Source organism: Aureimonas fodinaquatilis (genome assembly GCF_008369445.1).
GTDB lineage: Bacteria > Pseudomonadota > Alphaproteobacteria > Rhizobiales > Rhizobiaceae > Aureimonas > Aureimonas fodinaquatilis.
The window spans coordinates 516,537-631,879 of sequence record NZ_VTWH01000002.1 but is presented as its reverse complement, the minus strand read 5'-3'; the positions used below and the strand labels follow the sequence as shown (position 1 = coordinate 631,879).

Annotated in this window: 84 protein-coding genes and 2 tRNA genes (2 of these 86 cut by a window edge); 45 read left to right on the top strand and 41 right to left on the bottom strand. The window is 56.3% G+C overall.

All coding sequences use genetic code 11. The features are described 5' to 3' along the window. A protein-coding gene (locus tag FPY71_RS08955; protein ID WP_149300552.1) for a CopD family protein crosses the window boundary here: on the top strand, positions 1-235 show its 3' portion. Its footprint begins 239 nt before the window's first position; the window shows 235 of its 474 coding nt (coding positions 240-474); the start codon falls outside the window, past its left edge; it ends in the stop codon at positions 233-235. Here the strand turns inward: FPY71_RS08955 and FPY71_RS08950 are convergent. Further along, positions 213-713 carry a DUF2231 domain-containing protein gene (locus FPY71_RS08950; protein ID WP_246160253.1) on the bottom strand — a complete coding sequence of 167 codons (501 nt, stop codon included), beginning with the start codon at positions 711-713 and terminating at the stop codon, positions 213-215. The two genes, FPY71_RS08955 and FPY71_RS08950, sit on opposite strands and share 23 nt — an antisense overlap. A 108-nt stretch (positions 714-821) precedes the next feature. Here FPY71_RS08950 and coxB point away from each other — a divergent pair, with 108 nt between their 5' ends. The 6 genes from coxB to FPY71_RS18475 all read left to right on the top strand — a co-directional run bounded on the left by coxB (position 822) and on the right by FPY71_RS18475 (position 5,502). Then, on the top strand, positions 822-1,466 hold the full coding sequence (coxB, locus tag FPY71_RS08945) for a cytochrome c oxidase subunit II (protein ID WP_149299747.1): 645 nt from the start codon (positions 822-824) through the stop codon (positions 1,464-1,466). Beyond that, on the top strand, positions 1,463-3,964 hold the full coding sequence (ctaD, locus tag FPY71_RS08940) for a cytochrome c oxidase subunit I (RefSeq protein ID WP_149299745.1): 2,502 nt from the start codon (positions 1,463-1,465) through the stop codon (positions 3,962-3,964). The genes coxB and ctaD overlap by 4 nt, the downstream gene beginning before the upstream one ends. Then, positions 3,961-4,311 carry a hypothetical protein gene (locus FPY71_RS08935; protein WP_149299743.1) on the top strand — a complete coding sequence of 117 codons (351 nt, stop codon included), beginning with the start codon at positions 3,961-3,963 and terminating at the stop codon, positions 4,309-4,311. Before ctaD ends, FPY71_RS08935 begins: the two co-directional genes overlap by 4 nt. Positions 4,312-4,400: 89 nt before the next feature. Next, the gene (locus FPY71_RS08930; RefSeq protein WP_149299741.1) at positions 4,401-4,898 is read left to right on the top strand and encodes a DUF6790 family protein; all 498 of its coding nucleotides are present in this window, start codon (positions 4,401-4,403) and stop codon (positions 4,896-4,898) included. Positions 4,899-4,997: 99 nt separating this feature from the next. Continuing rightward, positions 4,998-5,324, top strand: a complete 327-nt coding sequence (locus FPY71_RS08925; RefSeq protein ID WP_149299739.1) for a DUF427 domain-containing protein — start codon at positions 4,998-5,000, stop codon at positions 5,322-5,324. Positions 5,325-5,343: 19 nt separating this feature from the next. Further along, the gene (locus FPY71_RS18475) at positions 5,344-5,502 is read left to right on the top strand and encodes a hypothetical protein (RefSeq protein WP_188052278.1); all 159 of its coding nucleotides are present in this window, start codon (positions 5,344-5,346) and stop codon (positions 5,500-5,502) included. Positions 5,503-5,534: 32 nt separating this feature from the next. On the opposite strand, the gene FPY71_RS08920 is transcribed toward FPY71_RS18475, so the two are convergent. From FPY71_RS08920 to FPY71_RS08855, 14 genes are all read right to left on the bottom strand, one after another. Beyond that, positions 5,535-6,443: a Csu type fimbrial protein gene (locus FPY71_RS08920; protein WP_149299737.1), complete on the bottom strand. Its 909-nt coding sequence runs from the start codon at positions 6,441-6,443 to the stop codon at positions 5,535-5,537. Next, positions 6,444-8,834 (bottom strand): fimbria/pilus outer membrane usher protein, encoded by a 2,391-nt coding sequence (locus FPY71_RS08915; protein ID WP_149299735.1) that lies wholly within the window; start codon positions 8,832-8,834, stop codon positions 6,444-6,446. 11 nt (positions 8,835-8,845) lie between these two features. Further along, positions 8,846-9,274, bottom strand: a complete 429-nt coding sequence (locus FPY71_RS08910) for a fimbrial biogenesis chaperone (protein WP_149299733.1) — start codon at positions 9,272-9,274, stop codon at positions 8,846-8,848. A gap of 119 nt (positions 9,275-9,393) precedes the next feature. Further along, positions 9,394-9,891 carry a Csu type fimbrial protein gene (locus FPY71_RS08905; protein WP_149299731.1) on the bottom strand — a complete coding sequence of 166 codons (498 nt, stop codon included), beginning with the start codon at positions 9,889-9,891 and terminating at the stop codon, positions 9,394-9,396. A gap of 151 nt (positions 9,892-10,042) precedes the next feature. After that, positions 10,043-10,759: a GntR family transcriptional regulator gene (locus tag FPY71_RS08900; RefSeq protein WP_149299729.1), complete on the bottom strand. Its 717-nt coding sequence runs from the start codon at positions 10,757-10,759 to the stop codon at positions 10,043-10,045. Positions 10,760-10,834: 75 nt separating this feature from the next. Further along, positions 10,835-12,019 carry a beta-barrel domain-containing protein gene (locus FPY71_RS08895; RefSeq protein ID WP_149299727.1) on the bottom strand — a complete coding sequence of 395 codons (1,185 nt, stop codon included), beginning with the start codon at positions 12,017-12,019 and terminating at the stop codon, positions 10,835-10,837. A gap of 6 nt (positions 12,020-12,025) precedes the next feature. Next, positions 12,026-14,224 carry a type I secretion system permease/ATPase gene (locus FPY71_RS08890; protein WP_149299725.1) on the bottom strand — a complete coding sequence of 733 codons (2,199 nt, stop codon included), beginning with the start codon at positions 14,222-14,224 and terminating at the stop codon, positions 12,026-12,028. After that, complete coding sequence (locus tag FPY71_RS08885; protein ID WP_149299723.1) at positions 14,221-15,786, bottom strand: TolC family outer membrane protein; 1,566 nt, start codon at positions 15,784-15,786, stop codon at positions 14,221-14,223. Before FPY71_RS08885 ends, FPY71_RS08890 begins: the two co-directional genes overlap by 4 nt. Before the next feature lie 56 nt (positions 15,787-15,842). Next, positions 15,843-21,272, bottom strand: coding sequence for a BapA/Bap/LapF family large adhesin (locus tag FPY71_RS08880; protein WP_149299721.1), 5,430 nt, complete (start codon positions 21,270-21,272; stop codon positions 15,843-15,845). 231 nt (positions 21,273-21,503) lie between these two features. Further along, the gene (locus FPY71_RS08875) at positions 21,504-21,839 is read right to left on the bottom strand and encodes a hypothetical protein (protein ID WP_149299720.1); all 336 of its coding nucleotides are present in this window, start codon (positions 21,837-21,839) and stop codon (positions 21,504-21,506) included. Positions 21,840-21,917: 78 nt separating this feature from the next. After that, positions 21,918-22,121 (bottom strand): CsbD family protein, encoded by a 204-nt coding sequence (locus tag FPY71_RS08870; protein ID WP_149299718.1) that lies wholly within the window; start codon positions 22,119-22,121, stop codon positions 21,918-21,920. 432 nt (positions 22,122-22,553) lie between these two features. Next, complete coding sequence (locus FPY71_RS08865; RefSeq protein WP_188052324.1) at positions 22,554-24,284, bottom strand: peptidoglycan D,D-transpeptidase FtsI family protein; 1,731 nt, start codon at positions 24,282-24,284, stop codon at positions 22,554-22,556. Positions 24,285-24,980: 696 nt separating this feature from the next. Next, positions 24,981-25,055 (bottom strand) — tRNA-Val (locus FPY71_RS08860). A gap of 55 nt (positions 25,056-25,110) precedes the next feature. After that, positions 25,111-25,833, bottom strand: a complete 723-nt coding sequence (locus FPY71_RS08855) for an HAD-IA family hydrolase (RefSeq protein ID WP_188052277.1) — start codon at positions 25,831-25,833, stop codon at positions 25,111-25,113. 103 nt (positions 25,834-25,936) lie between these two features. Between FPY71_RS08855 and rpiA the strand changes: the two genes are divergently transcribed. From rpiA to FPY71_RS08830, 5 genes are all read left to right on the top strand, one after another. Beyond that, positions 25,937-26,632, top strand: a complete 696-nt coding sequence (gene rpiA, locus FPY71_RS08850; protein WP_149299713.1) for a ribose-5-phosphate isomerase RpiA — start codon at positions 25,937-25,939, stop codon at positions 26,630-26,632. Between the two features lie 156 nt (positions 26,633-26,788). Continuing rightward, the gene (locus FPY71_RS08845; protein WP_246160245.1) at positions 26,789-27,316 is read left to right on the top strand and encodes a DUF2059 domain-containing protein; all 528 of its coding nucleotides are present in this window, start codon (positions 26,789-26,791) and stop codon (positions 27,314-27,316) included. 46 nt (positions 27,317-27,362) lie between these two features. Next, complete coding sequence (gor, locus tag FPY71_RS08840) at positions 27,363-28,757, top strand: glutathione-disulfide reductase (RefSeq protein WP_149299711.1); 1,395 nt, start codon at positions 27,363-27,365, stop codon at positions 28,755-28,757. Continuing rightward, positions 28,754-29,383: a gamma-glutamylcyclotransferase family protein gene (locus FPY71_RS08835; RefSeq protein WP_149299709.1), complete on the top strand. Its 630-nt coding sequence runs from the start codon at positions 28,754-28,756 to the stop codon at positions 29,381-29,383. Before gor ends, FPY71_RS08835 begins: the two co-directional genes overlap by 4 nt. 100 nt (positions 29,384-29,483) lie before the next feature. Then, positions 29,484-30,866, top strand: coding sequence for a class II 3-deoxy-7-phosphoheptulonate synthase (locus FPY71_RS08830; protein ID WP_149299707.1), 1,383 nt, complete (start codon positions 29,484-29,486; stop codon positions 30,864-30,866). 151 nt (positions 30,867-31,017) lie between these two features. On the opposite strand, the gene FPY71_RS08825 is transcribed toward FPY71_RS08830, so the two are convergent. Beyond that, complete coding sequence (locus tag FPY71_RS08825; protein ID WP_149299705.1) at positions 31,018-31,671, bottom strand: DedA family protein; 654 nt, start codon at positions 31,669-31,671, stop codon at positions 31,018-31,020. Between the two features lie 177 nt (positions 31,672-31,848). On the opposite strand from FPY71_RS08825, the gene FPY71_RS08820 reads away from it, so the two are divergent. Further along, positions 31,849-32,163, top strand: coding sequence for a hypothetical protein (locus tag FPY71_RS08820; protein WP_149299703.1), 315 nt, complete (start codon positions 31,849-31,851; stop codon positions 32,161-32,163). 149 nt (positions 32,164-32,312) lie between these two features. After that, entirely contained in the window at positions 32,313-33,698 is a 1,386-nt protein-coding gene (gltX, locus tag FPY71_RS08815; RefSeq protein WP_149299701.1) for a glutamate--tRNA ligase, read from the top strand. A gap of 44 nt (positions 33,699-33,742) precedes the next feature. On the opposite strand, the gene FPY71_RS08810 is transcribed toward gltX, so the two are convergent. Further along, positions 33,743-36,049, bottom strand: coding sequence for an NADP-dependent malic enzyme (locus FPY71_RS08810; protein ID WP_149299699.1), 2,307 nt, complete (start codon positions 36,047-36,049; stop codon positions 33,743-33,745). 396 nt (positions 36,050-36,445) lie between these two features. Here FPY71_RS08810 and FPY71_RS08805 point away from each other — a divergent pair, with 396 nt between their 5' ends. Both FPY71_RS08805 and FPY71_RS08800 read left to right on the top strand, forming a co-directional pair. After that, positions 36,446-37,261, top strand: coding sequence for a UDP-2,3-diacylglucosamine diphosphatase (locus FPY71_RS08805; protein ID WP_246160243.1), 816 nt, complete (start codon positions 36,446-36,448; stop codon positions 37,259-37,261). Positions 37,262-37,372: 111 nt separating this feature from the next. Beyond that, a complete protein-coding gene (locus tag FPY71_RS08800) occupies positions 37,373-38,584 on the top strand; it encodes a glycosyltransferase family 4 protein (RefSeq protein ID WP_149299695.1) in 1,212 nt (403 codons plus the stop codon). A gap of 224 nt (positions 38,585-38,808) precedes the next feature. Here FPY71_RS08800 and FPY71_RS08795 read toward each other — a convergent pair whose 3' ends face one another. Together FPY71_RS08795 and FPY71_RS08790 are read right to left on the bottom strand one after the other, a co-directional pair. After that, positions 38,809-40,476, bottom strand: coding sequence for a GMC oxidoreductase (locus tag FPY71_RS08795; protein WP_149299694.1), 1,668 nt, complete (start codon positions 40,474-40,476; stop codon positions 38,809-38,811). Between the two features lie 58 nt (positions 40,477-40,534). Next, positions 40,535-46,984: a type I polyketide synthase gene (locus FPY71_RS08790; RefSeq protein ID WP_149299692.1), complete on the bottom strand. Its 6,450-nt coding sequence runs from the start codon at positions 46,982-46,984 to the stop codon at positions 40,535-40,537. 300 nt (positions 46,985-47,284) lie between these two features. On the opposite strand from FPY71_RS08790, the gene FPY71_RS08785 reads away from it, so the two are divergent. Then, entirely contained in the window at positions 47,285-51,856 is a 4,572-nt protein-coding gene (locus FPY71_RS08785) for a MupA/Atu3671 family FMN-dependent luciferase-like monooxygenase (protein WP_149299690.1), read from the top strand. Next, positions 51,853-52,509 carry a 4'-phosphopantetheinyl transferase family protein gene (locus FPY71_RS08780; RefSeq protein ID WP_149299688.1) on the top strand — a complete coding sequence of 219 codons (657 nt, stop codon included), beginning with the start codon at positions 51,853-51,855 and terminating at the stop codon, positions 52,507-52,509. The genes FPY71_RS08785 and FPY71_RS08780 overlap by 4 nt, the downstream gene beginning before the upstream one ends. A 4-nt stretch (positions 52,510-52,513) precedes the next feature. Here the strand turns inward: FPY71_RS08780 and FPY71_RS08775 are convergent, their stop codons facing one another. The 3 genes from FPY71_RS08775 to FPY71_RS08765 form a co-directional block, all read right to left on the bottom strand. Next, the gene (locus FPY71_RS08775) at positions 52,514-53,947 is read right to left on the bottom strand and encodes an undecaprenyl-phosphate glucose phosphotransferase (RefSeq protein WP_188052276.1); all 1,434 of its coding nucleotides are present in this window, start codon (positions 53,945-53,947) and stop codon (positions 52,514-52,516) included. A 123-nt stretch (positions 53,948-54,070) separates the two neighbouring features. Further along, entirely contained in the window at positions 54,071-55,291 is a 1,221-nt protein-coding gene (locus FPY71_RS08770) for a glycosyltransferase family 2 protein (protein WP_149299685.1), read from the bottom strand. A 319-nt stretch (positions 55,292-55,610) separates the two neighbouring features. After that, a complete protein-coding gene (locus FPY71_RS08765) occupies positions 55,611-56,618 on the bottom strand; it encodes a glycosyltransferase family 2 protein (protein ID WP_149299683.1) in 1,008 nt (335 codons plus the stop codon). A gap of 334 nt (positions 56,619-56,952) precedes the next feature. On the opposite strand from FPY71_RS08765, the gene FPY71_RS08760 reads away from it, so the two are divergent. From FPY71_RS08760 to FPY71_RS08745, 4 genes are all read left to right on the top strand, one after another. Then, positions 56,953-58,104 (top strand): polysaccharide biosynthesis/export family protein, encoded by a 1,152-nt coding sequence (locus FPY71_RS08760; protein WP_188052275.1) that lies wholly within the window; start codon positions 56,953-56,955, stop codon positions 58,102-58,104. 89 nt (positions 58,105-58,193) lie between these two features. Continuing rightward, the gene (locus tag FPY71_RS08755; protein WP_149299679.1) at positions 58,194-59,762 is read left to right on the top strand and encodes a GumC family protein; all 1,569 of its coding nucleotides are present in this window, start codon (positions 58,194-58,196) and stop codon (positions 59,760-59,762) included. Further along, positions 59,750-60,547, top strand: coding sequence for a P-loop NTPase family protein (locus tag FPY71_RS08750; protein WP_188052274.1), 798 nt, complete (start codon positions 59,750-59,752; stop codon positions 60,545-60,547). The genes FPY71_RS08755 and FPY71_RS08750 overlap by 13 nt, the downstream gene beginning before the upstream one ends. 45 nt (positions 60,548-60,592) lie before the next feature. After that, entirely contained in the window at positions 60,593-61,441 is an 849-nt protein-coding gene (locus FPY71_RS08745) for an ExeA family protein (RefSeq protein ID WP_149299676.1), read from the top strand. Between the two features lie 2 nt (positions 61,442-61,443). Here FPY71_RS08745 and FPY71_RS08740 read toward each other — a convergent pair whose 3' ends face one another. Next, positions 61,444-62,772, bottom strand: coding sequence for a glycosyltransferase family 2 protein (locus FPY71_RS08740; protein ID WP_149299674.1), 1,329 nt, complete (start codon positions 62,770-62,772; stop codon positions 61,444-61,446). A 173-nt stretch (positions 62,773-62,945) separates the two neighbouring features. Continuing rightward, positions 62,946-63,149, bottom strand: coding sequence for a hypothetical protein (locus FPY71_RS08735; RefSeq protein WP_149299672.1), 204 nt, complete (start codon positions 63,147-63,149; stop codon positions 62,946-62,948). Positions 63,150-63,328: 179 nt separating this feature from the next. On the opposite strand from FPY71_RS08735, the gene FPY71_RS08730 reads away from it, so the two are divergent. Beyond that, complete coding sequence (locus FPY71_RS08730; RefSeq protein ID WP_149299670.1) at positions 63,329-65,008, top strand: tetratricopeptide repeat protein; 1,680 nt, start codon at positions 63,329-63,331, stop codon at positions 65,006-65,008. Here FPY71_RS08730 and FPY71_RS08725 read toward each other — a convergent pair. Further along, the gene (locus FPY71_RS08725; RefSeq protein ID WP_149299668.1) at positions 65,005-66,372 is read right to left on the bottom strand and encodes an oligosaccharide flippase family protein; all 1,368 of its coding nucleotides are present in this window, start codon (positions 66,370-66,372) and stop codon (positions 65,005-65,007) included. The genes FPY71_RS08730 and FPY71_RS08725 overlap by 4 nt on opposite strands. Beyond that, the gene (locus FPY71_RS08720; RefSeq protein ID WP_149299666.1) at positions 66,362-67,975 is read right to left on the bottom strand and encodes an O-antigen ligase family protein; all 1,614 of its coding nucleotides are present in this window, start codon (positions 67,973-67,975) and stop codon (positions 66,362-66,364) included. The genes FPY71_RS08725 and FPY71_RS08720 overlap by 11 nt, the downstream gene beginning before the upstream one ends. A gap of 233 nt (positions 67,976-68,208) precedes the next feature. Here FPY71_RS08720 and FPY71_RS08715 point away from each other — a divergent pair, with 233 nt between their 5' ends. From FPY71_RS08715 to FPY71_RS08700, 4 genes are all read left to right on the top strand, one after another. Then, a complete protein-coding gene (locus FPY71_RS08715; protein ID WP_149299664.1) occupies positions 68,209-69,183 on the top strand; it encodes a glycosyltransferase family 2 protein in 975 nt (324 codons plus the stop codon). Between the two features lie 14 nt (positions 69,184-69,197). Next, positions 69,198-70,724, top strand: coding sequence for a hypothetical protein (locus tag FPY71_RS08710; RefSeq protein ID WP_246160240.1), 1,527 nt, complete (start codon positions 69,198-69,200; stop codon positions 70,722-70,724). A 47-nt stretch (positions 70,725-70,771) separates the two neighbouring features. Continuing rightward, positions 70,772-71,797 carry a hypothetical protein gene (locus FPY71_RS08705; RefSeq protein WP_149299662.1) on the top strand — a complete coding sequence of 342 codons (1,026 nt, stop codon included), beginning with the start codon at positions 70,772-70,774 and terminating at the stop codon, positions 71,795-71,797. Between the two features lie 128 nt (positions 71,798-71,925). Then, positions 71,926-72,011: transfer RNA gene (locus FPY71_RS08700), tRNA-Leu, on the top strand. 82 nt (positions 72,012-72,093) lie between these two features. Here FPY71_RS08700 and FPY71_RS08695 read toward each other — a convergent pair. Together FPY71_RS08695 and FPY71_RS18835 are read right to left on the bottom strand one after the other, a co-directional pair. Continuing rightward, positions 72,094-72,366, bottom strand: coding sequence for a BrnA antitoxin family protein (locus FPY71_RS08695; RefSeq protein ID WP_149299660.1), 273 nt, complete (start codon positions 72,364-72,366; stop codon positions 72,094-72,096). Next, a complete protein-coding gene (locus tag FPY71_RS18835; RefSeq protein ID WP_149299658.1) occupies positions 72,344-72,619 on the bottom strand; it encodes a BrnT family toxin in 276 nt (91 codons plus the stop codon). Before FPY71_RS18835 ends, FPY71_RS08695 begins: the two co-directional genes overlap by 23 nt. 210 nt (positions 72,620-72,829) lie before the next feature. Between FPY71_RS18835 and FPY71_RS08685 the strand changes: the two genes are divergently transcribed. The 3 genes from FPY71_RS08685 to ilvA all read left to right on the top strand — a co-directional run bounded on the left by FPY71_RS08685 (position 72,830) and on the right by ilvA (position 77,239). Beyond that, positions 72,830-74,041: an alpha/beta hydrolase family protein gene (locus FPY71_RS08685; RefSeq protein ID WP_149299655.1), complete on the top strand. Its 1,212-nt coding sequence runs from the start codon at positions 72,830-72,832 to the stop codon at positions 74,039-74,041. 49 nt (positions 74,042-74,090) lie between these two features. Further along, positions 74,091-75,905 carry an adenine deaminase gene (gene ade / locus FPY71_RS08680; protein ID WP_149299654.1) on the top strand — a complete coding sequence of 605 codons (1,815 nt, stop codon included), beginning with the start codon at positions 74,091-74,093 and terminating at the stop codon, positions 75,903-75,905. Between the two features lie 80 nt (positions 75,906-75,985). Beyond that, positions 75,986-77,239, top strand: coding sequence for a threonine ammonia-lyase IlvA (gene ilvA / locus FPY71_RS08675; protein ID WP_149299651.1), 1,254 nt, complete (start codon positions 75,986-75,988; stop codon positions 77,237-77,239). 16 nt (positions 77,240-77,255) lie between these two features. On the opposite strand, the gene FPY71_RS08670 is transcribed toward ilvA, so the two are convergent. Genes FPY71_RS08670 through FPY71_RS08655 form a run of 4 tightly spaced genes read right to left on the bottom strand, consistent with a single transcriptional unit; the run spans position 77,256 to position 80,743 of the window. Continuing rightward, entirely contained in the window at positions 77,256-78,296 is a 1,041-nt protein-coding gene (locus FPY71_RS08670) for an alpha/beta hydrolase (RefSeq protein ID WP_246160238.1), read from the bottom strand. After that, a complete protein-coding gene (locus FPY71_RS08665; protein ID WP_149299649.1) occupies positions 78,266-78,832 on the bottom strand; it encodes a GNAT family N-acetyltransferase in 567 nt (188 codons plus the stop codon). The genes FPY71_RS08670 and FPY71_RS08665 overlap by 31 nt, the downstream gene beginning before the upstream one ends. Before the next feature lie 12 nt (positions 78,833-78,844). Beyond that, entirely contained in the window at positions 78,845-79,696 is an 852-nt protein-coding gene (gene sseA, locus FPY71_RS08660) for a 3-mercaptopyruvate sulfurtransferase (RefSeq protein WP_149299648.1), read from the bottom strand. 9 nt (positions 79,697-79,705) lie between these two features. Further along, positions 79,706-80,743 (bottom strand): cysteine synthase A, encoded by a 1,038-nt coding sequence (locus FPY71_RS08655; protein ID WP_149299646.1) that lies wholly within the window; start codon positions 80,741-80,743, stop codon positions 79,706-79,708. Positions 80,744-81,023: 280 nt separating this feature from the next. On the opposite strand from FPY71_RS08655, the gene FPY71_RS08650 reads away from it, so the two are divergent. After that, positions 81,024-83,591 carry a glycosyltransferase gene (locus tag FPY71_RS08650; protein WP_149299644.1) on the top strand — a complete coding sequence of 856 codons (2,568 nt, stop codon included), beginning with the start codon at positions 81,024-81,026 and terminating at the stop codon, positions 83,589-83,591. A gap of 65 nt (positions 83,592-83,656) precedes the next feature. Here the strand turns inward: FPY71_RS08650 and FPY71_RS08645 are convergent, their stop codons facing one another. Next, a complete protein-coding gene (locus FPY71_RS08645; RefSeq protein WP_149299643.1) occupies positions 83,657-86,521 on the bottom strand; it encodes an Rne/Rng family ribonuclease in 2,865 nt (954 codons plus the stop codon). Positions 86,522-87,014: 493 nt separating this feature from the next. Here FPY71_RS08645 and FPY71_RS08640 point away from each other — a divergent pair, with 493 nt between their 5' ends. The 3 genes from FPY71_RS08640 (at position 87,015) to prfB (ending at position 92,208) form a co-directional block, all read left to right on the top strand. Further along, the gene (locus FPY71_RS08640) at positions 87,015-88,205 is read left to right on the top strand and encodes an N-acetylmuramoyl-L-alanine amidase (protein ID WP_149299641.1); all 1,191 of its coding nucleotides are present in this window, start codon (positions 87,015-87,017) and stop codon (positions 88,203-88,205) included. 358 nt (positions 88,206-88,563) lie between these two features. Continuing rightward, the gene (locus tag FPY71_RS08635) at positions 88,564-90,975 is read left to right on the top strand and encodes a penicillin-binding protein 1A (RefSeq protein WP_149299639.1); all 2,412 of its coding nucleotides are present in this window, start codon (positions 88,564-88,566) and stop codon (positions 90,973-90,975) included. 104 nt (positions 90,976-91,079) lie between these two features. Next, positions 91,080-92,208, top strand: a protein-coding gene (prfB, locus tag FPY71_RS08630; RefSeq protein WP_149299637.1) for a peptide chain release factor 2 whose coding sequence is annotated in 2 segments (ribosomal slippage) — positions 91,080-91,148 and positions 91,150-92,208 — 1,128 coding nt in all. Because the reading frame shifts where the segments join, the coding sequence is not laid out codon by codon here. 274 nt (positions 92,209-92,482) lie between these two features. Here prfB and FPY71_RS08625 read toward each other — a convergent pair. Next, the gene (locus tag FPY71_RS08625) at positions 92,483-92,974 is read right to left on the bottom strand and encodes a peroxiredoxin (RefSeq protein WP_149299635.1); all 492 of its coding nucleotides are present in this window, start codon (positions 92,972-92,974) and stop codon (positions 92,483-92,485) included. Between the two features lie 209 nt (positions 92,975-93,183). Here FPY71_RS08625 and FPY71_RS08620 point away from each other — a divergent pair, with 209 nt between their 5' ends. Beyond that, positions 93,184-96,558 (top strand): hypothetical protein, encoded by a 3,375-nt coding sequence (locus FPY71_RS08620; protein WP_149299633.1) that lies wholly within the window; start codon positions 93,184-93,186, stop codon positions 96,556-96,558. 27 nt (positions 96,559-96,585) lie between these two features. After that, positions 96,586-97,020, top strand: a complete 435-nt coding sequence (locus FPY71_RS08615; RefSeq protein WP_149299631.1) for a VOC family protein — start codon at positions 96,586-96,588, stop codon at positions 97,018-97,020. 118 nt (positions 97,021-97,138) lie between these two features. Here the strand turns inward: FPY71_RS08615 and tyrS are convergent, their stop codons facing one another. After that, positions 97,139-98,380, bottom strand: coding sequence for a tyrosine--tRNA ligase (tyrS, locus tag FPY71_RS08610; RefSeq protein WP_149299630.1), 1,242 nt, complete (start codon positions 98,378-98,380; stop codon positions 97,139-97,141). A 42-nt stretch (positions 98,381-98,422) separates the two neighbouring features. Continuing rightward, positions 98,423-99,097 (bottom strand): alpha/beta hydrolase, encoded by a 675-nt coding sequence (locus FPY71_RS08605; protein ID WP_149299628.1) that lies wholly within the window; start codon positions 99,095-99,097, stop codon positions 98,423-98,425. Between the two features lie 197 nt (positions 99,098-99,294). Here FPY71_RS08605 and FPY71_RS08600 point away from each other — a divergent pair, with 197 nt between their 5' ends. From FPY71_RS08600 to sufA, 7 genes are all read left to right on the top strand, one after another. Continuing rightward, positions 99,295-100,464, top strand: a complete 1,170-nt coding sequence (locus FPY71_RS08600; RefSeq protein WP_149299627.1) for a cysteine desulfurase family protein — start codon at positions 99,295-99,297, stop codon at positions 100,462-100,464. A 162-nt stretch (positions 100,465-100,626) separates the two neighbouring features. Continuing rightward, positions 100,627-102,156, top strand: a complete 1,530-nt coding sequence (gene sufB / locus FPY71_RS08595) for a Fe-S cluster assembly protein SufB (RefSeq protein WP_149299625.1) — start codon at positions 100,627-100,629, stop codon at positions 102,154-102,156. A gap of 118 nt (positions 102,157-102,274) precedes the next feature. Continuing rightward, the gene (gene sufC / locus FPY71_RS08590; RefSeq protein WP_149299623.1) at positions 102,275-103,030 is read left to right on the top strand and encodes a Fe-S cluster assembly ATPase SufC; all 756 of its coding nucleotides are present in this window, start codon (positions 102,275-102,277) and stop codon (positions 103,028-103,030) included. Positions 103,031-103,032: 2 nt separating this feature from the next. Continuing rightward, positions 103,033-104,268 (top strand): Fe-S cluster assembly protein SufD, encoded by a 1,236-nt coding sequence (gene sufD / locus FPY71_RS08585; RefSeq protein ID WP_149299621.1) that lies wholly within the window; start codon positions 103,033-103,035, stop codon positions 104,266-104,268. A gap of 53 nt (positions 104,269-104,321) precedes the next feature. Further along, the gene (locus FPY71_RS08580) at positions 104,322-105,566 is read left to right on the top strand and encodes a cysteine desulfurase (RefSeq protein ID WP_149299619.1); all 1,245 of its coding nucleotides are present in this window, start codon (positions 104,322-104,324) and stop codon (positions 105,564-105,566) included. An 11-nt stretch (positions 105,567-105,577) separates the two neighbouring features. Next, entirely contained in the window at positions 105,578-105,964 is a 387-nt protein-coding gene (locus tag FPY71_RS08575; RefSeq protein ID WP_149299617.1) for an SUF system Fe-S cluster assembly protein, read from the top strand. 20 nt (positions 105,965-105,984) lie between these two features. Beyond that, positions 105,985-106,368, top strand: coding sequence for a Fe-S cluster assembly scaffold SufA (gene sufA, locus FPY71_RS08570; RefSeq protein WP_149299615.1), 384 nt, complete (start codon positions 105,985-105,987; stop codon positions 106,366-106,368). A gap of 241 nt (positions 106,369-106,609) precedes the next feature. Here the strand turns inward: sufA and FPY71_RS08565 are convergent, their stop codons facing one another. The 3 genes from FPY71_RS08565 to parE form a co-directional block, all read right to left on the bottom strand. Then, on the bottom strand, positions 106,610-108,058 hold the full coding sequence (locus FPY71_RS08565) for a DEAD/DEAH box helicase (RefSeq protein ID WP_149299613.1): 1,449 nt from the start codon (positions 108,056-108,058) through the stop codon (positions 106,610-106,612). 156 nt (positions 108,059-108,214) lie between these two features. Next, positions 108,215-108,733 carry a hypothetical protein gene (locus FPY71_RS08560; RefSeq protein WP_149299611.1) on the bottom strand — a complete coding sequence of 173 codons (519 nt, stop codon included), beginning with the start codon at positions 108,731-108,733 and terminating at the stop codon, positions 108,215-108,217. A gap of 2 nt (positions 108,734-108,735) precedes the next feature. Next, positions 108,736-110,778, bottom strand: a complete 2,043-nt coding sequence (gene parE / locus FPY71_RS08555) for a DNA topoisomerase IV subunit B (protein ID WP_149299609.1) — start codon at positions 110,776-110,778, stop codon at positions 108,736-108,738. 298 nt (positions 110,779-111,076) lie between these two features. On the opposite strand from parE, the gene FPY71_RS08550 reads away from it, so the two are divergent. Further along, positions 111,077-111,964, top strand: coding sequence for an alpha/beta hydrolase (locus FPY71_RS08550; protein ID WP_149299607.1), 888 nt, complete (start codon positions 111,077-111,079; stop codon positions 111,962-111,964). Positions 111,965-112,374: 410 nt separating this feature from the next. On the opposite strand, the gene glnA is transcribed toward FPY71_RS08550, so the two are convergent. Both glnA and FPY71_RS08540 read right to left on the bottom strand, forming a co-directional pair. Further along, a complete protein-coding gene (gene glnA / locus FPY71_RS08545) occupies positions 112,375-113,784 on the bottom strand; it encodes a type I glutamate--ammonia ligase (protein WP_149299605.1) in 1,410 nt (469 codons plus the stop codon). Positions 113,785-113,834: 50 nt separating this feature from the next. Continuing rightward, positions 113,835-114,173 carry a P-II family nitrogen regulator gene (locus FPY71_RS08540; RefSeq protein ID WP_149299603.1) on the bottom strand — a complete coding sequence of 113 codons (339 nt, stop codon included), beginning with the start codon at positions 114,171-114,173 and terminating at the stop codon, positions 113,835-113,837. 142 nt (positions 114,174-114,315) lie between these two features. On the opposite strand from FPY71_RS08540, the gene FPY71_RS08535 reads away from it, so the two are divergent. After that, positions 114,316-115,343 carry the 5' portion of an NAD(P)H-hydrate dehydratase gene (locus tag FPY71_RS08535; RefSeq protein WP_149299601.1) on the top strand. 502 nt of this gene lie beyond the right edge of the window, so the window shows 1,028 of its 1,530 coding nt (coding positions 1-1,028); it begins with the start codon at positions 114,316-114,318; the stop codon falls past the right edge of the window.

The window sequence follows — 115,343 nt, the reverse complement described above, 5'->3', positions numbered from 1 at the left end:
TGTCGGCATTCTGGCAACGCTGCACATTTTAACCGGACTGGTGATCATCCGGCTGTTCAACGAAGGTCAGGTCTACCCGGTCTGGCGGTTTATAGCTGTTACCGTGTTCACGCTTCTGGTCGTTTGCGCTGTTTTGTTTCTGGTACTGGCAAAGCCGGAGCTGCCGGACTTTCTGTCAAAGGATCTGTTTCGGCCCGGCGGGCTTGGGCAGCTTATTCCTTTTCCGAGATCATGAGGCCCACCCCATGATCAAACACCAGCTTTCCGCCATGCCAGCCGGCCAGACCGGTGAACACGGTTGCAAGACCAGAGAGCAGCAGGCCGTTTGGCAGGACAGGGGCTGCTTCTGTCAGGCGCAGACCCCAATTCATCCCACAGATGGAAATCAGCGTCATTGCGGCAACGGCATGGGTCCAGCTTGCAACGCGTGCGCGGATACCGGGAACAAGCAGCAATTCAGCACTTCCAATGAGACCCGCAGCTACGCCGCCAGCAAATGCGATACCCGAAGCCCAAAGTCCGGCGCGCTCCCAGAAGCTGTCGCCGCTCCACCACAGAAAAACGTCGCAACCCAAGGTGGCGATGACAAAAGCAATTGGAAAGTGCACGCTCATGGCGTGAAGAGGGTGTCCGGCAACGGCAACAGCGGAACTGATGTCTTTTTCCGCCACCGCCTGAATAACAGGATTTTCAGTATTTTTGACTTCTTCCACCACCGCGCTCCTGTTTGTAACAGAAGCAGAATTAATGCCCGCCGGTTCCATGGCAATGTCTGCAAAAAATCGCTGCGGGCCGCTGCCGTTGGTTCAGCAGCGTTTCTGATGGCGGGTTGCTCCGGCAATTTGTCCACGCTGGACCCTGCCGGGCCTGGAGCGAGCGCAATCGCCACCTTGTGGTGGGTCATGCTCGCGGGCAGCGCCGTCATTTTTCTTGCAACCACGGCAGTGCTTGTTCTCGCGTGGCGTTCACCCGGCATGGCGCGCGGCCATCAAACCCGGTTGATTGCGTGGGCGGGCGTGGTTCTGCCTAGTATTGTGCTGACCGCGCTGGTGTTCTTTGCCTTCCTGACCGGTGAGCGTCTGATGGCCGGGCAGGGCAGCGAACCGCCTTTGCGCATCGAGGCCCGGTCAAGCCAGTGGGTCTGGACATTCCACTACCCTGACATGCCAGATGCAACAACGATTGATGTTCTGCACATGCCGGTCGGGCGGGATGTGGAGTTCTCCGTCACCAGTGATGATGTGATTCACAGTTTCTGGGTGCCACGACTGGGCGGCAAGATTGACGCTATCCCCGGCCATGAGAATTCTGTGCTGTTGCGCGCCGACAAAGCGGGCACCTATGGCGGCGTGTGTGCGGAATTTTGTGGTGTGGGTCATGAGGCGATGCGCTTCACCGTCATTGCGCATCCCGCGGAAGAATTCGAGGCGCAACTGATGCAACTGACAGCAGGGGGCGCGCAATGACCGCAGAACACCCCCAAGGTCCAATCTCTTCTGTTCGTCTGCACAAGCAGTTGCAACGCATCTGGGACACAGCGCCTGGCTGGGGCCATTTTTCAGCGGTGAACCACACCGTTCTGGGCAAGCGGTTTATCGTAACGGCCTTTGTGTTTTTCGCCATTGGCGGCGTGCTTGCCATGCTCATCCGTGCGCAACTGGCTACATCGCATAGCGGGTTTCTGGAGCCGGAGGTCTATAATCAGATCTTCACCATGCACGGCACCATCATGATGTTTTTGTTTGCAATTCCCATGTTTGAGGGATTTGCGATCTATCTGTTGCCAAAAATGCTGGGTGCGCGCGACATGGCGTTCCCGCGCCTGACTGCCTATGGCTACTGGTGCTATCTTCTGGGTGGCAGCATTCTTGTCATCGCCATGCTGGCGGGTGTGGCACCCAATGGCGGCTGGTTCATGTACACGCCATTGAACTCGCAACCCTATGCGCCGGGTATCAATGCCGATATCTGGCTCATTGGCATTACCTTTGTCGAAATTTCCGCCCTGTCTGCCGCAGTGGAAATTATTGTCAGCATTCTGAAGCTGCGCGCACCCGGAATGTCCATAGACCGCATGCCGATCATGGCCTGGTACCTTCTGATAACGGCCTTCATGATGCTGCTGGGTTTTCCGCCGCTGATCCTGGGGTCCATTCTGCTGGAGGTGGAGCGCGCGTTCGGTCTGCCGTTTTTTGACCCGGAACGCGGTGGCGATGCCTTGCTGTGGCAGCATCTTTTCTGGCTGTTCGGGCATCCGGAGGTCTACATCATCTTTCTGCCTGCGGCGGGGGCCATTTCAATGATGATACCCACGTTTGTGCAACACGAGCTTGTGGGTTACCGGATTATCATTGTCGCGGTTATCGCCGTCGCATTCCTGTCTTTTGGCCTGTGGGTGCACCACATGTTCACAGTGGGAATTCCACATCTGGCGCTGTCGTTCTTTTCCGCTGCCAGCGGGCTGGTGGCAATTCCCACGGCCGTGCAGATTTTTGCGTGGATCGCAACGATCGGGGCGGGCAAGCCGCGATTTGACGTGCCCATGCTGTATCTTGGCGGTTTCTTCGTTGTCTTCATTTTCGGCGGGCTGACCGGCGTCATGCTGGCTATGGTGCCGTTTAATTTTCAGGCACATGACACGCAATTTGTGGTTGCGCATCTGCATTATGTGCTGGTGGGCGGATTCATTTTTCCCATGCTGGCGGGGGCCTATTACTGGCTGCCGCACATCACCGGGCGCGCGGCAGAACACCGCCTTGCCGTTCCGGCATTCTGGATGATTTTCGGCGGGTTCAACCTGACGTTTTTCATCATGCATCTGACCGGGCTTCTGGGCATGCCACGGCGCATTCCAACCTATCCGCAGTCAGCAGGGTGGGACTGGCTCAACCTTATTTCGTCCATTGGCGGGTTCATCATGGCGCTGGGCTTTGCGCTGTTTGTCGTGGATATCATTGTGCAGTTTCGCTTCGGCAAGCGGGCACGCCGCAATTTCTGGCAAGCCCGCACATTGGAATGGGCAACGCCCACTCCGCCGCCTTCCTATGGTTTTGCATCCTTGCCACTGGTTACAGACCGCGCCGACAGAGCCGACCCGGGACGTCTGGGCCCGCAACTTGCGGCTGGCAAAGGTTATCTCGGCTTCACGCGCAATGGATGGATGGAGACTTTGGCGGTCGACATGGTCACTGGCAAACCCACAGAAGTCGTTGTGCTTCCCCGGCCAACTTACCTGCCACTGTTCAGCGGTCTTGCCACCGCGGCTATCGTTATCTGTCTGCTGGCCAAGCTGTATCTATTGGCAGCCGTGCCGCTGGCCATCGTTGTTGTGCTGTTTTTCTGCTGGTCCAGAACAACGGGCAGTCAAACGGATATGCCAGATCTGGATATCGGACTTGGAGAGACCGCACCTCCTCACTGGCAAACCGCCAGGCCGCCAAGTTGGTGGGCGATGGCATTCACGCTGGTTGCCGATGCAACTTTGTTTGCCTCGCTGTTGTTTGCAACGGTTTTCTTGTGGGTCGTTGCGCCGGCGTGGCCACCCGAGCAGACCGTTGCGGCCTTTCTTCCATTGCTGATTGTGGCTTTGGTGTCATCGGCCGCGGCAGCAGCATCGGGACGTTGGGCAATCCACCAACTCGCGCGTGGAGCCAACCCAGGGATACAAATTGCTGGAGTGATTTTTGCACATCTGGTGGCATTGGTTGCGCTTGGTTTTGCCATGTCTGGCCTGGGTGATGTGACACTGCATGCACAGGCTGCAACAACATTTGTGTTGCTGTGCTATGCGGTGTTGCATGTGGCGGTTGGAGCCTTGCTTGGCATTTACGCATTCTGGCGCAACCATCAGGGCATGCTGTCTGCTGTTCGCAGTCTGGATCTGCGAATAGGCAGCCTGTGGCATGATTATACAGTTGCCGTCATTCTGATTTGCGTTGTGGCGCGACTGGCGGTGCGAATATGAGATTAAACTCGCCCCGCCTTCTGCTGCTCATGGCCGCGGGTTTTACCCTGTGGTCTGTTGGCTTTGTGGCAGTCTATGGCCTGCTTTCCACCGGTTGCGAGTTCGGGTGGCAAAACATTTCTATTGGTCCAATGTCTTTTCAGCGCCTGCTTTTGCTGTTGGTCGCTCTTGTCAACATCGCCCTAGCCGGGCTGCTGGCGGTCTGGCTTTACCGGCGCATGCGGCACAATGCGGGCCGCTCGTCTGCAACAGACTTTCTGTGGTGGGTTTCATTCGGGGCAGGGCTTGTCGCAGTTCCGGCCACTGCATTTGTATTTGCCGGAATTCCGGTTTTGACACAGTGCTGACCTCATCGAAATAAAGCAGCCTGCGCTTGTGAATTGCTGAATCAATCTGTCTAATGTTTCTGTCTCAATTTGCTTGCTAAGGAATGGTTATGATTGGCGACAGCATAAGGCTCTTCTTTGAAAACATTCCTCTGGTCATGCTCATTGCGGCGCTGGCAATTGCCGCCCTGACCAGAACCCCTGCCTATGCGCCAGAGCGGTATCTGGCCTGGCTGCTTTTGTTGTCTGTGGGTGTTGAAGCCAGCTGGGGTGGTTTTTTCCACGTATTTTTTCCCGAAATTGCTTCAGCTCAAATCGGCTGGCAGCCCAGCCCTTACGAATTTGAAATCGGCATCTCTGATCTGGCACTTGGCATCACGGCCATCATATCGTTCTGGCGGTCGCTCTCTTTCAAAAGTGCCGTGGTTGTCATGATGACCCTGTCATATGCCGGTGTGCTGATCGGCCATGTCAGGCAGGCTGCGGCGGGGGATTTTTCACCCGACAATTTTGGCTTGCTGCAGGTGATAACGCTGCTGCATGTCATCTTGCTTCCAGCCCTGCTCTGGATCGTGTGGCGCCATAGAAAAGAAAACCTGAGCCGGTAAACCTGCAATAAGGTTTTCGTCCCTGACCTGCCGTGACAATCCAACGCACAACCGGCACGGCGGTCCTGCGTTCTCTTCTTGATCAGAGAGGAGACAATTATGGACAGAGACCAGTTGCGGATTGAGGTGGAGCACCGGCCGGTCGTGGTCAAGCATCATGATGCCGTCATCGCCAGCAGCGAGCACGCGTTGCTTGTGCATGGGCAGCGGGAAACGCCGATTTATTACCTTCCTTCGGCAGATGTCTATTTCGAGCAGATGGCGCGCACCGACGCGGTGGAAGACTTTCAATACTATTCCGTCACTGCCTCAGGCGGCGGCGTGGAAAGGGCAGCATGGCTTGTAGCTGATGGTTGCGGAGCCACTCTGCGCCTTGTGGACTATGTCGGGTTTGACCCCGACAAGTTGCACATCATCGCAGGGTAGAATTTAATTGGAGAGTGTGATGGATCAGCGCGATCGCGCTGGCGAAATCCATCCCCATTCGCTCGGCTTGATTTTCGACGTTGACGTGATTGTTGGCACAGGCAGGTTTTTGATGCTTCTGGCTGCCTATCTTGTCGTGTTCGGCGGGCCTTTCTGGGCGCTCGGTTCCTTCGGGTAATGGGTAAACGTGCGCATTGGCGCGTGGAGCCATCAGTAGGTAATGGTGACGAGCACTGTGTCAGTGTAGACAGATGGCGGGGGAGTGACCTGAGGCGGAACTCTTCCAAAAATCGGAACGCTCTGAATGGTGCCGTCGCCAGAGCCCGTTAACAGATCTGCCGCTGTTTCCCCCCATGGCTGAGTTCTGGCTGCGTTGCGATACAGTCCATAGACAACCTGCCGGCCATTAGGTGCCTGCATCCTTCGCTGCGCAGGGTTGGTGGCGGCTGTTCTGCCGCCATCCAGGGTTATTCGATAAGTGGTGCCGGGAGTGCATTGGACAGACAGATTGGTGGCTGCATCGATTGCGGTTCGAATGACGCCGGTGGTGCCAAAGTTCAACGGGGCGGCCGTGACGCTGCACTGCGATTCCACCCGCGCTGACACGTTGAAACTGGTTGTTGACCGTGCAGTCAGGGTTCCACAGCCAAGCAGCGCTGTGAGACCATAGTCCACATAGGCATTGTTGCCGGTGAAACTTGCTACATAGAGGCCCGGTGGTGGAATAGTCGCTCCGCGGTAGAGCCTGGCGTAGACCGGCGCGGAGTAATTGATCAGGTTTGCTACGAGCTGTGGCTGCCCCAGTGCCGGGGTGTCCCGTGCGCCAAATGGCACGGAGTAGCCTGCATCGCGAAACACATCAAATTCCAGAAAGGCACCGCCCGGCCCGAGCAGCCTGCGCCGTGGTGAAGACCCGACGCCGCCGGATCCGTAGCTGATGCTGGGGCAGAAAACCCCCAGCAGGCCGCAGTTCACTCCAACCTGTCCCACCGCCACGGCTGTCGTGGTTCGCAGCGGGTCAATCGAACCGAAATCAATGTTGGAAACGCTCATGGTGCATTGAGCCGCGGCCGGGGTGGCGATCAGAAGCAAAGCGCCGAGAGACAGCCAGAATCTCATCTAAAATTCCTCCAGAAATGCACAAACAACCTGGTCTATGACAACCTGCTCACCCGGTGATGGCGCGTAGAAAAACTGTGCCCGGCAACGGCGGCCATCGGGCAGTTGCAGGGTCGCGTCATTGCGCGCCGACAGTCCTGTGACATATGCCTGCCCGTCATACCCAACCAGAGCATCTTCGGTGACACCTGCTACCGAAACAACGGTGCCGACAGGGATCGGCTCCGATGGATTTTCCGTGCCATGGACAAACTCGACCAAAGCGGCCATCGGTGCGGCCTCAACCCCGAAATCCACCAGTACGCCGGAACGATCTGGCGGCGTTACCCGCAGGTTTGTCGCTTCGACCATTGCATCCACCGGCAGCGCCGATGGGTCGATGGAAACCGCATTCACTTCATAGGAGCGAAGGCGCGGCACAATCATTCGTCCGCCGGGCCCTGTTGTTCCTACCGGTCGGTTTTCGTGAGACACGACGACGCCCGGCGCACCGATGTCGACAATGGCGAATGCATCATCCACCCAGTTGGTGGCAAACACACCACCGCCAGCCGCCACGATTGAACCCGTCGCATTGATGGTGGCGTCATAACGATCGTCAAATTGTGAAACTGTTGCTGCAACTCGCGCATATTCGCCTCGATAGCTGCCAGCCAGATCACGGATTGTGCGACTGCCCTGACCGGCGCGGATCCGCCAGCCATAGTCGCCGGTTTCCCAGCCTTCCGGTCGAATTGCGTCAATAGTTCCATATGTTCCATCTTCCGCGGCCGATGCGCTGGCGGTCACACTGACCTTTTGTCCGATGGGAACAGTCAAGCCGACAAATGCGCCAAACGCGTCATCATTCAGCGACGTAAAGCCAGAGGCGAAGATATTGGTGTGTTTCAGAATTGAACGCGAATAGGTGGCTCCCAACAGGGCCGTTTCGTCACCAAGCGCTGTTTCCAGGCGTGTGTAATTGAAGTTGATGAAGCTGTCGTCGAAGGGAAGGGGCAGAGAGACCGCCAACTGGTCAATTGCGCGCGCAGGGCGACCAAGTCCCAACAGCCATATGTCGTCAAAAACATCCGTAAAAGGTGCGGCCGTGACGGATGCTATATCGTCATACTCGCCAAAACTGCGCTGCATCCGACCGGAAATCCGGGCTTCAAAAATATCAAACTCCAGCGAAGCGGCTGCCAGCATACCTTGCCCCGCAGAGCTTGTGCTGCCCGCGGCTGCCAGGCTGGCAACACCAAAGGGGCCCAAGCCAAACACCACACCTGCGCCGCCGTTCAGCAGGTCTTCGCCGCCTTCAACATGGCCTTCAACAGTCAGCCAGTCATTCCACCCGTAGCGAAATGTTGCTGACCCCATCAGACGATCATCATAGTCGAACGAGTTGACCCCATAGAAAAGCCGGGCAAACCCTGCCTCAACCGAATAGTCAAACAGACCGGGCGCCAGCAGGCTGCCGGTAGCAAAAAACGCTGAATCGGAGACGACCTCTTGGCCTTGTGCGTCGCGCACAACCAGACGGGCGGTCCCGCTGCCCGTAACAACCGGCAAGTCCGTTATTCGAAAGGGCCCGGCTGGCACATCGCCCGAATATCGGCGCGCATTGTCAATATAGACTTCAACCGAGGATGGAACGGCAGCGCTGCCGGATATTGCCGGAATGGGAAACGTCACCAGATCCGGCCGCAAGCCGAAATCGCGCGATATCTGGACACCGCCCAATCTTACCGGGCGTGTCCAGGAAAGACCGCCGGTGATCAGGTCACCGGCAGTGTAGCTGCGCATGACATCCACGTCGGAATAGGACCAGGTTGTATCCAACCGCCGTGATCCGTAAAATCCCTCGTCATCGGTCTGCGCGACAAAACTGCCGGATATCACCCCGAAGCGTCCGAAAATTCTGGGTTCAAACTGACCGGAAAGTCCTTCAAACGTAAAAATGTCGGTTGCATCGCCGCCGCCTGCACCGGCAAGAAGCGAGTAATTCACCAGCGCTCCCGTCAACGCCGCATCGGGCTGCGGCCTTTGAACTGCGGCGCTGACGGCACTCACTTTTCGCTCGGAGCGGGCGTTTTCGACAGCTTCAAAGTGGATGGACTGTGTGGCCTCGTCATAACGGAAGCTGACGCCCTGGAGATGTTGCAGGTTGACCATGCCGTCGGCGTCCGTCGCCAGCGACCGGGTGGAGATTCCAACATTGTCCAACTGCAGAGCATCGCCAGCCAGCCGTCCGTCCGGCGTCTCGCGAAACGCCGCGATGTACTCTGTGGACACACCATTGATGAAGACTTCAAGATACAAATCTCGAGCCTGAGCCACACTCGACAGGAGCATCACCCAGAGCAAGGCGGTCAACCGCAATGCCGCGAGCCGATAACCGGAACGGGCCATTTTACAAGGGTTCAGTCAGAGAAAACGACGGGGATAGAGTGCCGGACGACAACTGCCACCGTTCCTGGTTGCATGCGCCGTCTGTCGGGCACTTCATCTACCAGAACGCGATAGGTCTGCCGGGTATCCACTGGCCCCCGGGAAACACGCACTATCCGCACAAGGTTTTCAGCTCCGGGGCTGAGGGTGGTTATAGGCGGGCTGGCCACAACATCCCGTGTTGGCTCCAGTTGAAAGCCGGTGCCGCGTGGAATGGACCGAAAAACGCGAACCTGGACGCTGACGGGGTGGCGATCCTCGTTGCGAACCCGCACGGTAGATGCATCACCGCCGCTTAGCTCCACCCTGGTAGGTGAGACGCGGATTGAGCTGGCGTCAGCCAGCGTTGGCAAAGCAATACATAAAACGGCTGACAGCACAGTGATCGGTCGAATGAACATTTCGTGCCTCCCGGCATGGTGAGGTGAAGCAGGATCAGTGGAGCGCGGCGGATTTGCACCTCCGGGACTGGAAGTTCAGGCGGAGTGCTGAACCTGCAGTTCCATGGTCTGGAAAATGATCAGTAGATGATTGTGGCTGTTACCACGTCTGTGTAGACACCAGCCGCGGGTGCGGTGGCCTGAGGTGGAACCCGTCCGTAAACTGGCACTGTGTCTATGCCACCGGTGCCTGTGCCAGCCAGTGGCGTGCCTTCGGCTGTTGTGCCCCACACGGTGGTCCGCGCCGCATCCGTAAACAGGGAATAGGTCACGACGCCACCCGCTCCACTGGTCAACAACCGTGTCGTGGGCGTTCCGCCGGCACCTGTGCCGCCATTAAGCTCGATTGTATAGGGTGTGCCTGAAGTGCACTGGACCGATATCGTGGTGTCGGCGTCAACATTGGCCGTCAGCACACCCGAAGTTGGAAAAGCCAGAGTTCCTCCACCAATGGTGCATTCACCTTCGATTGTCAGCGTGACATTCAAGGTTGCTGTGCTCGTTTGAGCTGATGCCTGACTGGCGATGGCGGAAAACACCATCGCACCAAAAAATACTGTGTTTCGACGCAAGTTCATGCGGCACTCCGTTCCAAATGCGTCAGCCGGGGTTGCCAGCCGGACGATGATGGATCATAAGCCGAAAGAAGTAGATGCGGTGTTGCCGTAAAGTCATTCAAAACAAAGCCGGCTAAAAAGAGCATTCATTTATAATATTGAAAAATACCTTTCAGGCCGTCCGGTATCTTAATTCCTGGCCCAGAACGCATTGCGTGACATCCACCTCCAGTGGCACCTCGTCAAAGCCCAGCAATGTGCGCCGCACCTCCAGAACAGACTCCTGCGCATCAAGCTCCAGAAGCGAGGCAGATATCTGTGTTGGCTCACTCACGCACGCATACTCTTCCTTGCTGACGGCAATCTGCCCTGCAACGACGCCATGGGCCGCGGACAGGCGCAGATCCTGCAAACTGGGTATCTGTTCCTGGGCAACAACAAATGCGGTTTCGACCGCGAAAATGCGGTTGCCATATGTTCTGGAGCGAATGATGCACAACAGCTCCTGCACATGGCCCAAACGGCGCGCGGCATAGCCAGCACGTTCTGCGCTGATTTTTTCAATTGAGATGATGTCCACCTTGCCGCCCACGGGGTCGCCATTATGGTCCACGAAGCTCATCAGAGCCGATGCGCGTTTGTCGGGATCGGCACCCACCATTTTGCGATGGCCTTTCAGGCGAACAATCAGGTTCAATTGCTCCAGAACATCGAATGCGCGACGCACGGTCGGCACGCTGACGCCAAATTCTTCAGCAACAAGAGCATCGCTTTTCAGTATACGCCCGCGCGGCCAGCGGCCATTGACAATGCGCCGATAGAATTCCTCTGCTAATATCTGGTATGGCGGAATATGCGATAAGCTTCCAGGTCTGTAAGGTCTACCCATGCCAACACCTCCCGTTTCTATTCTCTAACTAGAAAATGAACAGGGTCAGCGTAGATGTTACCTCTACTATGTACGCTACCGTTCACGGAGCGCTTCGCTTGCTCTGTTCAATGGTTTCAATAAATATCGAAGTACGGATTTTGTTCCAGTCCTAATATCAGCAGTTGCAATCATTCCGGGAACTATAGCAAAGCTTTGACCTTCAGTGTTAACGAGAGCGTCTGACGCGGTTCTCACAAAAACGCGATAGTAAAAGATGTTCGGATCAATTTCGTCACGAATAGTGTCGGGAGAGATAGAGCTGACATAGCCTTCCAGCCCACCAAATATAGCGTAATCATAGGCTGTAATCTTGACGTTCGCCGCCTGTCCCGGGTGGATGAACGCAATATCGCGTGGCGAGACACGCGCTTCAATCAACAGTTGATCATCCAGCGGAACAATCTCCATCAGGACGCCATTTGGCGGCACCACACCGCCAACGGTTGATACCTCGATGTTTTTCACAATTCCGCGTACCGGCGAGCGGTGGGTCAGGCGCGACAATGTATCGTTTCGCCCTTCAACAACGGGTCGGAGCGCCGACACTTCCGCGTTGGCCTTGGAGAGTTCCTCGCGCGAGCGCACGATGTACTCGGAGCGCAGTTCAACCTGTTGAAGTTCAAGCTCCACAAGCTGTCGCCTGAGCCGCAGCACCTCGACCGTGCTGGCTGCGCCTATCGTGGAAAGGTCTTCGTTGATCGACAGCTCGCTTTGGACAAGCTCAGTCGATTCTCGCACCCATCGAAGCGCGTCATTCAAACTGCTTCTTCTTGCCTCAAACAGCTCTCTCTCGGCACGCATAAGGTGCGGAAAGGCATCCAACTCACTGGGAAAGGACAGCTCCGTTCGGTTGACTTCAGCCGACAGGCGGGCTGCGCTGGCCATGGCGGCGCGGTAGCGTGCGGCACTTTCCTCGACGTTGGATCGCGATTGCTTCGGATCAAGCTGTGCGAGCAACTGACCCGCTTCCACGACGTCATCCTGACGTACGTGAAGAGACGACAGGATGCCGCCCTCCAGCGATTGAATGACCTGCTCGCGCGTTGTTGGGACAACCCGGCCGGTGCCGGATGCCACCTCGTCCAGGGTGGCGAAATACGCCCAGGCGGCAGCGATGCAGAAGAAAACCGCGACAAGCGTCACTATCCGGCGAGAGCGCGAAAACGTGACGTCGTCGGCGTCATCCAGAAGGTCAGTCTGATGGTTCCACGCGGTCATCGGGTGCTAACCTTCCATGCGGACTGTGGATGCGTTGGCACGCTCTGCCATACCCGTGGCAACATTTCTGACGTTCCTGAGAGAGGCGAGGGCTTTCTCCTTGGCATCGTCAAGCGAAATGCGCCCCCTTTCGATAACGAGTATCCGGTCAGCCAGGTCAAGCACGCGCATTCTGTGCGTTGCCACAATGACCGTTCTGCCGCGGGCCCATTTGCTGAAATGCTCGATGAAATGCCGTTCGGAAATCTCATCCATGGCGGCTGTTGGTTCATCCAGCAATATGATACGGGGCTGACGCAGCAGCAGTCTCGCCAGAAGCAACGCCTGCTTCTGGCCTCCGGAAAGCCCGGCCCCACCCTCCTGGATGGGATAGTCCATGCCCTGCGGCAGGCGGGCAATAAACTCATCTGCGCCGACCATGCTGACAGCGTTGTGCATATCGGCGTGTGAAGCATGCGGTGCTCCAAGCAGGAGATTTTCTCTGATGGACCCGTAAAAGAGCCGGGAATTCTGGCTTGCAAAGCCGATCTGCGATCGAAGATCACCCGGATCGATCTGCCCGATCGACCGGTCGTCCAGCAACACTTCTCCCGATGCTGGCAGCATCATTCCCGACAAAGCGTGAAGAAGCGTCGACTTTCCGGCCCCGTTTCGGCCCAGCAGTGCGATCTTTTCTCCAGCGCCTATGGTCAGCGCACCAATGTGCAGCACGGTCGGTGTCGTCGGGTCGCCATATCGAAAAGTCGCTGATTTGAACTTGTAGCGCCCATCTGCTTCCGGTAGCGGCACCCGGCTTTCCAGTTCCGGGCTGTCCACCGGCTTTTTCATGATTTCATTGACCCCTGACAGGCCGACTTTGGCCTGCTGCAGGCGGCTGAGCACCTGCGTAATCTGGGCCATGGGCGCCATCATGCGTGAACCCAGAACCGATGCGGCAATCAGCGCGCCTGTTGTCATCTCTCCTGAAATGACCATTGGTGCCCCCAGACAGATCACCGAGGCAAAAACCCCGGTTTGAACCACCTGGGTCCACGCTATAAGACCGTTGGCCAGGCCGCGCAGTTTCAAATTGGCCTGGCTGGTCACGGCATTGCAGTGGTTCCACCGGCGCTGGAACCGGTCTTCCGCCTGCAGGCATTTTATATCTTCCAGCCCTTGCACTGCTTCAACCAGAATAGCATTGCGCAGTGCAGATTCCCGCATTGCTTCGCTGGTGAAGCGTCGAAGACGCGGCTGTGCAAGGATTCCCGGCGTTATCAGCAGAACGAGCGCCACCAGTGGCACCGCTACAAGAGGGCCACCAATGACCCAGAAAATGACAAGAAAAAGCAGAAAAAACGGCATGTCGGCAATTGCGGATACCGTGGTGGATGTCAGAAGCTCGCGAACCTGTTCCAGATCCCGCAATTGAGATATGAATGTGCCGGTTGCGGCCGGTCGCGCATCATTGCGCACGCGAAGCGCATGTCCAAAGACCAGATCGGACATGCGCAGGTCTGCGCGTTTTCCAAGCGTGTCAACGACGTTCATTCGGGCGCAGCGAAGAATGAAGTCGAACAGAAGCGCAACGATGACGCCCAGAAAAAGAACATAGAGCGTATGATAGGACTCCGCTGGAACCACCCTGTCATAAACCTGCATTGAAAAAATAACGCCCGCCAGACCAAGGCAGTTGGCCAGGAAGCTGGCCAGCATGACGTGGGTGTAGGGACGCATGTCGGACAGGATGATGCTGCGCAGCCAATTGGGACGAAATGGCTGTATGTACGCGTCAATACGGGCATCCGGTATTGCAAGTGCTGGCCGGGCAATGGCTGCGCGCGACAAGGCAGAGCACAGGCTTAAGACAGGGAAGGGGGATGCAAGACCCTCGTCGCCACTGAAGCGGATAAGGGCCATGCCCGAGGAGCTGATGCTTTCGACTACGCCTGTCCTGCCATCCCGCAGCTCGACGATTAACGGCAGCGACCAGCCCTGCGCTTTGGCCGGCAGGCTGGCCACAATTTTGACGTTCAGGCCAAGGCTGGTTGCCATTTCTCGAATGTCCCGGTCCTGTTCGGTCAGCTCCGTGAGAGCGGGTCTTGCAGTTCGGTAACCTGAAGGCAGTTCGTAATGGCGTGCAACGCGCCGAAGCGCTTCAAGCCAATTATTTGCATTGCTTGCGGGTTTGGGGCTGGCAACAACCAGCTTATCCTCATGTTTCATGGTTGGAACGTGACCCCTCTTAAAGAGGCGCCCTGCAATCCGAAGGCGGTTCGCAACTGCCCGGCGCTGTATTGGCAGTCCAGGCCCAGACGCTGAATATCGCCTGTCGTTCGCGCCACATCGAACCTTGCGGCATGCAACTCCTGTTCAGCGTTGAGCAGATCGAGAAGTGAGCGCGTGCCAAGCTCCAGATACTGTTTTCGGTACATATCCCGCGTTTCCCGCATTGTAGGTTCGCGCGTTCGTAGGGAAGCCAGAAGGCGGGACAGCGAGAGTGTCTGCTGGCGGGCCTCACGCAGTTTCCGTGTGGCTTCAAAACGGGCATTGTCCAGTCCGGCATTGGCCGCCTGCAATGCATTGGCAGCGGCGCGGTTCCGCGCGGCCGATGCACCGCCTTCAAAAATAGAGCTGCTCAGGCTGAGACCGCCCCGTATTTCCGTGCGTGAGTCGTCTTCGCCCAGAAGCAATTCATCCGATCCATTGTCGAGTATGTCGTAGCCGGCGCCCACCTCAACAGCCAGCGTAGGGAGGGCGCGTGCGCGGTTGCTGCGAAGCTGTGCCTGCGCCTCGCGCTGCTCTGCCAGAGCACGCTGCGCAGCAGGCACAGTATCGATGGAGAGCGAGGCTTTCTCGCATGCCGTCGCCAGACTGGCCGGCAATCTCGGGGCAAGGCCCGGCAGGCTATCTGCTCCGATCAAGGACACGAGCTCACTTTCCCATCGCTCCTGATCGGCGCGTATCTGTAATTCGGTGGATTGTGCCGCCTGAAGCCGCGCATTGGCCTGAACAGCATCAGATCGTGTGCTGGCACCCCGATCCGTGCGCTGATGGACCAGATCCGTGATGTCGGCGATGCCGCGCACCTGATCTTGCGCAACGGCAGCCAGTTCGCGGTTTCTGTAAACCTCAACCATCGCAGCGGCTGTTTCAAGAATAACATCATCAACTGTGATCAGCAGACTGGAACGGCTGGCATCATGCGCCGCTCTGGCTGCAGCCACGCTGCTCGACACTTTTCCAAAGTCGTACAGCATCTGCGACCCGGTGACGCTGAGCTGCGGGTTCCAGTTGCCTCGCCGTGATGCATCGTCGTGAACGGACGAAACGCCGCCGCGGACCTGCGGAAAATAGCCCGCACGCGCAACGTCGATTTCATCGCCGGCCTGATTGGTGCGGCTGGCCGCCTCACTGATCGTCGGGTGCCAGTCCACCGCCCGGACAACCGCTTTTTCCAGCGTCAAACCTTCGCCGGATGCCCCCGGGCGTGTCGACCTTTGCTCCGCTGCCGCACGCGGCTCAGATATTGTCTTTGCTGAAACAGTGCTTGCGGTTGCCGGCATGGCTGCGTCCAGATTGGCGGTTGTGCAGCCAGTGGCTGTCAGTGAAAGTGCTGCGGCAATGGCTGGAAATATCTTGCGCCCACGCCAGGAAGACATGTTTCCAGCAGATTGGCGCAAAAGCTCGTAGCCCTTGATTTTAATCAGGTTTTCCAGCCGCAACGGAATGTGTTTCTGCCGGGATTGATCAGGTTCTTCAAAGTGGGATGCAATGAACAATTCCATACGATCTCCAAACGCACGCACTGCCGTGCCGCGCCCGGAGGCGCGGCACTCCGGACTCACAGTCCGGATTGAGCATTGATCGATCGTTGCAGTTCATCCTCGACTGGCAGCGACGCCATATCGAAAATCGAATCTGCTGCAATCGTGCTGCTGTCGGGCAGGGTGATTGGTATGGGCTCATCTCCCATTTCGATCAGGCCGGCGTCGTCGCCGGAGATGAGAACGTCATCCAGTGTGGTTGCCTGTTGCTCGCTTTCGGCGGTGTTCTGAAGCAGCTCAGCGTCGAAACTGTCTGCCGAAAGCTCTTCGCCATCGGAAGCTGCATGTGTTTCAAGCGCTGCCAGCAAAACGACATCGTCAGGCGTGTCAGCTGCCTGTACCGTGGATACCGGAACAACCTCGGGCACACCTTGCTGAATTGTGATTGTCAGCAGGGCATCTGCTGTTTCGCCGTTTGGCCCGGTCAATCGATAGGAAAAAACGTCTACCATGCCCACATTGTCCAGACTTGCGTCTGGTGTGTAGACGTAGCTTCCATCAGCACGGATCAAAAGGTCGCCATAGTCGCCACTCAGAAGCGTACCGCCTGGGGCTGCAAGCTGGTAGTTGGTCCCATCCGCCGACACACTGATAAATGTCAGCGGAGAACCAGTCGTGTCATCGCTCAGAACGTTGCCGGTGGCCGTGGTTGTTCGCCCTGCGGTGAAGACATCCAGGTCCGTGTCCACGAATGTGATATCGCCCCTGACGTTCTCAACAAGTCCAATGCCGCTGTTGGCAACTCGCAACCGGTAGCTGCCGGCACCAAGATCGTTGATCTCTGCCTGAACACGACCGCCGACAAGACCGACGATATCAATGAGATTACCGTTGCCGGAAGCGCCGATCTGAACCCAGCGTCCGTCAATAAATTGCTCCAGACTGAAGCGAATATTCTGAAGCAGCCCCGCCACGCTTGCTGTGCCGATGGAAATTGTCAGGTCCGACTGGATGCCATCGTCGATGGAAAACAGATAGTTCTGCGATCCGCCCAACAGCAGTGTCGTGTAGTTGATAACTCCGACACGGGTCTCGGGCGGCGCCTCAAGCGGCACGCTTTCCACCAGAGCAATTCCGGCATTGTCCGTCGCGGTCACAATCGTTGCCGGCTGTGCAGGATCAAGATCGCTCCAGACCGTTGTTGTCTCCGGATTTTCCACTCTGACATAAAGTGTTGCCTGCGAAGTCTGGCCGTTCGGATGGATAAGGCTGTAGGAAAAACTATCCACGAGGCCGATGGATGCCGCTGAAGGATTTGGCGCGTAAGTGAAACTGCCATCAGGTTGCAGGGTCAGAATGCCGTATGCGCCTTCGACAATCGTCGTGGTGGTGACTGCCTGAAAACTGCCGTCGCCGGTATCAATATGCAGAACCGCCAGACCATCCGGACCCAATGAGTCAGGAAAACCGTCTGAACCGTCGAGCAGGTTTCCGGCAGCGGGCGGTCCTGCAGATGCAATGAATTCGGTCAGACTCGCGTCGGTAAAGTCAGCGCTGAGCGAAACTTCAGTCAACGCGCCGAGCAGTCCGCCGCCGCCGTAAACAAGGCGATACGAGCTCGCCGGCAGATCCGTCGCGTCAATGCGCACGGAATTGCCGCCAAGATAGAGAAGGTCAAGCAAACCTCCGGTACCGGTTCCTCCGACTGTCTGCCACTGGCCGTCGATAAACACTTCCAGAATACCAAAGGCATTGCTCAGTACGCCGGCAAGACTGGAAATTTCGATGAGGAAGGATGCGTCGGATTCAGTTCCAACGGCGACATCAAACTCGAACGCCTGGCTGAAGTTTCCAAGGTTGAGGATGACGGTATCCACCTGCGAACCCTCTCGGGTCGTCGTTACCGGTGTCAGAACAATCGTCGCTGCCACTATATCATCATAGGCAGCCACCAGATCATCCGCCGGGTTCAGATCCGGCGCCGTGACGGTTGCCGCGGGTGAACCATTTCCGGCCAGATCGGTCTGAAATACCCGAAGAATCTGGCCGTTATCCTGCGGCGGCACCAAACTCACTGTAAATGTGCCGTCGGTGTTAACAAAGCCAGTTCCGACGGTGGCACCGCCGGCCCCGCGCACGAGCACCGATGCGTTCGGTTCCCCTGTTCCAGTCAGGAAGGCACCACCCTCAACGACCTCCAGATCAGCCGGAGGCGCTGGCGGTGTTACATCAGGGGCAATCACGGACGAGGCGGGTGAGGTGTTGGCGGCAAGGTCAGTCAAAAACACGTCGAGACTCTGACTGTCTATCTGCGCCGGATCAAGAGTGACGCTGAATGTTCCATCGGCAAGGACACTGCCCGTGCCCAGAAGCACACCGCCTATCCCAAGAACAGTCACAGCCGCCAATGGCTCGCCGCGACCGGTGACAACCAGCCCGTCGGCAGACACAACCAGCAAGTCGGCTGGCAAGGGCGGTGTATCGTCGGGTGCATTCACCGTGGCGGAGGGCGAAATGTTTCCTCCCTCATCCTGTTGCGTCAGGGTCAACAACTCATTGTTGAGCTGCGGCACGCTCAGCTCGATGGTGAAGCTACCGTCCAGGTCCACCACACCATCGCCAAGGAATTGGCTGTTCGGTCCATAAACGACCACGGTGGCGCCAATCTCACCAGAACCGGAAACGAAGGCGCCGTCTTCCGAAACGACCAGATTTGTCACTGGTGCCGGGGCCGTCAGGTCCGGCGTGCTGGCGGTCCCGGGCAGCGATTCATTATCCGCTGCGTCAATAGAAATGACCGACAGCGGCAATCCCTCAACCTGGGGTGTCGCCAGTTCAATCGTAAATGATCCGTCAGCCAGAATAACTCCCTCACCAACGACATCACCAGCCGAATTTGTTGCAACAACCCGTGTGTCTGGCTCGCCAAAGCCGCTCAGGAATTCGCCGTCTTCATCCACCTGAAGGCCGAATGGTGCAATTGGCAGTGTCACATCGGGTGCGCTGACGGCACCGGGAGGTGAGACAAGGCCCACAGCATCGGTCTGGGTAACAGTGAGTTCCTCACCATTGAGCAGCGGCGTTGGCAGAGCAATGGTGAAGGTTCCATCCTCGTCGACGGTGCCGGTAAGGTCCAGCCCATCAGGCCCGGTGACGGAGACAGACGCTCCGGCTTCACCGGTTCCGGTCAGGCTGAGGCCATCGGGCGTGATCAGCAGATCACCCGGAATGGCCGGTGGCGTTACATCGGGTGCGCTGACGGCGCCGGGAGGTGAGACAAGGCCCGCAGCATCGGTCTGGGTAACGGTGAGTTCCTCACCATTGAGCAGCGGTGTTGGCAGAGCGATGGTGAAGGTTCCATCCTCTTCAACGGTGCCGGTCAGGTCCAGCCCATCAGGCCCGGTGACAGAAACAGACGCTCCGGCTTCACCGGTTCCGGTAAGGCTGAGGCCATCGGGCGCAACCAGCAGATCACCCGGAATGGCTGGTGGCATCACATCCGGTGCGCTGACGGCGCCGGGGGGTGAGACAAGGCCCGCAGCATCGGTCTGGGTGACGGTGAGTTCCTCACCATTGAGCAGCGGTGTTGGCAGAGCGATGGTGAAGGTTCCATCCTCGTCCACGGTGCCGGTGAGGTCCAACCCATCAGGGCCGGTGACAGAAACAGACGCTCCGGCTTCACCGGTTCCGGTAAGGCTGAGGCCATCGGGCGCAACCAGCAGATCACCCGGAATGGCTGGTGGCGTCACATCCGGTGCGCTGACGGCGCCGGGAGGTGAGACAAGGCCCGCAGCATCGGTCTGGGTAACGGTGAGTTCCTCACCATTGAGCAGCGGTGTTGGCAGAGCGATGGTGAAGGTTCCATCCTCGTCCACGGTGCCGGTGAGGTCCAGCCCATCAGGCCCGGTGACAGAGACAGACGCTCCGGCTTCACCGGTTCCGGTGAGGCTGAGGCCATCGGGCGTGATCAGCAGATCACCCGGAATGGCTGGCGGTGTCACATCGGGTGCGCTGACGACGCCGGGAGGTGAGACAAGGCCTGCGGCATCGGTCTGGGTAACGGTGATTTCCTCACCATTGAGCAGCGGTGTTGGCAGAGCGATGGTGAAGGTTCCATCCTCGTCCACGGTACCGGTAAGGTCCAGCCCATCAGGACCGGTGACGGAGACAGACGCTCCGGCTTCACCGGTTCCGGTAAGGCTGAGACCATCGGGCGTAACCAGCAGATCACCCGGAATGGCCGGCGGCGTCACATCGGGTGCAATGCCAAAGCCGGGTTCCGAAGTGTTTCCTGAGGCATTGGTCTGAGTGACAGTGACGACTTCGCCATTGAGCAGGGGCGTGGGGAGGGGGATAACAAATGTCCCGTCCTCATTGACCTCGCCGCTCGCAACAAGGCCATCCGGCCCTGTGACGTTAACAGCGGCTCCCGCTTCTCCGTTACCGGAAAGGCTCAGGCCATTAGCGGCCACGGTAATATCCGTTGGAGCGTCTGGCGTTGCCGTTTCGGGGGGAGTCAGGTCAGGTGCACTCGCAAAGCCAGGGCTGGACGTATTTCCTGACGCGTCAGTTTGAGTGGCAGTGAGAATTTCGCCGTCAATCTGAGCCGGAACGAGGGAAATCTGGAATGTACCGGCAGCAGAGACAGGCGCCGTGCCAAGAATAACACCGGCAGCATTCGTTACCTGAACTGTGGAGCCGGGTTCGCCGGTTCCTGTCAGGATCGATCCGTCTGCCGAAACCGACAGATTATCCGGCGCTGGCGGTGCTGTGATGTCGGGTGCCAATACCAGTGCCGGCGATGACATCTGACCCTGATTGTCTGAGGCGACGACGGTGAGCACCTCTCCGTCAACTTGTGGAGGTTGAAGAACGACCGCAAATGTCCCGTCCGGATTTACGATGCCGACACCGATATTGATGCCATCCGCACTGACAACAACGACGGAGGTGCCGGGCTGTCCTGAGCCAGTGAGCAGCGTTCCATCCGGGCTTACTGCGAGATTTGCAGGCGTTGATGGCATAACTGGCGGAACTGGCAAAACTGGATCTGGCGGAGAAATTGGCGGCTGCGCGCCGCCACCGCTGCTGCCTGATGAGCCAGCAGCAATTGCCACGCCTCCGATGGCCGCGGCCCCGAGTGCGCCAAGCAGAGCGCCCGCAGGAATTCCGCCCAAACCACCCGCACCGCCGATAAGCTGGTCGACGGAGCCTATCTCGGTCAGAGCCACTCCCGACGAACCATCTAACCCCTCGGCCCAGTATAGCGTGCCGTCATCCGCGCGCAGGACAAGGTCATTGTCCTGGCCAGCAGCAAAGAAGTTCTGGATCAGAATTGTTTCGCCGGATTCCAGCCTTATCAGAAGATCGTTGCCGACACGGTCTAAGGATGCGACATCACCTGGAGATAGCTGAACTTCCACTACGCTGGCGTCGTTCAGCAGAATACTATTTGAAACGGTGCTTTGCGAAGATCCATCAGCCTTCGACGTAACCTTGATTACCATGAGTACTCTCTCCCAATGCCGGTCCGAAAACCTCTTTCAGGAGTAATATGAGAGTACTTCTTTGGTTGGAGGGTGATGCAACTGCAACGACAGAACGCGGGTCGTTAAAAATAGAGGTAGTTTATCCTTTAATGGACATGGGAAGTTTCAGTAATATTGATGTTTTTTGATGATAAAAAACCCGCAGCGAAAGCATTTCGCTGCGGGTTCTGTGATTGCTCGGCGAAGATATCAGCCAACTGGTTGTCTGGTCAAAGAGCTTTCCAGCCCCCAGAAAAAGTTGATCAGGAATGCTACAGCGAAGGACAGGGCCTGGCTCACCACCAATACAATGACCGCCTGACGGAAATTCATGCCAAAAGCCATGGCGACGAGAATGGTAACAACCACCTGCGCGACACCAACCACAATGATGGTCTGGGCCATAACCTGCAGGCCAAGGCCGATAAGAACTGAGGCCAAGACGGCCAGAACACCATGCAAGACATTCGCCTTGGCAATTTTGGCGCCCCATGCACCACCTGCCAAAGCGACCAGACTGTAAATCAAAGTACCAATCGAGATCATTTCCCCAACTCCAACGCAACTAAAACTGATCTATCTCAGGATGTGAAAAAGGCCCCGATTGGACGGGGCCTTTGATGCTTACCAGGATTGACGACCATACCAATCGTCAACGTCTTTCTTCACTTCGTCCTTGGCTTTGCCATAACGTTCCTGAAGCTTCCCCTCAAGCTGTTCACGATTGCCGTTGATCTGGGTGATATCATCGTCGGTGAGTTTACCCCACTGTTCTTTGACTTTACCGGAAAATTGCTTCCAGCTGCCCTCAACACGATTCCAATCCATAACAAGCTCTCCTTTCGCAGTTGAAAGGATAATGACGCAGGGGCGTGTGAGTTCCCATAAGGTGCGGCATTTTCTGCGTCAGCTTAATTTACTGGCGGGCGATGGTGGGCGCGACAGGGATCGAACCTGCCGCCCTGCGCTTCTGGGAACAGGGCCACTTGTAAAAGGCCGTTTTTGGTCTCCGCTTCCGTTCCCCTAAACAGGTTCCGCGAACCTGTGGGAAACTCGTAAACATTAAATTTCGAGCGCTCTGGCTGCTCGACGCGGATTCTGCTGGGCCTGAACCGGTCGCCGCTGCCCGGCTAAATTCGCGGATCGTCTTAGCTCCTTCGGCACATCTTTCATTGGCAGAATGTAATGAGATGACAGGGGCGACTTTCGACACCCAGCAACTAGAGATGAGCTTTTGAGGGCACGTTAATGACATCCTATTTAAAGATTGGTCAGGGTTAAATTCGGCTGATCAGTCTGAATTCGGTTGATCCCAAAAGGCCTCTGCGCGGTTACATAAGGGAATGGGTTTTCCGGCGTTCCAAGCTTTGGAGCCACCCTCATTATTGGCAGAATTCTCCTCATTATTCGGGAGGCCGCTGGTACCGCGTTCCACCCTGAAGTGCGAAACCCGTGTGTATCTTTTGTGGGCTTTGGTTCATCGAGAATTACAAGAACCAGATATTGCGGATTGTTAGCTGGTAGAACGCCCATGAAAGAAGTCATCACTCGGGTCTTATCATAGCGCCCATTTACGACTTTCTCGGCTGTTCCGGTTTTTCCTCCAACGTAATATCCTGGCAGGTCGGCTCCTTTGGCCGATCCGGAAAGTGCATTCAGCCGCATCAGATATCGCAACTCTTCAACGGTTTCGGTCTTAATAACAGCATCCTGAATAGTTCTTGCGGACACATCGGACCCCTTGATGAAAGTTGGCCTAATCAAATGGCCACCATTCACAAGCGCTGAGACACCCATTGCGGCCTGCAGTGGGGTTACGGCAAGCCCGTGACCAAAGGCGATCGTCGCAGTATTCACCGGCTGCCAATTTTTAGGGACAATTGGAGTTGCATTCTCGGGTAATTCTGTGACCAAACGATCTAATTGCCCCAGTTTTTTCAAGAAGCTTTTGTGCTGATCTACGCCTACACCCATTGCCATACGGCCGAAAGCTATGTTCGAAGAAGCGAGAAACGCCTCTGGCACATTCAACGGTCTATTTTCTCCTCGAAAGTCATTGATCCGAAAACGGCCAAAACTCAGGGGCTTACTCGCATCAAGAACAGAGTGCATATTGTAAATGCCAGAGTCCAACGACATCGCAGTCGTTAGCGCTTTAAACGTCGAGCCCATTTCGTAAACACCGACATTAATGCGATTAATGTTTTCCGGCTTAAGTGCCTGTGTGGAGTCGTTCGGATCAAAATCCGGAATTGACACGAGCGATATGACTTCTCCGTTATTCACATTGAGCACCAGCCCAGCACCGCCAATAGCATTGTATCTTTCGATCTCTGCGTGAAGCTCATGCGCGAATGCTTGTTGGACTTTTAGATCCAGACTTAATTCTACGGGCGTGAGATCAGCCTTTTGCAGATCCATTCCTGCCGAGCGAAGGGCGTCAAGGCCACTTTGATCTACCCACTTCTCAATGCCAGAAATCCCTTGATTATCGATATTGACCGCACCGAGCACTTGAGCAGCCGCAGGCCCATTTGGATACAACCGACTTGTCTCGCGTCTAAATCCAACTCCCGGAATGCCTTGTTGCCACAAAGATTGCTGTTCGGCTGGCGTAACGGAGCGCTTGATCCACGTAAATCCGCTCTCGCCTCTCAGGCGGCTATGCAAGCTGCGAGCATTTAATTCCGGGAAAACCGCCAGAATCTTCTCCACAGCCTCGTCCACATCCACAATTCGCCGTGGCTCTGCAAAAGCTGAGTACGATGGCAAATCAGTCGCGAGAATACTCCCATTCCTATCATGAATGTCAGGGCGCGCTACGGACGGTGTTACGGGATAGTATGCTGTCGAGGTCTCATCCGCCACTCCGAAAGCGAGAAGACGCGCCGTAATAGCCGCATACGCGATTGCGAATAGTGTTACAGTTGTGAGCGTCCGTATTCGATTTCTAGCGGGCTCGATTGGCCCAAGTTTTCTTTTCGGCGTCATGCCAAATGAGGGTGCTTTAGGCCGGAAGCTAGGAACGCTCATTTATACCTCAGAAAGTTTCTCGATAGCTGCGTTTTGGTTCCACCCTTGGCCAGGCTTTTGCAGTTGTAACGGTTAACGAATTCTGAATCGTTCTCTGTAATCACTGCAGTTCAATAATCCTTTCCCGACCTATCCTCAGTAGCTTTGCCCTTAGTCGAAGCGGTGCCAAGTGCCAGGCATGTGAAACCTGTACTCAATCACAAAAGGCAAAGCCCAATTGTTGTGCACACGCGGTCCGTGCGGGCGTGCCCTGTCATACATCCGGACTTACTTTCGTATTCGTAGGGCCTTGGAACCAATCTGGCTTTTTGCTCACATCGAGAAATCGGCCTCACCAATCTTGCTGGCAAGCTCGATCGAAAACGCCTCAAAGCCCTCTGGGAATTTGTCCAGCGTCTCGGCGGCCAGACTGCGTAGCGATTGCATCAGCTCATCGTCTGGACCGGTGCGCTACCTCGAAGCACCTCCTGATCGCTCAGCGCTTCATTGTTCTTGTCAACGGCTGCATATGCATATCGATCGCCTGGGTTTGTCATGGGATCCTCCGAGTCAAATCAGGAGAATTTAGATAAAACGCAAGAGCAATTTTGGAAGCCTCAGGTTCGCTGAACCTACCGGGAAACTTGTAAAATCATTGTAAGCAATTGATTTATATGGTGGGCGCGACAGGGATCGAACCTGTGACCCCCTCGATGTGAACGAGGTGCTCTACCGCTGAGCTACGCGCCCGGACAGCCTGCTTCCTGCAAGGCTGGGCCGATATACCCGCCGCACCGGACGAACGTCAACTGCCCGAGCCGGCACTGTCCATAAGTTCCAGAAGCAGCTTCGCGGTCAGATCATCATATGTTGGCAAAATTTTTGTCGCCATGGCCCGCGCCTGTTCATTTGCATCATAACCGAAGGACATCAGAACCGATGCAATGCCAAGATTGCGCGCCGCTTCCATGTCCGTCACCGTATCGCCGATCATGACACTGCTGCTGTGTTCAGCACCAGCCTGCGCAATCGTGCCGCCCAGATGACGCGGGTCAGGCTTGCGAGCCGGAAAACTGTCATAGCCGCAAATCGCCGCAAAACGTGTTGAAAGGCCCAGCGAATCGAGAAGCACCTTTGCCAGGCGTTCTGACTTGTTCGTGCAGACGGCAAGCGTGAAGCCGGCTTGGGACAGCCGGTCCAATGCCTCAACCGCACCTGGAAAAGCGGTGGACCCAACCGCAATATTGGCTTCGTAATAGGTCAGAAAATTTTCAACGTGCCGTTCCAGCATGTCTTCCGGCAACTCGGTGTTGGCCCAGCCATAAGCCGCTCGCAACATTGCCCGCGATCCGTGGCCGGCAAAGGGGCGCACCGTTTCGATACACACCGGCGCCATGCCGTGCAGATGGAGGCAATGGTTCAGACTTGCGGTCAGGTCTGGCGCGGTGTCTACCAGCGTGCCGTCCAGATCAAAGACCGCAATTGGCCGGATACCATGTTTGAAGTCAGTCGATTGAAGTGCGCTCATGCCCCGCATCAAGCGCGGCATGCCCCATGTCGTCAAGCAACGAATCGACAAGGCGCGGCGAAGCAGCTAGACGAAAGTCTGGTCTGAGAGGAGAGATTTCGGAATGAACGATGCAGCACGGCTGAAAGAGGACGCAGCACGCCACGCTTTGGACTATGTGGAAGATGGCATGCGCCTTGGCATTGGCAGCGGCTCAACCGCCGAGGCTTTTGTGCGCGTTCTGGCCGAGCGCGTGGCCGCCGGACTTCAGCTGGTTGGCGTGCCCACATCCGAACGCACGGCAAGCCTGTGCCGTGAGCTGAACGTACCTTTGAGCACGCTTGAGGAACTGCCGGAACTGGACCTGGCCATTGATGGCGCGGATGAGGTTGACCCGCAACTGCGCCTGATCAAAGGCGGCGGTGGTGCGTTGCTGCGCGAAAAAATTGTGGCAGCAGCATCAGCGCGGATGATTGTCATCGCCGATTCGTCCAAGCTGGTGGACACCTTGGGCGCTTTTCCGCTGCCGATCGAGGTGAATGGTTTTGGCGCGGTGACCACCTATCTGGCTATTGAGCGGGCAGCCAGCATGATGGGGCTTTCCGGTGCGCTGACGTTGCGCAAGAATGGTGATGCGCCCTTCATTACAGATGGTGGACACTTGATCATTGATGCATCTTTTGGCCGCATTCCCGATCCAGAAGCGCTGAGTGCTGCAATTCATGCCATTCCGGGCGTGGTCGAACATGGCCTTTTCCTGGGCCTTGCCAATATGGCGATATTGGCCGACCCGGAAGGTGTGAAGGTTTTGAACAGCTAAAGTGAATTTACAGCTGGGGCTTTTTCGCGCGGCGAAAAAAAGCGAAAATGCGTCAGATCGTAAAGGTTGTGGGATTTGCATTCGGGGCTTGCCCCGGTAAAGGTTTGTCCGGTAGTGAGCCAGCAGGCTTCATTTCGAATCCATGGAGATGGGACTTTGAAGGTTTTTAACCTCGACTTGTGTCGGGCCGCATGCGCCGCGGCCGCACTGACCGCGCTGATTGCTATGCCTTCGCAAGCTCAGGAGGTCAGCCCATCGCACCTTGCTGCTGCGCGGCAGGCAGTAGATGCGATTGATACGACAGAGCAGTTCGACCAGATTTTGCTGAACGCGGCAACGCAGATCAAAGCGGAATTGATTGTCAACAATCCTAACCTGCAGTCGGAAATTTCGGCGATGGTTGATGACAATGCAATTGCCCTTGCGCCTCGCCGGGCCGATCTGGAAAACGAAATCGCGCGGATATATGCCAAGATGTTCACGGAGCAGGAATTGCGCGAAATTGCGCAGTTTTATGATTCCGAAGCAGGGCGCAAGCTGATTGCGCAGGGTCCGGCCGCCGTTCGTGAAACCATGTCTGCCGCAGATATCTGGGCCAATGGCATTGTGCGAGATTTGCGCAATTCCGCTGACGAGGGCATGAGAACTCTTGCCCCAGCGGTCGAAGGTACACCAGCACAGTAGCTGGTTGACCAGTCGGACGCTTTAACTCAGGCCTCCGGTGGGATGAATGACGCAGTTTGACTACGATTTGTTTGTGATTGGCGGCGGCTCGGGCGGTGTGCGCGCCGCCCGCCGCACGGCTGCCCTGGGGCATAAAGTTGCGATTGCAGAAGAGTTTCGCTTCGGTGGAACCTGTGTGATTCGCGGCTGTGTGCCCAAAAAGCTGTTTGTCTATGCGTCGCAATATTCCGAGCATTTTGAAGATGCCCGCGGCTATGGCTGGAATGTGGGTGAAACGCGCTTTGACTGGCCAACCTTGATTGCGGCCAAGGATGCAGAAATCGACCGGCTGGAGCAGATTTACAGCCGAAATATCGAATCTGCCGGAGCAGAAATTCTAAAAAGCCGTGCTGTTCTGGAAGGCCCGAACAAGATTCGTCTTCTGGCTACCGACAGGGTGGTGACCGCCGAAAAAATCCTTATTGCCACGGGCGGCCGGGCCAATCCATTTGCTGATCTGCCGGGCGCTGAGCATTGCATCAGTTCGAATGAGGCGTTTCACCTGAAACGCTTGCCTGAGCGGATTGTCATTCTGGGCGGCGGCTATATTGCAGTTGAATTTGCCAACATTTTTCACGGCCTTGGCGTTGACACGACGCTGATTTACCGCGGGAAACGCATTTTGCAGGGCTTTGACGATGATCTGCGTCTGGGCTTGAGCGATGCCATGCAGGCCAAAGGCATCAATATTCGCTGCGAAGATACAATTGTGCGCGTAGAGCAGAAGGCTGATGGCCGATTTGAAGCGCATTTGAAAAGCGGTGACTGTCTGGATGCCGATGAGGTGATGCTGGCGGTTGGTCGCCTGCCCAACACCGAAGATCTGGGCTGTGACAAGGCTGGCGTAAAGCTTGACCATACGGGTGCTGTTTGCATCGATGAGTATTCGAAAACGAGCGCACCCAATATCTGGGCGTTGGGTGATGTGACCAATCGACTGCAGCTAACCCCGGTGGCCATACACGAGGCCATGTGCTTCGTGGACACGGTGTTCCTGAACAAACCAACAGTGCCTGATCTGGAAACGGTGCCGACGGCGGTGTTTTCACAACCAGAAATTGGTACAGTCGGATTGTCAGAGCAGGTTGCGGCAGAACAATTTCCCAATGTTGAAATTTACAGTGCCAGCTTTCGGCCCATGCGCAACATTCTGGCTGGCCGCAATGAAAAAATGCTGGTCAAACTTGTGGTGGATGGAGCCAGCCGCAAGGTGGTTGGTGCGCATGTGCTGGGTCCGGACGCTGGTGAACTGGCGCAGATTTTGGGTGTGTGCGTCAAAGCCGGCCTGACCAAGGATGATTTTGACCGCACCATGGCCCTTCATCCCACCGCGGCGGAGGAACTGGTGACAATCTACCAGCCGAGTTACCGCCTGTTGGATGGAAAGCGTCAAGACGGGTGAATGATTTTCACGCGGACCACCCCGACCTTCAGCGATTGATTGCCGAGGGCCAGGTAGTTTCCTATTTCGGTTACGGCTCACTGGTCAACAAGCGCACCTTGCGCACGCGCTTCCTTGCTATCAGACGCGCCGAAATCACTGGCTGGCAGCGCTTCTGGATTCCAAGGCCGCACCCGATGCCAGCGCTATTATCGGTTAGAGAACAGGCCAGCTGCGCCACGCAGGGCGTGGTGGTCTACGAGCTTGCCGAGCATCTGCCATTGGTGGATGAGCGTGAAATTGGCTATCTTCGGCAGGTTGTGGATCGGGAACGGGTGCGGGTGGAAAATCCGCCTGGCTTGGATGTTCCTCTGTTCATCTATGAAGGGCGACGCGATACGCCAACTGCTGAACAGGCCGGAGGCTATATACTGCAATCCTATCTTGACGCCGTCCTGCAAGGCTTTCATGCGCTGTATGGCAGGGAAGGCGTGATGCGTTTCGTCAGAGAAACCGAGGGTTTCGGCGTTGCTTTACTGGGCGACAGGGCGGAGCCGCGCTATCCGCGATCGGTACAGCTTGAACCCGGTGAGGCCGATTTTTTCGACGCGCTTTTTTCGGTGACAAATCAGCACATTGATGGTTAAAGAGCGCGGCGCGGCTGTCGCGCGGAAAGCAATTGCTTGCAACAATAAATCAGAGCGTCTGACCGATAGAAGTTGAGCGACGATCTGCAGGAGACTTGTGATGACGAAAGACTGGACACCCTCGACCTGGCGCAGCAAAGCCATCGAGCAGGTTCCGGACTATCCGGACCCGGCTGCTTTGGCCGAAACGGAAAAGCGTCTTGCTACCTTTCCACCACTGGTTTTTGCAGGTGAAGCCCGCAAGCTGAAGCGTGCTCTGGGCGAAGTCGCCGAGGGGCGGGGCTTTCTTCTGCAGGGAGGCGATTGCGCCGAAAGCTTTGTGGAACATGGCGCGGACAATATCCGCGACTTTTTCCGTGCGTTTCTGCAAATGGCAGTTGTGCTGACATTTGCGGCATCTTCACCGGTTGTCAAAGTTGGCCGTATAGCCGGCCAGTTCGCCAAGCCACGCTCTTCCAACAGCGAAACGAAAAATGGTGTTGTGTTGCCGTCTTACCGGGGCGACATCATCAACGGTATCGAATTTGACGAAACTTCCCGTGTTCCCAATCCGGAACGGCAGGAAATGGCGTACCGGCAGTCTGCGGCCACGCTGAACCTGCTGCGTGCTTTCGCGCAGGGCGGTTATGCAAATCTCGACAATGTGCATCAGTGGATGCTGGGCTTCCTGTCCGGCTCGCCGCAGGCTGAGCGCTATGGTGAAATTGCCGACCGCATTTCCGAAACAATGAATTTCATGCGGGCCATCGGTATTAATTCCGAAACGCATCCATCTCTGCGTGAAACAGATTTTTTCACCAGCCACGAAGCACTGCTTCTGGGCTACGAAGAGGCGCTAACCCGCGTCGATTCAACCAGTGGTGAGTGGTATGCAACATCCGGTCACATGATCTGGATTGGTGACCGCACACGCCAACTGGAAAATGCCCATGTGGAATACTGCCGGGGCATTCGCAACCCGATCGGGCTGAAATGCGGGCCCAGCCTCGAGGCGGATGATCTTGTGCGCCTTCTGGACAGGCTGAACCCAAATCATGAACTGGGGCGGATGACGTTGATCACCCGCTTTGGCCATGAGCGGGTAGAAGCGCATTTGCCCAAGCTGATCAGGGCAGTAGAGCAGTCCGGCCACAAGGTTGTCTGGTCGTGCGACCCGATGCATGGCAACACCATTACCGTCAACGATTACAAGACCCGGCCTTTCGACCGTATTCTGGCTGAAGTGAAGGCATTTTTTGAAGTGCATCAGGCGGAAGGCACACATCCCGGTGGCATTCATATCGAAATGACCGGCAAGGATGTGACAGAGTGCACCGGCGGTGCTGCGCGTCCGGTTCTGGCGGAAGATCTGTCCGACCGGTATCACACGCATTGCGACCCGCGCCTGAACGCCAACCAGGCTCTGGAACTGGCATTCATGGTCGCAGAGCTGGTGAAGGAACACCACGCTGGCGACAGGGCGGCACAGGTCGTCAATTTCTAGAACAGTTCCTGCTGAGACGGGATTTGTTCAACCGGCGGGAATTCGCGACAAGCAAGAACCAGGGGCGTTGCATGAGATCGAAAGATCCTTTGCAGCGCCCTGATTCATTAATGCCACGCACAAAGGCGGTTTCATCGGCTTTGTGCGTGGCCTAATTGTCGGTTTCGTTCGAACCGCTTTGTCTGGTTGGGCCGACATGACCCACCAGAGCCTTGGTGTCCGTTTCCTTGCGGGATTTGAACCACATGGGGCTGAACTGGCGCCAGCCGACATACAGCGTCAACAGAACAGCCAGGCCGCCAAGAACGTATATTGCTATATGTTCCACGGCTTCCAACTGGGCGAAGACAGAGCTGATGGAATAACCGAACACGTAGCCGATTGTGGTGAATATTGAAGCCCACAGACCTGCGCCAATGAAGTTCAGCACAAGAAAGCGCGGAATGGTGATGCTGGAAAGTCCCAGAGCTATCAGCCCCGGCATACGCAAGCCGTAGATGTAACGATTCACGATGACGAAATAGGCGTGGAACCTGTCCACCAGCTTCAATGCCTTGGCAAATTTCGGTCGGCGAATCCAACGCTGAACCCATCGATGGTTCGAAAAATATCGGGCGAACAAAAACACGGCAAGATCGCCGCAGAAAGATCCGACAAACGCCAGACCGATCATGAGCTGAAAAGTTTGAGTTCCGCGGTAGGCAAGAAAACCGCCAATGATCGCAAAGACTTCGCCTTCAAAGAAGGTGCCAGCAAACACAATGGCAACGCCGAACCGATCAATTAGTCCGAGGATTTCGTACACGATGCCTCCGCATATCCGGCGCGATCTGCCGGAATTCCCCGGTTCATATGCTGACCGGCTGGCATATTTCAACTACAAAGGCGCAGCTGAGCAGGATTTCCCGGTTATTGCGCGCTGCTGCGGCGTGGGTCATTCTGGAATATCTCTTATCACAGCGGTCGAGGAGCATTGCATACTATGTTAATTCCACCAGCCGGTGACATCGCCATGGCCGCAACGGTGGTCGGCATTCTGTTTCTGGTTCGATTCATGCTGACATTGCGCAGGATAAGGGCGGCAACAGGGCGGCAGACGAAAACAACGATGTTGGCAGACAGCACGCTGATCACCCGGCCACTGGCTTTCGGGCGGGATGCGGAGCCCGAACGTCGCCATGCACTGCGACAGTTCACGGTGGGGGCGGTGTTCACAGCCTGCGGCCTTCTGCTGGCAAGCTGGGTGGTTATTTCCGGCCTGGTGTCGCCACTGGTGCAGCGTGGCATGCCGATTTGAACCTGCGCCAATTGCTGTTGGCATACGCATGACCATTGTGCAATCTGCCGCATTTGCTCTAAGCAATCATCAGCGGAAATGCTGGAAATCAAGGAGATAGAGCGCTCTTGCAGAGCATGTGCCATGCACGGGGCGTTTCAGGAAGCCACATGAGTGTTATTGTCAGATTTGCACCTTCGCCCACGGGCTATATTCACATTGGCAATCTCCGGCCGGCATTGTTCAACTGGCTGTTTGCCAAGGCCCGCCCGGGCGAGGCACCGGGGCAGTTTGTCCTGCGGTTCGATGATACCGACGTGGAGCGGTCACGGCAGGAATATGCCGACGCTATAGCGGAAGATCTGCGCTGGATCGGCATTGTGCCGGACATGATTGCGCGCCAGTCCGACCGATTGGAAATTTACGACCGGGCGGCAGATGCGTTGCGCGCGAAGGGATTGCTCTACCCGTGCTATGAAACAGCCGACGAGTTGGAACGCCGCCGCAAACGGCGCATGGCGCTTGGCCAGCCGCCGGTTTACGGGCGGGATGCTCTGCGGTTGACGGCAGAAGAGCGCGCAAAGCTGGAAGCCGAAGGGCGCCGTCCACACTGGCGCTTTCTGCTGCCGAATTTCGAGTCGGATCCTTTTGCACCGGTCCGCAAGGAAGTCCGCTGGAATGATCTGGTGCGTGGGCAGCAGACGGTTGATCTTTCGTCTCTCTCCGATCCGGTTCTGGTCCGTGAAGATGGCACCTACCTCTACACGCTGCCATCGGTTGTTGATGACGGAGAAATGGGCATCACCCATGTGATCCGCGGGGATGACCATGTCACCAACAGCGGCGTGCAAATTGCAATTTTCGAAGCACTTGGCTATTCGCTGCCGGTTTTCGGTCACCACAATCTTTTGACGACGGTGGATGGCGAGGGGCTGTCCAAGCGCTCTGGCGCGCTTTCAATCCGCATGTTGCGAGCGGAAGGGCTGGAACCCATGTCGGTGGCCTCACTTGCGGTGCTGGTTGGCAGTGCCGGCTCTATTGAGGCGATGCAGGACCTGACGCAGCTTGGCGCACGGGTGGATCTTTCGGCTATTTCTTCCTCCAATGCCAAATTCGATCCGGCCGAACTGGTGCGGCTGAACGCAGAGCTGGTGCACAAGTTCAGTTATGAGGACGTGGCAGCGCGGCTTGCAGAGATGCAGGTGCCAACAGACAGTGCGCAAGCGTTCTGGCTGGCAGTGCGAGGAAACTGCGAAAAGCTTGACGATGCGGCAAGCTGGCAGGCGATTGTTTACCACGCGCCGAGCGCAAGTTTCGTTTTCAGCGATGAGGATCTGTCGTTTGTGCGGGAAGCCTTTGCGCTTCTGCCGCCGGAACCATGGAACAATGAAAGTTGGGGTCTGTGGACGCAGGCGGTCAAGGCCGCAACCTGGCGAAAGGGGCGTGGTCTGTTCCTGCCTTTGCGGCTGGCATTGACCGGACTTGACCATGGGCCCGAGATGGCGGCCTTGCTGCCGCTGATCGGGCGCAAGGCTGCGTTGCAGCGCATCCCCTGATGCTTTGGCGTTTGCGCATTTCGCAATGCGCAAACGCCACTGATTCAGCCACGGCGGCGCTGAACCGCTTCTGCCACAGCAATGGCCGTCATGTTGACAACGCCTCTGGATGTTGCCGACGGTGTGAGAATGTGCGCCGGCGAATTGGTGCCCAGCAAGATTGGCCCGACATGCAGGGCGTCGGTCATGGTCTTCACGACGTTCAGCGTGATGTTGGCCGCGTCCAGCGTTGGGAACACCAGAAGATTGGCGGTGCCGCTGAGCGTGGAATGAGGCATCACGCGGCGGCGCAGATCTTCCGACAGAGCAGCGTCACCGTGCATTTCGCCATCTATTTCCAAGTTTGGCATGGCTTTGCGAACAATAGCCAGCGCCTCACGCAGTTTGCAGGCATCTTCCGTATCGGCAGAACCGAAGTTGGAATGTGACACCAGAGCAACCTTGGGCTCGATGCCGAAACGGCGCACTTCAATTGCCGCAAGCTGCGCAATCTCCGCAATATCGGTCGCCGAAGGGTCTTCCTGAACATAGGAGTCCGCAAAAAACATCGGCCCGGACTGGGTGATCAAAAGGCTCATTGCGGAAATTCTGGAAACACCGTCCGCTGCGCCGATGACCTGCCGAATGTCGCGGATATGGCGTGAAAAACGCCCGGCCAGTCCACAGATCAGGCCATCGGCCTCACCGCGCGAAACCGAAATTGTGGCAATGGCCGTTGTGTTGGTGCGGATGATTGTGCGGGCTGTATCCGGGTTGACGCCAAGCCTGCCCACTTTCGCAAAATAATCCTCCACATAGTCGCGATAGCGCGGATCATCTTCAGGGTTTACCACCTCGAAGTCCTTGCCCGGGCGAATGCGCAAGCCAAACCGCTCCAGCCGTGTCTGCAAGACACTGGGGCGACCGATCAGAATTGGCCAGCAGATCTTTTCTTCCAGCAGAACCTGCGCTGCGCGCAATACCCGCTCATCCTCACCATCCGCGAAAATGATGCGCTTGCCGGAACGGCGCGACAAGGCAAAAATTGGCTTCATGATCAGCCCGGACCGGAAGACAAAGCGGTTGAGCTTGTCCATATAGGCGTCCCAATCTGCGATCGGGCGGGCGGCAACACCGCTTTTTTCGGCAGCCCTGGCAACTGCGGGTGCGATTTTAAGGATCAGGCGTGGGTCAAACGGTGATGGAATGAGGTAATCCGGCCCGAAGACCGGAGTTTCCGAGCCATAGGCCTTGGCCGCAACTTCCGACACTTCCTCTCGGGACAATTCGGCAATTGCATCCACCGCGGCAATTTTCATCTCTTCGTTGATGGTGGTTGCACCGCAGTCCAGCGCGCCCCGAAAGATGAACGGGAAACAGATAACATTGTTGACCTGATTGGGAAAATCCGACCGCCCTGTGCAGATCATCGCATCAGCGCGCACGGCACGGGCAAGATCCGGCATAACTTCCGGCGTCGGGTTGGCAAGCGCCATAACCAGCGGGCGCTCGGCCATTTTTTCCAAAAGCTCTGGCTTGAGCACGCCGCCAGCAGAAAGCCCGAGAAAAATGTCTGCGCCTTCAATAACATCGGCCAGCGTTCGGGCTTCGGTTTCCTTGGCGTAGACCGACATCCACCGATCCATATGGTCGTTGCGGCCCAGATAGACCACGCCATCCTTGTCAGTGCAGGTGATGTTTTCGAGCCTGGCACCCAGCGAAACCAGCAGATTGAGGCAGGCGAGGGCGGCTGCGCCCGCTCCCGAGGTGACGATCTTGACGTCTTCAATGTTTTTGCCGGCAAGCAAAAGCGCGTTGCGCACTGCGGCAGCAACAATAATTGCAGTGCCATGCTGGTCGTCGTGGAAAACCGGAATTCCCATGCGGGCGCGCAGCCGCTCTTCAACTTCAAAACACTCCGGTGCCTTGATATCTTCAAGGTTGATGCCGCCGAAGGTCGGCTCCAGCGCCGCCACAACATCCACAATCCGGTCGATTTCCTGGGCGTCGATTTCAATGTCGAAAACATCTATGTCGGCGAACTTCTTGAACAGAACCGCCTTGCCTTCCATGACCGGCTTGGAAGCCAGCGGACCAATATTTCCCAGGCCCAGCACGGCTGTGCCGTTGGAAATGACAGCAACCAGGTTTGCCCGGCTGGTATATTCGGCTGCAAGTGCAGGGTCTTTGGCAATTTCGCGGCAGGGGGCAGCAACGCCTGGTGAATAGGCCAGTGCCAGATCGCGCTGGTTGCCGAGCGTTTTGGTCGGGCGAATTTCCAGCTTACCGGGCTGTGGGTGCCGATGGTAAAACAGCGCCTGTTCATCAAGATCCGGGACGGTGTTGGTTACGGTTTCATCAATCCCCGGCATGTGGCCTCCGCGCCTGCACATTGCTCAATTCCAGAAAAAGCCTCAGAGCTCTAAACCTGGCATTGCGACATAACAAAGAGATAAAGCCCGATTGCATTCAGGGTAAATGCGAAGGGCACGCTTATCTCCCGAATGCTCTATTGCATTCGTGCGGAAATCAAAACCATTTTAACGATAATAATGCGTAAACAGAGTGCTGAATGCCTTTCAATACAGGGAAACCGGCGGGCCTGCGCACATCACATGCTTGTCATGAGAATCTGCCATATCGGGCATAGATTTTTACGAAGTGAAGTGCAGCAAAAACGTCTTTGATCAATCAACACGACCATCTGACGTTGAGCTCCATCAGGCAATGAAAGGCGCAGCCTCATGGTCAGCAATGGGCAAGAGCCTTTGAAAGAGCTACACGCCCGGCCCTTTGTCCGGCATTTCCGAACGCTGTTTCTTTCCGATGTGCATCTGGGTTCCAAATCTGCGCAGGCAGATCTGCTGGTCGATTTTCTGAAGTGTCATGATGCGGAAAAAATCTATCTCGTGGGTGACATTGTGGATGGGTGGCGGCTGCGCCGCTCGTGGCACTGGCCCTCTGCGCACAATGATGTGGTGCAGAGGCTGCTGAGCAAGGCACGCAAGGGCAGTGAGATTATCTATGTACCGGGAAACCATGATGAGTTCATGCGTGAGTTTCCCGGCGAACATTTTGGCGGCATAGAAGTGCGGTTGCAGGATGTGCACGAGACGGCTGATGGTCGCCGCATGCTGATCATTCATGGTGATGAGTTTGACGTGGTGGTTCGCAATGCCCGCATCATCGCCTATCTGGGCGACTGGGCTTACGACATGGCCATTGCCATCAATCACATTTTCAATCGCATCCGCACATGGCTGGGCTTTCCATACTGGTCGCTGTCATCCTGGGCCAAGTTGAAAGTTAAAAATGCCGTCAATTTCATAGGCGCGTTTGAAGATGCTCTGGTCAGCGAGGCAAAGCGCCACAATTGCGAAGGTGTGGTGTGCGGGCACATTCACCACGCCATTATCGGCACGCGCGGCGCCATCACCTATGTGAATACGGGTGATTGGGTGGAAAGCTGCACCGCCGTGGTGGAGCGCCATGACGGCACTTTTGAGTTGATCCGCTGGACGGTTATGGCCGGTACTGAGATTGGCGACGTGCTGCAAGGTGCCCAGCCCATCGCGGCGGAGTAAGGGCTTTTACGCCAAATTGACGAATGCATCGAGCTTCAAAACTTAACCTCTGCTTGTAAAAACCTGTATATCTGTGCGGATAGTCTTCGACAGTGCAGGACATGTTGAGTTATGGAAGTTGCGTATCTGATCAATCAATATCCCAAGACCAGCCACAGTTTCATTCGACGTGAAATTCTGGCGCTGGAAAAGGCCGGGGTTCGCGTGCACCGCACTGCCATGCGCGGCTGGGATGCAGAGCTTGTTGATCCGGAAGATATAGCAGAGCAGAAACAGACCTATTATTTGCTGAAGGGTGGAGCTGTGCCGCTGGTTTCAGCGACGGCCAAACAGCTTTTTCGCAACCCGAAAAAGTTCTGGGCAGCGGCGCGCCAGAGCCTGCGCATGATGCGCAAAAGCGACCGGTCCCCTGCTGTACACGCCATTACGCTGGCTGAAGCATGTTTGCAGGCCGAACATCTGGCAGAGGTCGGGGCCCAGCATATTCACGCGCATTTTGGCACCAACTCCGCCGAAGTCGCCATGCTGACGAGCATGCTTTCCGGCATACCTTACAGTTTCACCGTGCATGGACCGGATGAATTTGATGCGCCGCGCTTCATGAAGCTGGGCGACAAGGTGCACCACGCCAAGTTTGTTGCTGCCATCAGCGATTTTTGCGCCAGCCAGATCTATCGTTGGGCGGAGTTTGCCGACTGGGGCAAGATCAGAATTGTTCGCTGCGGGCTGGACCCTGCTTATGTGCTGGAACCATCTCCCGCGCCAATTTATCCGCGGCGTCTGGTGACGGTGGGGCGTCTGGGTGGGCAAAAGGGCCATTGGTTGCTGGTTCAGGCTGCGGCGCTGCTTAAGCAGCGCGGTGTGGATTTTGAACTGGTGCTGGTGGGCGATGGTGAATTGCGCCCGGATATTGAAGGGTTGATTGCCAGGGAAGGGTTGGGAGATACGGTTACCATCACCGGATGGGCCAGTGGCGATGAGGTGCGCCATCAGATACTGGCTGCACGGGCGATGATCCTGACCAGTTTTGCCGAAGGGCTGCCCGTGGTGATTATGGAAGCCTATGCGCTGGGCCGCCCGGTTCTTGCAACCGAAATTGCCGCGATACCGGAACTGGTGCGCGAGGGTGAAACGGGCTGGCTGTTTTCTGCCGGGTCAGTGGAAGCCGCAGCGGCAGCAATGCTGCGTTGCCTTGAAGCGCCGGATGTTGCCTGCGCTGATATGGGGCGGCGTGGGCAGGCGCTGGTGCGGGAGCGGCATAATCTGGATCAGGAAGCGGCTTATCTGGCCAGCCTGTTTAGGGAACAGAGCATTTCCCGTTGAAGCGGACTCGCTTCAACGACAGGACAATGCGAAAAAGCGAGAAGCCTTCATTTCCCGTTGAAGCGGATCCGCTTCAACGACAGGACAATGCGAAAAAGCGAGAAGCCTTCATTTCCCGTTGAAGCGGACTCGCTTCAACGACAGGACAATGCGGATAATAAAAGGCCTCAGCATTTCCCGTTGAAGCGGACTCGCTTCAACGACAGGACAATGCGGTACAATCATCAGGCGGCAACGGCCGCCTGAGTTGCAAAACGGCTTTCTGCCAGATGGTTGGCAAGTCTGACCGCCAGCGCAATAGCGGTCAGGGTCGGGTTTGCCTGACCGGAAGTAGGCAATACGGCAGCGCTTGCCACGTATAGATTATCCAGATCAAAACTGCGCAGATTGGCATCGACAACGCCTTCGCGCCGGTTGTCTGCCATGCGGATCAGGCCGATCTGGTGTGTGCCATGGCGTGCCTGCGCCATGACGCCGGCAACCCTGTCTTCACGAGGCATGCGGTATTCCAGAGTGCCAAAGCCGGTTGTGTGCAGCCATTTCTCAAACAGGTCATGCACCTTGACCACCGACTGTGCATCCGCTTCCGGAAAACGCTGGTCAATTTCCAGACGCGGCAAGCCAAGAGCATCTGTCTTGTCTGTCAACCAAACCCGGCTTGATGCATCCGGGCTGTGCTCCGAGTGATAGGAAAGGCCATAGCGGCGACTTTTGTTCGGCACAAAAAGGCCTGGCAGCCTTTCCTTACCGGTATAGCGCCGGATCAGAAAATTGCTGGCATGGCGCGCGGCTTCTGGCATGCCGGAAAGAACATTTCGAACATGCTTCAAGACATCCTGCGGCTTGTCGGAAACATGGCGACGTCGAATGGCTTCGGCCACAATGAGCCTTCCCACCGGGCCATAAGCCATGACCAGATAGACCAGTGACAGAATGGAGCTTTGATGGCGCGGGTCGGCAACCGGTGGCACAACTGGCCAAAGTGACGTGTTGAGAATGCCTTCCTGCAATTGCGTTTCGACACTTGGCACAAAGCGGCGGCGAACATACGAGCCACTTTCATGGACAAAAAAGTCAAACGCCTTATCCAGGCGGTCAGACGTCAGCGTCATATCAGCAATTTCGCCAATGACGTGGCCCATGTAATAGCGGCCAAGCGGGCCATCGGGCCCACCAAACAGATCGGGTGATTTGCGGCGAGTGGCCAGAAGCAGGCGAGTGCTTTCCAACCCGCCAGCGGTTAGAACAAGCGTTGAGACACCAAGGCGGCGCTTGCCGCTGCCATCTGCGCGCGAAATTTCGACGTCACGCACCTTGCCATCATCACCAAGGCCGATATCCGTTACCGCACTGTGCAAACGCACATCGATCAAAGGGCTTTCGCTCAGGATTTTGCGGTGGGTGACCTGCAGCTTCTGCTCATTGGCCCAGCGTTCCAAACTGTCAAAGCTGAAGCTTTTGTCGTCTGTTTCCAATCCGGCAATCGGCGCGGAGTAGACGAGTTGGCCAGTGTCTGCCAGCTCGCAGGCGCGGGCGTAATGCTTGTACACGTCCTGATATTCAATTGGCCATTTTGCATCGACAAGGCCGGGCCGGGGCATGAAATCCACCGGATCGTAGATGACGCAGCGGGCACCCCAGAAATTGGAGGTGCCGCCCAGCATGCGCGCCACGGCAATCGTCATGTCGTCATGACTGTCCGCCTTGGAAAAATCGGCTTGTGAAAGTGCCTGAATTTCGGGATCACGCTTTTTCCCGCCAGATTCCAGCAGCAGCACTGGCACGGAAAGCCGTGCCAGTTCCACCGCAAGAGAAATGCCAACGGGGCCGGCGCCGACGATGCAGACACCGGAAAAATGATCGTCGAGGCCATCCAAATCGTCGTTTATCATAATGATTTATCCAAAAATATTGACTGTAAAATATGCTCCCGTGCAGTCGTTTACTGATTCACTCAGCGGCCATCAAAACCGATTGCGAGGTGTTGACCGGCGCCTCATTCAACACCTGGCGCATGCGCTCTGCCAAAACCCGCACGCAGGGTTCCAGCACCATGCCGTCATGATCACCCGGAACGATGGCAACAACCAGCTCATCGACAAACGGGGTCCAGCCATTGTCATCCAGCACAATGGTGCGGCCTTCCTGCAGGCGGCGGCCATCCCGCAACTGATACACAACATCGGGAACCGGGCGGAACAGATGCACCGTGCCTGCATAGGGCCTGACCTGATACAGCTCCAAAGCACGGCGGAAGGCCGCTTCAATATTGTGATTGTGGAATTGCTCTGTCGAGTTTTCGGAGGTTGCGGCAGATTCCTTTTCACGCCGCTCTTTTTCCCACAGCATCCGGTTGCGCCACCATTGCGATACAAATGACAGCTTGTTTCGCTTGAGATCCTGCAATTTCATGTCCAGACGGTCCATCTGCGTCAGAGCCGGCTGGGTTGGCAATGGCGTATCCAGCATGATCAGGCGGCTTACGGTTTCCCCTGCCTCCTGCAACTGCCGGGCAATTTCAAAAGCGGTTATGCCGCCACCGGAAAAGCCGCCGAGCAGATAAGGACCATGTGGCTGCACAGTGCGAATTTCGGAAATAATCTCGCGTGCAGCTTCCTCAAATGTCTCGTGAGGGGATTCCATTCCGTACAGCCCACGCGATTGCAGGCCATAAACCGGGCGGTCGGTGCCAAGATGCAGTGCCAGATGGCGCAAATTCAGAATGTTTCCGAACATGCCTGCACACAGGAAGAACGGCGTTGCCTGTGGGTTCTTGCCTTTGTGCATGACAACCAGATGCGTCAGCTTGGAGGTGGCGTCTTCCTGACGCGGTTCCGTGCTGCCGTCTTCGCCATCCTGCGTGCCAACCTTTTCACCAATCAATGCGGCGCAGGCTGCAATAGTCGGCGCTTCAAAAAGCACGGAAATCGGAAAGTCCAGACCATATTCCTGCCGGATCATGCGGAACAGCCGGACCGCGATCAGCGAGTGACCGCCGATGTCGAAAAAGCTGTCATCAACGCCAATTCCGTCAACACCCAGCAACTCCCGCCAGAAATCTGCGAGCTTGCGTTCAATAGCATTTCGTGGGGCGACAAAATCTCGTTCAAGTGCCGGCCGTTCGAACAATTGCGATGATTTTTCAACCTCTTCCAGAGGCTGGTTCGCACGGGATATAAGCGCTGGAAGATCCATGGAAGAAATGATCGGCTGGCTTTCTCCGGTGCCGAGGGCACGAACCAGTGCGGAAAATCCTTCTGCAGGACGAATGCCCTGTGCCACTTGCGCCGCAAGGGCAAGAACTGCCGGCGACGTGCTGCGTGGAGCAGCAGATGGCGCACGGGCCGTATCGGCAGCCGGCGCGGCAAAGCTGACATCATCATCCAGACGTTTGATGATGAAGTGGTCGACCTGCGCTATGACATTGCCGGCCTCGTCGGCCAGAACCACATCAAACGCCGCATAGCCATCACCCAGACCCTCGGCATCAGCCAGCCTTAGCCAGCTGACGGTCTTTTGCGGAAGGGGAGCCAGAACGCGCAGCTTTGCATAGGAGGCCGGTGCCCACAGAACCTTGCTGTCGCCATAGCCGGCAATCAGATCCATGGCACAGCCAGTGGCAATGTCCATCAGGGCAGGGTGCAGGCGGGTGTCATCACCCTTTGCCTGCTCTGCCAGTTCAAGCTCTGCCAGTGCCTCGCCTTTGCCCAGGGAAAGGGATTTGAGAACCCGCCAGCGCGGGCCGAAGCGGACGTGATCCTCCTGCGCAGCGCGCAGGGTTTGACCCGGCTCTGCCGCTGTGCGCTCGGTGCAGCGTGCCTGAACAGCCGCAATATCGATCCTGGGCTGTTCAGTCGCGGCCTGCAGAAGCAGCGCTTCGGCATGGCGCACAAATGCCCCATCGCTGGCCTGCGCCGTAATGGTGGCCCGCAGCCCCTGACGGGTCGGCTCCAAACGCAACCGAACCAGCTTTTCGGCATTGTCTTCCACATCCAGCGGACGCAGGAACACAAGATCGCGAATTTCCACTGCCTCGGCCAGGCCGTATTCACGAGCCGCTTGCAGCAACAGTTCGATATAGCCGGTGCCGGGCAGAATTGCCGTACCGGAAACAAGCCTGTGCTCAGACAGAAGCCAGTGTGTGCGGGGGCTTATGGAAGTTTCGAGCCACAGATTTTCATCCTCGTCTTCCACCCAGTGGGTGAAGAACGGGCCGCTGGCAGGTTCCAGTGTCTGCGAGTCAACCACACTGCGCCCCATGGCACGGGCAGCAAGTCCGGTTTCATCCCACACACCCCAATGCACGGCCACGGTTTTTCGGTCTGTGCGGTTGCGGCAGCTTTCTGCATAGGCGTTCAGATAGGCGTTGGCGGCAACGTAATCCACCTGACCGGCAGGCGCAGTATCGGTACTGGTGGAAGAGAAAAGCACCAGAAGATCCAGCTTTTCCTGATCGAGGCTATCGGCAAGAACGGCAGTGCCGTGCACCTTTGGCGCAAACACTTCTTCCACATCCGCATGGGTTTTCAGCGGAATCAGATCGTCCTTTACCAGACCTGCAGTGTGGAACACGCCGTTGAGTTCGCCGAACTCCTTGCGAGCTTCTGCAACCGCAGCCTGCATTTCGACCTGATTGCCGACATCGGCATTCAGATACAGAACTTTTGCGCCGGTTTCTTCCATGGCCGAAATGGCCGCAATGGTGCGGCGGGTCCGGTCGCGGCGGTTCAGTGCTTTTGAAAGCAGCGGCCACTGGCTGCGGTCCGGCAGAGGCCGACGGCCAACCAGAACAATTTTTGCCTGATAATCATTGACCAGCTGCGACGCCAGTGCCAGCGCCAGATCACCCTGACCGCCGGTGAACATGTAGACACCGCGCTGCCGGATTGCCAACTTGTCGGTTTCCTGAAGCTTCAGCGGCGCATAAGCCCGCTTCCAGCGCTTTTCAGCACGATAAGCCAGTGTTTCCGTAGCTGGAGCGGCCATCAACTCGTTCCACAATTGCCCTTCAGTATCGGGCAATTGTTCGTCAGCTTCAGGCCTGCGGCGTGCAAACAGCGTGCTGCGCGTTTGCTTCTGTGCAACTTTGACCGGCAGGTCCATATCGGCAATGCGCACGGTGACACCGGGCATTTCCTTGGGCAGCACCAGGGCCGGGCCCAATATGGTTGCCTTTTCCGGGCATGGCACGGCCTCATCTGCCACCCGCTGCATGCCATTGGTGGCAATTGTCAGGTGCAGTGGTGCACCAGCCCCGGCATCTGCCATGGCTTGGGATAGATACAATATACTGTAAAACCCGCATTCCTGATTGCGGTGGAAAAAGCTGGAGCCGGGGCGGTGGCTTTCATCCGTGGTCAAAAGCCACAAATGCACAATCTGGCTTGGCATCTCGCCATCAGCCGCCAACCCGCTGAACAAAGCGTCATAGCCAGCGCGCTCGTTTTCCGGGCACAGCACATAGTCATCAGCGCCGCGTTTGCCAAAATTGTCGCCCAGTCGAACCGTTGCGACCCTGTGTCCTGCCTTGCGAAGCCTTTCGGTCAGGTTTGCGCCTATTCCGCCTTCATCGGCAAACACCAGCCAGAACTGGCGTTCTGCTGCCACTTCGCTTTCAATATCGGGCAGGGATTGCTTCCAGACCGGGCGGTAGCCCCAATCGGAAATGTCTGCACGGCGCAAAAGCGGCGCTGCCTCGCCCGCCTTGGCGGTTGTGGCTGCTGCCTGTTCAATGAAAAACCGACGATGCTGAAATGCATAGGTTGGCAGAGACACGCGGCGCGCGCCGCTGTCCTTGAACATTGCGGAAAGGTCAGCCGGCAGGCCCACGGCAAAAGCGCGGCCAATGGCGGTCAGCAGATAAAGCCGATCGTCCACCACCTCGTCCGGGTGTGGCAATGCATTGATGATCTGGTTTGCATCGATATTGCCCTGCGCCTTGGCCAGCGAACTCAAGGCACGGCTGGGGCCGACTTCAATATAGACGCGGGATTTGTCGGCTGCCAATGCGCCCATTCCGCGGGCAAATTCCACGGTGGAGCGCAAATGCCTGCACCAGTATGTCGGGTCTATGGCCTGCGCGTCCGACAGCCATTCGCCGGTCAGGTTGGACATGATTGGAATGCGTGGTGCCGACAACCGGATGCTGCGCAAAAATGCCTCGAAGCGCGGCAGAATATCATCCAGCATTCGCGAATGGGCCGCAATGTCGATCTGTATCCGGGTGCTTTCAATATCACGCGCCAGCAAATCGGCGCGGAACGCTTCCAGATCTTCATTCTTGCCGGAAACGACGCAGAATTGCGGTGCGTTGACGGAAGCAAGGTCCAGCGCTTCTGGAAGAATTGCCTGCAGCGATGCCGGATCCATTGGCACGCTCAGCATGCCGCCTGGGGCAATCGTGTCAAACAACTCACCACGCAGGCGCACAAGGTTGACCGCATCCTTGAAGCTGAAAACCCCTGCCAGACAGGCAGCAGCGTTTTCGCCCATGGAATGGCCAATCAATGCGCTTGGCCGAATGCCAGCCGCCATCAGCGTGCGGGAAATGGCAATTTCGATAATGAGAATGGCAGGAAGCTGAACCGATGGCTTGAGGAGGGCTTGCGCTGCGGCTTCATTGCCGGCGGATGCTTCCAGCCAGGCCTGACGGATTTCTGTGGCGGCGGCAGCGGGCAGATAGGAAAGGCCCTCATCCACCAATGCGCGGAAGCCGGTATCCTGCGCATAAAGCTGCGCGGTCATGCCGGTGTGCTGCGCCCCTCCGCCAGGAAACAGAAACACTGCTCCGCTGGTGCTGTCCATTGCCGAGTGGGTGAAGGCGCGGCGTGTTTCGGTGTCACTCAGTGTTGCAATGGCATCCTGCCGATCGCGCACGGCCACAACCCGGCGATGTTCAAACGCCTTGCGCCCGTGCAGCAATGTGTAAGCCGTGTCACGCAATGACAGGTTGGAGTCATCAGCCAATCGCGCTGCCAGACGGGCGACTGCGCCATCCAGAGCCTTGCGGCTTTTTGCCGAAAAGACCAGCAATTGCGCATTGTCATTGTCTGCCGAAGCCGGGCGGCCCTTGGGCGTGCTGGCGACTGGTGGCTGTTCCAAAATAACATGCGCATTGGTGCCGCCAACGCCAAGCGAGTTGATGGCGGCACGGCGCGGCGCGCCTGTATCCTGCCACTCGGTCAAACGGTCATTGACAATGAATGGCGTTGTTTCAAACGCAATGGAAGGGTTCGGCTTTTCGTAATTCAGGCTTGGCGGAATCTGGCCGTGCTTCACAATCAGCGCCGCTTTGATAAGGCCGACAACACCGGCCGCCGTGTCCAGATGGCCGATATTGGTTTTAACCGACCCAATCCGGCAGAAGCCGGTCTGGCTGGTGCTTTGCCGAAAAGCCTGGGTCAGAGCTTCAATTTCAATCGGGTCGCCAAGATAGGTGCCGGTGCCATGGCACTCGACATAGCCAATGGTTTCCACGGGCAGTCCGGAAAGAACCTGCGCCTCGACAATTGCTTCTGCCTGACCGGAAACACTGGGGGCGAGGTAGCCCGCTTTTGTGCCACCATCATTGTTCAAGGCACTGGCCTTGATGACCGCGTGGATGACATCGCCATCTTCCATGGCATCGGCAAGACGGCGCAGCACCACAACGCCCGTGCCGCTGCCAAATACCGTGCCAGCCGCGCGGTGATCAAACGCCCGGCAATGGCCATCTGGCGAAAGAATTTCACCATCCTGAAACACATAGCCGCGACGATGCGGCAGCTCGATGGTGACACCGCCCGCAAGCGCCATGTCACACTCGCCATTCAACAGGCTTTGACAGGCATAATGCACGGCGACCAGAGATGTTGAGCAGGCGGTCTGCACGTTAACGCTGGGGCCGCGCAAATCGAAATTGAACGAGGCTCTGGTTGCCAGGAAATCCTTGTCGTTGCCCGTGTGGCGAAGTAGAAACATGCCTGTTTCTTCAACAAGTTGTCGGTTGCTGCAAACGTTGAAGTAGAAGTAGCTTCCCATGCCGCAGCCGGCAAAAACCCCCACCGGGCCATTGGCCGTATCAGGCGTGCGCCCGGCATCTTCCATCGCTTCCCAGGCGCATTCCAGAAACTGCCGATGCTGCGGGTCCATAATCGCCGCTTCCTTGGGGCTGAGCCCAAAGAAATCGGCATCAAACAACTCCATTTCATCCAGCACGGCTGCGCGCGGTACATAATTTGGATGATGCATGCGCTCGGCGCTTTCGCCGTGCTGGATAAGCTCTTCCGGGGTTAAAGTGCTGATGGATTCAACGCCATCGCATAGGTTTTTCCAGAAGCCTGCGGCATCTTTCGCACCCGGTACGCGAAGCGCCATACCGACGATTGCTATGTCATTGGGTGAAAAAGTTTCATCAGCCATATCGTCCGCCCGCAATCTATAGTTTGGAATTTAAACAATGAAATGCTGTCTTCCCGGCCAAAAACAAGCTAGCCGCTGCGATCAGTGGTAAGCTTTATCATGCAAGGCGTCACGCTAGCATTTGGGAAGATATGACTTATACCCAAGGGATAAAATTATGGATGCCTATACGCCTTCTGGTGGATAATATGCACCCATAGCCCACCTTCCGATGCCACCGGAAGGACACGTTGATCTTCAATTCAGCTGATGAGCATAGTCGCCGCATTCATATTCTAAGTTGTTTTGGAGCCTGTTGCGATGGCCGCTTTCAATTGCGTAATGGTGGGTGACGAATCTCTTCTCGTGGAATGCGCAAGGCTGGTGCTGGCCAGAGGCCACACAATCTCTGCTATTGTTTCCGCTAATTCATCGGTGCGCCAGTGGGCCAGGGGCGAAGGGATCGAGGCTCTGCAATGGCAGGGCGATCTGGCGAGTGTGCTGGGTAACACCTCATACGACTGGTTGTTCAGTGTCGCCAATCTGAGGATGATTCCGCACGCTGTGTGGGCCGGTGCCAACAGAGGTGCAATCAACTTTCACGATGGGCCATTGCCGCATTATGCCGGTTTGAACACCCCAAGCTGGGCTCTGCTGGCTGGCGAAGAGCAGCATGGCGTTACCTGGCACGCCATTACCGATGGCATTGATGAGGGTGCAATCTACGCGCAGGAAATGTTTGCGCTGGAGGCGGACGATACCGCACTGACGCTGAACACCAAATGCTTTGAAGCAGGCATTGCCTCTTTTGCACGGGTGCTTGTTGCGCTGGAAGATGGCGTACAGCCGGTGGCGCAGGATTTTACCAACCGCCAGCTTTTTGCGCGCAGCAAGCGGCCTGTGGCGGCTGGCACGCTGGATTTTGACCAGGGCGCACAGGCGCTGTCGCAAACTGTTCGGGCTTTGAGTTTTGGTGCGGGCTACCGCAATCCACTTTCCACCGCCAAGCTGCAGACGGGCAGGGGATTGCTGACGGTTCAAACATTGACTGTGCTGGACGAGGCGTTACCCGGTCTGCCAGGTGAGGTGCTGGATCTGCGTGCAGATGCTGCGGTCATTGCCACAGCAGACAAGCCCGTTCTTGTAACGGCGCAATGCGCCGGGGGGCTGCCGGTAACGCAATTTCTGCGCAAGGGCGATTTGCTGCCGCGCATCAACGCAGATGAGAGCGCCAGTCTGACAGTTGCAACAGAAGCAGCGGCAACGCATGAGGCGTTTTTCCGAAAGGCCATTGCATCCGCGGCAGATCTGGATATCCCCGGTATTGCAGCCCCATCGGTGCAGGCCGATATACGCTCGCTTGACCTGGCAGCGCCGGCCGATGGCGGCATGGCTGTTGCCGCGGCATTTTTGCGGCGCATTGGCGGTGAACCAGCTTTTGATGTGGCGTTTGTCCATGCCGGAATTGCAAGCCTTGCCTCTGAGTTCCCGGAATATTTTTCACCATCGGTCCCGCTGCGCATCGAATCTGCGGACAATGCCACGGTGGCAGAATTTGTTTCCGGCTTTGCCCAACGCGTCGCTGCATTGAAAGAGCGTGGCGTTTTTGCGGCTGATCTGGTGCAGAGAACGCCGGGCCTGTCGCCCGCGCGTCTGGCAATTGCCATCAGCGAAAACGGGCAGGCGGTGCAGGGCACTGCCTTGACCTTCGCATTCAACACCTCTGGCGGGCAGCTCTTTTATGATGCCAACCGCGTCTCACATAACAAGGCGCAGGAACTGGCGCACCGTTTCGGCATTTTTGCTGCCGGCTTCGCTGATGATGCGGCCATGCTGTCACTGCCGTTGATGGATGAGGCGGAAAAGAACCGCGTGCTGTTTGAGTGGAACCGCTCCGAGCGGGACTATGACCGGCAGGCCACCATGCATTCGCTGATCGAGCTGCAGGTTGACCGCACGCCAGATCTGGTTGCAGTGGCTGACAGCGCCGGGCAACTGACTTACCGCCAGTTGGATGAGCGCGCCAACCGCATTGCCCATGCCTTGCAAGCGGCGGGTATTGGCCCGGATGTGCTGGTTGGCCTGCATCTGCCACGCGGCATGGACCTTGTTACGGGCGGTCTGGCCATTCACAAGGCTGGCGGCGCCTATGTGCCGCTGGATCCGGCATTTCCGGCCGATCGCCTGGCCCTGATGATTGAAGACAGCGCCGCCCCGGTGGTGCTGACCGACCGTTCGCTGGCAAATTCTCCGGCGCTGGCGGGCGTGCGCGTCATGGTGATAGAGGACGTGCTGGCTCAGGATTGGCCGGCCACCCGCCCGACTTCCGGTTCAACATCCTCTAATCTGGCCTATGTTATTTTCACATCCGGTTCCACAGGCCGCCCGAAGGGCGTGATGGTGGAACATGGCAATGCGGCCAACTTCTTTGCCGGCATGGATGATCGGATTGCCGGGGTGGATGGTCCTGACCAGCCGGTTTGGCTGGCTGTTACCAGCCTGTCCTTCGACATTTCTGTACTGGAGCTTTTCTGGACGCTGACCCGCGGCTTCAAGGTGGTGGTCTACAGTGCCGCCGCCGCGGCTTCCCAGCGGCTTACCGGCACGTTGAAGGCGCTGGATTTCGGCCTGTTTTACTGGGGCAATGACGATGGGGCAGGCCCGGCCAAATATCGCCTGCTGCTGGAAGGCGCAAAATTTGCCGACGAGCATGGGTTCCAGTCTATCTGGACGCCAGAGCGGCACTTCCATGCTTTTGGCGGTCCATATCCAAATCCGGCTGTAACGGGCGCCGCCGTAGCCTCTATCACCAAAAACCTTGCCATCCGTGCGGGCAGCTGCGTTCTGCCGCTGCACCACCCGCTGCGTGTTGCGGAAGAATGGTCGGTTCTGGACAATCTGAGCAATGGCCGTGTTGGCCTGGCCTTTGCCTCCGGCTGGATGCCGGAAGACTTTGTGCTGCGTCCGGAAAACACTCCGCCCAACAACAAGGCGGCGATGCTGCGCGACATTGAAACGGTGCGGCGCTTGTGGCGGGGCGAAGCCGTTGAATTCGACTTTGGTTCCGGCAAAGCCGCTGTGGTGACTCAGCCACGGCCAGTGCAGAAGGAACTACCGGTCTGGATAACCACAGCCGGAAACCCTGAAACCTACCGTGACGCAGCGCGTGCCGGCGCCAACGTGCTGACGCACTTGCTGGGGCAGTCTGTTGCCGAACTTGGCGACAAGATTCGCATATACCGCGAAACATTGCGCGAATGCGGTCATGACCCGAGCGCATTCAAGGTTACCTTGATGCTGCACACCCTGGTTGGCACAGACCGCGAGGTTGTTCGCCAACAAGCCAGAGAGCCATTGAAGGAATATTTGCGCAGTGCTGCGGCGTTGATCAAGCAATATGCCTGGGCGTTTCCGGCCTTCAAAAAACCGCAGGGCGCAACCAACGCCATGGATATTGATCTGCGCTCGCTGGATCAGGACGAGGTGGACGCAATTCTGGACTTTGCCTTCCAGCGTTATTTTGAAGATTCCGGCCTGTTTGGCACGGTGGAAGATGCTGCGCGTCGGCTGGATGAAATTGCCGCCGTTGGCGTGGATGATGTTGCCTGCCTGATTGATTTCGGCGTGAACAGCGACACAGTGCTGCAAAGCCTGCCGCATCTGGCCGATGTGGTGGCTCGCAATCGTGCACCACAGGCCGAGGCAAGCGAAGCGGAAAGCTTTGCCAGCCTGATCGCTCGCCACGGCGTAACCCATCTGCAGTGCACGCCATCCATGGCGCGCATGTTCCTGGACTCGGATGAAAACCGCTCTGCACTCGCGCGTGTGCGCCACCTGTTCATTGGTGGTGAAGCGTTGCACTCCTCGCTGTTGGGCGACATTGCCGCGGTGTCTTCGGCCAGCGTTGAAAACATGTACGGGCCAACGGAAACCACGATCTGGTCTTCCACGCTGACAGCCAACCAGTCTGAAGGCGTTGTGCCACTGGGCAAGCCAATTGCCAACACTCAGCTCTACGCGCTGGATGTGGCCGGACAGCCTGTACCTCCCGGCTTCCCGGGAGAGTTGTATATTGGCGGAGAGGGTGTAACCCGCGGCTATATTCAGCGGCCGGACTTGACGGCAGAGCGCTTTGTGCAGGATCCGTTTACCGGCAGGCGCATGTACCGCACCGGCGATCTGGTCTCATTCTCTGCCGATGGCACACTGAATTTCCTTGGCCGTGCAGACCATCAGGTCAAAGTGCGTGGCTATCGTATTGAGCTGGGCGAGATTGAATCCCGCCTCGCGGCATTGCCGGGCATTGTCGAGGCGGTTGTCATGGCGCGGGAAGACCGCAAAGACGACGTGCGGATTGTTGCCTACATGCGTGTGGAGGGTGAAGCACCGGCAGACGAGACGTTGCGCACCGAACTGACGCGCGACTTGCCGGACTACATGATACCGGCGCATTTTCTGACGCTGGACGCATTTCCTCTGACGCCGAACGCCAAGGTGGATCGCAAGCAATTGCCGCGTCCGGAAGACGCAAAGGCTCCTGCCAGCACGCAGAGCTATGTTGCGCCGGACAATTCAACCCAGCAGGCGGTGGTGGAAACCTTCCAGCGGATTCTGGGTGTCGAGCGGGTTGGGCTTTCCGACAGCTTCTTTGCACTGGGTGGACATTCGCTGCTGGCCGTGCAGGCGCACCGCGAGCTCAAGGCTTCCGTTGCTCCGGCGCTGACAATCACCGACCTGTTCCGTTTTCCCACGGCCGGGGCGCTTGCCGCGCACATTGATGGCGACAGCAAAGCAGATGAACGCTTGAACCGGGTTGCGGATCGTGCTGCCATGCGCCGCAATGCCTTGAACGAGCGACGCGGGGGAATAGTGCGCGTGCGTGAAACTGGATGAAGCTGCTGCCGCGTCTGTTTGACCGGCCGGTTGCAACCTTCGAGGCCCTTCCACCCTATCGGGCGGAAGGGCTTTTTGCGCTGGAGGCAGCGCAGGTTGCGGCGGCGGTGCCTGCACGCCGGGCAGAGTTTGCCACCGGGCGCGCGTGTGCACGCGCTGCCATGGCGCAACTGGGGTTACACCCGCAGGCAGTGGCCGTTGCACCGGATCGCTCGCCAGTATGGCCAGCGGGGCTTGTGGGCTGCATCAGCCATTCCGCCAGCCTGTGCGGGGCCGTAGTGGCCCGGCAGGCCGATGGCGTGCGTGCGCTGGGTCTGGATATTGAAGAAGCCCAGCCGCTGGAACCTGACCTGTGGCAGGAGATCTGCTTTGACAGCGAACTGGACTATCTGCACGGTCTGCCCGAGCACGAGGCGGGCCTGATGGCCAAGGTGATATTCAGCGCCAAGGAATGCGCCTACAAGGCGCAATATCCGCTGACGAATGAACTCTTCGGTTTTGAAGCTTTCCGAGTGTTGCCAGACCTGCAGGCGGGTAGGTTCACGGCAATCTGGGCTATGGATGTGGCGGGCTTTACCAAAGGCCAGACATGGAAAGGCCGCCTGCTTGTCACAGGCGGCCACATTCTGACAGGTCTGACGCTCGTCGCTTAAAGCGCTAGTAAGCCGATTTGGAGTTGATCATCTCCAGAACAGTCCGGCCGATGATGCGCATATCCAGAAACAGCGACCAGTTGTGGATGTACCACAGGTCATAGTTAAGGCGCGCTTCCATGTGGCCAAGCGTTGGTGTCTCTCCACGATGACCATTAATCTGCGCCCAGCCCGTCAGGCCCGGCTTGGCATGGCGGCGGAAGGTGTATTTGCGGATCATCTGGTCATATTCACGGTCATGCGCAACAGCGTGCGGACGTGGGCCAACAATCGACATATGGCCACACAGCACATTCCAGAACTGCGGCAACTCATCAATGCTGGTTGCGCGAATGAACCGGCCAACCTTGGTGATGCGGCTGTCCTGTCGGCGTGCCTGGGTTACCGTATCGCCATCTTCCTGTACGCGCATGGAGCGAAACTTGACGATGCGGAACGCTTCGTTGTTGTAACCGCGGCGCTGCTGGCGGAAAAATACCGGGCCCTTGCTGTCCAGCTTGATGGCGATTGCCACGAAGATGAATGGAATGGCCAGGGCAATCAGCGCCATTGCCGCAAACATCATGTCAAAAGCGCGCTTCATAAAACGCTCGGTCAGGGTCAGCGGGCGGCGCTGGATTTCAAATGCAACCAGACCACCAATATGCTGGATTGGCTGGCTCACCAGTTCGGCAGCAAAGTCGTTGACCACAACCTTGATGGGCAGAGGCAGGGCACGCAGTTCCGTCAACAGCGTGTCAACATGGGGCAGGTTGCCGTAAGGCGTAGCAACCAGCACCTCATCGACCGAAAAGCCGATACCTGCGCTGAACGCGCCTGCCAGCGACGAGAAATCGTCGTTCGGGCAGCGCAGGACATGCTGAATCGCCATCCCGTAGTGCGAAACTTCTTCCGCAAGCCGATCGTGATTGAATGAGTCACCGCAGATCAACAAAGCCCGCTTCATCTGGAACAGGCCATGCGACATGGCCTTGCGCAGCTGGTCGCGCCAGACAAGCCGGCTGACGGCAACTGTGCTCAAGGCCAGTACGGTGAAAGACCCCATTGAAACGCGGGAAAAATCACCGCCGATTTTGAGGAAGAATGCCACCGCGGTCATGAAGGTCACGATGCCGATGCCGGCCAGAAACAGCGATTTGAACTGAGTGCCGAATGACAAGAGTGCGGTAGGCTGGTACAGGCCGCTTGCACTCATGACCAGCACGAAGGCCGCCGCAAGTGTCAGACCGACGCCGATTGATTGTGAAGGATCAATCAGCATTCCATAAGCAAGCCAGTGATACAAAAGCCCGGAAACAACGCTGCTTGCGACGATCAGCACCACATCAAGCGTGGCAACAACCTTGGCAATATCATCGTAATGAAACGCCTTTCCTGGCCGCCGCGGACGGGCAATGGCAGGCAAAGCGGTATTGGGCGTGTTCTGAATAAGCGCCATAGCGGCCTCGCAAAAAGCAACCATTGGCCCGGCATGGTGGCGCGGGCTTACGGTGTTGAATGTTGAAAATCGTGGTCAGGCCGCCTGACGCCCAAGGCTCAGAGCGGCCGCCCTGTTAAATGTTCAGGAACGCAATTCTGATGTGCTTTCTGTTTGGTCACGCTCTGTCCGCACCCAGCCAGTATGCTTGCGGCGCAAGATCAGTTTGTTGACATACAGTGGAACTTTGGAAAATGCATAAGACGCAATGTGAACAAAGTCAGACGCCGGTAGTATATCCCGGCCATAACGCAACCAGCCGGCAAAAGAAGCTGTGCCGAATAGTGCAAGATTGAGCAGTGTGAATTCCAGGCCGCCAACATCGCCAAGTATCAACGCGACGAGTATTGTAGCGAAGCTGGAAGCCATCAGCAGAAGCAGCAGCAGCGACAGCGGCGGAACAATCATGTCCAGCCCAAGCACCACAGCACCTGGACGGCGCATGCCGCCGGGTCTGAACAGCATTTTCATGGCGCTCCACACCATGGAAAGATGCCCGTTTTCCCAACGCGAACGTTGTGCCTGCAAGCCTTCCTTGGAGATGGGGAACTCACTGGTAACCAGTGCGTCCTCGCACAGATATGGCGCATAACCGTTCTGGGCCAGATCAAGTCCCAGCTTCAGGTCTTCGGCAAGATGGCCATTTGCCAGATCCACCGATGCCAGGGCTTTCCATGGAAAGGCCATGCCGGTGCCCAGCAATTGTGTTGGCAAACCAAGGCGGGAAACGCCGAGTGGGCGTGCCAGACATTTGATGACATAGGCAAAAGCGGCAACATGGGTTTCCAATGGCGCACCTTCCGGTGCGGACATCAGGTAGACTGCCTGAGCCGGCTTTTCAGTTTCGGCAACCTGTTTTGACAGAAGATCAAGCGAACCGGCGGAAAGCCGGCAATCTGCATCAACAATCAACACACATTCCGGTGGGTTGTTGTCTCTCAGGTAGCTGATCCCGGCATCCAGCGCATAGCCCTTGCCGCGCAACTCAGTATTGAAACGCTCGACGACTTCGGCCCCGGCCTCGCGTGCAATTTGCGCAGTGGCGTCATCGCAATTGTCTGCCACCACAACAATCCGGTCATCCGGCTGCATCTGTGCGTGCAATGCTGCAAGAGTGGGGCCAATGACTGAAGCCTCATTGTGCGCCGGCACAACAATTGCAACTTGAGGACGGCGCGCACCTGGCTGAATGCCAGCACGTTTACGCAACAGCATACCGCTGGCGACTTCAACACTGTAAATGGCGGTTGGTATGGCCAGCGCGGCATTTAAAGTAAGAAAAAATGCATTGAGTAAATGAGCCACGAATGGAGCCCCCGAAAATTGCCCCGGCTAAGCAGGGCCTTAAAAACGGGTGCAGAATCTCAATTGGGGCTGTTTCCTACAAGTTGTCCTTGCGAATTAGGTTAGGCGTATTGCGTGCCTCGCACGCGCAGTCTTTCAGTCACATTGTAAATCAAAAGTTGTGTATGGGTACACCTCGGAAGATTCCACGGTGAAAGTTTCCGATGCAGTGTGCACCCGCTTTTGGTCTTACCCGGTCAAACAGGCATTAACTATCTGTTAACCCCTTGAAGAATCACGAATCAAAGGCGGAGAGGGGGTTGATGCTAAAGACGTGGGGTCATTTGTACTCGATAAGCCTTTGGCGCTTTCCGGTCAGGCGGTTCCATTCATATTGGAGTATTCCCTGAAGCTCGGGAAATTTGCCCAGAACAAGGAAGGCTGAGTGCTGCCAGTTTTCAGGTCTGCTGGCACCAGCTCTCATTGCCATGCGAGCGATCTGTGCAGGATATACGCCCAGAAGGAGTAGGCCAGCCGGGTGAACCAGCAAAGTAATAGCCAGCACAATGGCCGGTATAATGCCCGCCCACAGGACTGCGCCTCTGACATTGCGCCGCCAGATACCGGTTGGGGTATCACGGTGCATGCGCGAAACTTCTGCAAAAGCGTGGCCTGCCCGCACATTTCGTTTCCACCACTGGCCAAATCTCGTCATGGCTGCATCATGCCGGGTCATTTCATGGTCAATCCGGTGAACCTGCCAGCCCGCCGCGCGCAATCGCACGCACAGTTCCGGTTCTTCGCCGGCAATTAAAGCCGGGTTGAATCCGTTGGCGGCTGAAAATGCTTCGGTGCGGATCAAAAAGTCCCCGCCGCACTCTTCCTTCTCTCCGGCAGGCACCGACCATTCGCGATCCGTCATCGCATTATAGATGGTCGCCTGGGGAAACCGCTCCCGTCTTCGGCCGGCAACAATGGCCACCTTCGGGTTGGCGTCCAAAAAATTCGCGGCGGATTCCACCCAACCTGACGCCAGTTCACAATCTCCATCGACAAACTGCACATATTGCAATGCGGGAAATTTCTGCTGCAACGCTTTATATCCGGCATTGCGCGCGCGGGCAGCGGTGAACGGAGCCGACATATCCAGATTGACCACCTGCACACCGGCGCCATTCGCATTGGCAGTGCTGTTGTCGGTTGAGCCTGAATCCACATAGGCGCTCGTTGGAGCCAATTCTCCCAGCGAGGCAAGGCAGGCGACCAGTCTGGCGCCTTCATTGCGACCAATTATCACAACCCCGATGCCGGAATGGCGGGTCTGGGTTTGATTCGTGCTATAGGGCATCGGCGGATTTGCCTTTGTGGAGGATTACTGAACGGGTCCGGCTATCCGGCAAGGGTGCAAGGTGACTGGTTCAAACGAAGCGCGGTAGTCCTCCGGTGGGAGGTGGCGGGGCGTTTTTTCCTGCCGGAGTATGAGCATATTACCTCTAATTGCGTACGCGCCAAGTGCTTCGCTTTCCTTTAGTTTCAGGGTTGTTCGCAGACGCGTAAAAATGCGGCGCGAGCCACAGTTACATTCTTAATTTTCCACGGGATTTTTATTCGCCCGGAGCTGACCAATGCGATTGATGATAAAAGCTTTTTGTTTCCTCTTTTTCCTGTTGCCAAGTTTGGCCATGGCGGACGCTTACCGGTTGCAACCGGGCGATGCGGTGGAAATCTGGGTTGCGCAGGATTCCCGCTTGAACCGTGAAACGGTGATCAGCCCGGATGGCAGAATTTCACTGCCGCTGGCGGGGCAGATTCAGGCCCAGGACCTGACGGTCGATGAGCTTGAAAAAGCACTCTCGGACAAGCTCGCCGGTTACTTTAAAGGCCAGCTTGATCTGACAGTTATGTTGCAACCCGGCCCGCAGCACATGCCAATGGTGTTTGTCGTCGGCGAGGTCAACGAACCCGGCTCCTATCCATTCCGCCCGTCGATGACTGTGTTGCACGCAGTCAGCCTGTCGGGTGGCCTGTATCGCACGCCGATGCTGGCCCAGGATCGAGATCGCGCAGTGGTTGTAGAGGGCGAGCTTGCCCAGTCTCGCCGGTTGATTGCAGAGTTGACGGTTCGCAGGGCCCGCATCAACACCGAACTGGCCGACGGAACCGATATTGAACTGACGCCGGAAGAGAGCGCCGGAATATCGGATGGCGACCGCAACCGCTTTCTTGCGCAGGAACGGCGTGTACTGGAAAGCCGTCAGGCCGAGGTCAAGGCCCAGCTGGCAAGCCAGACACGTTTGAAAGAGCTGAGCGACAGCAGCATTGCCGCAATGCGCCGCCAGATAGGCAGCGTTGCCTCCCGCGTGGAACTGGCGCGTCAGCGGTTGCAGAACAGCTCGGTGCTGGTGGCCAAGGGTCTGGCACATGTGTCTGCCAAGCTGGAGCTGGAAGCGGAAGTGGCAGAGCTGGAAGAGCAGGGCGATCAGTTTCAAAATGATCTGAGTGCCCTTGAAAGCACCGCCATTGCCGAAGGCTCACGCATGGACACATTTTTGAGCCAGCGTGAAGCTGCATTGCTGACCGAACTGCATGATGCGGAACGGGAACTGCGTGCCGCCAAGGAAGCCGTTGCAGAAGGTGAGCGTGTGCAGTCGATCTATATCGACTCCGAAATGGCTCAACAGCGCGGCGTTGTTGTCAGCTACACAGTGGTGCGCACCGATAATGGCGCCGTGACAGAAGAGCCTGCCGATGAGACCACCGTGCTGCGGCCCGGCGATCTGGTTCGGGTCACCTTCACCAATGGCAACGCCCGCTCGGCGGCTGTGCAGAATTGAGCGATCTTGCAAAGCAACCAAGGGTTGCTCAAGCGCAGTCTCTATCTATAATTTATATTGCAGCGCGGCAGCGTTGACGGAGCGGTGGCATGGATAACGAGATCACCAGAAACATCAAATACTATCTGGAGTTGGCGCTTCGCCGTCCACTCTATGCCATCCTGCCTGCCATAGCCGTTGTGCTTGTTGGTCTGGTTGTCATCATGCAATTGCCCCGCAGCTATGTGGCGGAAGCAATTATCGTTGTGCGCTCGGACCAGAACGCCAATTCGCTTGTTTCATCAACAGTTGCCAATGAGCGCTTGCAGTTCATTGAACAGCGCGTTCTGGCACGCGACAAGCTGCTGGATCTCGTCAATCGTATGGACCTGTTTCCAGATGTGCGGAATGGTCTTTCCGACACGCGTCTGGCGGGCCTTGTCCGCGGGCACATCGCCATCATTCCTCTGGCGACAGAAGAGTCGCTGCAATATGCCAACCGCTCGGTTTTCAATGTTCGTTTCACCTATGGTGATCGGGAACTGGCGGCGGCAGTTGCAACTGAACTGGTGAACATGATCATCCAGGAAAACCGCGACAGCCGGACCGGTCGTGCCGCAGAGACTTCGCAGTTTCTGGAACGGGAGGTCGATGCACTGACGGTTCGTCTGGATGAGAGGGACAAGACCTGGCGCGAGTTTCTGGAGCAGAACAGCAATGCGCTGCCGAGCCGCATGGACGCTTTAACAGACGAGCTGAACACCCGGGAGCAGGAACTGACCGAAGTGGGCCGGGCTATCCCTGCACTGGATGATGAAATACGCCTGCTGGAAGCAGAATATCGCTACAGCGCACCCCTTGCAGATACGGCAGCGGCTGCACGCCAGCGGCAGCTTGATGAGCTGAGAACCGACCTTGCCAACAAATCGTCGACAATGGCCGATGCGCATCCTGAAATTCGCAGCCTGCAATCGCGCATTGAGTTTTTGCAGGCGCAGATTGCTGAACAGGCCGCACAACCTGCATCTTCCGAAGCGCCAACCTTGACGCCGGAGCTGGCATTGATCGCCGAGCGTATCGAGCTTTCCAAGCCTCGCCGCGAAGCATTGGTGAAGCAGCAGCAGGACTTGCAGGAGCGTGTAACCTGGCTGCGCGACAACATTGCCCGCTCACCCGAAGTTGGTGCGCAGATGGCCGCCCTTGATCGGGACCGTGCATCTGCCCAGCGCAGCCTGGAAGAAATGCGCGCCAAGCTTGATACCGCACGGGTGGGGCTGCGTCTTGAGGAAGATCAGAATGCTGATCAGATCCAAGTGGTCGAGGCACCGGAAGTGCCCCGCTACGCATCGGAGCCGAGCCGCAGCAAGCTGTTTCTGGTCTTGCTGGGTCTTGCTGGCGTAGTCGGTGCAGCGTGCCTGTATGCCTCTGATTTCCTGGACCGCACCATACGCGGAACATTTGATCTGACACGTTCACTCGAAGGCCAGTCAGTGGTCGTTATTCCTGAACTTGGCCGCAAAAATAAATGGTTGAGCCGTATCGGTCTTGCCAGCCCCATGTTGGCGCTGGCTATCGCTTCCGGTCTTGCCGGTTTGCCCGGCCCTTCCAATGAGCATTTCACGACACATTTTTCAGTTCAACACCATGCAATGGGTGGGGATTTTTCATGGACCGCGTAACCGAGGCTCTACACCGGGCACGTTCTCTTTCTCCTATGACCGCGCCTCCTGCCAATCAGGCCAGAGAGCAGCGTACCGGCCGTTCGCTCCGCGTGGCAGGTCTGTTCCAGCGGGATGGTGTTCTGGCTCTGGCGGAAGCCGATCCGGCCAATCCACCCTATAAGCCGGCGCCTGCATTGCTGAGTGCCAACCATATTGCCGCGTTCGACAAGACCGATCCGCAGACCCGCGGTTTCGATATCCTGCGCAGCCATGTCACCAATATCATGGCGGCTGATGGAACACAGACGATAGCCGTGACCGCGCCGACAACCGAATGCGGTGTCAGCATGGTGGCTGCCAATCTGGCCTTTTCGCTTGCCCGGCTAAAAACACTGACTGTGCTGATGGTGGAGTTCAAACCCCGGCATGGCGGTTTTTCCGGCCTGTTCGGCCTGCCACGGCAGGCTCCGGATGAGGGCGCTGTGGGCTTGATGGGGCATGTTCGGCGCATTCAGGCCGGTGCACACGTCATCAACCTGTTGTCTGCGCCACATGATGTTGATCCGAGTGAATTTGTCGAACGCGTCAAGCGTGAGTTGCGCCCGGACATTCTTCTTCTGGACCTGCCTCCGATGCTTGCCGGTGATGATGCCGTGCATATGCTGCCATTGGCGGATCTGATCCTGCTGGTGCTGGCCGTCGGCCGCTCAACCGTAACTGAGCTGGAAGCCTGCAAAACATTTTTGCCAGCCAACAGCCAGACGCAGGTTGTTATGAACCGCGCTCGCCCGCACGGCATGTGACAGGGGCGTGCCCAGTTTTTGATACTCGGCAATAGGAGCCGTTTGATGTACGAAGCTTATTTCGGTCTGCGGGAAAAGCCATTTTCCATCCTGCCAGATCCACGTTTTTTATATTTCAGCCGTAATCACCAGATGGCATTTTCGATGCTGGAATACGGCATCGTCAATCAGGCAGGCTTTACTGTCATCACCGGAGCGATTGGCTCCGGCAAAACAACCTTGATACGGCAATTGCTTGGCAACCTGGAAAATGAGGTGCGTACCGGCCTCATCAGCCATACGCCGCGCAGTGCGGGCCCCATTCTGCAATGGATACTCATGGCATTTGGCCAGCCGTTTGAAGAGGGTTCTTATGCCGGCCTGTACAAGCGCTATGCTGAATTCATCGAAAATGAGTACCATCAGCGTGGCCGTGTTGTCCTGATTGTGGATGAGGCGCAAAATCTTGATGCGGAACGTCTGGAAGAGCTGCGTATGCTTTCCAACGTCAACACCGAAATCATGATGATGCAGCTTATTCTGGTGGGCCAACCGGAATTGCGCGCCACCCTGCAGGGGCCGGGCATGGAGCAATTCGCCCAGCGCGTTTCAGCCGATTTCCATTTGCCGGCGCTCCAGCCATCTGAAGCGACGTTCTACATGGACCACCGCCTGCGCGTGGCCGGCTGTGAGCGTGAGTTGTTCACCAGCGAAGCCAAGCGGATGATTCACGAAGATTCCAATGGTGTACCGCGTCTGATGAACGTGCTGGCCGACCGCTGTCTCGTTTATGCCTATGCCGAAGAGGCGACGCTGGTGACCCCGCGCATTGTGCATCAGGTTATAGCTGATCGTGCAGAGCACGGCGTGTTTGGCAGCCGCCCACAGGGTCTGCCAGTCGCTGGCACAATCTAACTTCACGCCCTCGCTGCCTGATGTTGCGCCAGTATGTGGCGCACATCATCAATATCGACGAAATGTGAAGCCGGACTGTTGTACAGGCTCGCCGATAGCGGGAAGGGCAGGTAACACGCGTCCATGGATTGCGTCTTGTGCATTTTGCTCCAGACGTCCCGGTATTCCAGGCGCAAGCGTGAAAGCCCGCCACCGCCTGCAACTATGCCAAACTCAGGATGGTTGGTCAGGCTGCCTTCCGTTGAAAGACAAAGCATACCGAACAATTGCAGGATCGCCGGTTTTCTGCCGGTTGCGCAGGCCGCACGGCTTAGCATTTCACTGTCAGCGCCAAAGCGAACACTGTCCCAATGGCCGAGCCTGTTTTCCAGGAATTGCCTGTCAAACAATGTTGAAATTGCGCTCTGACGCGACACTCCATCATTTGTCAGGCCGCTTGTCACATTGGAAAATGATGTGAATTTTCCGTCAGGTTCGATGCGCGCCATGTAGGTGCTGCTGACTGGGTACTCGTCACGCGCCGCAAGCACATGGTTCATGTGCTGCTCTATCCGTTGTGGATGTGCCCAATCATCTGCGTCGTGTCCGGTAATCCATTCGCCGGCCACATAGCTGAGCGCCATGTTTTTGGAAACATATGGGCCGACATTGCGCGCATTCCTGAATATACGCACTCTGTTGTCCTGGCCTGCCAGATGTTGCAGCTTATCCCAGGTGTCGTCTGTACTGGCATCATCGACGATCAGCAATTCAAGGTTTTGCCAGCTCTGATTCAGTATTGAGCGCACAGCCGGCTGAATCGTCTGTGCCGCATTCCATGCCGGCATGATGATTGACACCAGTGGTCCGTCGGTAACCGGGGGCAATTTCGTTTCGCACGCCAGTCTGTCCAGAAAGGTGCTGCCTTGCCGAAGGTGCACTGCGGCTGCGCCGAAGTGCTGTAAATACCTGTTCACATGGTTTAGCCATCCGGTCTCGTGACCGCGATGCAGTTCAGCGTTGGCCCGCAGAGGATCTATCGTGTATCTGCGCGTGGCGGCGACATGCAAGGCTGCGTAGTTGATGCCGCATTCAAAGCCATGCGTCTGGGCAATTTTGCTGGCGGCAAGCAGCGCAGCATGAGGCCTTGGAGCGGGCAGGCCAATTGCCGCCAGCATTGCAGGGTCTTTCTGAACTGCGGCGCTGGGCGCACGCTGCAAGCGGTGACCATATTTTCGATAATGCTTAGCGCTGCACATGCCGAGCATCTGCACGTCGAGATAGGTCTGCTGATACCATTCAGCATCGAACAGCCCATGGTCGAAGACAGGGGCCAGTTTGTTTGCATGCATACGCGTTATTCCGTTCCCAGGGGCCGGTTAATGACCGGCATATCGGGCTAAAAAATCGTAGCAAGCGCAATACAAAACATATAGCTTATATTATAACCTACAGCTAAAAACTGCGCAATGTTGCGTTCTGTTAAATGGGAATGGTTATGCGCCCCTTACCGATCGGGTTGAGTTTACACCTGTCCGATGACGCTGCCGGTGAGCTTGGGGAGCAGGTGATTTCTCTGACGAAAGAGCTGGCCGCCGAACGGCATACGCGATTTGTCGAGACCGCAATTCTGACCGCTGACCTGGAAAAGCAGACAGCGGCCGAAGCCAATGCGCTGAAGCGGATGAATGAGTTGGTCCGGCAGATGGCCAGACTTGAGGCCGAACATTGCGCCGAAGTGACTGCGTTGAATCACAAGGTGCAGGATCTGACCTTACGAAACCAAGCTTTGATGAACAGCAGCTCCTGGCGCTTGACTGCGCCAGTCAGGTTCTCAATCCGGGCTTTGCGGCGTTGCAAAAAGCATATTGCGTCAAGACTGCAAACGATAAGAATGAAAGGCGCGTCATGCAGGAAAATCTGAAAACGCTTCTGGCCAATTTCACTCAGGCTCAGAGCATTGGAGACAAGGCTGGCGCATTGATGTGGGCTGAGAAGGCTCGCGATGAGTGCCCCGCCAATGTTCGCTCCCATGTGAGAGTAGGGCAGATGCTGATTGGTCTGGACCGGCTTGGCGATGCAAGGTTGCAACTGGAAGAGGCCCTTAAAGATTTTGCCAACGACAATGGGCTTTTGAGCGTTCTGGCGCAGGTGCATACATTGGCAGGCAATGTGGACGCCGCACTGGAAGTTGCGCAGACTTTGCACCGCCTGCACCCCGGCTCATCCAGCTTTGCACGGCTGATACGGCTGCATATGCGCCTGCGTCAGAACGACAAGGCGCTTCTGATGGCACAGGAGGCGGTGCTTCAATTTCCGAACGATTTTTCCATTCTGTTGCTGACAAGTGCGGCATTTTATCAGTCGGGTGATCTGCAGGCCGCGCTGAATTACGGCGCACTGGCACGGCAGATTGAACCGGAAAAGCCGGATGGTTATCTGCGTGAAGCCCAAGCGGCATATGGGTTGGAGGATTTCTCGCACGCCCTGCGTATGGCAGAGGCCGGACTGTTGGCGTCATCCACCAATCTTGCTTTGCTGAAAATTGCTGCCAAATCCTGCATGGCGCTGGAAAGAAACGATCGGGCGCTGGATTATGCCCAACAATGCCTCGGCATTTCGCCGGAGCCAGAACCGCATCATGCTGATGCAATTCAAGCTGCCATCAGGGCAAATCGCCTGGACGCCGCGCATGCATATGCTCAGAGGGCCAAGGAAAAATTCCCGGACAGCCGCGTGATCAGCAATTTCAACTGGGTCATTGCGGAGTCCATGATGCGCAAACCGGTTGATTATAGCGCATATCTGCGAAACCCGGTTGCCAGCAGCTCCACGAAGTATGTTTTCACCATACCATTCAACATAAAGAGATTTCCGGCGCGCACCGAATTGCAGAATCCCCTGACCGGCAGACTGTCAGAGGCATGGATTTCCTATCGAATTCGGATTTTCATGAACTTCACCTGCAAGTGCCTCATCAACCAGAGCAATCAGGATTTCGATGCATTTCTGCTGTGCGATCCGATCTCTTTTGATTTCATCAAAACAGAAATCTCGAAATACTACGAGCTTCCCGAAAATATTCGGATGATTGACGGTGTCGATCACTCGGATTTTTTGTTGAAGTCCATGAATGGATTTGAGCGGTACTGCCATACAAAGCTTGACTCGGACAATCTCTACCACCGGGAATATGTTGAATATCTCCATCGGCATGATCCAAAGCCAGAAACACAATTTCTTGCATTTACGAAGGGCTATGCATTCGACGCAAATCGAGGAAAAACGGCGCTGTATCGGGCAACCCACGAATATTTTTACGCGCGTGTTGGTCAGGTAAAGACCTGGACAGAAGATTATAAGGTGCTGCAACCTATCGGCACTACGGCCGAAGCAAAGCTGATTCCGCATGAACTTGTTCACGAACCAGCGATGTTTCTCATCACCTGCCACGACAGCAACGTATCCAACACAACGTCACTGGTGCAGCCGACCCGCACAATCCATGATCCGGAAACGCTGAGCGATATCTGGCTGGGTTTCACGGGGGAGACCAAACCATACAGCCTGCAAATAGCTGCAAGCTAAAAAGCGTTGACCAGCATCAGCAGCAGATTTCCCAGAAGCAGGCCCAGGGCAACTGCAGGAATGAACGCGCCCTCTGTCCGCCAATCAAACAGCCGATGCTTTGCCTTGAAAAGCCATGCCACCGGCCATGCGGCAAACTGAGCCAGCACAATGGCAGTCAGGGCACCTTCCAACCCGTAATAGGCATGGCCCAGCGGCAGAAGCACGACCATGACCAACAGCCGCAGCACGTTGGACGCAAGGAAATACCGCATCTCGTCACAGGCCATATAGCATTGCTCAACAATGCAATAGCGCATGCCGATCAGGCCAACGGCCAGGATCGAAAGCATGGCGCCTGATTCTGCATAACGCGGATCGTATAAAACTGACACAACCAGCGGCCCGCAAATGTAGATGCCGCCGGCTGCCAGTCCGAGAATGCCGTCGGCCGCGGCCTGAAAGCGAAGATAGGCTTGTCGGAAGCCTTGCCTGTCGCCGCGCGCCAGTTCGCTGAGCGCAGGAAATGCCACCGTGCCCACCAGTGTTGTAACAGCAGACTGCACGACGCTCAGCAGCAACGCGGCTATGGCGTAAAGCCCCATCGTGTTGACATCCACCAGCCCGCCAAGGATCAGCCGGTCACCGGTGGTGAAAAGCACACCGACAATCGAGCTGAAAAAAATCCAGCGTCCGAAGCGGAAAATTTCCCACCAGGCCTGCTGTTCCCAACCGAGTCTGTTTGGCTGGCCGGACAGCAACAAATGGGTGGCAATTGTTTTGATGGTGGAAGAAAAGACCGAGCCCAATACCAGTGCCCAGATGGATTGCCAGTACCAGGCCAGCAAAACAGTCATTGCCAGCGCCAGAATTTGCACCCCGAATTCAATCTCTGTCAGACGGCGAATTTGCAGGTTGCGGCGCGCCTGATGCACCTTGGTTGATTCAAGTCCCTGCAAAACCACTATAAACGAGCCAACAATCAAGACTGCAGGCAAACGCGGGTCAACATAGACCGTGCCGGGTGAAAACACGCCGCGGGCGGCAAGCAGGGTGATCAGGCCCGCCGCCATAATGGCCAGGCTCCAGATGAATAGGCCGCGCAGCACCTGAACTGTCCATGCGGTGTTCAGAAACGCCGGTTCATTGCCGCGATTGTGCACGATGACATTCTGGCCAATTCCAAGATCTGACAGCAACGCCAGCGCAATTGTCAGCACGCTGACCACCGCAACCATGCCGAAGGCCTCTGGCAGCAGCATGCGTGTCAAAATCATGTTGCTGAGCAGGCGCACGCTCAGCGACGCGCCAAACTGCCCCATGCTCCACAGCCCGGCTGAGGAAATACGCCGCCGTAGCGGCTGCGCCACGCTGTCAGCGGTCATTGGCGTTCCTTACAAGCTTCAGGTTGGAGGTCTGCTTCTGCGTTCCGGAAAATGCAGTGGGCCGAGCCCACGCATCGGGGCCGATAACCTGCATTTTGCGCGGACCTGAGGGTGCGGCAGTGTTTGCTACAGGCTGGATATTCAGTGCGGCTGCCCTCACAAGTGCCACACCAATTCCTGCAAACGTCCAGTAAATATACGGAATGAACGAAACGCTGCTGACGGTAACAATCGTCAACAGAATACCGGCATAAATCGTCAGGCATATCCTTGCCAGAAAGCCTGCCTCATCATCCTTGAGCGCAAGCTTGAACAGGGCAAATGAAATCAGAACGAATATTCCAATAAACGCAGCCAGCGTCACATATCCATATTCCAGCGCAATCGCGAGATAGGTGTTGACGACGTCGATAATGCCCTGGCCCTGCCGCATGGCCAGCATTTCCGGCTCGGTCAGGAAGTTCGCAGAGCCGAAAAACGGGTGGCGCTGGATAATGGCAACCGAATTGTCAAAGAGCTGCTGGCGATAGTCCACATTGTTGTTTTCAACCGTGCCGACGAATGGCAGGAAGCGAATGATTTTTCCGCCCAGGGGCGACATGAGAACCGGAACCAGCAGCAGCAGGCCGCCAATTGTTGCACGCATGGTGTTGGACACTGCCTTCGGGCGCGCAACAACAAACACCACCACCATGACAGCGGCGCCCACCCATGGCCCGCGGGACAGGCTGATGATTAAGCCCATGGTCAACGCGCCAAGAAGCCCGAGTGAAAAAAGATTGCGCTGCCCTTTGGCCAGAAACGCCAGCATGCAGCCCATGGCAACCATGCAGACAAAGCCATAGGCAATGGCCTCCACAGCGGGGCCAGCAGCGCGCAGCATGCCATCACGAAACAGGTAGGACTGCAGCAGCGGAATGCCCCAGCTTTCTGCCACCAGATTGTACATGCGCCAGGTGCGGCTGAACTCCAGAAAACCGATAATAGGTAAAGGAATGGCCGCAATGATGAAGGCGAAATAGGCTTTGCGGATATCTGCGAGGCTGACGAGCCGACTGAAAACGAAATAGGGAACCCAGATATCCAGCGTGTGAGAAATCGCCCGGCGCACCATATCCGTGGCCGTGGCTTCATAATGCCGGTAGTAAAGCACGCTCACCAGAAACACGAAGAGGATAACCAGCTTATCCACAAGGCGTAGCCTGTCTGATACCGGCATGCGCAGTGCAGCCGGAATTGCCGGAAGCAGAAATGCCATTGCAAGCACGCGCTGCGCGGTCAGATCCAGAAGCCCGTTGATGCCGGCAAAGCCTGGCATGCTGACCACAAATGTCGGGGCGAGAAAGGATAAAATGATATAAAGGTAGATATTTTGGCCAGCGGGAAGGACCTTGCGCGTAATAATTGCTATAAGGACCAGAAACCCAGCGAATGCGAAGAAATTTGGTATCAGGAACAACACGGCTGTTGCTGAAATCCAACTTGCAATCCAGATATTCAAAGTTTTTTTATCAACGACATCTTTAGCAATACGTCCAGCGGCAAAATAAAGTGCCATGCTGCCGATTGAAATATAGATGACGGCCACAATGGCCTCGCCCATGGCGTGTGTCTCCAGCCAACACTGCGATCGTGGTGTTTGAGGCCACCGATACAAATTTCGTTGTATCTACTTCTACGTTACACCCCCAACGTAGCACAACACGAACGATGGGGGGTGCCTGTCCACCGATGGCAGGATGCACACACCCGTTTGGACAAGTCGCATATCACCCGCTTCGTCGCGCATAAAGGACATGGCTCAAGTCTTGTGCCTTGTTCGGAGATGTCGGTGTAATGAAGCTCAGTGTGGTCATAGTCAATTATCGAACGCCACTCATGGTTGTGGATGCGGTCGGTTCATTGGTCGATGACCCGTCATTGCCATCTGGAACCCGCATTGTGGTTGTGGACGGTGGCTCCGGGGATGATTCTGCGCAAGTTCTGGCCCGCGAAATTGCGGCGCGCGGTTGGGCAGGGCAGGTTGACCTGCTGGCTTTGACCGAAAATCGCGGCTTTGCCTATGCCAACAACAGAGGCATTGAGCACTTGCGCGCTGCCGGGCACGCGCCGGAGTATTTTCTGCTGCTCAATCCCGACACGGTATGCCGGCCTGGTGCAGCATCCGCTTTGACAAGCTTTCTGGATGCGCACCCGGCTGCGGGTATTGCTGGCAGCCGGCTTGAGGATATGGATGGCACGCCTCAGGCCTGTGCCTTCCGTTTTCCCAACCCCATTGGGGAGTTTGAGAGTGAGATCAGGCTGGGCCCTGTTTCAAAGCTTCTGCGGCAATGGTCCAATCTTGCACCGGTGAGTAATGAGCCCACCGAAGTGGAATGGGTTTCCGGGGCAAGCTTCATGGTGCGGGCAAGCATGGTGGACCAGCTTGGCCTGATGAATGAAGACTACTTTCTCTATTATGAAGAAGTGGACTATTGCCTGAAGGCTGCACGAGCTGGCTGGCAATGCTGGTATGTTCCCGCCAGTCGAGTTGTGCATCTTGTTGGCCAATCCACCAAAGTCACCCGGCGCAATGAGGAATTGCCCCGCCGGCCGGCTTACTGGTTTGAATCCCGCCGCCGGTATTTTCTGACCAATCACGGCCGCTTCTACACATTCATGGCAGATCTGGCCTGGATGGCGGGCTTTGGCCTTCGCCGCATTCGGCGCCCCCTGCGCAAGGACACCCACGTCCCCCCGCATCTGTTCGGTGATTTTGTCCGCCACAGCGTCATCGTGCAGGGCCGCAATATTCCAATGGTTTCAGGTTGAGCGAAAGAACAAAAATGCTGGATAGACGCCAACTCCTCAAACTCATTCCTGCAACACTGGCGGCCAGCGCAGTCATGCGCTTTTTGCCCAGCCATGCGGCTGAGCGGTCGCCATTGGGCATCAACCTTGCCGGGGTGCCTTACTGGACAAGCGAGCATCCATTCACCAATCTGGCAACCAGCGCATCCCGCTGGCGCCTTCAGCCACGGGATCGGCCTTTCACATGGGATGAGCCTTTGCCACCCATGACAGAGGACGGTTATCCGAAATCGATTCCGCAGGACAACTACGCCGAGAGTTTCCTGATTGCCACATCTCATCGCGGCCATCTTCCGCGTGTACTGACCGTTGCCTATGACGGCGAAGGCAGGATGGACTACCAGTATGGTGCGGTGCTGGACCAGCGCGGAAAAGGTTTCGACACAATCCGGTTGATGAACACCGACGGACCGGTGACTGTCCGGCTGTTTTCCACCAATGCCGACAACCCGCTGCACAATTTGCGGGTTCTTGAAGATCCGCAAAATTCCGAAAGTGTGTTTCGCGAGCCTTTTCTGCAGCGGCTGAACGGCATGAGCGTCATTCGCTTCATGGATTGGATGGCGACCAACAATTCGCCCATCAAGACCTGGGATGAAAGGCCGCTGCCCGGAATGTTCGGCTTGTCTGAAAAAGGCATTCCGCTCGAACATATGATTGAACTGGCCAATGCCAAGCAGGCTGCGCCCTGGTTCACCATTCCGCATCTGGCGGATGATGACTATGTGCGCAACTTCGCCAGACAGGTGCGTGAACAGCTTTCTCCAGAGCTGCCAGTCTATGTCGAATATTCAAACGAGGTGTGGAATTCGATTTTCGAACAGGCCGCCTATGCTGCGAATGAAGGTGAGCGGTTGCAACTTTCGGGGAATCGATTTGAGGCGCAACTTCGATTTTACTCTCAGAGAACAAGTGAAGTTCTGGCGATATTTGAACAGGAGTTCGGAGAGGACAAAGACAGGATTCTGGGCGTTTATGTAGCGCAGGGTGGCAATGTCTGGACCAGTGAGACCGTTCTGGACTGGGGTAATGCACGCGACCACGCAGATGTTTTGGCGATAGCCCCCTATTTTGGCTACAGCTACGGCTCACCCGACCGCTCAGCCGAAGTTTCCACCTGGTCATTGGATCAGCTTTTTGAGGCAATGGAAGCGGAGGTTGATGGCGATAATCGCCAGAGCATGGTGGATCAGGCAAATTTTGCCAAGGCGCGCGGGTTGGAACTGGCGGCCTATGAAGCAGGCCAGCATCTGGCGGGTATTGGCGGCGCAGAAAATGATGACCGGCTGACTCAATTGTTCATTGCGGCCAACCGCGATTCACGCATGGGGCAGCTTTATAAACGCTACCTGCAGAACTGGCAGGATGCCGGTGGCGGGGTGATGGTGCTCTACAACTCCATGGGTGAGCCAACCAAGTCGGGCTCGTGGGGACTTCTGGAAGACGAATCTGGAAATGTCACGCCCAAATGGGAAGCCGTACACGAGTTTCTCAATTCATAATCGAGACTTTAACAGTTTGATTTAATTATCTTTTTATGGCGGCGAATATGTCGGATTTCAACGATAACAGTACTATATGGGTGGATCTGTCCTCCGGTAAGCTGGTCAAGCTGATCGAGCAGCGAATTGAAGAATGTCATCTTGATCTTGGAGATCTGACCATTCTGACAGACGCCCGCACGGAGGAAGACGGCATTACTCTGCTGACTGCTGCGCGAGCCGGGGCGCGGCGTATTATTGCGGTTGGGCCGCCACGACCCACAGTTCGTGGTGCGCAAGTGGAGGCTATGGTGCGCAGGTTTGCGGCCGAAGAGGGGTTGGAAAGCCGTATCCAGTTTGTGAACTCGGTTAAAGAGGTCGACCTTGATCAGGTGGATATCGTTGCACTTGACCGTCAGTCTTCACTGATCAAACCGGCCATATTGCAGCAATTGCCATCGTCCACTGTGCTCGGGTTGATGTTCGACAGCCGGAATGCCGTTTCCGGTGGTCTGGATATAACCAACCGCTCGTCTTACGAACTGCAGATTTCCGATATCAATATTGCCGATCCGCGCGTTGGAGTTCTTGAGTTCCTGTCACCGCTTTGCCAATTGCAGATTCAGCAAGCGGGGCTTTCCCTGCCAGGGCTGCAATGCCTTCTGCTTTGCGATAACGAAATGGCTCCTGCTCTTGCAGGGGGGCTGACAAGGGCAGGCGCGCAGGTAACGGTGCGTGAAACCCTGGAACAGGTGGAAAGTGGCGTTTACGACGCATTGATACTGGCACTGACTCCTTCGCGAGACTACCGGCTTGATCTGAATGCAATTTCCCGCCTGCCGGACTTGATCCCGCATGGCATGTTGCTGCAGTTCTGGGGCGATATTGACCGCAGCGCAGCGCGTTATTTCTCGGTTGAGATCTGGCCGCCTGTACATCCCGGGCGTGGGCAGATGGGCATCCGACTTTCAGCTTTGGGTTCAGAGCCGGTTGTTGCGCTTCGGGTCAGTGCGTTGAAGGCAGCGGTTGCTGCACGACGTCTGTCTTCACTGCCGCCGCATCGTGGCGGGCAGCTGGCCGCTGCCTCGGGCTAAAGGCCGGTACCGCCGGCAAAATATGCATATGATAGAGATGATCGGCGTGAACGGGGTTCCCAGCCTATGGCTTCTCCGCTAAAGCATTTCATGTCCGGTCGGAATCATTGTACCGGACATGCTGGCGGGCGGGCTTGGCGAAATGGTAGACGCAAGAGACTTAAAATCTCTCGGGGAATTCCCTGTGCGGGTTCGAGTCCCGCAGCCCGCACCAGGTGCTTCCCCTCAGCAAAATATATTGTTTTATAATGGATGTTGTAAGGACGTGGAGCTTCTGAAAGTTCAACCTCGGCCTGTTAGTGTTTTTCAATAATTTTTAAAAGCGCGTCATTGATACGTGATTGCCACCCCGGTCCTCCGGAACGAAAGTGCTGAACAATTTCAGCATTCAGACGCAGATTGACAGATTCTTTAGCTAGCTTCTTTCCAGGACCTCGTTGGCCACGACCGCGAGAATGCAGTTCCTTCGCCAGTTCGGGATGCATTTCTGCAAACGGCTTCATAAGGCGCATATCACCTTTAGAAAGTTCGCGAACGTCGCCAACTTCATTCGTCAAAGGTTTTTTCATATCGCTTTACCTCTCTTGCGTTGGCCTTACGGAAGGAAATTATGCGAATTCCACCACTAACGGGTGTATAGCAGACCACGTGGATACGATCCCCGATAAAGCCGATGCCAACAAATCTGGGTTCGGGATATTCGTAACGGGTGTCCTGAACTACTTGTACGCTGGACCAATCGAAATCAGCGACCTGTGAAAAGGACAACCCCCTTTCAGCAATGTTTTTATCACATTTAGCGCGGTCAAATTCGATTCTCATTAATTAATTCGTACCTACAATTTAATCTCATTTCAAGTTTATTTGTAGGTACAAAATAATGCAGAAACTCCGCTCTTAGAGATAATGGCTGCATTCAAGCGATGCGCGGCCTGCGCTGCTGTTAGTAAATTAAATTCAGCATACCAAATTGCCTCTTGAGTGATGGCCCCACCTGCTTCACTGTCCGCATTGAGTTGCTGGGGGGATGCTATGGGGCTGATTTTCAAGCAGGACTTTCATGACGATTTCGCAAGCTGGCTTTTTGCCTATATTCGTACAGGCGGGCCAGAGATTGGCGAAATGCTGCAAGTCGCCAAAGCAGTAGGCGATGGTGACGATGGCGACTATTATGAATGCTGGTCTGACCTTGGTGATCGGCTGGTGCAGGACGCAGAGAACAGTCTGCGCAAGGGCAACCGGGAAAGCGCACGAGCATCATTGCTGAAAGCGACCTGCGCTTTTGGCACATCCTACCACCCGATCTTCGGCGAGCCGGTTGATCAAAGGTTGCTGGCCGGTTTCACAAGGCAGATGGCCGCTTTCGAAAAAGCCATGTCGCTTTCGCCGGTTCCCGCCAGCTCCCTGCGCATTCCGTTTGAAGGCCGGACCATGCCAGGCTGGCTGATCCCGGCCAAAGACCACGCAAGCGAAACGCGCCCGCTGATTATCTTCACCAATGGGTATGACGGCCAGTTAACGGATATGTATTTTGCCTCTGCCGTTGCTGCCAGCGAACGTGGCTACCACTGCCTGATTTTTGATGGTCCCGGGCAGGGCGAAATGTTGTACGAGCATGGTGTTCGGCTGAGGCCCGACTGGGAAGTCGTGGTGTCTGCGGTTCTGGATTTTGCCATCGAGCTTCCAAATATAGACACGGCGAGAATTGCCATTTCCGGCTGGAGCCTCGGCGGATACCTGTCTCCGCGTGCTGCGTCAGGTGATCCGCGCCTTGCCGCATGCATTGCAGACCCGGGCCAGATCAGCATTGCTCGCTCTTTCAGTGGGTTTGCCACCAAGCTGGGAGTTCCGGCAAACCAGTCAGGCAAACTGGCTGATGTGGATGATGCCATTTTGGCCAAGCTGGCCGCATTTGTTGAAACGGACAGGCGCTTGCACTGGAGTTTCGTGCAACGCGGGTTCTGGGTTCATGGGGTGCAGGATCTGCGCAGTTACCTGAAGGCCGTAGAGCCCTATACGCTGGAAGGCCGGATCGACATGATCCGTTGTCCGACCTTGCTCGTGGCGGCGGAAAATGACCCGCTGGCCGCCAATACGGCAGCGCTGTTCGAGCAGTTGAACTGCCCGTCCACCCTGATCCAATGCACAACGGCGGAAGGGGCAGGCGAGCACTGCGAGATGCGCAACCGCTCTCTGTTGAACGATCGCGTTCTGGACTGGCTCGATAGCGTGTTCAGCAATTAGCGCTATAGTGTGCTGGTCCGACACGACCAACACACAAGGGCTTGCCAGAATGTCGCCAGCAGATAGCGGGATCAGAGAATTTCACGAAGTCGCAACGCAATTGGTCGATGTCGCCATGGGGCGTGCGCACGCTGATCTGGTGGTGCTCGGCGCACGCTGGCTGAACGTGCATTCTGGAGAAATTATTCCACAGACGGATATTGCAGTGAAGGCCGGGCGGTTTGCCTATTGCGGACCGGATGCTTCCCACACAATCGGACCGGATACGCAGGTGCTGGAAGCAAACGGGCGTATTATCATGCCGGGTCTGTGCGATGCCCACATGCATGTTGAAAGCGGTATGGTGACGGTAACCGAATTTTGTCGTGCGGTGATTCCGCATGGCACGACATCGATGTTTGTTGACCCGCATGAAATCGCAAATGTGCTGGGCCTCGCCGGTGTGAGGCTGATGCACGATGAGGCGCTGGTGCAGCCAGTCAATGTCTGGGTTCAGATGCCATCCTGCGTGCCATCTGCGCCCGGACTGGAAGAGGCCGGAGCCACCATAACCGCCAATGATGTGGCAGAGGCCATGGGCTGGCGTAACATCATCGGATTGGGCGAGGTGATGAACTTTCCCGGAGTCGCGGCGAATGACCCCACCATGGTGGGCGCTATCGCCCAAACTCGGCGGGCGGGCAAAGTGGTTGGCGGGCATTACGCATCGCTCGATCTTGGCCGGGCGTTTCATGGCTATGTAGCGGGCGGCCCGCAGGATGATCATGAAGGCACCCGAATGGAAGACGCTGCCATGCGGGTGCGGCAAGGCATGAAAGCCATGCTGCGTCTGGGCTCTGCATGGTACGATGTGGCTGAGCAGGTCAGGGCCATTACGGAAATGCGCCTGGATTCCCGCAACTTCATTCTATGCACGGATGATTGCCACTCTGGCACGCTGGTAAGGGACGGGCATATGGACCGCGTGGTGCGCCACGCAATTGCGCAGGGTCTGCCACCAGTGACCGCGGTGCAGATGGCCACGCTGAACACCGCCCAGCATTTTGGACTTGAACGGGAAATAGGCTCCGTTACACCGGGCCGCCGTGCCGACTTCCTGCTGGTTTCCAATCTTGCAGAACTGGTGATTGATGAAGTCTACGCCCACGGAGTCAAGCTGGCGGAAGGCGGGAAACTGGTTGCCGACCTGCCGGCCTATGACTATCCGGCCTCTGCGAAGCAAACCGTTCACCTGAAACGGGCGTTGACCGCGCAGGACTTTGCCATTCATGCCCCACAGGGCGCTAACAGTGTAACCGCTCGTGTGATCGGCGTGGTAGAAAATCAGGCGCCGACGAAATCACTGACGATGCAGCTTGTGGTTCAGTCCGGCCTTGTGGTTGCCGACGAACAACAGGATGTCGCCCAGATTGCGCTGGTGGAACGGCACCGCGCCACAGGCGAGGTTACGAACGCCTTCGTTTCCGGCTTTGGCTATAAGGGCCGCTGCGCCATTGCATCCACCGTTGCGCATGACAGCCACCATATGATTGTGGTGGGAACCGACCGCGAAATGATGGCACTGGCCGCAAACCGCCTTGGCGAAGTCGGCGGCGGCGTGGTGTTTTTTGCCGATGGTGAGGAAAAAGCGCTGATTGAAATGCCAATTGCCGGTCTGATGTCTGATGAACGCGCAGAAGTTGTTGCCGCAAAGGCAGAAATGCTTCTGGAAGCTATGCGCGAGGCCGGTTGCACCCTTAACAATGCCTATATGCAGCATTCATTGCTGGCGCTGGTTGTCATTCCATCCTTACGCATTTCCGATAAAGGCCTGATCGACGTCGAGCGCTTTGAACAGGTTGAGCTTTTTGTCGAACATGCATGAAAATGGTTGTGAACCGCAGCGATTAGTCTTAACCCCACAGCTACAACCAGTCAGACACGATATTGTAACCGGACGCATTCATGGACCAGTCAGCTTTTCGGCAGCGCGTTGCCACAGGGGAGCGCGCTTTGCGCGCTCTGTTTCCCGCTACGCCGCTGCAATATAACGAACATCTTTCAAAAGCTTACGGCGCGCAGATTTATCTCAAGCGCGAAGACCTGACGCCGGTTCGTTCCTACAAAATTCGCGGTGCATTCAACTTTATGCGCAAACGGCTGGAGGCTGGGGAGACTGCGGCAAAGTTCTGCTGCGCTTCCGCCGGCAATCACGCGCAAGGCTTTGCATTTGCCTGCCGCCACTTCGGCTTGAAGGGCAGGGTGTTCATGCCGGTTACAACCCCGCAGCAAAAAATCGAAAAGACCAGGATTTTCGGCGGTGACGCCATTGAAATTGAACTGGTGGGCGATTTTTTTGATGATTGCTACACGGCAGCAAAAGCCTATTCCGCCACCAGCGGCGCAGCTTTGGTGCCGCCCTTCGACCACGAGGATATTGTGGAAGGGCAGGCCAGTGTTGCACTGGAATTCATGGAGCAACTGGATGGCCAGATACCTGATATGGTTATCATGCCTGTTGGCGGCGGCGGTCTTGCATCCGGTGTTACAGCCTATCTGGCCGGACCGGATGCACCGGAATTCAGATTTGTTGAACCTCTGGGCGCACCAAGCCTGAAAACCAGTCTGACGCAGGGGCGGCAGATAAAGCTTCCGCAACTGGATGGTTTTGTCGATGGTGCGGCGGTTGCCGAAATTGGTGCTTTGCCATTGCAGATGTTGAGCACGTTTGGCTCGGAGAAAGTCATTCTTTCGCCAGAAGGCCGCCTGTGCCAGACCATGCTGGAAATGCTGAATATCGAAGGCATTGTGCTGGAACCAGCGGGCGCATTGGCAATAGATGCGCTGCGCACCTTGAAAGGCGATATCGCTGGCAAGACATTGGTGCTTGTGGTTTCCGGCGGCAATTTTGATTTTGAGCGGCTGCCGGATGTAAAGGAACGTGCGCTGCGATATGAGGGTTTGAAGAAATACTTCATTCTGCGACTGGCACAACGCCCCGGTGCGCTGAAGGATTTTCTGGGGCTGCTGGGGCCGGATGACGATATTGCGCGTTTTGAATATCTGAAAAAATCTGCCCGCGACTTCGGTTCCATCCTTTTGGGAATTGAAACCCGTGATGCGGCGAATTTTGATGGTCTTCTGCAGCGTATGGAAGCGGATGGCATCCGCTATCAGGACATAACCGACAATCAGGTCATTGCTGACCTGCTTATCTAGTTGGAACCATGTGGGTTCAATTCAGAGATTGAACCCACATCACAATAGTTTCCACCACCGCCTCTGTGGTTTCTGGCGAGCGCAAGTCTCCTGCAAGAAGGTGTTGCGACGGGTCTGTGCTGTTCTGCACTTCCACAACCTGATGCGGGCCGCCCCATTGACTGGCCAAGTCGGCAATTTTTTGCGGGTCAACCACCTTATCCTGCGGTGAATATATAAACAGCGCAGGTACGGTCAGACTATTCACGTCGACGGCCGCCGCTGCCTGTGCAATTGCAGCCATTGGCAATAGAGCGACTGTCGGAAAACTGCGTGTCCACCCATAGGTTTCCGCCGCTTCTTCTGCGGCCTGAGAATCGGGCGCAGTCCCATAAGTCTTGCCATACAGGGTCGGGACAAGATCACGCGCGAACGGCATTGTGAGCAGAAAACTGCGCCAGTCCTGCACGCCATAATTTGGCGATATCAACACAAGGCCCGCAACATCGTCCAGCAAGCCTGGAATGGATGCCCCATATGTTGTCAGTGAGCCTCCATTTGATGTGCCTATGATAATGACGCGCTCACCAATTCGCCGACCAATGGCAACGGCTTCCGCCAAATCATTCAGCCAGGCCTCCACGTCAGGTTCGGCCATTGCGACTTCATTGCGCCCATGGCCAGCCAATCTTGTCAGAAACAGATTGGCATTCAGGCGTTGCGCAACCTCATCTGGCACCGGGCGCAATTCGGCCTTTGAGGCGGAAAAGCCATGCACGTAGACGATTGCCAGAGGCGTCTTGGCTTTCGACTGCGGATATGCCCAAACAATTTCCTTGGCCGCATCGGCGCGAATGTCCGTCAGCTTCGCCTCATTATCAGCAAGATAGCTTGAAACATCCTGGCCGATCTGAGCCGGATCGTAGCTGACAGCTACGGGAACAGGCTCAGTCGGGCCGAAGCCCCGCAGTCCGACCAGCAGCAATATGACCAGCGATAAAATGACCAGCGCGTGGCTGGTCCGGCGTTTTACCAGGCCAAACCTGGTCATGCCGGGCGCGGCAGGCTTGTTGTGCATGGATCCTGTTCCGCATCGGTTTCCTGAAAGCCGATGGTTGTGACTTCACGCACCGACAAAGGGCGAAAACCCATTTTCCGGTAAAAAGGCAATGCGGCGGGGTGGTCCAGAGTGTTGGTTTCCACCACGAGCCCGCTTGGCCCGTCCTCAAACCCGGCAACAATCGCCTGCGACAGCAGGTAACGTGCCAGCCCTTTGCCCCGGGATTCCGGCATGGTTGCAAAATGCACCAGCCGTGTCTGACGCGGAGCCCGGCCAACATCCAGTTCAAACCAGCCAGCAGGCGCACCGTCGCGGTAGAGAACCTGCAAACGCACATTTGGCGCATGTATCTCGCGAGCCAGTTCCTTGTCTCCCAGGCAACGCGATGTCCAGTGGTGCGGGCGGCCAACACTGTACAGATAACGGTAAAAGTTCAGCGGTATCTGCTTGACGCGCAAAAGCACAAGCTCGCCCGCATTCTCGGGCGGCGGCAATGATGCGGCGGGCAGCGAATGAATCACCAGCTGCGTCACCTGCGTTTTTATGGTCGTCATAGTTTCAGAACCTCATTCCCCTGGTCCTGTCTCGACCGGTGTATCTGTTTGTGAGCCCCATTCAGTCCAGGAGCCATCATAAAGCCTGGACTGGGGGTTGTTCAATGTTGCCAGCGCCAGAGTGATAACGGCTGCTGTAACACCCGAGCCGCAGCTTGTAACTACCGGCTCGTTCGGATCAATCCCCGCAGCGGCAAAAGCTTCGCGCAGTTCTTCCGGCTCCTTCAGGCGGCCATTTTCCTGCAAGCTGGTGTAAGGCAGGGAATGCGCGCCGGGCATATGGCCAGATCTGACCCCCGGACGGGGCTCGGGAGCCAGGCCCTGAAAACGCTCTGCCGAACGGGCATCGGCAATTTGCGTTTGCCTTTCCTGCACCAGATCTCGCATTTGCGGCAGGTCAACCACAGATTGCGGTTGAAAATGAACGGTGAACTCGCATTCTTCGGGGGATGCCTCCCCGGATTCAGTTGCCAGCCCGGCTTTTTTCCATTCCGGAAAACCGCCATCCAGAATGCGAACATTGACCGCGCCGAATGTGCGAAACAGCCACCAGACCCGCGGTGCCGAAAACAAGCCCGCTCCATCATAGACAACAATCGTGTCAGTCTGCGCTATGCCAAGTGCGCCCGCCGCCTGGGCAAAATGGTCTTGTGATGGAAGTGTGTGCGGGTAGGGCGATGTGGCATCGACAACGCTGTCCTGATCGAAAAACACGGCGCCTGGAATGTGAGCTTGGAGGAATTCGGCTTTTGCGTCGCGGTTCTGCGGCGGCAGATACCAGGACGCATCCACGATTTTCACAACACCGTTGCGCATTTCTGTCACGAGGGCGTCTGGCGACACCAGAAACGGATTTGTGCTCACTTTGCCACCTCAAACAGGTTCGAAAGGAATGTCATATTTCGGCGCTGTTCCAATCCAGTCAGGCTCTGGAAGTCCCTGAGACCGAAGAAACGCCGGATTGTACAACTTGGTCTGGTAACGATTGCCGGAGTCACAAAGCACCGTGACAATCGTGTGGCCGGGGCCCAGATCACGTGCCATTCTCATTGCTCCCGCAATATTTATTCCTGAAGAGCCGCCAAGGCAAAGCCCTTCTTCCTGAACCAGATCGAACAAAATTGAAACTGCTTCGCCATCTGGTATCTGGTAGGCAAAATCAGGCGTGAAATCTTCAAGGTTGGCGGTAATTCGCCCTTGGCCGATGCCCTCGGTGATGGATGAGCCTTCGGACGCAAGCGTGCCATTTGTGTAATAGCTGTAAAGCGCTGCACCCATCGGGTCAGCCAGACCGATTTTTATGTGGCCGGAATGGCGCTTCAGCCCCGCGGCCGTGCCGGCAAGCGTGCCGCCGGTTCCGACCGCGCAGACGAAGCCATCAATCTGACCACCCGTCTGCGACCAGATTTCTTCCGCCGTGGTGACCATATGCCCGTCGCGGTTGGCCACATTGTCAAACTGGTTGGCCCAGATAGCGCCATCCGCGTGCGATTTGCTGATCTGATCCGCGAGTCTGCCCGAAACTTTCACGTAATTGTTGGGGTTGCGGTAGGGAACGGCAGGAACCTCCAGCAATTCAGCGCCCATCAAACGCAGCGCATCTTTCTTTTCCTGCGATTGTGTTTCGGGGATAACGATAACAGTCTGGTAGCCCAGCGCCTTGGCCACAAGCGTCAGGCCAATGCCGGTGTTACCGGCGGTGCCTTCCACAATGATGCCGCCGGGTCGAATGAGCCCGCGCGCCTCCGCGTCCCGAATGATGAACAGGCCGGCACGATCTTTGACAGATTGCCCGGGGTTCATGAACTCGGCTTTGCCATAGATTTCACAACCGGTCGCTTCAGAAGCTTTGCGCAAGCGAATTAGTGGTGTGTTGCCGATAGCGGCGATAACTGAAGGATAACGTTCCATGGCTCTCTGATCTACCGTCCGAATCGTGGTCAGAGTATGGGTGCGGGCCAGTTGTGGCAAGGATGAACGATCTAATGTTGCAGCGGATCGTGGCACAGACAGACCGGTTTCCGGGGCGGCTCACCCACCATCAGCAACAATCAAACCTCTAAAAAATATATATAATAAAATTAAAATTATGATAAATAAATATCATTGCTTGGCGAGTCCCAACGCATGTGGCGTATTGTCCACCAATGCTGGCCCTGCCTGAGCCTATTTATATTTTGTGAGATTTTGCATGGCCGGTTCGGCAGTGATGGTTGCGATGGGCGATGTCGTTCTGGACAATCGCGTTCTTAAAATGGCCGCTGCCATGCGCAGGGCACATCCGGAGTTCGTGTTGATCGGCACCTTGCCGCATCCAAAATCCGGTACTGTGCAACCAATTGCCAGAACTGTTGGCAAACTGAAGTGCCTGCAATTTCCAGATGGCTCCATACATGCTGGCGGCCTTGCAAGCGAGCTTGAGCATTTGCAGGCCCGTCTGCATTATTTTACCTCCGTTATCTGCGATCACATTGAAGGGCTTTCTCCGCAAAGCGTTCACACCCACGGCAGTTCAACCTTGCCGATTGGCCGTGAGATAAAACGTCGCTTGGGGGATCGCGTCCAGTGGATACATGATGTTCGCGTCTTGCCCATGGACCTGTGCGAACCCTTGAAAGATTTTGCAGTTCGGCTGGAGACCGAACACCTGGCTCATGCCGATCGCATCACCACCGAAACTGACGAGATGAAGGCCGCTCTGCTCAAACGATATGCCGAGTTGCCGCCGATCAACGTCATCTACAATACGCCTCTGCTGCGCCAAATGATGGGGCCGGCAACTGTTCGCCGGGCGGTTCACGTTCCGGATGCGCCTCTGGGTGTCTATGCCGGACCTGTGGTTGCGGGGCAGGGTGCGGAGCGGCTTATTGCTGTTTTGCAAGAGGTCCCGGATCTTCACTGCGCAATCTGCACCGCCTCTTCCGGCCCATATATTGAAGCGGTTAAAGCTGAAGCGGAGCAGGTGGGAGTGGCTGCACGCTTACACTGGTTGCCTGCCCTGGCGTCTCAAAATGCGGTAGCTTATCTCAGTGATGCGACGTTCGGCCTTTTGCCAATGCAATACGGTACAGAGGCTGACCTTTCTCTTCCGGCAGAATTTTTCGATTTTGTCTTTGCCGGGCTGCCGGTTTTGTCGCAGCCTTTTGCGGCAATTCAAAACTTTTTGGAAACATTTGAAGCCGGACTTTGCTGCGATTTTTCACATGCGAAATCCGTCGCGAATGCCCTGCAACGGATTACGGATAGTTACGGACTGAAAGGTGAAGATTTTTCCAGAATGAGGCGGCGTTTCTGCTGGGAGGTTCAGGAGCGGCATCTGCTGGAACTCTATCTGATGGCGCTGGGCTTTGATGGGCAGGTCATCGACACTGTAACCAGATTTCCGGTGCCCCGTGGCCCAATACGTGTGTTGCATGGCATAACTGGAGCAGCGGGCCAGCCGGGCGCCTTGGCAAGGGCGCTCAATCAACATGCGGGAATATACGCAAAAAGCCTGCAGATAACCCGATCGAAATTCGCGTATCCTTCCGACATATTTTACCCGGTGGCGCACGCGGATGCCGCCAGCATGCTGGATGTGATGCAATCCGTTCATGAGGATTTCGACATTTTTCACATGCACAGCCGGGGCTTTGTGTTTGATCGCAAACACACTTCCTTTCCGACCGGGCATGATCTTGTGGCGCTGAAGGCTGCCGGGAAATCCGTGATTGTGCATTTTCGTGGCAGTGAAGCACGCATTCAAAGCATGTTTCAGCGTTTCAGCCCTTACAATTATGTTGAGGATGACGAAGACAACACCGTTCGCAAATATCCTGAAGATGCAAAACGACGGCATATCCGTCTGATCGGCGCCGTTGCAGATCGTGTATTGGTGCCCGACCCGGAATTGCAGAGCTATGTGCCGGGCAGCCTGGTTGTTGAGCGTGCAATTGATCTGACAGAGTGGCGTCATGTCGGCATTCAACCCAATTCCAGGCCATTGATTGTTCATGCGCCATCGCGACGGGGCGTTAAAGGAACCAGCGCCGTGATCGCTGCGGTCGAAAACCTGCGCCTGCGCGGATTTGATTTCGACTTCAAGCTTGTGGAAGGCCTGCCGCAGGCGCAGGCGCGCAAGATCTATGAACAGGCAGATATTGTTGTCGATCAGTTGCGGATTGGCTGGTACGGCGTGCTGGCAGTGGAATGCATGGCGCTGGGCAAACCTGTTGTCGCTTACATTCGCGATGACCTGCACCACACATTTGAACACGGCCTGCCGCTGGCAAACGCCAATCCTGTGAATGTTGAACATGTGCTGGAGCAATTGCTGACCAATGAGTCAGATAGAATGGCTCTCGCATTGAAGGGCCGTGCCTATGTGGAGCAAGTTCACTGCTCCACTGTGGTCGCCAATAAACTGGTTAAAATCTACGAGGAAGTTCGGCGCGCACCACGGGCCATTGACGTTGCTGCCTATCTGGAAATTCTTAAAGAGCAGACCGCTATTCACGACCGGGTTGTTGATAAGTGCGGTGGACTTGCAGCCAATGTCAAAGGTCAACGTGCCGATCTGGCTGATGCAATGAGAGCTATCAAAAAATTGAAAAGAGGCGGCGTCCTACCGCTCGTCAAAGAACCTTCTGGCTTTGCACATCGTATCAGAGCGGTCAGAAGACGTGCCGGAACATATGGCCTGGCACCCACGGCGTTGTTCATTGCCAGACGCACAGCGTGGCATTTTGTCAAAATCTTCAAAAACGGACGGCCGACATAAAAACGGGTCCCGCGCTTTTTCAGCGCGAAACCCGCAGCATTCTATAATTGGAGCAGTCGCCGCTTTTAGAAAAAGCTGCGTCGTGCCCACCACCCGGTGCGCTTTGGCTTTTGCTCGGCAGCATTGTCATCACCGTTGCGGGTTATAACCGGCTCTGTCGGCACAGCTTCCTCAACAGTCTGGATTTCCTCCACTGCCGCTTCAACCACTGCCTCCGGCGCAATGTCGCCGTTTGCAGGCTCGGTAACTGAAGCCTCAACCGCATCGACGACTGTCAGTTTTTCGTCCACAGCAACGTCATTCTCGACCGGCAAATCGCCAGCCAGCGCCAGATCAGCTTCAGTGTCCTCATCTGTTGCAACAGCAAACGGCTCCACCGCGTTGTCACTGACAATCTGGCCTTCTTCAACAGCCGAATTCAGCTCAACTGCATCCGCCACTGCAGTGCCCTCGGCAATGGCTTCGTCGCGTGAGCGTCTGCCACCACGCCGCCCGCGTCGCCGGCGCTTACGATCCCGCGAAGCATCACCGTTTTCGTCCGTGTCGGACTGAGCTACAGATTCTCCTGCTTCAGTCAAATCTGAAGCGGCTTCGCTCTCGTCCTCATCGCCATTGTCATCAGCCGCATTGCCATCAGCCAATTGATCGCCATTGTCTGAATCGTCGCGCCGGCGCCGCCTGCGCCGCTTGCGACGGCGGTTGTCGTCGCCACCTTCGCGCGCCTCCTGCACAACTTCAGCTTCTGCGGGCAGCTCTTCAACTTCCGGCTCTTCAATTTCAACGGGTTCCGGCTGAACGACGGCAATGCGCGGCTTACGTGTTGCTTCCGCACCAGCTTCAATGGCCACATGCTGATGCCCGTGCCCATCATCCGCCTGCAGCGAAATCCTCAGGCCATGGGTGCGCTCCAGCTCGTCAATGGTCGAGCGCTTTTCGTTCAGAATGTAAAGCGCCGTTGCGGTAGGCACCTTAACAATCAGATCATGCGTGCTCTGCTTGAGAATATGCTCTTCTATTGTGCGCAGAACGTGCAATGCCAGCGAGGACGACGAGCGGATAAAGCCATTGCCGCTGCATGTCGGGCAGACCTGCATTGTGGACTCAAGCACGCTGGCGCGAATGCGCTGGCGGCTCATTTCCATCAGCCCGAAATGTGAAATCGAGCCAACCTGAATACGGGCGCGATCATCCTTCAGACAATCCTTGAGCCGCTTTTCAACGGCCCTGTTGTTGCGCTTTTCTTCCATGTCGATGAAGTCGATGACAATCAGACCTGCAAGGTCGCGGAGACGAAGCTGCCGGGCAACTTCTTCTGCCGCTTCCAGATTGGTCTGAAAAGCGGTGTCTTCAACCGAATGTTCGCGTGTTGAACGTCCGGAGTTGACGTCAATCGCCACCAGAGCCTCTGTCTGGTTGATGATGATATAGCCACCGGATTTCAGCGTGACATTGGGCTGCAACATACGGTCAAGCTGCGCCTCAATACCCTGGCGGGTGAAAATCGGCGTAGGATCCTGATAGCGCTGCACAACCTTTGCCTGGCTGGGCATCAACATGCGCATGAAGTCTTTTGCTTCACGATACCCTGCATCACCAGCAACCAGAATCTGGTCTATGTCCTTGTTATAAAGATCGCGGATCGACCGTTTGATCAGGCTGCCTTCTTCGTAGACCAGGGCGGGAGCGGTGGACCCCAGGGTCAGTGAGCGGACGGTTTCCCAAAGGCGCATGAGATACTCATAATCGCGCTTCACTTCCGCCTTTGTGCGGTTGGCCCCGGCCGTGCGCAGGATAATGCCCATGCCACGCGGCACTTCCAGGTCCCGCACCACTTCTTTCAGGCGCTTACGGTCTGCAACATTGGTGATTTTGCGTGAAATGCCACCGCCACGCGCAGTGTTCGGCATCAGTACGGAATAACGCCCGGCCAGTGAGAGGTAGGTAGTGAGGGCCGCGCCCTTGTTGCCGCGCTCTTCCTTGACAACCTGAACCAGCAAAATCTGGCGGCGTTTGATCACTTCCTGTATTTTGTATTGCTTGCGTGGCGTGCGCTGACGGACAGGCACTTCTTCCATCGCATCTTCGGAGCCGATCTGGTCAATCTGCTCGGAATCTTCCTCAACCGTTTCGATATCGGATTCGCGTGCAGTTTCGGCTTCGCCTTCGTCAACGGCCTCAACAGTGGCCGCTTCCTGCTGCCCCTCCGGCACCGGCGCAGCGCTTAACTCTGTTTCAACAGGTGCGGTTTCCACCACTTCAACCGCGGTTTTGTCTTCCGCAGCGGCCGGTTCTTCAACCCCGACATCCTGGTCCAGATTGGCAGCTTCTGCATTGGCAGCAAGTTCGGCAGCCGCCTTTTCCGCCGCAAGTTCAGCTTTGGTCTTGCGGCCACGGCGCTTGCGCACGGGTGGTTTTTCATCCGCCGGTTGCGCTGCTGGCTCCTCTGCCGGCGCGGTTGCTTCTGCCGCTGTCGCCTCGGCGGTTGCAGGGGCGTCCTGTGCCTTTTCCGCGTCCTCTACCGTTTCCGAAACGGTTTTGGTCTTACGCGCTCTTGCTGCTTTCGCACGGCGTGATTTGCGGTTCCGATCGCCCGAAGGCTTGGCTTCCGGCTTTTCGTCATCAAACTCGTCGTCGTCAGAGGCCCGTGCGAATTCTTCTTCCATCAGCGCCTGACGGTCCGCGACAGGAATCTGATAATAGTCAGGATGAATTTCGCTGAACGCCAGGAAACCATGGCGATTGCCGCCATATTCGACGAAGGCGGCTTGCAGGGATGGCTCTACCCGCGTGACCTTGGCCAGATAGATATTGCCTTTAAGCTGTTTTTTGTGTTCCGACTCAAAGTCGAATTCTTCAATGCGGTTACCTTTAACGACGACGACGCGTGTTTCTTCCGGGTGGGAAGCGTCGATCAGCATTTTGTTGGCCATTTGGTAATATGCTTTCCCGGGCAATGTCTGTCGCACCAGCTTCGGCGCGATGCGCCGGTCTGTAGCTTGGGTGGAAGTGGCCCGAACGGATCGCTCTATTGGCGGTAGGAACAGCGTTAACCGACGCGGGCCGCGTTTGCGGCCTGTTATGTGGCATCAATTTTTCGAATATTGCTGTGTGCACGCGTTAGCGACCTGAAACTTTGATAACTGGCCATCTTGCGATGACCGATGGACTTTGACGTATCCGCGGGAACCCGCCATCACACATCAATTTTTCCAGCCCGAAGTGCCGGGTGGAGAGATCTTTTTTGAGAGCTCAGGAGGGACGACTGCCTGCCCCTTTGCCAGCAATGCCTGCCGAAGTTTGTCCACTTCAGGCCAGCAGCGACGAGACGGAGCGTCTTCGTATATCCTAAGTCTCACTTTTGCTTTTACGGCGCAGTTGCGTCAGAAACAAGTGTAAAGCCACATTGCGATAAATGCAGGTTCAATGCCCCTTCTGCTCTTCCGTTTCATGCCGTTGCTGCTGTTTCTGTTCTGTGTCGCACCACAGGCGCAGGCGGCCACATCAGTTATCACAGATGTTTCTCTGTCTGTGACCAGCGATGGTACGTCATTGGAAATGCTTGCCAGTTCGCGGCCAGAGGCGCAAATCCGGCTGTTGCAATCGCCGCCACGCATAGTTCTTGACCTGCACGACACGGTGCTGGCAACAACCTGGCCGATAGCTGAAAATGTCGGCGTTATCGGCTCTGTTCGGGAAGGTCTGGCACAAGCAAATTTTTACAGGATTGTGATGGCGCTTCGCCAGCCTGCCATTCCTCTTCTGGAAATCGGGCAGGAGACGTCGGGGGTTACGGCGATTCGCGTTAAACTGCGACCAGTTGCGGAAGATGAATTTGCCCAGGCGGTGGGTGCGCGCGTTTCTGCCGGGCAATCCGGGTCCGATGCGGCTTTTGCTAGCAACGGTGACAAGCCTCTGGTGGTGATCGATCCGGGGCATGGTGGCATAGACAATGGTGCAACCGGCATTGGAGGCACTCTTGAAAAGCAGGTCAATCTTGCATTTGCCCTGACGCTTCGACAGGAAATTCTGCAAAATCACCCAGATGTGAGGGTTCTTCTGACCCGCGAAACGGACGAGTTCGTGGGACTGGCTCGCCGGACCAGCATTGGCAGGGAAAATCGTGCCGACCTGATGATTTCCATTCATGCTGATTCCATTGACTATCCGCAGGTGCGTGGAGCGACTGTTTACACCTTGTCTGAAAAGGCCTCCGATTCCATGTCGCAGACACTTGCGCTGGGTGAAAATGCAGCAGACCGCTTTGCGGGTCCGGAGTGGGAGCAGGACACACCGGAAATCCACGACATCCTCGTTGACCTTGTGCGACGGGAAACTGAAGTGTTTTCAGATAGTTTTGCGGATTATCTTGTAAAACACATCAAGGAAGGTGGTTTGCACATGATCAACAACCCGCGCCGCTCAGCCGGTTTTCGCGTTCTGCGCGCACCGGACGTGCCATCTGTCCTTCTGGAACTTGGTTATCTTTCCAATGTGGAAGATGAAGCTCAGGTCAGTTCGCCGCAATGGCAGAAAAAGGCGGCGATGCTGACAGCAAATGCAATTTCTGATTATCTGCAATCTCGTGCATCCGCAGGTGCTTTGCCGGCCCAATAGCACTAAGCCTCTTTAATTTGTTGCATTGTCTGGTTGCCGATACCGTACTGTTTCAACCTTAAATGCACTAAAGTTGCATGTGACTGTTGCTCAAGGGCGTCGCAACTCTGCCGCAGGCTGTGGTAAAAGGCTGAAACAGTATTAATAAGGCATCGCAACATGGCCGCGCCTCATTTAAGGGGCATCTAGTGCATTTCCCGTTGAAGCGGAATCGCTTTAACGTCAGGACAATGCGACATAACAAGAAGTTAGAGCGTGTCAGGCGATCTTGAGATCCTATGAAACGAGCTGATGCAGCGGTGAAGCGTAAGACGTGGTTGCGGCCTGCCGGGCCGGCTGAAACTCAGGGCATGGACAGATGGTAAGGCTTATTGGCTATTTTTTTGGCATAGGGGCTGTCTTTGCGCTGCTGGCTGCCGGGGCGGCCGCGCTGTATATCAGCCGTATGAGCGAAGGCCTGCCGGATTATCAGGTTCTGGCCAAGTACGAACCACCGGTAACCACCCGCTTCCACGCTTCTGACGGTGCGCTTATGGCGGAATATGCCCGGGAGCGCCGGTTGTTTCTGCCCATTCAGGCAATACCACAGGGTTTGAAAGACGCGTTTTTGTCGGCGGAAGACAAAAGCTTCTACCATCACCCCGGCATTGATATTGAGGGCGTTGCGCGCGCCGCGGTTATTCTGGCTCGCGGCGGCCCCATGCAGGGCGGCTCTACCATCACGCAGCAGGTGGCAAAGAATTTTCTCCTGACCAACGAGCGTTCCATGGAACGCAAGGTCAAGGAGGCGATTCTGGCTCTCCGCATTGAACAAGCCTATTCCAAAGACCGCATCCTTGAACTGTACCTCAACGAAATTTACCTCGGCATGGGCGCCTATGGCGTGGCCGCTGCGTCTCTGGCCTATTTCGACAAGGGCGTAACCGAGCTGGATATTCACGAAGCTGCCTATCTGGCGGCTTTGCCCAAGGCACCGGAGAATTACAACCCGTTCCGCAACCCGGAGGCGGCAATCGGCCGTCGCAACTGGGTTATAGCGCGTATGCTGGAAAACGGCGTCATCACGGCTGAACAGGCTGCGGATGCCTCCGCCAAGCCACTGGATGTCAATCCGCGTCCTACAGGCACCTATCTGGCGTCTGCAGAGTATTTTACAGAGGAAGTGCGCCGCCAGATCATTGCGCGTTATGGCGTTGATGAGCTTTACGAAGGCGGGCTTTCCGTACGTACAACACTCGACCCAGAGATGCAGGTTTTTGCGCGGGCCGCCTTGCAGCATGCGTTGGTTGCGTTCGATCAGCGCAAGGGCTGGCGCGGGCCGGTGGAAAAAGTTTCTCTGGAAGCGGACTGGGCCGTGCCGTTGGGCGCAGTGCGGGCATTTTCCGATGTGCCGGAATGGCGCCTGGCGATTGTTCTTTCGTCCAGTGCAGACAGCGCGACCCTGGGCCTGCAGCCGCCCCGCGCGGTTTCCGGGCAATTGGGGCCGGAACGCGACACAACAGAGCTTTCCGCCGCGGATATGCAATGGGCGCTGGGTCGCCGGGGCATTTCGGAGGTTCTGGAGCCGGGCGATGTTGTGTATCTGGAGGCAAAGCCTGACGGTGCAGGCTACCTTCTGCGGCAACCGCCAAAGGTCGAAGGCGCTCTGGTGGCAATGGATCCGCACACCGGACGCGTCAAGGCGCTGGTCGGTGGCTTTTCCTACGCGGAATCAGAGTTCAATCGCGCAACCCAGGCCTTGCGTCAGCCCGGATCTTCCTTCAAGCCAATCGTTTATGCGGCTGCGCTGGACAACGGCTATACGCCCGCATCGGTCATTCTGGACGGGCCAATTTCCATTTCTGATGGGCGCGGCAATGTCTGGGAGCCCAAAAACTATGGCGGCACTTTTGCCGGGCCTTCAACTTTGCGGCTGGGTATTGAAAAGAGCCGGAACCTGATGACCGTGCGGCTTGCGCAGGACATGGGTATGGACCTGGTTGCCGAATATGCCCAGCGCTTCGGTGTTTACGACAGAATGGGGCGGTATCTGCCCATGTCGCTAGGCTCTGGCGAAACAACGGTCATGCGCATGGTGTCTGCCTATGCGGTTATGGCCAATGGTGGCCGTTCGATTGAACCATCGCTGATTGACCGTGTGCAGGATCGTTACGGCTTAACTGTCTATAAGCATGATGGTCGCCGCTGCGACACATGTTCGGCGCTGGATTGGGAAAACCAGCCGGAGCCTGAACTGGTGGACACGCGTGAGCAAGTTCTTGACCCGATGACGGCATATCAGATCACATCGATGATGGAAGGCGTTGTGCAGCGTGGCACGGCAACGTCGGTCAACAAGCTGGGCCGCCCTGTGGCTGGCAAAACCGGCACTACCAATGATGTGAAGGATGCCTGGTTTGTCGGCTATACGCCTGATCTGGTGACGGGCGTGTATATTGGCTACGACAACCCCGCTTCGTTGGGCGACAGTTCAACCGGCGGCAGCCTTGCCGCACCAATTTTCACCGAGTTCATGACGCAGGCTGTGAAGGACATGCCCGTTGCCGATTTCCGCATTCCCGATGGCATGACGCAGATTGCGGTGGATATGCGCACCGGCATGGCGGCAGGTGGCACCGGCCCCGGAACAGTGCTTGAGGCTTTCAAACCGGGCACCGGCCCATCCGATGTCTACAGCGTCATTGGTGAATCCTATGTTGGCGCGGTTGCGCCGGGTGTGTCGCAGCGCGCCCAGGAAGCGATCGGCAGCGGTCAGGGCGGCCTGTTTTAAGCTTAACGAGGGTGTGGCCCGGTCCATACCCTTTACAGCCTGTGGCGGTGTCCGTATTGTCCGCCGCGTTTCCCCGATAAACCATTTGAAGCGAGGGTTGCGGCGTGCGTGCCGAAATCGAAACCATTGTTGACGAAATCCAGCAGGCCATAAGCCTGCTGAGGAGGCATCTTTGACTGGGAGCCATCCCTTGTCGAGCTGGACAGGCTGAACGCCAAGGCGGAAGACCCAACCCTGTGGGACAATCCGCAGGAAGCCCAGAAGCTGATGAAAGAGCGTCAGCGTCTGGATGATGCTGTAACCGGCATTCGCAAGCTGGAGCAGGCCCTGGCCGATAATATCGAGCTGATAGCAATGGGTGAGGAGGAAAACGATCCTGCCATTGTGGATGAAGCCGAGCAGGTTTTGCGCACGTTGTTGAAAGAGGTTGCGCAGCGGCAGATTGATGCGTTGCTTTCGGGAGAGGCCGACGCCAACGACACCTATGTCGAAGTGCACTCCGGTGCAGGGGGCACGGAAAGCCAGGATTGGGCTTCCATGCTTCTGCGCATGTATATGCGCTGGGGTGAGCGCAGCCGCATGAAGATCGAAGTGCTGGAAGAAAACTCCGGTGAAGAAGCCGGCATCAAGTCTGCCACCATTCTGCTGAAGGGCCACAATGCCTATGGCAAAATGAAGGTGGAATCCGGCGTCCACCGCCTTGTGCGCATTTCACCTTATGACAGTCAGGCCCGTCGCCACACATCCTTTGCCTCGGTTTGGGTTTACCCCGTGGTGGATGACTCGATCGAGGTTGATGTTTCGGAATCCGATGTGCGCATTGACACCTACCGCGCTTCCGGCGCCGGTGGGCAGCACGTCAACACAACAGATTCCGCAGTGCGTATTACCCACATGGCCACTGGCATTGTGGTGCAATGCCAGAGCGAGCGTTCGCAACACAAAAACCGCGCGACGGCGTGGAACATGCTGCGCGCCCGGCTTTACGAGGAAGAGCTGAAAAAACGGGAAGAAAAGGCCAATGCCGCCGCGGCATCCAAAACCGAAATTGGTTGGGGACATCAGATCCGCTCTTACGTTTTGCAGCCTTATCAGCTTGTGAAAGACCTGCGCACCGGCGTTGAACATACTACGCCGCAAGAGGTGCTGGATGGCGATCTCGACGAATTCATCGAGGCTGCGCTTGCACACCGCGTTCATGGCAGCGATGCCAAGGTTGAAGACGTAGAATAAGACTCAGTATGAAAATCACAGGCCGGTGCTGTTTCTCACATAACGGTGGTGAAACAGCTCCGGCCTTTTTTGTTCGACCGCATTCGTTCAACGGCAAAAGTTAAGATCTTTTGCTGTGTCGCATTGTCCTGTCGTTGAAACGCAACCGTTTCAACGGGAAATGCTAAGACCTTTCGCTTATCGCATTGTCCTGTCGTTGAAACGCAACCGATTCAACGGGAAATGCGAAGACCTTTTGCTTATCGCATTGTCCTGTCGTTGAAACGTAACCGTTTCAACGGGAAATGCTTGGGGCCGCGTTCAATTCGCGCACTGCATCCAGCACTTCAACCGCATGGCCGGACACCTTGACCTTCGGCCAGATCCTGGCAATCCTGCCATCGGCATCCACCAGCAATGTCGTGCGCTCAACCCCCATGCTGGTGCGACCAAAACTGCGTTTTTCAGCCCAGACACCCACAGCCTTCAAAAGCTGGTGCTCTTCGTCTGCGAGCAGCCGCACCTTCAGCCCCTGCTTGTCGCGAAATTTGCAATGCTTGGCCACACTGTCGGGCGAGACGCCAAAGACTTCTGCTCCCAATGCTTCGAACTTTTTCAACAATGCGGAAAAATCCAGCGCTTCCGTGGTGCAACCCGGCGTGTCATCCTTGGGATAGAAATACAGCACGAAGGGTTTTCCCCCCAATTGCTGCCTGGAAACCGTCTGGCCGTCGGCATCGGAAAGAGAAAAATCTGGAAGAGTGTCGCCTTCGACAACTGAGAGCATGAAATGGCCTTCCTTTACGCTCATTGAAATGGGAAACTGGGGATAAGACCCGGCTGTGTTCCGCTATATCATAAAGAGCATCTGATGATGAATTCTGAATGGGCCAATACTGCAATTGACAAGAGTTGGTCCAGTGGGTTTGCGAGCGATTTTAAGGATGAAGCGGTTCGCTGGTCTGGTGTTTCAACCTTGAATATTCGGACTGGCCGATGATGCGGCTGGCGCGTGTTACTGGCGCACTGCTCAGTGTTGTTCTGCTGGTTGCCATGTTGGCAACCGCCGCGGGCTACATTCTGCTGGGTACAGAATTTGGCCAGAGCTTTGTGCGAAACCGTGCAGAAACGGCGCTCGCCAGCTTTGTGGGCCCTGCCTATCAGATTGAACTTGGAAGTCAGAGCTACGCCTTGAGGCCGGATGGCACTTTGGCCGTTCAATGGTCGAACGTCGCACTTGCACCAAAGGACGCCCCAGGGACCCGCACTGAAATTGAACATTTCGCAGTAGCCGTCCGGTTGCTCCCGCTCATCTCCGGCGGCCTGCAATTTGGGCAATTCGAAATTTCCGGCGCCCGGCTGGACCTGAACTCACTTCTGCCCGATAAACCTTCAACTCAAACAGATAATTCGAAAAATATCAGTGCCTTGGAAGGGGATGTTAAGGCGGCGAGCGAAGTGGTTACCGAGCTTCCGACGGCAACATTCCTTGCCCGTACGATCCAGGGCACAATTGAAAACATCGAACGGCACCTGGCCGTGCTTCAATCTTTCCGTTTCAGCCGCGTCGTGTTTTCCGACATTTCAATCACCGGAATTCCCGGCCTTGCCAATCAGCAAAGTGGGCTGCATGTGGCAAGCGCGGAACTGCTGCGCAATGATGAAGGCTTTCTGCAACTGGATACGCAGATTGATTTTGGCGTTTTGCCAATCCGGCTGACTGGAAATGCTGAATTCTCGGACATTGATGGCCGGTTGACGAGACTTGCTTTGAATTCAGGCAAGCTGAACCTTGTGGAGATTGCCCCACCTGCGCCTGAAACAGACCGGGAGGATGAGCGCGCATTTGGCAGCGACGCCACCTTGGAAGTGGAACTTGCGGCTGCAAGAGACACGGATGACCCTGTACTCACCAGCGACCTGCGTTTGAAGATCGGCGCGGGTGCCGTGCAACTGGGCCTCAATCACACAAGGGTGGAGGAGGGCGAAATCCATCTTCGCTACCGCTCCAACGAGGAAAAAATAGTCTTCCTGCCAAGTCCGTTTCGTTTTCGTGATGTCAGCTTTGTTGCAGACGGGGTGTTGCAAGCCGCAGCGGTTGGTGGCGCATTGTCGTTCGACCGCCTGGACTTTGATCTGCATGCAAAAAACATTCGATCAAAAGTTGGCTCGTCCGCTGAGCAGCAGGCAGAGGTGGAACTGAATGGCATGTTTGATCCGGTTGAAAAGAAACTGGAACTGCGCAGAGGCGAGGTACGAACCGATGGTGGAACGCTCAGTGCTGGCGGGTCCATGGCCTATGCCACGCCGGATGCGCTGACACATTTCGAGTTCACAACCGACCGGTTGACCGCACAGGCTTTGCGGGCATTCTGGCCTTTCAATGTTGCTGGCAAGGCTCGGCGCTGGGTTCTGGGTCATCTGGGCAATGACGGTGTTGCAACATCGGGGCGCATTGCTATCCACGCGCGGCACGACCGGCTCGGCTCTGCTTTCGGTAAAATGGGCAATCCGACTGATCAGGAGTTGCAAATCGATCTGTCGGTCGCCAATGCCGATCTGATCACGGTAGGAGATTTGCCAAGGCTCTACCATGTGAACGGGACACTCACGACGCGTGGCAGTGAAACCGCCATTCGCGTTTCCGATGCAATGGTTCAGGACATGGATGCCGTTGTGCTGGCCGATTCATCTGTTGTGCTGAGCAAGCCAGTGCTTGGCAACCGGCGGGACCAGTTGATTGATCTGGATCTGAACCTTGCCGGCAGCGTGCCGCAGCTTTTGCAAATCGCCAATGCGCGACCAATTCAAGCCTTGCGCTCGCTGGATATACTGCCGGAGAAGGCAAGCGGCACCGCCACAGTTCAGGCCAGCATCAATCTGCGCGTGGGCAGCGAAATTCCTGCCGCTGATCAGCTTTTGGGTTGGCAGGTCAAGGCAAATCTGACGGATGCCGCGCCAGGCTCTCCGATCGAGGGGCGCACCTTCAGCCAGGTCAATGGTACACTTGACATTGTGCCGGAAAGGCTGACCGGCAATTTGAAGACCCGAATGGATGGTTCGCCTGCGCAGCTTGGCTTGCGGATACCCATTCAGAAAGACGTGGCCGAGGCGCGCAATATCACCGTGGATCTGCTGGTCGAGGCGGGGCAGGCAGGAAATGTGGTGCCTGGGCTGGAGGCGATTGTTACCGGGCCATTCAACGTTAAAACGCAGATGAGCGACAAGCCGACCCGTGTGTCGGTGGATCTGACCGGGGCGACGGTGAACATTCCGGCGATTGCATGGCGCAAAGGCAAGGGAATTGCTGCCACGCTGGAGCTTGAAACAGTTTCTGCCGACAACACAACGCGATTGGAAAACATGCGTCTGACAGGCGCGGGTTTCAGTGCCAGTGGCAAGGCGGTTCTGGACGGCAATGGGCTTCAATCTGCCGAACTCACCGGACTTTCACTCAATCCCGATGATGATGTGTCTCTCACGGCAAGACGATCCGACAGTGGATATTCACTGGTCATTACCGGCAAAAGCTTTGATGCGCGTCCTATTCTGCAGGATATCAAGGCTGGTATTGGTCAGAAAGGCGGCTCGGATCGAAAGTCGCTTTCGCTCAACATCGAAGCCAATATTGACAGGGTTGGCGGATTTAACGGTCAACGTCTCAGCAATTTTGCGATGAATTATCAAAGCCGGAGGGGCGCACTGACAGCGCTGTCCATTTCCGGGGTTGCAGATAAGGGCCAGATCGCCGGAGACCTGTCACGCCGCGACGGGGTGGATGTGATCAGCCTCAGCAGTGGAAATGCCGGTTCGCTCCTGGGCTTTTCCGGCTTCTATTCTCACATGCGCGGTGGCGGTGCGCTGATTGAGCTGTCCGGCACAAATGATCAAGGCTATGTCGGCAAAATTACCATGCGCGATTTTACGCTGGTGGATGAGCCTCGACTTGAGCGGATCGTTGGCACAACGCCAGTTGAAGGACAGGCCAGCCTGGCGCATGCGATTGGGAAAGACTTGCGCACCAGTCAGGCTTTCTTTGATCAGGCCTATGCGGAAATTGTATTTTCAAGCGGCACCCTACGCGTTGCTAACGGTATCGTGCGCGGCCCGGTTTTTGGTTCAAGTTTCGATGGAATACTCTATGACAGCCAGGGACAGATCAGTATTTCCGGTTCATTCATGCCCGCTTATGGCCTGAACCGGGTGTTTGGCGCGCTGCCGCTGGTCGGGCAGGTTCTGGGCAATGGCAATGAAGGCGGTCTCCTGGGCATAACCTACCGGCTCTCGGGTGCCTTCACCAAGCCCACTCTCACCGTAAATCCGATTTCGCTGATTGCTCCGGGCATATTCCGGCAGATATTTGCTTATTGAAATTTTATGCCCTCGAAGGGAGGCTGCATGACACCGCAACGCGTAACTCTTATAACGCTCGGCGTTTCGGATCTGAGCCGGGCACGGGAATTCTATGCAAAGCTTGGCTGGACTCCTGCGCCTGGTGGCAGTGACGGCGTGCTTTTCTATCAGTTGAACGGTCTGGTGCTGGCTTTGTTCGGCCGCGATGATCTGGCGCATGACCAGAACCGTCCTGTCGGAGAGCTTGGAACCGGAGCCATGACCTTGGCTCTCAATATGCATGAGCGCGCCGATGTCGATGCGGCGTTTCAACAAGCCGTCGAGGCTGGCGCCAGCATCCTGAAGGCACCGGAAGAGGTGTTCTGGGGCGGCTATTCCGGCTACTACGCCGACCCGGATGGCCATGTCTGGGAAGTTGCACACAACCCGTTCTGGCCATTGAGTGACGACGGATCGCTGACCTTGCCGGATGTCGCTTGAAGCATTTGCCGAACCGGTTGCGGCTCGACGTCCGAACGATGCGGCAGGACAATGAGTTTGGGACCGTTCTGTCATGTTTACCCGGCTTTGATTTTCCAAAGCCGGGTGGGCAGGAGCCTTATTCCGGGCGAACCAGAATGTGACGTTTCTTGCCAAGTGAAAGCTTGATCACTCCATCATTGACATGCGGGGTTTCCAGAACGGCCTTGTCGTCGGCGACCGGCACGTCATTGATGCGCACCGCGCCGCCCTGAATATGGCGGCGTGCCTCACCATTACTGGCGGCCAGACCGGCTCTGACCAAAGCGGCCAGAATGCCAATTCCGCCGGCCAGTTCAGATGCCGGAAGCGAAACTGTTGGAAGATTGTCGGACAGTGCGCCTTCTTCAAACGTGGTGCGTGCTGTTTCCGCGGCCTGCTCAGCCGTTTCCCTGCCATGGCAAAGTGCGGTGACCTCAGTTGCCAGAACCTTTTTGGCCTCGTTGATTTCCGCCCCGCCCAAGGCCGCCAGACGGGCAATTTCGCCCATCGGCAGTTCGGTGAACAGCTTCAAAAACCGTTCGACATCGCCGTCTTCGGTGTTGCGCCAATATTGCCAGAACTCATAAGGGCTTTTCATCTCGGCATTGAGCCAGACTGCGCCACCCGCGGTCTTGCCCATTTTGGCCCCTGATGAGGTTGTCAGAAGCGGAGAGGTTAGCGCGAACACTTCACCACCCGCCGTGCGCCTGGTCAGGTCAATTCCGTTGAGAATATTGCCCCATTGATCAGAACCGCCCATTTGCAGACGGCAATCATACTGGCGATACAGCTCCACAAAATCATAGGCCTGCAGGATCATGTAGTTGAATTCGAGAAAGGACAGGGACTGGTCTCTTTCCAGACGCTGCTTCACGCTTTCAAATGCCAGCATGCGGTTGACCGAAAAGTGGCGGCCATAATCGCGCAGAAAATCGATATATTGCAGCTTGTCCAGCCAGTCGGCGTTGTTGACCATCAGGGCCGGGCCGTCAAAGTCCAGATATTTTGCGAAAACGCCTTTGATACCGGCAAGATTGCGCGCAATGCCCGCATCATCCAGAAGCGGGCGCGCTTCATCACGAAAGCTCGGATCGCCAATTCGTGTTGTGCCACCACCCATCAACGCAATCGGCTTGCCACCGGTCTTTTGCAGCCAGCGCAGCATCATGATTTGCAGCAAGTGGCCCACATGCAGCGATGCTGCTGTGGCGTCATAGCCAATATAGCCCGTCAGTCCGCCCTGTTTTGCGGTGGCGTCCAGCGCCTCCATGTCAGAGCCTTGATAGATAAAGCCGCGCTCCGAAAGAGTTTGCAGGAAGTCGGATTTGAATGCGGTCATGGGCTTGGAATCCAGAACAGGGACAGGCAGGGAGGTTATTGATTATTTCAGGCGCTTGGGACGGCTGTCGGACAACTCGCCTGCAAGGCGGCGGTCTAGATAGTCGGCGCATTCAGCCAACAGTTCTTCAGAATGCTCGCTGAAGAAGTGGTTTGCGCCGGAAAGGGTCTTCTGCGTTATCAGAATGCCTTTCTGGGTCTTGAGCTTGTCGACCAGAACCTGAACGTCTTTTGGCGGAGCGACCCGGTCTTTATCACCGTGAATGATCAGGCCCGAGGACGGGCACGGTGCAAGGAACGAGAAGTCATAGGAATTTGGCTGCGGCGCTATGGACATGAAGCCTTCAATCTCCGGGCGGCGCATCAGCAACTGCATGCCGATCCACGAGCCGAAAGAATAGCCGGCAACCCAGCAGTTTTTTGAATCCGGGTGCAGAGTCTGTACCCAGTCCAGCGCAGCAGCGGCATCCGACAGCTCGCCCATGCCGTGGTCGAACTCGCCCTGACTGCGCCCGATACCGCGGAAGTTAAACCGCAAAGTGGTGAAGCCGCGCTGCTGGAACATATAAAACAGATTGTAGACAATCTGGTTGTTCATCGTGCCGCCGAACCGCGGATGAGGGTGCAGTATGATGGCAATCGGTGCGTTTTTTTCCTTCGCAGCCTGATAACGGCCTTCAAGACGACCTGCGGGACCGTTAAAGATGACTTCTGGCATACTTTTGCTATCCTATCGACCGTGCATCGCATCGCCGGCTGCGCCTTGACGGAAAAAACGCAGCCGCCTAGTTTCCATGAATTGGAAGTAGTCCAATACAAACCGGATTCCAGAATCCGCTATGTAGTCTGTCTGGCTGCGTAAATTCAAGAAATTTGCGACATGCGGACATGTGAAATCGACATGACCCTGGTAAAATGACGGCTGGTTCTAAGCGCCTCTATCTTGATTACAACGCAACATCGCCAATTTTGCCTCAGGCTTACCAGGCCGTGATGGCGGCATTGACGTTGCCTGGCAATCCGTCTTCCGTGCATGCGGAAGGGCGGGCTGCCAAAGCCCTGCTGGAAAGCGCGCGCGGTGCTGTGGCGCAACTGTGCGCAGTATCACCGGACGGGGTTTTGTTCACCAGCGGCGCAACCGAAGCGGCGGCAATGGCACTGGCTCCACAATGGTTGAAACTGGGCAAACCATGGCAAGCGGCGGCGCTGGCCGTTCTGGAAACTGACCATCCCTGTCTATTGGCTGGCGGCGGGTTTGATGCCGTGGCGGTGACCCGGCTGGCGGTAGACAGTAACGGAGTGTTGATACCCGACGCCTTGGCGCAATGGCTGAACAGCCTCGCCGGTGCCGGTGGCATTTTGGCCCTGTCCCTTGCCAACAGCGAAACCGGTGTTCTGCAAAATCTGGACACCGTGCGAGCCGCGCTGGATGGGCATGATGTTCTGCTGGTGCTGGATGCAGTGCAGGTGGCAGGCAGGTTGCCAATTGACCAGGCTGGCGGGCAGGCGGACGCGCTTCTGCTGTCGGCCCATAAGCTGGGCGGGCCCAAAGGCGTGGGCGCGTTGGTTCTGCGCGATGAAAATACCCGACCTTATGCGCTGATTCGCGGTGGCGGGCAGGAGCGGGGTCGTCGTGCTGGCACTGAAAGCCTGCCATTGATTGCCGGGTTTGGCGCTGCGGCGCAGTATTTCGCATCCGTTACCCCGGCGCACACAATGCGTCATTTGCAGCAAAGGCTGGAACTTGGCTTGCGCAGTATCAGCACCGACATAGGAATTCTGGGCGAAAAGGCAGAGCGCCTGCCCAATACAACGGCGTTTTTTCATCCGCAAATTCAGGCCGAAACAGCACAAATTGCCTTTGATCTTGCTGGAATTGCTCTATCTTCCGGCTCGGCCTGCTCATCTGGAAAAGTGGGGCCTAGCCATGTGCTGCAAGCCATGGTTAATGCTGGCTTGCAGGCCAGACCACAGGCAGGTGCTTTGCGCGTCAGCCTGGGACATGCCACAAGCGAGGCCGATATCGACCATTTTCTGGCAATTGCCGGAAAGCAGTTTTCCAGATTTGCGCAGAGTTCAGACTGAAAAGATGCGATCGAACCTGTTGGATGAAAAGAAAACAGGAACTTGCTATTCAACTTTTTTGCCCGAGTGACTATTTGAATGGTTATAAACTAGGCTATAGGCAGGGCAGAACAAATACGCCGTCCACCGGGCTTTGACCCCGGCGAGTATGGAGAGACGAGAATGCCAGCAGTTCAGGAAACCATTGATCAGGTGCGTTTGATCGATGTGGACCAGTATAAATACGGGTTCGAAACGCAGATCGAAATGGATGTGGCCCCCAAGGGTCTGAACGAAGATATTATCCGGTTGATTTCTTCCAAGAAGCAAGAGCCGGAATGGATGCTGGAGTGGCGCCTGAAGGCGTTCGAGCGCTGGAAAACCATGGAAAATCCGGGTTGGGCGCGTCTGGATTATCCGGAAATCGATTTCCAGGACATCCATTATTACGCCGCGCCGAAATCCATGTCCGGGCCCAATTCCCTGGACGAGGTGGATCCGGAAATTCTGGCCACCTATGAAAAGCTGGGCATTCCGCTGAAAGAGCAGGAAATTCTGGCAGGCGTGCGCCGGGTCGATGAGCCATCGCAGATTGATGCTGAAACCGGTGAGCCGGTTGAAAACGGCTATGGCCGCCGCGTCGCTGTAGACGCAGTGTTTGATTCGGTTTCCGTTGCTACAACCTTCCGTAAGGAACTGGAAAAGGCCGGCGTGATTTTCATGCCGATTTCAGAGGCGATTCGCGAATATCCGGAACTTATTCAGAAGTATCTGGGCTCGGTTGTTCCGGTTTCGGACAATTTCTTTGCCACGCTGAACTCAGCGGTCTTCACCGATGGCTCATTTGTTTACATTCCGCCGGGCGTGCACTGCCCGATGGAGCTTTCCACATATTTCCGCATCAATGAGCGCAACACCGGCCAGTTCGAGCGCACGCTGATCATTGCAGACAAAGGGTCCTACGTTTCCTACCTTGAAGGCTGCACCGCACCGCAGCGCGATGAAAACCAGTTGCATGCGGCCGTGGTTGAATTGATTGCGCTGGACGATGCCGAAATCAAATATTCGACAGTGCAGAACTGGTATCCGGGCGACAAGGAAGGCAAGGGCGGCATCTACAATTTCGTCACCAAACGTGGCGACTGCCGTGGTGCACGGTCGCGGATTTCCTGGACGCAGGTCGAAACCGGTTCGGCGATCACCTGGAAATATCCATCCTGCATTCTGCGCGGTGATGACTCGCGTGGCGAGTTCTACTCCATCGCGGTTTCAAATGGCCGTCAGCAGATCGATTCCGGCACCAAGATGATTCATCTCGGGCGGAACACGTCGAGCCGCATCATTTCCAAGGGCATTTCTGCCGGCCATTCCAACAACACTTATCGCGGGCAGGTTTCGGCACATCGCAAGGCGGCCAACGCACGCAATTTCACGCAGTGTGACTCGCTGTTGATTGGCGAAGAGTGCGGCGCACATACTGTGCCGTATATTGAGGCGCGCAACTCCACCGCGCAGTTCGAGCATGAAGCGACCACATCCAAAATTTCCGAAGATCAGCTGTTTTACTGCATGCAGCGCGGCATTCCGGAAGAAGAGGCTGTGGCGCTGATCGTGAACGGCTTTGTCAAGGATGTGATCCAGCAATTGCCGATGGAATTTGCGGTTGAAGCTCAGAAGCTCATTGGCATCAGCCTTGAAGGCAGCGTGGGCTGAGCCAGCCAGTCCAGAAATTTGCAAGTGCAATGCGGGCTTGAACGGCCCGCTCTCGGAATTGATTGGACGCGCCTTGCCATGAGCCGGGCGCCTGTACTCACAGAACGAAGAAGAGACCATGCTCGAAATCAGAAATTTGCACGCCCGCGTGGCTGACACAGAAACCGAAATTCTTCGCGGTCTGGACCTGACGGTGAAGGCGGGTGAAGTTGCCGCAATCATGGGGCCAAACGGTTCGGGCAAGTCAACCTTGTCCTATATCCTTGCCGGGCGCGACGACTATGAAGTGACCGAGGGCGACATCCTTTACAATGGCGAGTCCATTCTGGAGATGGACCCGGCTGAGCGCGCTGCATCCGGTGTGTTCCTGGCATTCCAGTATCCGCTGGAAATTCCGGGCGTAGCAACCATGACGTTTCTGAAAACTGCCTTGAACGCCCAGCGCAAGGCGCGTGGCGAAGCCGAGCTGACAACGCCGGATTTCATTCGCCGTGTGAAAGCTGCTGCGGCAGATTTGAGAATTGACCCGGATATGTTGAAGCGTCCGCTGAATGTCGGCTTCTCGGGCGGTGAAAAGAAGCGCGCTGAAATTCTGCAAATGGCGCTTCTGGAGCCAAAGCTGTGCGTGCTGGATGAAACCGACTCAGGTCTGGATATTGATGCGCTGAAAATTGTTTCGGACGGTGTTAACGCGCTGCGCTCACCCGATCGGGCATTTCTGGTGATCACGCACTATCAGCGCCTGCTTGAGCACATTGTGCCAGACAGCGTGCATGTTCTGTACAAGGGCCGGATTATCAAATCCGGTGGCAAGGAGCTGGCACTGCATCTGGAAGAACAGGGCTATGCTCAGGTTATAGATGAGGCTGCATAACCATGTCATTGCAGACTGGAAAAACCAGAACACCATCTGAGCTGCGGCTGATAGAACAGGCGCAGGCGCAAAATGGCAATGCCGCGCAGCGACAGGCTTTGGCCGCGCTTGAGTTGGAAGGCCTGCCAAACCGCCGCGTTGAGGCCTGGCATTATACAGACCTGCGCGTGTTGATGGATCGTGCGCTGAAAGCTGCACCGGAATCCGCAGAAGCCGCTGACGCTTTGCTGTCGCCCCTGCTGCCGCACAGCGTGGTGGTGAATCTGGGTGCCGAAAATGACTCCTCGCATGAGGGTCTGACTGTAACCACGTCCGCCATTGCGCCGGATTGGAGCCGCACCTTCAATCATCTTGACCGTGACCATGACACGATCCGGGTTTTGAACGTAGCACTCGGTTCTGCTGGCTCAGAAATTACGGTGGACGCCGGCGTCAACTTCGCCCAGCCGGTTGAGTTGCGGGCAATTCCCCGTGCTGCCGGGTCGCAGGCCTTTGCGCGGGTCAATGTCGGCCAAGGTGCTCGCGCGGTTTTTGTTGAGCGTGTTCCGGCTGCAGCCGCAGGCTCGCTGTCCACCGCCGTTTCAGAGCTGGTCATTCAGGATGACGCCGAGGTTCTGTGGATCATCGACCAGGAAAAAGCTGCGAGTGAAAGCTATCTGGGGCAGATCAGCATCAGCCTTGGCGCAAATTCAAAGCTCATGCTGTTTCTGCTCAGCGCAGGCGGCGGGCTGGTTCGGCAGGAGGTTCACTGCGAAACAGTGGGTGAGGGTGCCGATATCCAGATCCGCGGCGTCAACCTGCTCGCGGGCAGCCAGCATGTGGATATCACGACCTCTCTGACTCACAGCGTGGCACACACCACCGCAACGGAAATCCTCCGCAACGTGGTCATGGGCGGTCACGGCGTGTTCCAGGGCATGATCAAGGTTGCCAAGGGCGCGCAGAAAACCGACGCCAAGCTGGCGTGCAATTCGCTGTTGCTTTCGGACGAGGGTGATTTTTCAGCCAAGCCGGAACTGGAAATCTTTGCCGATGACGTCCAGTGCGGCCATGGAGCAACTGCGGGTGAGATCGATGCTGATCATCTGTTTTACCTGATGTCGCGCGGCATTCCGGAAAAGGAAGCCCGTGCACTGTTGGTCAAGGCATTTGTGGCGGAAGTGGTTGAAGACATCGACAATGAAGCCATCGTTGAAGTGCTTGAGGAACGTATCGACAGCTGGCTTTCGGCCAATTGACGAAAAGGGCCGCAAAGGCGGCTCTGAACGTTCGGGAATAAAGGAAGACGCCAATGACGTTGGAACTGGAACAGGCCTCGCTCGACTACGACGTTGAAGCCGTGCGCCGCGACTTTCCAATTCTGGACACGTTGGTTTATGGCAAGCCGCTGGTTTATCTGGACAGCAGCGCCTCTGCCCAGAAGCCGCGCCAGGTGCTGGATGCTATCCAAACAGCGTACAGCACCTCCTATGCCAATGTGCATCGCGGCTTGCACTATCTTTCTAACAAAGCCACGGATGAGTATGAAAACGCAAGGGAAAAGGTCCGGGCGTTTTTAAATGCAGGAAGCGTTGAGGAAATCGTTTTCACGCGCTCTGCAACTGAGGCAATCAACCTTGTTTCCTATGGACTGGGTGCCGATTTTCGTGAGGGTGACGAAATCGTCCTCACAATCATGGAGCACCATTCCAACATTGTGCCGTGGCATTTTCTGCGCGAGCGACAGGGCGTCAAACTGGTGTTTGTGCCGGTTGCTGCTGATGGCTCGATAGCCATCGAAGATTTTGAACGGGCAATCTCGCCAAGAACTCGCCTTGTGGCGGTTACGCATATGTCCAATGTTCTTGGAACAATCACCCCGGTGCGCGACATCGCGGCGCTGGCACATGCACATGGTGTTCCGGTTCTGGTGGATGGCAGCCAGGCGGCTGTACACCTGCCTGTGGATGTGCGGGATCTGGATTGCGACTATTATGTCTTCACCGGACATAAGGTTTACGGCCCAACTGGAATTGGCGTGCTTTACGGCAAGCGTGCTGCGCTTGAGTCCATGCGCCCGTTCAACGGTGGCGGTGAAATGATTGTTGAGGTTACAGAAGACAATGTAACCTACAATGCACCACCGCATCGTTTTGAAGCTGGCACACCGCCAATTGTGCAGGCTATTGGATTGGGCGCTGCGCTTGACTACATGATGGAAGTGGGCCGCGAAAAAATCGCTGCTCATGAAGCACGGTTGACGCAATATGCGCATGAGCGGCTGTCTCGCATCAACTCGCTGCGCATCTATGGCAACGCGCCGGACAAGGGTGCGATTGTTGCCTTTGATCTGGAAGGCGTGCATGCGCATGACGTGTCTATGGTGATTGATCGTGAAGGGGTTGCGGTGCGTGCAGGCACTCATTGCGCCCAGCCATTGTTGAAACGCTTGGGCGTTACCTCAACATGTCGCGCATCATTTGCTATGTATAATACGCTCGGTGAGGTGGATGCGCTGGCCGAGGCACTGGAAAAAGCGAAGCGGTTTTTCGCTTGAAGGACAAGCTTATGACGGACACCATGGCAGACCAGCTTGAAGCGAGGGCCACGAATGGCGAAACGAGCGTTTCAGCCATTCCGGCCGAAGAGCTTTCACGGCTGACTGACGACATTATTGCCGCATTGAAAACCGTTTATGATCCGGAAATTCCGGCCGATATCTATGAGCTGGGCCTGATCTACAAGATCGATATTGAAGATGATCGTTCGGTTGATATTCAGATGACGTTGACTGCGCCGGGCTGCCCGGTTGCCGGTGAAATGCCGATCTGGGTGGAAAATGCTGTCAGCACGGTAGAGGGTGTGCAATTGGTGCGGGTTGAGCTGGTGTTCGATCCTCCCTGGACGCCTGATCGAATGAGCGAAGAAGCACAGGTTGCCGTTGGCTGGTTCTGACGCCCGGAAGGAGTATTCGCATGGGACGCTTTGCAATTATGACACTGACTGACGCCGCCGCTTCACGCGTGCGCGAACTTGTGTCTGCGCGTGCGCAAGGTGGGGATGCGGGAATACGCATTGGCGTGAAAAAGGGCGGCTGTGCGGGTATGGAATATACCATCGAGCTGGCAGAGCAGCCCAATCCAGGCGAAGACGTGGTGGAAAAGGATGGTGCGCGAGTGTTTGTGTCGCCACAGGCTGTTCTGTTTTTGCTCGGCACGGTGATGGATTTTGAAACCACCGTTCTGCGCACGGGCTTTGTGTTCAACAATCCCAATCAGACATCTGCCTGTGGATGCGGCGAGTCTGTGGAATTGACACCAGCGGACAAGTCTCTGCTGGAAAGCTCGGTCCAGCCATAAATTCTGGCGGAATTGTCCAAAGCATTTCTCGTTAAAACGGTTGCGTTTTAACGGCAAGACAATGCGAATGACTTGAGGTCAGATTGTTCTGGCGACCCTTGAGATCGTGTGAAACGGCTTCGTTTGAGATTGGAATATAGCGCCAAATCAAACGATCAGAACATTTCAGATGATAGAATAACCACCTGCCATATCCTGATAACTGTCCGCCGTTCCCGTCGCTCCTGTCGCGGGCCGGGCTTCAAGCGCCGGTGCTGATCAGCATAAAGGCCGGAATATCATCACCAAAGCCAACCGGTGTCGGCTCTTCACGTCCGCCGCCGTTTCTGCCGCGGTCATGGTTGCGATCATGACGCTCATTGCGGCGAGGGCGCTCAATCAGCGCGACTGGCTCTGCAGCGGGTTCGGTTGCAATGGACGCGGTTTCGACAATCTCCGGCTCGTCCACAGGCGCCACAGTGGCATCGCTGTCTTTCTTGCCGCGTGACGAAGGTTTCTTTGCTCCGCGCCGTGAGGGGCGCTTGTCATCCCTGCCACTGGACTCACCTTCCACCACAGTCGAAAGGTCACCCTCAAGCCATTCAATGTCTTTGGCGATCATCTTTTCAATGGCGTCCAGATATTTCTTGTCGGCTTTTGTTACGATGGTGAAGGATTTGCCCGAGCGACCGGCACGCCCGGTGCGGCCGATGCGGTGGACATAATCTTCTGCATGTGTGGGCACGTCGAAATTGAACACATGGCTGACGGCCGGAATATCCAGCCCGCGCGCCGCAACGTCTGATGCCACCAGCAAAGTCAGCTTGTTATCTTTGAACGCCTGCAGCGTCATGGTGCGGGCGCGCTGGTCCATATCGCCATGCAGTGCGCCAACGGAAAAGCCATGCTTTTCCAAAGAGCGGAACAGCAACGAAACATCCCGCTTGCGATTGCAGAATATGATCGCGTTGGTCAGTTCTTCGCCCTGAGAACGAATGATCGTGCGCAGCATGTCGCGCTTTTCATAATCTTTCGTCGAACAGGCAACCAGCCTTTGTTCAACCGTTTGCGCGGTGGACGAGGCTTTGGCCACTTCCACCCGCACAGGGTTCTGCAGAAACTGATCCGCAAGGCGGGTGATTTCCGGCGGCATGGTAGCAGAGAAGAACAGGGTCTGACGGGTGAAGGGTATCATTTTGCAGATACGCTCAATATCGGGGATGAACCCCATGTCGAGCATCCGGTCTGCCTCGTCAATCACCAGAATTTCCACGCCGGTCATTAACAGGCGGCCGCGCTCGAAATGGTCCAGCAAACGGCCAGGCGTCGCGATCAACACATCCACGCCGCGTTCCAGCTTGCGGTTCTGGTCTTCAAACGACACACCGCCAATCAACAAGGCGACATTCAACCTGTGCTGGCTGCCATATTTGACAAAGGATTCTTCCACCTGCGCGGCCAGTTCCCGCGTTGGCTCAATTATCAGCGTGCGCGGCATGCGCGCCCGTGCACGCCCCGTTTCCAGCATGGTCAGCATAGGCAGCACAAACGACGCGGTTTTGCCGGTGCCTGTCTGGGCAATGCCCAGAACATCGCGCCGCTGCAAAGCGTGTGGAATGGCCTGCGCCTGAATTGGCGTTGGTTCGGTATAACCAGCCGCCTCAACAGCGGCGACAACCTTGGCGCTGAGCCCTAGCTCTGAAAATGGCATGAACGCTGTATATCTCTGTTTTGGAACGAATTATTGTCGGAGTGGAAGCTCGCTGGATAGCCGGGCCATAGAACTGCACCCCGGAAAAGTCAAGTTAAGGCAATGTTTTCAGCCGCTTTTGCCAGTGGCTGAAAGTGTTCTTAAACGACATGGTGGTCAATTGGAAGCCGGGCCAAATCTATAGGCAGCATCAGGTGAGATAAACAGCTCAAAGGTTTCGGCAATTTCTGCATCCAGTGGCACAATGTCCAGAAAGATGGAAAGAGTCGACGGCGCATCTGGCGTCGGTTCATCTGCCCTGTAGCCCACAATTGCGCCATTCAGCTGCGCAATTTCGGTAATTTCCGTCGTTTGCAGCACGGTAAGGTCTGAGGGGCCTTCTTCAACCTGCTGCACAAAAAAACGGTTGCCGTTTGGTTGCCCGGCACTAACCAGCAATGCCGTGCGCCAAATGCCTGACTTGCCGCTATCTGTCCACGGGCCCAACACCTGCACATCGCTGATGTAGGGGGAAAGGCTAATCACTTCAGCCGGCACGGTTACATCCGGTGCGGTTTCCTGCGCAGGCGCGTCGGATGCGGGTGCCTGCTGGGCCGCACTGATGGCCGGGTTCAGAACCAGCATCGCCGCCATGGCTGCGCCCTGCCAAAGGCGCCTTGCGAAACAGCTTTTCATGATCATACGTCCAGATCCTCAGCAAATGCAGCGCGTTCCTGAATGAACCGGAAACGCGCTTCTGGCTTGTTACCCATCAAGGCATCCACGGCTATCGCCGTTCCAGCTTCCGGTGCGTCGTCAATTTCCACCCGAAGCAAGGTGCGCTTGTTCGGGTCCATCGTCGTTTCTTTCAACTGCGCAGGCAGCATTTCACCAAGGCCTTTGAAGCGGCTGATTTCAACCTTGCCTTTGCCTTTGAATTCCTGCGCCATCAGGCGCTCACGATCTGCATCATCCCGGGCGTAAGCGGTTTTGCCGCCTTGCGATAGTTTGTAGAGAGGTGGAACAGCCAGAAACAGATGCCCGCCGCGGATCAGCTCCGGCATTTCCTGGTAGAAAAATGTAATCAGCAGCGAAGCAATGTGTGCGCCATCAACATCCGCGTCGGTCATGATGACCACGCGCTCATAGCGCAGATCATCTTCCCGGTATTTTGAGCGCGTGCCGCAACCCAGCGCCAGTATCAGGTCGGCCAATTGTTGGTTGGCCCCCATTTTTTCGCGCCCGGCGCTGGCGACGTTGAGGATTTTTCCGCGCAGCGGCAAAATGGCCTGCCGCATCCGGTCGCGCGCCTGTTTGGCAGAGCCACCGGCAGAGTCACCTTCAACAATGAAGATCTCCGCGCCAGCGGCGCCGTTTTGTGAACAGTCTGCCAGCTTGCCGGGCAGCCGCAGTTTGCGCGTTGCTGTTTTGCGGCTGACTTCTTTCTCGGCGCGGCGGCGCAAACGCTCATCTGCCCGCTCAACCACCCAGTCTATCAGCCGTGCAGCATCTTGAGGCGAAGATGCCAGCCAGATGTCGAAACTATCGCGGATGGCATTTTCAACAATGCGGTGTGCTTCTGCCGTTGCCAGACGATCTTTGGTCTGGCCAACAAATTCCGGCTCGCGGATGAACACCGAAAGCATGGCGGACGCCGTTAGCATCACATCGTCAGCCGTGATGACATTGGCGCGCTTGTTGCCGGAAAGCTCTGCAAATGCCTTAATTCCACGCAGAAGCACCGACCGAAGCCCGGCTTCATGCGTTCCACCTTCCGGCGTTGGAATGGTGTTGCAATAGGAACGAACCGCACCATCTGCTGCAGTCCAGCAAACTGCCCATTCCACCGCACCATGTCCTGTGGTTTTTTTGGTGCGACCGGCAAACATCTGGCCGGTGATCTGGTGCTCGGAGCCGATGCTGTTTTCCAGATAGTCTTTCAGGCCACCTGGAAAGTGGAAAGTCGCCTTTGGCGGAACTTCTGCCTCACCCAGAAGGGAAGGATCGCATGACCAGCGTATTTCCACGCCGCCAAACAGATAGGCCTTGGACCGCGCCATGGCGAAAAGTCGGGCAGGATCAAAATCGGCATTCTGACCAAATATCTGAGCGTCCGGCTTGAAGCGCACTTTGGTGCCGCGCCGGTTCTGCACATCGCCAACTTCCTGCAGCGGCCCCTGCGCGTGTCCTCGCGCATAAAACTGCCGATAGAGTTTGCGATTGCGCGCAACTTCCACTTCCAGCGTTTCTGAAAGGGCGTTGACCACAGATACACCAACGCCGTGAAGACCACCGGAAGTTTCGTAAGCCTTTGAATCAAATTTGCCGCCCGCATGAAGGGTGGTCATAATGACTTCAAGCGCGGACTTGTCCCGGTATTTCGGGTGCGGATCTACCGGAATTCCGCGGCCATTGTCCGTGACGGACAGAAAGCCGCCTGGCTCCAGTGAAACCTCAATGAATGTTGCGTGGCCGGCCACTGCCTCATCCATTGAATTGTCGATGACTTCGGCAAACAGATGGTGAAGTGCCTTGGAATCCGTGCCGCCAATGTACATTCCGGGACGGCGGCGCACCGGCTCCAGCCCCTCCAGAACTTCAATATCGGCGGCCGTGTAGTCGGATTCAGCTCGCTGGGCTGGTGCAGCCGGCTCCAACGCAGGTGCTGCGGGAGCGGGTGCGGGTGTTGCGGCTGTCGGGCGTGCACGCGTGGTTGGGCCAGAAAACAGATCGTCGCTCATGATCGCTCCTGTCCGGCTTTTTTCAAAAGTTCACCGCCGCCACTGTCACTCGAAGTCATAGGCAGGATGGGTATACTTTCACGAAATGTTCTACAAGCGCCCAGAGGCTGCAAGTTCCGCTTTTCCACGGTTTTTGCAGGCAGATGCTGCATGATTCGGCACGATGTTGCACCGTCGCCTCACGCCTCGACAAGTGGCGGGGCGGCATTCACCATGGATAGTGAAAAAGCGTGATTCTGAGTGAGGGCAGAGTGTTGCAAAGAATGCAGGGTTCCTATCGCGGCTTTCGGGTCAATTCATGAAGATGCTCGGGGCATCCGTTGCCGTCGCGGCCACACTGGCGGCCACGTGCATATCAGCAATGGCAAATGGCCCGATCGCTCCCTACAAGGATGCACTGTTTGCTTACAGCCCGCACACTGCCAGCACCATGCAGGGCAGAATGCTGGACGTGCCTTACGACGAAATGAAGGACATTAACGGGCGCGACAGCGTGCCGGAGCGCCGCGCACAGGGCAAATATGTGCAGGAGCTTTCGCGCGGGCTGGAGAGCGATGCCACGATTGCAACCGCTAAGGGCGATGTGACCCTGCGGCAGGTGGGCAAGTCGGCCGACCCGGCCTTTCTGGTGCTGTTTGTGCATGGACGCGGCGGTGACCGGCGGCTGGGCATGAACGACTGGACATTCGGCGGTAACTTTAATCGGCTGAAAAACCTGGCTGTGCGCTCAGACGGCCTTTATCTGACCATGGATGCCGGGGCGCTTGAAGCATCCGACGCCGCACGCGCTGGAGAGGTGCTGAAGGCTTTGTCCCGGCAATACCCTTCGGCAAAACATATTGTGGCCTGTGGTTCGATGGGCGGCCAGGTCTGCTGGTCGCTGGCACAGAACCCGGCATTTGCTGCTTCGCTGGATGGAATGGTGTTGCTTGGCGCCAGCAGTTCGCCGGCCAAAGTGGCCGGCGCTGTCAAGGCGCGCGGCGGCAAGGCACTGCCATTGCTCATCGCACATGGCTCCAACGACCGGGTCTACGCAATGGCGGGGCAGGTGGAAACTGTTGAGAAAACGCTGGCGCAAAGCCCGGCCTATCCGATCCGATTTGTCGGCTTTGACACAGGGGGCCATGGTACGCCCATTCGCATGCTGGACTGGCGCGATACACTGAACTGGCTGATTGCACGGTGAACCAATATGCTTGATTGAAGCAAAAAATGCGCTACCATCATAAAAGCGAAGGAAACGGCTCGCCCGTGCAAGATGACAACAAGATAATGCGGGCTTCGGTCTGACCTCGCCTTAATGCATTGCCCGACACAGCGTCAGGTTTTGTCGGGGTGGGAGGTTGTATGTCTACCATCGTGGAATTTTTTGCTGAAGCCAGCCCGCAATTTTACGTAACATTTGCTGCTGCGGTGCTGTTGAGCATGTTCGGTGGCGAATAGGCTGCACAAAGTTGCGGCCTCGCCATAAAATAAAACCAGAACAACTTTGCATGTGAATGCAACGTTGCCCTGGCGGTCAGTTCTGAATTTCCAACCGTTTCAGGCGATTTCGCAATCGCCCGAAACAGTCTGACTGTTTGTTTTGTCTTCGGATCAGACCGAATAGTACATTTCAAACTCAACCGGGTGCGGTGTCATTTCGAACCGCAGAACCTCAGCCATTTTCAGTTCAATGAAGGCATCGATCTGGTCGTCGTCGAACACGCCACCGGCCTTCAGATATTCACGATCACCATCCAGAGCCTCCAGCGCTTCACGCAGCGAGCGGCAGACTGTCGGAATTTCCTTCAGTTCTTCCGGTGGCAGGTCGTAAAGATCCTTGTCCATGGCAGCGCCTGGATGAATCTTGTTCTTGATGCCATCCAGACCTGCCATCAGCAGTGCCGAGAAGGCGAGGTAAGGGTTGGCTGTAGGATCCGGGAAGCGAACTTCAACGCGCTTGGCCTTCGGCGACTGCCCGAAAGGAATGCGGCAAGAAGCCGAGCGGTTGCGTGCCGAATAGGCCAGCAGAACCGGAGCTTCGTAACCTGGAACCAGACGCTTGAAAGAGTTGGTTGAAGGATTGGTGAAAGCGTTCAGCGACTTGGCGTGCTTGATGATGCCGCCAATGTAGTAAAGCGCAGTTTCGGAAAGGCCAGCATATTCATTGCCAGCGAAAGTTGGCTTGCCGCCCTTCCAGATGGAAAGGTGAACGTGCATGCCCGAACCATTGTCGCCAAAAATCGGCTTTGGCATGAATGTTGCGGTTTTGCCGTAGGCATTGGCGACCTGATGGATCACATATTTGTAGATCTGCATCTTGTCGGCATTGCGAACCAGCGTGTCAAACTTGATGCCAAGCTCGTGCTGAGCAGCCGCCACTTCGTGGTGGTGCTTTTCAACCGAAACGCCCATTTCGGCCATAACGGTCAGCATTTCCGAACGCATGTCCTGGCAGGAGTCGATTGGTGGAACCGGGAAGTAGCCGCCCTTCACACGCGGACGGTGGCCCAGATTGCCGGTTTCATATTCCATGTCGTCATTGGACGGCAGCTCTGTTGAATCCAGCTTGAAGCCGGTGTTGTACGGATCTGCCTTGTAGCGCACATCGTCAAACACGAAGAATTCGGCTTCAGGGCCAACAAATGCCGTGTCGCCAATGCCGGACTGCTGAAGATAGGCTTCAGCCTTCTTTGCCGTGCTGCGCGGATCACGATTGTAGGATTCGCCGGAGATCGGGTCCAGAATGTCGCAATAGATCGACAGGGTGGACTGGGCGAAGAACGGATCCATATGGGCCGTTTCCGGATCAGGCATCAGAACCATGTCGGATTCATTGATGGCCTTCCAGCCGCCAATGGACGAGCCGTCAAACATCGTGCCTTCGGAGAAGAGATCTTCATCAACGATTGCTACGTCCAGGGTAACGTGTTGCAGCTTGCCCTTTGGGTCGGTGAAGCGAAGATCGACAAACTTGATGTCATTGTCTTTGATCTGCTTCAGAATATCATTGGCCGAAGTCATCTTGGTCCTTCCTGTCTGGACGACTTGAAAAAATTCTTGCGGTTAAGACGTCAAATGGCGTCTACGCCGACTTCTCCTGTACGAATGCGAACCACTTCCTCGATATTGGAAACGAAGATTTTTCCATCGCCGATGCGCCCGGTTTGCGCCGCCTTGCGAATAGCTTCAACAGCGGCTGCAACGGACTCGTCAGCAAGAACAACCTCGATTTTGACCTTGGGAAGGAAGTCCACGACATATTCAGCGCCCCGATACAGTTCGGTGTGGCCTTTCTGCCGCCCGAAGCCCTTGGCCTCAGTCACCGTGATGCCTTGAAGACCAACATCCTGAAGCGCTTCCTTAACTTCATCCAGCTTGAACGGCTTGATGATCGCTTCAACTTTTTTCATCGTGGTCCTCTCCAACCATATACAGGCTCATAGGTTGTCTAACGCGTCACAATGCTGAATGCTACAGCAGTAGTGGCGGGTTGTGCCTGTTGTTTCACCAATCATGTGCAATAATTTTAGGCAATGTGTGGAAATTTTGACCATGGCCTTTTATCGATATCCGGATCCTGAAGTTCTGACGCCGGAAGAAATGGCGCAAGCCGATGAAAAGGCGGTGGAATTGGGCGTTGACAGTTTTCAGCTCATGTCGAGTGCCGCATCAGCCATTGTCGATGCTATCGCGCAATATTTTACCAAGGCAACCCATGTTGCGATTCTCGCCGGGCCGGGAAACAACGGTGGTGATGCCATTGTGGCAGCAACGCTGCTGAAAACCAGAGGTTCAAATGTTTCTCTGTTTATGGCGCGGGAGCCAGCGACTGCCGATGCACGAAAAGCCTTGGAACAATGGCCAGGCGGAACATTGCCACTCGATGAATTTTCACCGGAAAGCTTCGACCTCGTTGTTGACGGTCTGTTTGGCGCAGGTTTGCGCAGAGACCTGGCAGGAGTTGAAAAGCAGGCGATTGAGCGGCTGCAGGCTGGCTTGGCTCCTGTTCTTGCCATAGACCTGCCAAGCGGCGTTTCCGGGCTGGATGGCCGTGTCTTGGGATGTGCCGCGCAAGCGAACCTGACTGTCAGCTTTTTCAGACGAAAGCCCGGGCATTTGCTGGAGCCGGGGCGCTCGCTCTGCGGAAGGCTTTTGCTTGCCGATATCGGTGTGCCGGAAACCGTGCTGGAAGATATCGGTCCGCGTATTTTTGCCAACGAGCCTGAACTATGGGCAGATGCACTTCTGCGGCCGCAAAGTGCCCAGCACAAATACAGCAAAGGCCACGCGGCGGTTTTTTCGGGCGGTCACAGCCGAACCGGAGCGGCAAGACTGGCCGCAATGGCTGCGTTGAGAGCCGGTGCAGGGTTGGTAACCGTGCTCTCACCCTCATCTGCCGTTGCAGTCAACGCCGTCCATCTGACGGCAATCATGCTGAAGCGCTGCGATGATGCAAACGCGCTGAAAGACATTCTGCGCGATGCCAGATTGAATGCGTTTGTGCTGGGGCCAGGCTTTGGTATTGGCGATCTTGCGCGGGACTACGCCAATCTTGTCCTGGATGCGAAAAGGCGGCTGGT

Bases quoted from the DNA above. Each gene is read 5' to 3' on its own strand.
- coxB (WP_149299747.1), top strand. From the start codon at position 822: ATGGCGGGTTGCTCCGGCAATTTGTCCACGCTGGACCCTGCCGGGCCT.
- ctaD (WP_149299745.1), top strand. From the start codon at position 1,463: ATGACCGCAGAACACCCCCAAGGTCCAATCTCTTCTGTTCGTCTGCAC.
- FPY71_RS08935 (WP_149299743.1), top strand. From the start codon at position 3,961: ATGAGATTAAACTCGCCCCGCCTTCTGCTGCTCATGGCCGCGGGTTTT.
- FPY71_RS08930 (WP_149299741.1), top strand. From the start codon at position 4,401: ATGATTGGCGACAGCATAAGGCTCTTCTTTGAAAACATTCCTCTGGTC.
- FPY71_RS08925 (WP_149299739.1), top strand. From the start codon at position 4,998: ATGGACAGAGACCAGTTGCGGATTGAGGTGGAGCACCGGCCGGTCGTG.
- FPY71_RS18475 (WP_188052278.1), top strand. From the start codon at position 5,344: ATGGATCAGCGCGATCGCGCTGGCGAAATCCATCCCCATTCGCTCGGC.
- FPY71_RS08920 (WP_149299737.1), bottom strand. From the start codon at position 6,443: ATGAGATTCTGGCTGTCTCTCGGCGCTTTGCTTCTGATCGCCACCCCG.
- FPY71_RS08915 (WP_149299735.1), bottom strand. From the start codon at position 8,834: ATGGCCCGTTCCGGTTATCGGCTCGCGGCATTGCGGTTGACCGCCTTG.
- FPY71_RS08910 (WP_149299733.1), bottom strand. From the start codon at position 9,274: ATGTTCATTCGACCGATCACTGTGCTGTCAGCCGTTTTATGTATTGCT.
- FPY71_RS08905 (WP_149299731.1), bottom strand. From the start codon at position 9,891: ATGAACTTGCGTCGAAACACAGTATTTTTTGGTGCGATGGTGTTTTCC.
- FPY71_RS08900 (WP_149299729.1), bottom strand. From the start codon at position 10,759: ATGGGTAGACCTTACAGACCTGGAAGCTTATCGCATATTCCGCCATAC.
- FPY71_RS08895 (WP_149299727.1), bottom strand. From the start codon at position 12,019: ATGACCGCGTGGAACCATCAGACTGACCTTCTGGATGACGCCGACGAC.
- FPY71_RS08890 (WP_149299725.1), bottom strand. From the start codon at position 14,224: ATGAAACATGAGGATAAGCTGGTTGTTGCCAGCCCCAAACCCGCAAGC.
- FPY71_RS08885 (WP_149299723.1), bottom strand. From the start codon at position 15,786: ATGGAATTGTTCATTGCATCCCACTTTGAAGAACCTGATCAATCCCGG.
- FPY71_RS08880 (WP_149299721.1), bottom strand. From the start codon at position 21,272: ATGGTAATCAAGGTTACGTCGAAGGCTGATGGATCTTCGCAAAGCACC.
- FPY71_RS08875 (WP_149299720.1), bottom strand. From the start codon at position 21,839: ATGATCTCGATTGGTACTTTGATTTACAGTCTGGTCGCTTTGGCAGGT.
- FPY71_RS08870 (WP_149299718.1), bottom strand. From the start codon at position 22,121: ATGGATTGGAATCGTGTTGAGGGCAGCTGGAAGCAATTTTCCGGTAAA.
- FPY71_RS08865 (WP_188052324.1), bottom strand. From the start codon at position 24,284: ATGACGCCGAAAAGAAAACTTGGGCCAATCGAGCCCGCTAGAAATCGA.
- FPY71_RS08855 (WP_188052277.1), bottom strand. From the start codon at position 25,833: ATGAGCGCACTTCAATCGACTGACTTCAAACATGGTATCCGGCCAATT.
- rpiA (WP_149299713.1), top strand. From the start codon at position 25,937: ATGAACGATGCAGCACGGCTGAAAGAGGACGCAGCACGCCACGCTTTG.
- gor (WP_149299711.1), top strand. From the start codon at position 27,363: ATGACGCAGTTTGACTACGATTTGTTTGTGATTGGCGGCGGCTCGGGC.
- FPY71_RS08830 (WP_149299707.1), top strand. From the start codon at position 29,484: ATGACGAAAGACTGGACACCCTCGACCTGGCGCAGCAAAGCCATCGAG.
- FPY71_RS08820 (WP_149299703.1), top strand. From the start codon at position 31,849: ATGTTAATTCCACCAGCCGGTGACATCGCCATGGCCGCAACGGTGGTC.
- gltX (WP_149299701.1), top strand. From the start codon at position 32,313: ATGAGTGTTATTGTCAGATTTGCACCTTCGCCCACGGGCTATATTCAC.
- FPY71_RS08810 (WP_149299699.1), bottom strand. From the start codon at position 36,049: ATGCCGGGGATTGATGAAACCGTAACCAACACCGTCCCGGATCTTGAT.
- FPY71_RS08800 (WP_149299695.1), top strand. From the start codon at position 37,373: ATGGAAGTTGCGTATCTGATCAATCAATATCCCAAGACCAGCCACAGT.
- FPY71_RS08795 (WP_149299694.1), bottom strand. From the start codon at position 40,476: ATGATAAACGACGATTTGGATGGCCTCGACGATCATTTTTCCGGTGTC.
- FPY71_RS08790 (WP_149299692.1), bottom strand. From the start codon at position 46,984: ATGGCTGATGAAACTTTTTCACCCAATGACATAGCAATCGTCGGTATG.
- FPY71_RS08785 (WP_149299690.1), top strand. From the start codon at position 47,285: ATGGCCGCTTTCAATTGCGTAATGGTGGGTGACGAATCTCTTCTCGTG.
- FPY71_RS08780 (WP_149299688.1), top strand. From the start codon at position 51,853: ATGAAGCTGCTGCCGCGTCTGTTTGACCGGCCGGTTGCAACCTTCGAG.
- FPY71_RS08775 (WP_188052276.1), bottom strand. From the start codon at position 53,947: ATGGCGCTTATTCAGAACACGCCCAATACCGCTTTGCCTGCCATTGCC.
- FPY71_RS08765 (WP_149299683.1), bottom strand. From the start codon at position 56,618: ATGCCCTATAGCACGAATCAAACCCAGACCCGCCATTCCGGCATCGGG.
- FPY71_RS08760 (WP_188052275.1), top strand. From the start codon at position 56,953: ATGGCGGACGCTTACCGGTTGCAACCGGGCGATGCGGTGGAAATCTGG.
- FPY71_RS08755 (WP_149299679.1), top strand. From the start codon at position 58,194: ATGGATAACGAGATCACCAGAAACATCAAATACTATCTGGAGTTGGCG.
- FPY71_RS08750 (WP_188052274.1), top strand. From the start codon at position 59,750: ATGGACCGCGTAACCGAGGCTCTACACCGGGCACGTTCTCTTTCTCCT.
- FPY71_RS08745 (WP_149299676.1), top strand. From the start codon at position 60,593: ATGTACGAAGCTTATTTCGGTCTGCGGGAAAAGCCATTTTCCATCCTG.
- FPY71_RS08740 (WP_149299674.1), bottom strand. From the start codon at position 62,772: ATGCATGCAAACAAACTGGCCCCTGTCTTCGACCATGGGCTGTTCGAT.
- FPY71_RS08735 (WP_149299672.1), bottom strand. From the start codon at position 63,149: ATGTTCGGCCTCAAGTCTGGCCATCTGCCGGACCAACTCATTCATCCG.
- FPY71_RS08730 (WP_149299670.1), top strand. From the start codon at position 63,329: ATGCAGGAAAATCTGAAAACGCTTCTGGCCAATTTCACTCAGGCTCAG.
- FPY71_RS08725 (WP_149299668.1), bottom strand. From the start codon at position 66,372: ATGACCGCTGACAGCGTGGCGCAGCCGCTACGGCGGCGTATTTCCTCA.
- FPY71_RS08720 (WP_149299666.1), bottom strand. From the start codon at position 67,975: ATGGGCGAGGCCATTGTGGCCGTCATCTATATTTCAATCGGCAGCATG.
- FPY71_RS08715 (WP_149299664.1), top strand. From the start codon at position 68,209: ATGAAGCTCAGTGTGGTCATAGTCAATTATCGAACGCCACTCATGGTT.
- FPY71_RS08710 (WP_246160240.1), top strand. From the start codon at position 69,198: ATGCTGGATAGACGCCAACTCCTCAAACTCATTCCTGCAACACTGGCG.
- FPY71_RS08705 (WP_149299662.1), top strand. From the start codon at position 70,772: ATGTCGGATTTCAACGATAACAGTACTATATGGGTGGATCTGTCCTCC.
- FPY71_RS08695 (WP_149299660.1), bottom strand. From the start codon at position 72,366: ATGAAAAAACCTTTGACGAATGAAGTTGGCGACGTTCGCGAACTTTCT.
- FPY71_RS18835 (WP_149299658.1), bottom strand. From the start codon at position 72,619: ATGAGAATCGAATTTGACCGCGCTAAATGTGATAAAAACATTGCTGAA.
- FPY71_RS08685 (WP_149299655.1), top strand. From the start codon at position 72,830: ATGGGGCTGATTTTCAAGCAGGACTTTCATGACGATTTCGCAAGCTGG.
- ade (WP_149299654.1), top strand. From the start codon at position 74,091: ATGTCGCCAGCAGATAGCGGGATCAGAGAATTTCACGAAGTCGCAACG.
- ilvA (WP_149299651.1), top strand. From the start codon at position 75,986: ATGGACCAGTCAGCTTTTCGGCAGCGCGTTGCCACAGGGGAGCGCGCT.
- FPY71_RS08670 (WP_246160238.1), bottom strand. From the start codon at position 78,296: ATGCACAACAAGCCTGCCGCGCCCGGCATGACCAGGTTTGGCCTGGTA.
- FPY71_RS08665 (WP_149299649.1), bottom strand. From the start codon at position 78,832: ATGACGACCATAAAAACGCAGGTGACGCAGCTGGTGATTCATTCGCTG.
- FPY71_RS08655 (WP_149299646.1), bottom strand. From the start codon at position 80,743: ATGGAACGTTATCCTTCAGTTATCGCCGCTATCGGCAACACACCACTA.
- FPY71_RS08650 (WP_149299644.1), top strand. From the start codon at position 81,024: ATGGCCGGTTCGGCAGTGATGGTTGCGATGGGCGATGTCGTTCTGGAC.
- FPY71_RS08645 (WP_149299643.1), bottom strand. From the start codon at position 86,521: ATGGCCAACAAAATGCTGATCGACGCTTCCCACCCGGAAGAAACACGC.
- FPY71_RS08640 (WP_149299641.1), top strand. From the start codon at position 87,015: ATGCCCCTTCTGCTCTTCCGTTTCATGCCGTTGCTGCTGTTTCTGTTC.
- FPY71_RS08635 (WP_149299639.1), top strand. From the start codon at position 88,564: ATGGTAAGGCTTATTGGCTATTTTTTTGGCATAGGGGCTGTCTTTGCG.
- FPY71_RS08625 (WP_149299635.1), bottom strand. From the start codon at position 92,974: ATGCTCTCAGTTGTCGAAGGCGACACTCTTCCAGATTTTTCTCTTTCC.
- FPY71_RS08620 (WP_149299633.1), top strand. From the start codon at position 93,184: ATGATGCGGCTGGCGCGTGTTACTGGCGCACTGCTCAGTGTTGTTCTG.
- FPY71_RS08615 (WP_149299631.1), top strand. From the start codon at position 96,586: ATGACACCGCAACGCGTAACTCTTATAACGCTCGGCGTTTCGGATCTG.
- tyrS (WP_149299630.1), bottom strand. From the start codon at position 98,380: ATGACCGCATTCAAATCCGACTTCCTGCAAACTCTTTCGGAGCGCGGC.
- FPY71_RS08605 (WP_149299628.1), bottom strand. From the start codon at position 99,097: ATGCCAGAAGTCATCTTTAACGGTCCCGCAGGTCGTCTTGAAGGCCGT.
- FPY71_RS08600 (WP_149299627.1), top strand. From the start codon at position 99,295: ATGACGGCTGGTTCTAAGCGCCTCTATCTTGATTACAACGCAACATCG.
- sufB (WP_149299625.1), top strand. From the start codon at position 100,627: ATGCCAGCAGTTCAGGAAACCATTGATCAGGTGCGTTTGATCGATGTG.
- sufC (WP_149299623.1), top strand. From the start codon at position 102,275: ATGCTCGAAATCAGAAATTTGCACGCCCGCGTGGCTGACACAGAAACC.
- sufD (WP_149299621.1), top strand. From the start codon at position 103,033: ATGTCATTGCAGACTGGAAAAACCAGAACACCATCTGAGCTGCGGCTG.
- FPY71_RS08580 (WP_149299619.1), top strand. From the start codon at position 104,322: ATGACGTTGGAACTGGAACAGGCCTCGCTCGACTACGACGTTGAAGCC.
- FPY71_RS08575 (WP_149299617.1), top strand. From the start codon at position 105,578: ATGACGGACACCATGGCAGACCAGCTTGAAGCGAGGGCCACGAATGGC.
- sufA (WP_149299615.1), top strand. From the start codon at position 105,985: ATGGGACGCTTTGCAATTATGACACTGACTGACGCCGCCGCTTCACGC.
- FPY71_RS08565 (WP_149299613.1), bottom strand. From the start codon at position 108,058: ATGCCATTTTCAGAGCTAGGGCTCAGCGCCAAGGTTGTCGCCGCTGTT.
- FPY71_RS08560 (WP_149299611.1), bottom strand. From the start codon at position 108,733: ATGAAAAGCTGTTTCGCAAGGCGCCTTTGGCAGGGCGCAGCCATGGCG.
- parE (WP_149299609.1), bottom strand. From the start codon at position 110,778: ATGAGCGACGATCTGTTTTCTGGCCCAACCACGCGTGCACGCCCGACA.
- FPY71_RS08550 (WP_149299607.1), top strand. From the start codon at position 111,077: ATGAAGATGCTCGGGGCATCCGTTGCCGTCGCGGCCACACTGGCGGCC.
- glnA (WP_149299605.1), bottom strand. From the start codon at position 113,784: ATGACTTCGGCCAATGATATTCTGAAGCAGATCAAAGACAATGACATC.
- FPY71_RS08540 (WP_149299603.1), bottom strand. From the start codon at position 114,173: ATGAAAAAAGTTGAAGCGATCATCAAGCCGTTCAAGCTGGATGAAGTT.